Origin of the sequence: Zeaxanthinibacter sp. PT1 (assembly GCF_028464225.1) — a bacterium.
In the GTDB taxonomy this organism is placed as follows: Bacteria; Bacteroidota; Bacteroidia; order Flavobacteriales; family Flavobacteriaceae; genus Zeaxanthinibacter.
On the sequence record NZ_JAQPCN010000001.1, the window covers coordinates 980,416 to 1,095,758 of the forward strand.

A 115,343-nucleotide genomic window follows, 5' to 3' on the forward strand; every position below is an offset into this window, starting at 1 on the left:
CCGAAATGCTGGAATCCTCACCGATGTATTTATGCTTAGGGAAATACCTCTTCCTCTTAAAGGGAGGCATTGTCATAATATATCCATGACGTTTACCATAATCTCCAAACTTCTGGAGCGTAGCTCGTATGCTGGGGAACGTTTTAAAGTAAGTCTCAATAAGCTCCCTGGCTTCCGGCACCGATATCCCTAGCGTGTCCGAAAGCGCGTACTCTGACATTCCATAAGCTAATCCGAAGTTGATCGACTTGACACCAGATCGAAGCGTTTTATGTCCAGGACATTCACACTTCTTATTCTCGTATCCGCCATCCTCTCCTAACTTGTAGAAAGCACAGTCAGGTTCTGCTGCATTCTCCCACTTCTTCCCAAACACCAGGGCAGCACATACAGAATGTAAATCCTTCCCTTGTTCGAGTGCTGCAATCCACACCGGATCCTTTGCCAGGGTAGCAATCACACATAGCTCTTGAGAGCTGTAATCGCTACTGACAAATACCCAGTCTGGGTCACTACACACGAAACAGTTCCGGAAGGAATTATCCGCAGGTATCTGTTGCATGTTTGGTTTAGAATTACTGACACGACCTGTTGTCAGTACTTGGGAGAAATGCGTATGAATCTTACCATCTGATTTCAGTTTGTCTAGCATGGATGGACCATACGAATCGTACAGTTTCTTCAGCTTCTTGTACTTCATGAATGCACGAATCAGTGGAGGACGATGCTCCAAGGTACCCAGTACATCCTTTGACAAGCTGGTAAGCTCACCGTGGTAGATCTTGTTGAAGATCTCCAGGACAGGCTTACGTGAATTCCAATCAATGTTAACGTATGAAATCTGGTCGTCTGGTATCCACAGGTCTAGCTGCTTATCCGGATCCTGGAACTCTTTAAAGAATGGATCCGTCTCGATGATAGTATTCATCTCGGTTTCACATGTCTTTAAATCTTCCAGGGTCTGGTCTGCACGCTTGAGCCAAAGCTCTTTGTCGACCTCGATACCATTAAATTCAATATCAGCGAATGCCAGGCATGCTGCGAACTCAAGAGATGCTGTATAGGTCAGATCTTTCTCTTTGAGCATCGGAATCATGACCTCACATAATCTGAGGGGTATGATGAGATCCTTCGCACCGTAGATGATTTGTTCTTCGGTGAATGGACCTCGATGTTTCAAGAATGATTTTTGAGCAGATTTGCTGATCCACTCATTGAGGTATCTGGGGGCTAATTCATCCATACCGGACGGCATCTCCTTACCCCCATTGATAACCTTATCGGCAAGCATGGTGTCAAACACCTTATCCAATTCTATCCCTGATGCCTGCTTGATAAATTTATAATCGAACTTAGCGTTCTGTAATACTTTAGTGATATCTGTATCTTCAAGGTACATCCTGAAGCTGTCAATCTTGTGGTACCTGGTGTCTACGATAAATTGATTATCCAGGTCACCGATTTGAAACATAACCATCTTATCATCTATGAAGTCCAGCCCGGTAGTTTCAGTATCTACTGCGATTCTCGAGGGCTGATGTTCAAATAAATAGGAGTGAATGAACTCTATGGAGTCGATATATTGATACTCGTTAGATGGAATGGCGTTTCGCTCTGGGGTTAGTACATAGATCATAGTGGTGATGTATTTAATTAATCAGCGAGTAAGGCATATTTGGTGGCACCTGTATCCAGTAGGGATTGAAACTCATAATCTCGGGTCTCAGCCTCCTGGAGTAATTCCTCGCGCTTTTGCTTGAAAATATTAAAGTTATGTTCGGCAGTATCACGTTGTTCCTGCCAGTGTACTATCCTGTTTTCGGTGTAGTACAGTGCTTTTTGTATGTGATCGTCCTCCATCTCCTCAATGGGCATGTAGGTGTTCTTTGAACACTTCCACTTCCCTTTGGAGTGTGTATATTTATTTTTAGGCATTGTCTTCTTGTTTAACAGAAAAGCACCCCCGAGAGGGTGCTTTATCAGTTATTCATATATTAAAATTCATCTTCCAGCTCGTCAGCGTCATCGCTAACTACTGAAAATGCTCCTGCGGCTACAGCCTCTTCTACTTCTTCTTTCTCTTCCTCTTTCTCAGCTTCCTGCTTCACTTCTTCCTTCTCCGGAGTAGTGTTTACAGATTTAGCCAGGATAGACTCCAGAGACTCCACAAGTGTGTGCCCTGAGGCTTCCAGTGCCTTGGCAACTGCAACATCGAAGTCTTCGTCAGTAGCATTTGCTTCAACAAAAACCGTAGCCTTTGTGGCGGTGATGGTGTCCCCATTGCTGGATTTGAAGGTGTAAGGTGCTACAGTCCTTCTTTGGATGCTTCCCTTTACTTTGGTGCCTGCTACAGCATTCCATAGGTAATCAGGTGCATCGTCCAGGTAAGACTGCTCGTAAGCGGTGATGGTCGTTTTGATTGGTCTAGCCAGTGCATAGCCTATCTCCCCGGTAATGGGGTCAACTACTTCCTCAAAGGAAGGTGACTCAATTCTCAATCGCTTGTAATTGCGACCGTTTTTGTCTTGTTTGACATCTGAAACGGCGATAATGGTAACAAAATTTGACATAATAAGTGGTGAATTAGAAAATAATAGTTAAACAATTTGTTTTTTATTGAACAAATGACTAAACAACATTTTCTTTCACATAAAATAGTCTATTAAAGTGTTTTATCGAATTGAGTTAACAAATATATCGATTAAAGACACATAATACAGAATAAAATATTGCAAAAGGGTATGCTATTTAGTCAAATGCATGATAATTAGTCGTTTGCCTCCTGTGGAGTATTTTCGACGATGAACTTCTCGATCTGGTCGATCATTTGAGGTTCATTGAAGTTAAATGCCTGACGTACTTGACGTCTAAGCTGTTGCGCGAATGGTACGCTGTCTTTGATGAGTCCCATGATCTTTCGATATCTAGGGTCCTCATCGGTGAAAAGCATGAATTTCCCGTTGAAAACATCGGCTTGGTGGTTTGCATCTAAGTGCTCTAAAGAGTTTTCCATTTTCAAATTGGATTATTAATTAATAAATAAGCCCCTGGTGGTGACAGGGGCTGTGTTGGTAATCAAGCAGTTATATGGTAGACCTATATGTATAGTGTCTCGTTTTTGTATAGTTCGGATTCCCGACCTTTCAACTCATCAATGTACTCCTTGTTGGCTTGTGAAATAGCCAGGGTGAGTGAGTTTACCAGTTCTTGATAAGCATAGCGAGAAAAATCGTACATAACAGGTTTTCCGGACCTACCTCTGTAGTACCTGGGAATAGAATGTTCCACAAATCTCTGTACATCCGCCATTACCTGGCGATCCATGAGTAGTTCAACTGTAGAGGGTTCTTCCCGGTTGCTAATTTTCATCAGTAAATAGCCGACTGTTACAGCTAGTACTGCGATGATGGCAAGGAGAATGAGTGTGAAATCAGGTAAATTTTGCATGATAAAGTATAAATTAAGGATTAGTATTAATTAGCTTCTACGGTTTCTGGGGTATCTGAGGGTACCAACTTCTCGATGAAGAATCTGTCTTTGACATAATCTCCGGTTGCTACCAATTTCCTGATGTGCTGGCGTGCAGCTCTACAGGTACTGTGTACGTCAACGGTTCCCGAGAATCCTGTCTTGGGGTTGAATACGTACTTTAGAATGAACACAGTGTTCTCTACACTGGCTGGATCTGTGATTACTCGTAATGCTTCTTTTGTCATTTGTGGTGATAATTAAGTAAGCCCGAAGGCAGGGTTAATGTTTAGTAAATATCAATTTCAGTTGCATCGCATTCGTCCCAAGGGTCAAGTGGATCTAGGTCCTTCTTAACCTGTTTGGGGAGGTTCATGTGTGCATCTTTTAGCCACTCGATGTTCCCTGAGTCATAAGGTTCGACTATAAATGCTCCGTGGGTATCCTCATGGGAGATGGAATAACCGTACTTCTTGCAAAGCCTATCGATGTCGTTTAAGAATCTCTTTAATTTGTTAGGCGTCTCTACAAAATCGTTAGTAGACTCGTCCCAGGTTTGATTGTCTGTCATATCTCTCTGTTTATGCGTTATCTAAATACTACAACTCTTTAGTCATTACCCATTTTAATTCTGGATAATCCGTTTCAAAGTGAGCTATTGCAGTTTCTCTATCTTCTGCACTTACTTTAATCTCGAAGTATTTTTTACCGTGTCCACCGCAGAATAACCAAGTACGTTTTAATTCTTCTTTATTCTTCCCTTTTTTAGGTGGATTAAAACCTCCATGATGTGAATGTGCCATATTTCTCTGTTTATGCGTTATCTAGGGTAGTTGTTGCGTCTGGTACAAAAATCCATTCATCATGGAAGTCCTGCTTGTCGTAATTCCAAAAATTATACAAGTAACCGCTTTCAACTCTCATCTTTCTGAAAGAGAGCTCTCCGTCTTTATTAGCAATCTCATATAGTTTCATAATCTATTCTTTAGGAGGTTCTTTTATTAAAGTTTTTCCGTTTATCTTTTCTGCGCTTTAATTCAGCTACAACATGGGGTACTATCTCTGCTCCAAATTTCTTACGAATATTGTTGAGCCACTTATCACTCATTCCATGAAGTGGAAGTGTTCTGCCTTTGTGGTCTGTCCATGTTTCGTCCATTTCTATTCTTTAGGTGGTTCTACTTCAATTCTAAAAGGCTCACCGCATTTACTACAAGTCGCGCCTAAGTCAAAGCCTTCAGTGGGCTTGCAACAGTCTTTTGGTAATCTATCACTTGTCTTTATCCAGTTCATCACTATTTAGTATTTGGTTTAAGTTATACCACTGCTTCCACATCTTTTCTTTTTCTATATAGTCAGGGTCTTCGGGGTAATATTTACCTGTCCCACTCCTCGGGTCATATAAACTAGGATATTCTGGCTCCATTTCTTTTACCAACTCCCTCAACGCTTCTATGCGGGGGTCTTGCTTCATCTTTTCTTTATGGTAGTATTCTGCATATTCTTTAGCTACTATAACACAAACATTATGCACCATTCCCCTCTGAGGGTAACCGGCTCTTCCTTTCATCCAGTCACTCGGACTTAGTATTTCATGTTCTTTCATAATCTACTCTTTAGATGGTTCTTTTTTCCATTACAAATTGCTTGAACTGTTTGAATAAGCCATGTGCTCCAACTTGAGCTGCATTACGGGAGTCTGCTGTAAAGTCCCCCTTGTATCGAGAGTTCAGCTTCTCATATCGAATACCATTAGCTTTAAGAAATGGCATCAGTACCGCATTACGCTTCCCTTTAGTGTTATACCCTTCATTTCTTAGCCAATTAAGGATATCAACACTATACTTTAAATGCTGACGCACATTTAAATTCTCATGCTTTAATTTCATTATAGCTGATCAAATTGTGGGTCCAGTGGAATATTCTCTATTCGTCCTTGCTCCTCTTCCATGCGCAGGACAGCCTTGTCGTACGCTCGTTTGAGCTTTCCTACGGTGATGACCTCGTGGTCACCGTATTCTTTGTTGATGATCTCCATCAGGTAAGCTAGTTCTCTCATATTGTGGTGATTTTTAGATAAACCGCACTTTGACCTGGTGTGCGGTGTTGACCAGTGATGTGTTGGGGAGATTTCGCTCTCCCCAGGCGGAATTATGCAGCCAGTCTTACCGGTGCATTATTCATTTGGATAACTTTGCCAGTTATCGGTTATAATTGCCTATTCTACTTCACATTTGCACCAGTCAAAACCAGTCAGCCCCTAAAGTATGGCGAGTCAATACACAGGCAGTTCCTCTCTACCGTAACCTATTAGATTACCGTGGGTGGCGTTCCCAATGCGTCTTTTGTTGTGTATTGACTAATGTGGAGCTGGAGGGAGTCGAACCCTCGTCCTAGATGCAGATCCATAGACCTTGCAGCAATTATGCTAATTAGTTGCGATGATGGGATTCGAACCCATAGCTCTGGATAATGCTACCAGCGTGTTGCCAATTACACCACATCGCGCCCCAGGGTGATCTGCCCCAGCGCATGTTTTACGTCCAGTGTGTGAATCCCATCACAATGGGCACTGGACGACAGAGCCGTGATCAAAAGATTTCCAAGTAACGTCTGTACTTTCTTTTGAGGAACGGTTGATTTTGTGACAACGCCTGGAATCGAACCAGGAAATGTTAGGCATAAGCCCTCAGCGTTTACCAATTCCGCCACGTTGTCAAAATCCCACACTAAGCAGTGGGCAGCTGAACTTTGCCATTGATTACCCTGGTAGTGTCGCGTGTCTTGCGAATCACCCAGCTATTTAGCTTCTAGTAATGTTTATTTAGGTTTATAATGTCTTTTAGGTTTGCATTCATATAGATCTCATGCGTACTGTCACATACTATCCGTACTGTGCCATCGGCATTAATACTTTGAATATCAAATGTATCTCCAAGGTTAGGATGTCTTGGATCCTGCCACACCTCTCTGAGACTATCAGATATACCTACAGGCGTACCTGTAAGCATGTAATCAAGTGCTTTCATTACTGTCATGATCTGTTCTTTTTTCTGGCTCTCCGGGCTATTCTGCCTTTCCTCCTTCTATGTTTCCGTTGCTTCTCTCTGCCCTCATTGGTTCGGTTACCTAATACTGGGTACAAGTAACGTTTCCTACTGTAGGTCGTACTTATCATGCTAGTTCTCATGGGATTACTTCTGGAATTTACAGAAGCAATCCATACCCAGCTTGCTTAGTTTACCGGGAGCTACACCAAAATAGAATGGTGTGAAGCCTACTTGAAAGTCAGAGTACCCAGGGTTTTTCACCTCAAATGCAATGTTGCCTTGTGTATCGATTACCTGGAGTCTTACGACCATGTACCTGCCCTCTGGCAGTGTGATGATCCCTGATCGTACTCCACCGCTGATTTGTTCAGCATACGTGGTCACGAATTGGTTGCCCTCTTCGTTCTTCAGCTCCATGATCATGATCTCCGGCACCTTATTAGCACAGGCTGCCCTGGTAGTTTCATCCAGGTTCTCGTCCCAAATGTTATAGGCGAGCTGGATCTGTACATCTCCATATACTTCCTCTTTCGAGCAAGACAATAGGAGTGTAGCCACTATTAATAGTAGTATTGTTCTCATTTGATTAAAATTTAGTAGTTAGTTATAGGGACCAGGGGATAAGCATGATTGCATATTTTCAACACGATTAATAAAAATGATTATAAAAGTTTGAATGCCCTCCCCTGGCTCTGCCCTAGTTGTAATCGGGATTATACCCGCCCTCATGATACATCTCAAGGATATCAAACTCTTCCTCCTTCATAAAAGGCTGAAAGTCTGATGTCTCTAAGGATGCCATGTTAGTTCTCTCATCAAATTTCCATCTGGACTTCCAGGCATTGATTACACCAATGGCTGACTTAGGATTGATGTACACGCCATGATCTCTTGACATCTCTGCCCCTTCGAGCAGTCTGTCTCGCTCTACATGAGAGTTGATACCATACACTTCGCATCCCATCACATCATTTAGAGAGTGTCGGTTATCATGGAAGATCCAGTAAGGATCTAATCCGCGATAATGGATCTGGAACTTCTCATCCTTGTGTTCATGCAGGAAATGCATTAGCACGATCTGTGTATCTGGGTTGTTACACTCGTGTCCTGAACCCAGGTCCACGTCCTCCATATCCTCCTGATAATAATGTGGAAGAAAGAGCTTGTCATCTACCTGGTAGTCACAGTACTCGACGAACCGCTTCAGGATATCACTAGGAATGTCCACAAAGGACATCCCAGTGATATATGCCTCATCACTGTGCTCATAGAGCCATGTGATGTTGTCTATCTGTACACTTCTCACTGCTCTAGGGATTCTTGCCAGGTTCTATAAGCTTCACCGACGACGCTCTCAAAGGCATCTATCTCTGCCTTATCAGCGTACGATTTATCTATCATCTCATGAATCTCTTTCGGAACAACATCCCCTATACAATCGGCAATGCAGGACTGGTTCAAAGCTAAGTTCTCCTGCATTTCTTCGTATATATTTCTAGCGTCGATGTAATCAGCGTACTCCTTGGTGACCAGGCAAAGCTCCTTGGCTCTTCTCCAGGTCTCCTGGTAGATCTCTCTACGATACATGTGCTCAAAGTCTCCGGAATAATAGGAGCCTGGTTCGTTGTCATCTACTACAGCAGCAGATGGACGACCATCATTATCCAGGTGGATGCCAAGATCATAGGCTCTGTTATTACTATCCCTCCATGGTCCCAGATATATGCAGTAATCCCACATCCAATCTCTGGCTTGTGGAAAATTCAGTGGTGCGTTAGCTAATAAATTGCTCATGATTTCTTTAATTTGATTTCTGGATTGAGTAATACAATGATCAGGAACATCAGTGTCATCATAATGGTGACAATGTTCATTGGTGCTGCCATCCAGCACACTACTGTTACCAGGAAACCCAATGAGGTGAGTACCCGGAAGTATAGCACGTAATATGGATCCTTCATGGTAGTTGTGTTAATAGGTTAGTCTTGTTGTACTGGATCTCTCTTGGTCTGTCATTTGTAGCGAAGATCATGGCTACAAACCCCACTATAAATAGCAGGGCTATGATGATTGCTTGTGCCTTCTTCATGCTTCCTTGGAATTAGAACAGTTAGGTAGAATGAGTAGGAATACAATGAAGCAGGATCCAAAGAACTGCGTTGCAATGCTTGGTGCTCCAGTCTCAAGTGATCCCAGAACAAGTAGTGCAAAGACTACTACGTATATTAGACATAGTTTAAATGCTGTCATGGTTGTGGTGATTTAAAGTAAAGTGTTATTGTAGGTTAACACTTGAGACCTGTGATGGTTAGTTTATAGGTTTAGGAGCATCGAGTTGCTCTGTTGCTTCTAGGTACTCGTCCTCCATGTTATCTATGAAGTTTCTAACAGCCCCTATTGCTAGTTCTACCGCTTCACTGCGATGGTCGTATGTTTCCCAACCTTCAGCATTAGGCATCTGTAATAGGGTAGCAAGGTGATCCTTGTGGAGCATGATATTCTCTTTCATGCTGGATAGGTATTGTTCTTTTGCTTCTGTTAAGTGGTCCATAATTGTCAATTAATAGGGTTTAAATAATAGGATTTGTATAGCCCATATCTGGGGATAGGGTGACACTAGGTCTATATGTATTGTAATGGTACTGTTATGTATGAAGGGGGAAATAGGGTAATAGATAGCAGCGGAGTGCTGCATAACGCTCAATCACGCTCATCTAATCCCTGTGATGCACTGCGATGCACCAGATTACACAATATGGGGAGCACCCCACTAGGGGGCACTCCACATTACTACTGTTTCACGGTTAACGTGTACATCGGCTTGGTAGGGTCTGGTGTCTTACCATCCTCCTTACTCATGAAGGCTTGGACACGCTCCCCAAGCTCCTCATCCCAGATGTACAGCTCCGACACCTCGAGGTTATCAGGCACCTCAAAGGTATCCTTAGCCTCTGGCTCACGTCCTAGTACCTCCCTGATAGGGTCGATAGGGATGACAACTAGCTTAGCCTGGTCGTTAGTCCACTTGGACTCTTTAACACCACACCATGCTGATTTACCTGACGTTGACGGTTTGTAGAAAGTAACTTGCATAATCGTAAAGGATTTAAGTAGGCTTCACGCACCCGACCACCGGGGCATTCATCGCCAACTTTAAGCGGGGGAGACCGGCACTAGCAGGTAACCATTTACACATCCTTTACCTAAATTTTTTTCCTAGGAAATTTTTTCTACCTGCCAAGAGTATAGTTCGTAGATCTTACCGGTCTCTACACTCCTCACCCAGATACAGAGGTCGTCCTTTGGAAGTCCAGGATCATGTTCCTCTGCGATGAAAGGCACCTCTTCAGAGTAAGAGGATTTGTAATTATCAGTATTGATTACTCGATACTTGGTCATGATTTCGAATTTACAACTTAGAATTTTTTTCCTGGGAAATTTTTTTGACCTCTTCCTTCATAGCCTGGTCAAATCCCTCTGTAGCTCTACTACCCATCACAATGGTCATGTTCTCGTCCTGGTATCGAAGCAGCCCTTCTCCATAAGGTTCAATGGAGGGACCTTCTCCCAGGGCATCCTTGATGATCTTCTTCAGATCCTTCTCATTAAAGCCGTATTTCATAATGTGTGGTGTTATACCACCAAAGCCCTCACACTGGGGGACCAGGGAGGGCAATAGTGTAATTCTTCCGCTATGTCAAAGAACTCTATGTGAAAGATTCTTTCGCACAAGGCAAAGATATACAGAAAATCTATATACGCAATATTATTCTGTTTTAAGCTATGGGGCGCTATGCCCCAAGTTCGCAAGTCCGTTAGGTTATAGGGTGTTTTTTGTAAAGGGTATTGGTAATGAGGAAGTTACGTAAATTGAAGGTGACGTGACGTAACCTTGAAGGTGATGTGAGGTCACCTAACTCTGCCTGGAAACAGAATATAACGTTAAAATAAATATGAGTCAAGTGTTTTTTATACGAAAGAATCTTCTGTATATTTGAGGCGACGATTAAGATAATCTTTAAGATACCATTTGAGTATCTACAACCAACCTACTTATGCAAAGAGCCGATATTATTGACCAACTAGAGGAAGCGAGACTGCTCCACGCCCAAGGAAAGGGGTCGCTCCGGTCAATATCCAGGGAAATCGTAAAGAAATACGGACTGGATACCACGCCTGAGAACTTTCGCAAGGCACACCTTACCAAGTACATCGCCAAACATGCTGCAGCCCCCACCGATGACCACGAAGCACTACGCAGGTACTGTGAGGAGATCGGAATTCCTTTTGAATCGGTAGGGAACTACTGGCACAAGGGGCAGTACTTCTCCGTACATGCAAAGACAGCCCCGGTAGATTACCTAAAACTCCGTGATGAGCTGATCGAAGAGATGAAGCAGTATTCACCACAGTACCCGGAGATAGTACGTCCAGAGCGCGGCGATGTTGGACACCTCTTAGTGATGGATCCAGCCGATATCCATATAGGAAAGCTCTCCATGTACCTGGCGAAAGGCTCAGAGTACAACAATAAGATTGCAGTAGACAGGGTACATGAGGGAGTCAACGGACTCCTATTCAAAGCAGCCACGTCAATACATATAGACCAAATTTTATTTATAGCTGGTAACGACATTCTGCATGTCGATAACGCAACCAGAACTACCAAAGCAGGGACGCCACAGGATACAGACGGAATGTGGTACGATAACTACCAGATAGCCAAGAAATTATACGTTGAACTCATTGAATTGTTACTTACGGTAGCTCCCGTCCACGTCCATTTTAACCCCTCTAACCACGATTTCACTAATGGCTACTTCCTATGTGATGCTGTGGCAACCTGGTTTGATAAGCACCCCGAAGTGAGTTTCGATGGGGATATGCGTCACCGGAAATACTATCAATACCACAACAACCTTATAGGTACCACGCATGGCGATGGTGCTAAGACCGCAGACCTTCCCCTACTTATGGCAGATGAAGTCCCTGAACTATGGGGAGCGACATCGAAACGCTACATCTATACGCATCATGTACACCACAAAGTGGCGAAGGATATGCAGAAGGTAGCTATCGAATCCCTCCGCTCCCCTTCAGGTACTGATATGTGGCATCACATCAATGGGTACAACTCGATCAAAGCTGTGGAGGCTTTCATCCATCACCCGGAGCATGGACAAACCGACCGATTAACATACAATTTTTAGCACCATGACCTTAAAAGAACTAGCAGAACAAAATGGATTCAGAGTTTTCAGCCCAGAGTATATGGACAGGCATACGAACACCTACTCCCTCCCATGGTTACACGAGTTACAGCAGTGGCTCATTACCTCCATGGACATATACGTACAGGTACAATGCTTCAACTCCTTCAACTGGGGAGCAAGAGTGTACCAATTAAACTATAACCCGGATAAAGGAGCACCTATAATACATGAAGACGAGAGTGCAGAACACGCAACATATAAAGATGCCCTCATTGCAGGGTTGAAAGAAGCATTTGAATGGATAGAACAGTCAAACTAAAGTACCTCGATGGATGGAAGATCCACGAGGACGGGATCAAGACTCCCATATATAAATACAAGCATGTCTCCAAGACCCACTACAAGCGATACTATAACACTCTTTGCATTGTTGCCGGAGTTGGTGGAGCAGCTAGAAACGTACTTGATTACCTCTGTGAGCGAATGGACAACAACAACCACGTCCACTCCAACGCCAACATGCGTGCACAGTTCATCAAAGACATTGCTAAGTGGACAGGCAACGAACTCGTCTATACCGACGCCTCAGTCAAGAAAGCCATCCACACCCTAGTTAAAAAACAACTCCTCTTGAAGACCGGAACTCGTGGGACATTGATCGTGAATCCCGAGTTCTTCTTCAAGGCGGAAGAACAACAGCGCCTGGATAAGATCCAGATGCTCTTAGAATTCAGCAATGGAGAATAGATTCAGCTTCACTGACCTGTTAGCCATGGAAAAATACCTGGGCGACAAGATTGGAACCCTCAAGCTGCGGATAGAAAGGACCCGTTGGGGTGCGGTTGGTTTGGATCCCATGTTACACGAGAACAAGTGCTACGGGTGCACCCATGGTGTGACCCAGGAGAGTATAATTAAGGCAAGCAAAGTACTGGAGGATCTCCTATCTAAGAAGATAGAGACCGAGGCGGCGCTTGAGAACTGCAAAACGCGAATAGAAGAAATGATAAGATGCCTATGAATGAAGTAAGCCTAACAGAACTGCGAGCCGCACGCGACGAGTGCAAAATGAAGCTGAAGGACTTAAATGAATATAGAGATACTACCCTGCAGTACCATTACCGCGAGATGCAACATTACCTGGAGCAACGGGCACATAAGATCGCAATGATGCAAGGTACCCAGATTACCGATGAGTACCTGGAGCGGTTCTGCAGCGAAGTGGAGTTGAATAAGTGGAGGAAGATGCACACTAGGATCTCTAAAGAGATCGAAGAGCACACCTTCTGGGACACCAAGCTTCAGAGCGCCGAGAAATTAATCAAACATTTCATTAATAACTATATATCATGACTAAAATCAAAACAACCAAAGGAGCCATACCTGTAAGGTACGTGGAAACTGAAGTACCGGCAGAAGTTGCCGAAGCAGAAGCTGCAGTCGCAGAAGTATGTGACGCAGAAACTGAGACTGAAACTAAAACAGAAACCCCTAAACCAAAAGCTACCAATGGCAAAAAAGCAAGCAAAAAAGGAAAGTAAAGAGGTTAATATGAATCCGGTACCAACAAAGACGGTACCCTTCTTTCCCCAGTTCAGCCTGCAAGTATCTGATCCTAAGTCACGTGCAGAGAACGACGAGGAATTAAAGAACCGGGAGAAGTTTATTCGGGTCATAGCTGTCTCGTCGCGCGTTAGATGTGAGTTCCCATCCGATAAGGGGGAGAACTTCAGAGACGTGCGGCAGGTATATGTATCGGATCGCTTTGAGGTCAGTGAAGAGGAGTGGTCTGAGAAAGAGACCGAGATCCGTACCCGGATAATCATGCGCCACTTAAAGCAGTGTGCCTTGACATTCAAGTACATAAAGCTTCCTAGTGAAGAGCACCTGGAGAAGGTTCGCCAGCACAACGCTGATAACTTCGAGTTCCATGGCACATACCCGGCTAACGAGATAATGATGCATATATGAAAGTACTAGCTAGAATAGGCATACTTGCCATAGTCATAGCGGTGGGATACGGGATCTTCTATTACGAAGCCCGTATCTCCCGCAATAATGAGATCGCCCTGGCTGCCTCTGAGCACAACCACGCGCAATTCGATAGTCTTGTTCGCTATATCAAGCAGGTAGACTGTCAGAATGTATATGTGGATTCCATGCGCCAGGTACTGGACATGCACCATAAGCTCCGGCATAAGGATTCCACACTGGTACTTGAGGATGGATGGTCCGTTGCGGACTCTACGATCCAAGATACCACAGAGACGGAAGCCCTTCAGCTAAAGTCAGCAACCCTGGAGGTACACCTAACCAGCGGGGCAGATGACCAGGAACTCTACAAAGGCAACTGGATCGACCATTCCAATGATCTGGAGATGGGTTACCATACCAATGGCGTTTACCAGGAGGTAAAGCTTGCCTTCTCGGGCATCTCCTTCCCGCAGAATGCTGAGATCCAGGAGGCTTACGTGATGTTCTGCGCGAAGAGCAGCAACTCTGGAGAGTTAAAACTCTCTGTAAACCAGGTGGAATGGAAACCCGAAAGCTGGACAGCCGGAGAGTGGTATAGGACTCCTGACATTAAAGCGAGTGTAGTTCCCGGATCTTACCTGGTGCACATACTACCCGGAGTGGAGAAGACATACCGAAATGCATGGGCATGGGACCAGGATGACAAGACCCTGGCACCAAAACTAATTATCAAATACAACTATTATGAGTAAAGCATTGCTGGAGAAGTACCAGTGCCAGGTGACTCCTGGAACAGAAGACGACACCTATGGAGGAGCACACAATTATGTGGCAAAAAACTGCCTCGGATTCCACGACGGAGAAACCGTCTACACGGACTCTGTTGAGGAGATATCCTTTATCAAGAAGAATGATGATGGAACTATCGAGGCTGGATTCCAGAGCGAGCAGCTCCTGGCTATACTGATCGACCGGCACGAGAAGCTCAATGCACGCTTCCCATCGGATCACGGAGAGGCAGCAATCCTTCGAATGAAGCAAGCCTTATTGTCCCTGCAGGCGAGAGTCGCCGAGCGTAAAGCCCGCGGCGTCATGGGAGAACTGAAAAAATAACCTAACCTATACAACTATGAACCTTAAAGGATTTAGAACATTATTATTTGGACTGCTCAACGTAGTCCTTGGATTCCTGGAGTATTTCGATTGGACCGAGATCTTCGGACAGAACGGATGGATCATCGGGGTGATCGGTCTACTGATCATGTACCTGCGTAAAGTCACCGACGGACCTATGGGATCTTTCGGATTATCCACCGAAGAAGATGGGAACTGATGATGGAGACTCTTACTGGTACGGAGGTGATACAGCTATCGATCTCGGTGTTCGTCGTCCAACTGATATTTATTGGAAGCCGTACATGGAACATCCGTGCGATAGCGGAAAAGAACGTCCTGAAAGTACTCTATACTGGAGCGGTAATTCACTTGTCATGGCTTGTGAGTGTGGCTATAGGAGCGACCTCCATGTACTCCATTATGACAAATTTCGAATGGAGATACCTCCCCGTGGTATTCTTCAGCATGTCTGGTGGTCTATTAGGAAGCTATTTAGGACTTAAAGAGAAGTTCAAGAAATGAGAAGAACGGGAAGAACCAGCCGGATCATAGCCGCTGCCCTGGACCGCTTGTGGTCAGAGGGGGAAGTGATCGTTCACGATCACGCGGACTATCCGCAGACCCACCAGAGTAACTCCCGGTTCCTGCGCCTCTTTGAGAATCGCTTCCTCGACTCGATAGGAGACAAAGGAACGTCGCTGGAATCCTATACCACTTCGATGAGGAGTAGGCATGGTCATGCCATCATGATCAATCACATTAAAACTGTATATAAAAACCCTAATAAATAAACAATGAGTAAGACTTACGAACCCATGACATACCACATTACTTTGGATCTACCTCAGATTGAGGAGAAGACAAAGACCGGGATCTACAAATCAGACGCCATGCTTGAAGAGGAGCGCAAGAAATTTACCGGCGCTATCAAAGTGGTGCATGTAGGACCTGAAGTAAAACAGATCAAACCTGGAGATAAAGTACTCCTGGCAAATAACGCAATGTTAGCTTCTGTTAATATTTTCGGAAGAGCATTAGCCCAAACTTCTGCCCACTCTGTGCTTGGTATTCTAAGAAGTTAACTATATTTGCCCTGTACTTGAAGATTCCACTTGGTGGTGGATCTTTAGTTTTCAAATTGGTACTTGATACATTGTGGTGATGTATAAGTAATAGAAAACCCCTCAACTAGAGGGGTTTTACTTTTTTAGACATTATCTTCAATTCCGGTGGCGCCTCGCTCATACATCAGGCGTTCCAGGTCTTTCCGGAAGAAGGTAAGCTTCCCATTCTTCTTTCCCTGGTGAGCACGCAGCTTACCCAAACTCTTGAGCTTGTAGATGTAACTTTGCGCGTACCCGGTGAAGGCAACCGCCTCCTCGATATTGAACTTATTCTTATTCGGAAACTCTGTGGTCTGCAGGCGCTTGTGTACCATGGCAGTACGTTTCTTCAGCAGCGCCAGGGCAACGAACTCGATCAGATAGTCCTGGTACGGGATCAGCTCCCCATACTCCTCGTGGGCTACTCGGCGGTTTCCGATCTCGATATAGTCTGCCGTGAAGGTGACCTCTTCCCCGTCAAGCATATAGCATAGGATCTTGTCATACTCATCGCGGATGGTCTGGAACTCCAGGTCATAGTTGAAGTGAATATCCTCAAGCATCTTATAGAAGGTGAAAGGGGTATTCTTTAATATGGTAGCCATCCCGGAACATATCGTGGTATGAATATCCTGGCTGGTGAGCCTGGCAATTCTGTCGTACTTGAGATAGATGTCCTTATAGAACTCAATAGTGAAATTGGTAAGATAGAACTGTAGCGGGTTGATCGGTGCTGTGATGTCTTCTGGTTTCATAATAGATCTTTAAATGTATCATCCAGGTCGCTCGCGTTCTTACGCCCCAAATAATTCTCTGTGGTTGCTATATTGGAGTGTCCTAAAGCATCACGGATGTCCGCTATAGTCGCTCCCCTCCTTAATGCTACTGTCGCAAAGGTATGTCTTGCTACGTAGCTGGACAAGTCTGAAGGAAGACTGGTTCCTTTTACCAGGCACCGGATCCTTCTATTGAACACAGTATTGCGCAGGGTCTGATAGAAATCCTCAAAGACTTCAGTGTCCCTGGGGATATGCGGCGGTACCATATCAAAGATATACTTAGAGTCTGGATTGTTATGCTTATCCATGATCTTTTGCATCTCAGGGGTGATGGGTGTATTGAGTGCGATCGGTTTCCTCTCCTCTGTCTTATGCCTTACATATTGTATAGCGTAGACTACATTGTCATCCTTATCCCTTCGTTCTACGATCCATTCCTTTCGCAGCTCTATAACATCCCGGAAGTTTACCCCGCGAGCATAAACCATGAACATGAAGATGTCTTTCCAGAATTCCTGTTTCTCGGTCCTGGGGGTAATCGATTTGAATTCCTCCCACTGATCAGGAGTGAGTGCGTTCTTGGCGAACTTGTTGCCTTTCTTTTTAAGTAGACCTGAGTCGAACTTCTTGAAGGGGGATTTCATTCCAAGATCTGGAGTGTTCTCTTCCCTGACCGACAAGTTGTATGACCTCCTTAAATAGGAGTAAAACTGCTTCGCTCCTCCATTACCTTTGCCCCTTTGAAGGTATGAGATGAATGCTTCCAGGTGCTCTAGCGAAAATTCAGAGGTCGGGATCCTGTTACCCTTATTCTTCTGGTCACAGAATGCTACCCACCGTCTTCTGAAATCCTTGTAACATTTATGGGTCTTGCACTTTTTCATCTTTACCTTCAGCTCCATTACCCTATCGATAGCATCCAGCATGGTGTAGGCGTCGTCTTCTACAGTACCTGAGATAAATGCGGAGAGGAATTGTTTCGGAGTTGGTATCATGCCCTGTGCTTTAAATTGATCTTCGATATCATAGCACTGCTCCTCTATGGTGGCGAGGCGTTGGTTAAGTTCCCGGTACCCTGGGCTGGTCTTATAGGTACTCTTGTAGCGATTCCCATTCCAGTACTTGGGTTCTACTGCAGGGACATTCTTCAGGACCTTGTACTTGGTGTGTAGCTTTCCATTAATTCTCGAATAGACATACAGACAAATTGAGCAGGTTCCATCAAGCCTTGGCTTGGTACTACGTTGAACGATATTATACATATTGTGGTGAATCAAGTAAGCACTTATGTGCTGGTTCAAAGGTATACTTATTTTCCATATTTTTGGTAGTGTTCAAAAAAGTATTAACAAAAGTATTAACGGATTGGAAATAAAAGGCAACAAAAGTATACAGAAGAATATTCCGTTAAAGAGGTTCAGCCCAATAAACACGGGGGATGATAAGCTGTTGACCTGGTTGACAACTTGTTACAAAAACCCCTTGTTTCTGACTCATAATCAGGTGGTCCCTGGTTCGAGCCCAGGTGGGACCACATCAAGCAGAAAACCCACGCCCTTAGGCGTGGGTTTTTGCATTTCCGGAAGAGAGTCAAGCTTGCTTGAGCTCTCGAAGGGAAATGCAAAAAGCGCTTTGCGCTAGCAAAGGCGGTTTTCTATTTGCAGCAGCGGGCCTTCTCTGGTCCATCCGCTACGCGGATGAACCCAGGTGATCTAAAGAGTTATTGGGGGTAGGTCAGTTGCCTCTCGACTACGCTCGAGGTGACAGTGTTTGCAGCAGCGGGCCTTCTCTGGTCCATCCGCTACGCGGATGAACCCAGGCCCCGGTATTTTATCGAAAAGAGTATCTTAGGGAGGACCTAAAACATGGAAAATGCCCAAAAGCAGTAACTCCACTTCCTGGATAGATATTTTAAAGGAACTGGTAGAGGTGTATTTTAAAAGCTCGCGTCAGAGCAAACGAGGAAGAACCTGGCATCAACATGTGGTCCCTTATGAAGATGACTGGGCCGTGCGGCGCGAGGGGAATAAACGGATTACCTCTAAACACCGGCGGCAGGATACAGCCATCAGGAAAGCAAAACGCCTGGCCAGGAAATACAAGGCGGATGTAATCATTCACAGGGAGGATGGCACCATACGAGATAGAATCAGTTATGATTGATGTAATGATCAGGGTCCTCCAATCCTTATAAGGGTTTATGCTGTTTATTTCTTGCCCAGAATTTTCTTTACCCCTTTAACTAGCAGCAGCACCAGTATCCCGGCAACCAACCCTACACCGAATTCCACGATGATCCCCGGCACGGAAGGAAATAAATGGTGTAAAAAGGAAATGTTATGCACAAAAATGCCACCTGATACCAGCAATAAAGCGATGGTCCCGATCACCGTCAGGGACTTGATCACTATGGGCAGCGCATTGATAAAGAACCGGCCTATTTTATCTGAAATAGTATTGCTTTCCCCGTTAAGACGAATAAGGCTGGCGCCGAACTCATCCATCCGGACGATAAGGGCTACCAAGCCATAAACTCCGACGGTGGCCAGTAAAGCTATAAAAGTGACCACCAGGATTTGATTTAGAAGGGGTTCTTCCATTACGGTACCCAGGGCTATGATCACTATTTCTATAGAGAGGATAAAATCGGTGAGTATGGCCGACTTGATCTTTGTTTTTTCCAGTTCAAGAATATCCTTTTTATCGAGGTTTTTGACTTCCTCTAGCTCAGGTTTGTGCGAATGTGGGAAGAAAAATTCATAGATCTTTTCAGCACCTTCATAGGCGAGGTAGAGACCACCTAGCAACAGGATCACCGTTATGGCTACCGGTGCAAATGCACTTAGTAAGAAGGTTACCGGGAGAATGATCAGTTTATTGAGCAGAGACCCTTTGGTTATAGCCCAGATCACCGGGAGTTCCCTTTTGGAAACAAATCCCGAGGCTTTCTCCGCATTAACAGCCAGGTCATCGCCTAAGATGCCTGCAGTCTTTTTGGTCGCAATCTTCCCCATAGTAGCGACATCGTCTAAGAGTGTAGCCACATCATCCATAACAGCAAAAAATCCAGAAGCCATCTTTATAATTTAGGATTAAAGATATTCCAGGATTTCCAGATAGCTAAATCCTGAAGCAAAAGGATCAATATATTATTGTATGGCTTCAAAAGCGGGGTGTGATAAGCTTGGTTTCAAGAGATTTATGCTGAATCCAGATATCAGCCGAATGCCAATCTAAAGAGGCATAGAAATCCCCTTCATGGTAAGCAGGGTTGCGGACCAGACGATGACGGAGGAAAGGAAAATGCCGATGGCATTTGCCCAAAAAGCCTTTTGCTTATCAAACTTAAAGAGGTAAGTAGCAATACTCCCGGCGTAGACTCCCGTCCCTGGCACCGGCAACATGACAAATAACATCAGGCCCAGTAAACCAAAGCGCTGAACATTTTTACCGGAACCTTTCTTAGCTCTCCTGGCTACAAATAAGGCCGACTTCTTATAAAAGCGCCAGCGAATGAAATAGCCGTTAATCTTCTCCAGGAAGAACATCATCATCGGGAAGACCAGGAGGTTGGCCAGGAAGCAGAAGATAAAAACCAGGAAAGGATTCAGCCCGTTCAATAATCCATACGGGATTCCCACCTTGGCCTCCCCAAAGGGAGACAAGCTCCATAACATGGCTATGAGCAGGTCTATGAGCATAATTATTTTCTGGACCGCGAAAATAGTGAGGAATTGAAGTTAAACAATCGGGGAGGCTCCTAAATATTCATTAAAAAAAGCCCGGGCGAATGGCTGCGGGCTTTTTTTAAATGGATTTTCAGAGGTAAGGGATAATTTTATGGACTACTGCTGATCATAAGGAATATAGTTCTGCCATTCCCAGGGGGTGTAAGTATCCCTCATACTCACTTCCAATATGGCTTTAAAAATGCTTTCGGCATTATCACTGTTCGCCATGATCATCACTCCCTTCCCTGCTTCAGGGAAAATTATGGAGTAATGCTGAAAACCATTCCCATGCCCTTCCTTGAAAACCCCTTTCCCATATGGAGTTTCAAGGTAACCCCAACCCAGGGCATAGCCCAGGTTCAGTGAATTATACTTATTGGTACTTTCTTTGGAGCCATGACCGAATTGTTTTTTGGAGCGGAGCCTGTGCTGCTGGGTAAATAGTTCATTATACGATTCCCCGGACAACAGCTCCTCATGGAGTACCGCCTGCAGGAAACGCGAATAATCGGCTGCCGTGGTTTCCAGGGTACTCCCGCTCCGGGGTTCGTTGTCCGTATCCTTCTTATATCGCTCTCCTTGTTTGTTGTGACCGTAGGCGAAGTTCTCTTCATATGCCGGCTTCCATTGGTAAGCAGTGTTCTTCATACCCAGCGGGGTAAATATTTTTTCCTCGGCCAGTTCCTGTAATCCTTTTCCCGTCAACTTTTCCAGCACCACCTGCAAGTAGACGAAACCTTCCCCCGAATAGCCATAGACCTCACCGGGTTCGCGCAGCACTTTCAATTTGTGATCAGCTTCATCCCATCTCCAATTTGGGAAACCTGTGGTATGAGCCAGGCACATCCGGGCAGTTATCTTTTGGTAGAGACTATCTTCTTTAAGATCCTGGAAATTATCGTGCCAGCGGGTCAGGGGTTGGTATTCATAGATCTTTTTTGGGAGGTAAGACTGCAGTGGCCTATCCAGGTATATTTTTCCTTCTTCTACTAATTTCATTACCAGGACACTGAACACGGCTTTACTGAGTGATGCTCCATATATATTCGTGCTGGCTTCCAGGGGAAGCTGTTCAGATAGATCTTTATACCCTAAGGTCTCAGAGTAGACCGGGTCATTGTGATTGTAGACGGTAACCGCCAGGCCGGGTACCTTACCTGCTTGCATTAACTGCTCAATCTTAGCAGTGAGTGAATCGCTCTTGATAACTGTACCATCCAAACGAGTGATCACTTGTGATTCTTGTGAAACAGCAGAGATACTTGCCATTAAGCATAGGATCATAGCTCCTGTCTTAACAGCGCGCTGCCTACCGCTGCCCAGGAAAGGTATAGATAAGGGGTAATAGCATTTGTGTTCTTTTACGGCATAGATGATGTTGGTCAGAACGATCATAATCGCCAGTGGCACCACTGAAACAAAAAAGATAAAGCCCCACTTCTCTATGGTAAGCAAAGCTGCAAAAGACAAGGCATAAAGGAGTAATATGGTGATATGGAAATTGATCACCCTGATCCCGTGCCGGTTGTAGAGTTGGTTGTCTTCACGTTTATGGATCCACAGGAAAAGTGGAATAAGCACATTACAAAAAGGAATCAGGAACCCGATTAGCGGGGTGGCATGTAACAGTAATAACCATTTCTTTTGGATGGCCTCTTCCTTTGGGTTTTCCAAAGGGATAAGGTCGTTTACCTCTATCTCCAGGGCTGCGGCCAATAGTTTGATGGTTTGCAGGTGCGGTTGTACCTCTCCTTTCTCTATGCGTTGAATGGTACGTACCGTTACCTCGGTTCGTTCGGAGAGTTCCTGTTGTGTAAAGCCTTTTAGTTTTCTTTGGTACACCAGGTTCCTGGCGGTGGTTTCGTTTTGCATCGTTCTTATATTTAGAGCTCCAAAACTACAGCATACCCCATGCAATTAAGGCGACATACGGGTGTCACCTTTATGTCACTTGCCCTGTATCCTCCCATTTTAAAGAGAGTTTCATGATTCTCCATGGAAATTTAGAGAATTCTCGCTAAATGAGCCCACGTATTTCCCTTTTGAATTTTTTACTGCTTTTCCAGATAAATTTATCCACAGCAGTAGAAGTTCAGCTTAGTCATAATTAATTACTTTAGGACCGGTCAGTCGTGCTGATCAGTCCTAAAGAATACCAACACATCAATATCCCTTCTATGAAACCAGACCTTTCATTTATCCGATCTCAATTCCCTGCTTTTAGTGAACCCGGCCTGGAGGGCTGGGCCTTTTTTGAAAATGCCGGGGGATCTTATCCTTGTAAGCAGGTAATCGATAAGCTCAACAGCTTCTATACCGAGAACAAATTGCAACCCTATTATCCTTATCCTGCCTCGACCCGGGCGGGTGAACAAATGGATCTGTCTTACCGCAGGATGGCAGAATACCTGAATGCAGACCCCTCCGAAATTCACTTTGGCCCCTCCACGACCCAGAATATTTATGTCCTGGCAAACGCGATGCGCCCTATGTGGAAAGAGGGTGATGAGATTATCGTATCCTGCCAGGATCACGAGGCCAATGCAGGAGCCTGGAGGAAACTGGCAGACCGTGGGATACGGGTCATTGAGTGGCATGTGGATAGGGAAGACGGCACCCTGCATGTAGAGGCCTTAAAAAGGCTCTTTTCAGACCGCACCAAGATGGTAGCCTTTCCGCAGTGCTCCAATGTGATCGGACACCTGAATCCCGTTGCGGAGATCAGTCAAATGGCCCATGACCACGGGGCCCTCACCGTTGTCGACGCGGTAGGATGGGCACCTCATGGCCTACCCGACCTGAAAGAACTGGGGGCAGATATTTACCTTTTCTCCCTGTACAAAACCTATGGCCCCCACTTGGGCCTGATGTACGTTGCTAAAGATCTTATTCATAAAATGGAGAACCAGGCACATTTCTTTAAGGAGGGCGTTACTCGAAATATGCTGGTCCCCGCCGGTCCTGACCATGCCCAGATCGCTGCAGCAAGCGGCATCCTGGACTATCTTGATGCGGTCTATGAACATCATTTTGATAAACAGGCTGGCCCCGCAGAAAGAAACCGTGCCCTGAACCATTTGTTCCGGGAGCACGAATCAGCACTGATGCAACCATTATTTAAATTCCTCGAGTCTCGCGATGATGTTCGTATCGTAGGTCCGGGTTCCTCCGAACAGCGAGCCCCCATTATCGCCATTATGCCGCTTAGGAAAAGTATAGGAGAAGTTTACGCCAGCCTGACCGAACACAAACTGATGCTTGGAAAGGGACATTTTTATGCGGTGCGTCCACTGATGGATATGGATATCCCGACAGATCCCGGTGTAATCAGGATCTCTTTTGTTCATTTTACCAGTAAGGAAGATATTGACCAGCTGATTGCCGGGCTAAAAGCGGCTCTTTAAGTTTTTCTACGATCCTTTTACTGCCTTCCGGTTCATAAAACCCAATATAATATTGCATATCTTTTAGGCTAAAAGAAATTGATGGATCAGAACTTATACTCCAGGGCGCATATCCTGGGCACATTAGATGCAACCGCTAAGTGGGACGTGATTGTGATCGGGGGAGGAGCCACCGGCCTTGGGGTTGCCCTGGATAGTGTAAGCCGGGGATTTAAGACCTTGCTGTTGGAACAGGTAGATTATTCCAAGGGTACCTCGAGCAGGAGCACCAAACTGGTCCACGGGGGAGTCCGCTACCTGGCGCAGGGGAATATAGACCTGGTTAAGGAAGCTCTTTATGAAAGAGGCCTGCTTGCAAAAAATGCTCCTCACCTTGTAAAAAACCAGGATTTTGTAATCCCTAGTTACCGCTGGTGGGATGGGTACTACTATACAATAGGATTAAAGGTCTATGATTTCTTAGCCGGCAAACTTAGCCTCGGGAAATCCAAACATCTCAATAAAGCAAAAACCATAGAACGGCTGTCAACCCTAAAGCAGCAAGGTTTGTATGGCGGGGTGCTTTACAAGGACGGGCAGTTTGATGATTCCAGACTTGCTGTAAATATTGCCCAGACCTGCCTGGAAATGGGGGCGACCCTGCTCAACCACTTTAAAGTTGAAGACTTGCTGCAGGACGAAAACGGAACTATCACCGGGGTAAGCGCCAAGGATGCAGAAACAGGACAGACCTATTCTTTTAAAAGTGATCTTGTCATAAATGCTACGGGGGTATTTACGGACGAGATCCTGAGAATGGAAGATCCCGATGCAAAGAAGACCGTCGTGCCAAGCCAGGGGGTACACCTGGTCTTTGATAAATCCTATCTCCCGGGGGACGATGCCATCATGATCCCCAAGACCACGGATGGTCGGGTGCTTTTCGCGGTACCCTGGCATGATAAGGTACTGGTTGGAACGACAGATACCAACCTGGACGATCACAGTCTTGAACCCCGGGCGCAAAAACAGGAAATTGAATTTATCCTAAAAACATTCAATAATTACCTGAACAAACCGGTATCCCGAAATGACGTGCGCAGCATATTTGCCGGTCTTCGCCCTTTGGCCGCGCCAAAAGATGAATCGGAAAAGACCAAGGAAATTTCGAGAAGTCACAAAGTGATCGTATCCAAAACCGGCCTGGTGACCATAACCGGGGGTAAATGGACCACTTTCAGAAGGATGGCCCAGGATACCATCAATAAGGCGATTACTATCGGAAAATTGCCGAAACGCCCCTGCAAAACTAAAAATCTCGCGATCCACGGGGCCATGCCGATTCACAACCGGGAAAACCATATGTATATTTATGGAACAGACCAGGAAGGTATTGCCGCGCTCATTGCGGATGACCCATCTCTGGGAGAAAAATTACACCCTCGGCTACCTTTCGTGAAAGCTGAGGTAGTATGGGCGGCCCGCTATGAAATGGCCCGTACTGTTGAGGATGTTTTAGCCCGCCGGGTTCGTGCGCTATTCCTCGATGCAGATGCAGCCATCCGCATGGCACCCCAGGTGGCAGAACTACTGGCTGGCGAGTTGGATAGATCTGAAGATTGGCAAGAGCAGCAGTCAAACACCTTTACCGCAATGGCAAAGCACTATTGTATCAAGTATAACTAAACTAAACACATAATACCTGATGGAACAATATATCTTATCACTGGACCAGGGAACGACAAGTTCCCGCGCGATCGTCTTTGATAAAAAAGGCAGTATCGTTTCAATAGCTCAGAAAGAGTTCAAACAGTACTTCCCCAAATCAGGCTGGGTAGAGCATGATCCCGAGGAGATCTGGTCCACCCAGGCCGGGGTTGCTGCCGAGGCCACCGTAAAACATGGGTTAAACGGTAAGAATATTGCAGCTATCGGGATCACCAACCAACGGGAAACGGTGGTGGTCTGGGACAGGAATACGGGAAAGCCGGTGTACAATGCTATTGTATGGCAGGATAAAAGAACGGCGGATTATTGTGAGGAACTCAAAGAGTCCGGGAAAGGAAAAATGATACGGGAAAAAACAGGCCTGGTGATCGACTCCTATTTCTCCGGATCAAAGGTGAAATGGATTCTGGATAATGTAGACGGAGCCAGGGAACGGGCAGAGGCCGGGGACCTGGTCCTGGGTACCATAGACACCTGGATCATCTGGAAATTCACCAAAGGGGAACTACACGTCACCGATGTCACCAATGCCTGCCGTACCCAGTTGTTCAACATCAATACCATGGACTGGGATGACGAACTGCTGCAGTTATTTGACATCCCTAAAAGCATGCTTCCGGAGGTAAAGGACAGCAGCGAGGTTTACGGCAATACCAAGACAACGGTTTTTGCCTCTAAAATACCGATAGCCGGGATTGCCGGGGACCAGATGGCCGCACTCTTCGGGCAGATGTGCACTAAGAAAGGGATGGTCAAAAACACTTATGGCACAGGATGCTTTATGTTAATGAACATAGGAACAAAACCCATTATCTCCGAACACAACCTGCTCACCACCGTCGCCTGGCGAATAAAAGGCAAGACAGTTTATGCCCTGGAGGGCAGTATCTTTATCGGGGGCGCCGTGGTACAATGGTTGCGTGATGGACTGGGGATCATTAAGAGGTCTAAGGATGTGGAACCCCTGGGCGAATCTGTCGATTCTACGGAAGGAGTCTATTTTATCCCGGCATTTGCAGGGCTGGGAGCTCCATACTGGAACCAGAAGGCGAAGGGAACCATCTTCGGGATGACTCGTGGTACTACCGATGCTCATATCGCCAGGGCGTCAATAGAATCGATTGCCTACCAGACCATGGATATCCTGACCTCCATGCAGGCCGATTCAGGTTTAAAGATCAAAGAGTTGCGGGTAGACGGGGGAGCATCTGTCAATAATACCCTGATGCAGTTCCAGGCCGATATCCTGGATTCGGTCACCATCCGGCCGAAGATCACGGAAACCACCGCTTTGGGAGCGGCTTACCTCGCCGGGCTTGCCGTGGGCTATTGGGATGATGAAAAACAGATCGAGGAGATGTGGCAGGAAGACCAGCGCTTTGAACCCGAAGAGGACCGCTCTAAAGTAGCCGAAGGAATTAAGGGGTGGTACCGGGCCATAAAAGCTTTAGAGTACTGGACCACGCTCCGATAATTACGGCTGTTTGCTGACCTTGCACATATATCTGTGGGTTATGAGGAGAAATTAGCAGTATTCTATGGTTTTGGTGCAGGGGAAGAACGGGTTGCTTTAGTCCGGTAGCGCGGAGAGCTTGAGTTTATTAGGATCGACCAGCTTATTAAATTTTTTCAACAGCAGTTGAAGTTTAGGGTCGATGTAATTTTTACAAAAAGGTTTACCTGGGTCCCTGGCATAGTACTGCCGGAATTCTTCGCTGTTTTCTTTGAAATCAGCAAAAGACAAAGCTATGGTAATTAGTGATTTTTCAAAACTTTTATCAAATTCACCAAGCAGCACTAATACTTCTTGCTGCTGTATCTCTGAAAAGGTATATACGGCAGAACGGTATTTGTTTCTTAGGAAGTGTTGTGAAGTACTGCTATGGGTCCTCAGGTGCACCTCGACAAGGTCTTTTAAAGAAATGCTTTCCGGATCAAAGCAAACGATCACGGCTTCTGAATACGCAGGAGTTTCCCGGGCAGAAATCCACCCTTGCTTCACCCGCAGTACCCCCTTAAGGCTTTGGAATACCGCTTCGGTACACCAATGACATCCCCCGCCTAAACCAATTTGAATCATAGTCCGCTTAGCTATAGTTAGTTAAGATATGGAATGGATTTAAAACAAAAAAGGCAGGAAGTTCCTGCCTTTTCCTTGGGTATGTATAAATTTTATTCCGGAGAAAGCTGGAAGTCAGTAACCGTTTTATTAGCTGCCACGATTTCGACTTCTACTTCTTCAGAAGTGATAAAGCCTGCTTTAGTCACCACTATATTGTATATACCTGCAGGTAAGCCCATTATTACATAACCTCCATCGCTCCCGGATGCTGTGGCTGTGATTTCGGTATCCCCATCGTAAACCGTTACAGAAGCACCATCCACGGCTATCTCAGTATCCGCATCAGGAGTTAATATCTTTCCTTGCAGGGTTCCGGCTGTGGAAAGGTTGCTTGCCCTGATAACCGGATTAAAGTTGAATCCATTGTAGTCGGGGTAATTACCTTTTGGGACAAAAGAGCGACTTACGTCAAAATCCAGGAGAAGGTCAGCGCTGAGTCCGCCGGCCACTTCGATAGCAGGGTCTATAAATACCTTGATCCCGGTTTGTTCGCCACTTGGCACATCTAGTTCATAGCTCTCTCCCCCGGTCATGACCACGTTCACACCTTTTACGTATACACGCACAAGATCGTAATTACCCACCGGGATTTCTGTGTCGACAAGGGTTTCGGTCACCCCGTTTGTGAGTTCCAACAGATTAATTTCAATTTCATCTTCCATCAATGTCACATATCCTGTCTCATCCTCAGAATCATTTTGCCGGGCATCAACCTTAAAGATAGTCACGTTAGCTTCTGAGACGAGTTCATGAGGGAAAGGGGCATCGGTCAATTGAATACTCAACCGGCCAAATTCAGATTCGCTGGAATTCTCAGAACAACTGCTAAGCAGGGTGATCAGGCATAAAATAAAAGTAGGTACTGTTAATCTAGATAATCGCATAAGATTAATATTATAAAGTTCTATAGGGTTATACGCTCTAGCTAACTTGAAAGTTGTTCGGACCCCCCGTTTTTCGATGAACTGCCTAATCCCAACTAAGTTTTTCTACTCTTCCGTACAAAATGTTCAATATAAGGTTGACATTGTTCATTGTAGCTCCCTTGGGATATAATCTCTATAAACTTCCTATCATGGAAAAACTTAGTTTTTGCCCTTTTCTACTGTCTCTTCTGACAGGCAGGCACCCAAGAGCATTTATTTACATTCGAATATCGAAGTGTACCCGCAGAAGAGATGAAGACATTTATAGGAAACGAGGCTATGTACCGGGGTAAGATCCATGGAAACCTTTTAAAAAAAAGGAATATTACCGGTTGGAGTATGTGTACACGAGTCAACGGTCTGGAATCGGAACCAAATATTTATTCCTGCTACGGGATAGCAAGTTATGACAACCTCGACAAAATTGGGGAACGCTGGGCAGCTGCGAGGGACGAGGTGCGTGCAACAATGAGTAAAGAACATTTAGACGACATAGATCAGCGCATAAAGCAAAAGAAATTTCGCGTTGGCGAGGTGTTATTGAACCGGGCATCAATGGCTTCTACTGAAAATTCCGAATGGAATTACCTGGTTCATAATTATACCAATGCTACGGATGTAAATGTATTCTTGACTGCCCAAGACCAATATTTTAAACCCCATTTTGAAAAACATATGAAAGCCGGCAACACCAAACAAGTATTATGGTTGACAGCTATGGTGTTAAGTCCACAGGGTTATGGGTATAATTGGAATTCTTACACCGTTGACGGCTTTGTAAAGTACAGCGATATTTTTAATGCCTGGACTTCAGATGTTGAGTGGCCGCAGGAAGGTTTGGAAGCCGTCTCTAAGACCATGAAGAACGAACAATTCTATAAACGAGTCATCTGGCAACGCAAAATGTGGCTCGATGAACAAGGAAAATTGATGACCAATTGAGAAATAGAACCTCCTGCCTGACAGGAGGTTTTTTATATTATCTATTTCTGCATCTTCAGGTAGTAATCGGCTGAATGCTTGCCACTCCCGTAAAACAGGAAGAACACACATACGATCATGACCACGCTTGCCAGTAACAGGTTAGAAACATTCATCGTCCCGAAGAAATTCACCAGGATGGCACCCGCCAGTATAGGAAACTGCGTAAGGACGGACCAGCGCGTAAACAGCCCGAGAATGATCAGTAAACCGCCCACAAAATGCGCGGCTACGACGTAGTGAATGATCAGCCAACTACCCGGCATGGCCTGGAAAGGCTGCATTACTTCGATAAATTGTACAGGATTAGACATAAAAAGTGTGCCCTTGATCAGCAGGAAAACGCCCAGGGCTATCCGTAACAGGTCTAAGGCGTAATAAGTATGGGCATTGGCCCATTTGTTCAGTGTCTTTACTCGTCCCATGTTGTGAGGTTTTATGGTTTATAGGCTATATTAAGATACTCATTTCCAGCAATATAATCGATATTTCGCTTGATATTTAACGAGTTCTTGGGCGCTGTCCTGCATTCAAATGGCAGGGGTTGGCTAGGGGCTGGCGTAAAAACTGGGATTTATATGTAACAAATTCTATCTTAGGGCAACCAATAGCACAAACCAACAGACCAGCCCGGTGTTCAGACATTTCATAAGCCTTCAACGGAAATCATTCTTTCGCTCCTCCAGTTTTGGTAAAAGCCTTGCAGTAAAGATCCTGATGGGGTTCTTTGCCATTTATATGCTGGTATCTTTCCTTGGACTGGGTGTAGCGGCATTTTTTATACTTGAAAAACAATTTCCGGGTTCGGATCCCCTGCTCATCCTCTCGGAGTACCTGGTTTATTGGGTAACGGCAGAACTATTTATGAGGTATATGCTTCAGAAACTGCCATTTATGGATGTGAAGCCTCTATTAACCCTTCCCATCTCTAAAAAGAGTATCATCCATTTCCTCCTCGGGAAGACGGCCTTCAGTTTTTATAATTTTCTCAGCCTGGTATTTTTTATTCCTTTCGCCGGGGTATTGATCTCCAAGGGATACCCGGCACTACAGGTACTGACTTTTGTCCTGGCCATGGCATTTATTGCCCAGGTACTCAATTACCTTAACTTCCTGGTGAATAAAAACGAAAAGGTTTTAATTAGTCTGGCTGTGCTCCTGGCCCTCTTGACCGGGATCGAATATTTTGAGCTGTGGCCGATTACCGCGTATTCCGGCCGTGTTTTTTATAGTTTTTATTTGTATCCTTTCGCGTTCCTGGTCCCTGCGGGCCTGTTAGTCGTCCTCTATATCATCAATTATCAACAGTTAATACAACAATTGTACTTAGATGTTGCGGTAAAAAAGAAGACCCGGGCAGCAACGGCCTACGACCTCGGCTGGACACGGAGATTGGGATCTCTCGGTCCCTTTGTGCGATTAGACCTACGGCTCATTTGGCGGAATAAACGGACTAGGACCCAGGCTTTTATATCCCTGGCCATGGTGTTGTATGGTTTAATTTTTTATGGGATGGATGATTTTGGCAGTGCCTCGGCCATGTTCGTTTTTGTAGGAATCTTTATCACCGGGATATTTATGGTGAATTTTGGCCAATTCATCCCCGCCTGGGACAGCGAGTACTACTGCATGATGATGGCCCAGAATATACCCTTGCGACAGTACCTGGAGTCTAAAGCCGTACTCATATCGGCCAGCATAACCATTATGTTCCTGCTCAGTATCCCATACCTCTACTTTGGTTGGGAGGCCCTGGCGATCAATGCTGCCTGTGCGTTGTATAACCTTGGAATCAACACCCCATTGGTACTCTATTTTGGGTCCTTTAATAAAAAACGTATAGACTTAACGAAAAGTCCTGTTGGAAACATGCAGGGGACCAGCGCAACACAGTTCCTCATCATATTGCCATTGATGGTAGTGCCCATCCTGCTATATCTTGGAATCAAATTCTTTTTCAGTTTTGAACTGGCCCTTGCCATTCTGGCCTTGATGGGCGTTCTGGGCTTTGCTCTCCGGACTTACGCAATGGAGTTTGTAACCGACGCTTACCGCAAAAGAAAGTATTCTATGGTAGCAGGCTTTGCAGAACGCAATAATTAGGTGCTGAATAATACCGATAAACCGAAATACCATGATCAGAACTCACGAACTCAGCAAAAAATACAATAACCAGCTTGTGTTAAAGCTGCAGGAACTGGAAATTCCCAAAGGGCAGAGTTTTGGCCTGGTGGGTAACAACGGGGCCGGGAAAACCACATTCTTCAGCTTGCTCCTTGACCTGATCAAACCCAGTACCGGCTATGTGACCAATGGAGATGTTCGGGTGGATGCCAGCGAGGCCTGGAAGCCCTATACGTCTTCATTTATCGATGAATCCTTTTTGATCGGCTACCTTACTCCGGAAGAATACTTTTACTTCATTGGGGAGCTGAGAGGCAGGAACAAGTCGGACGTAGACTCCCTGCTCGCAAACTATGGGGATTTCTTTCACGGGGAGATCCTCGGGCAGAAGAAATACCTGCGCGACCTTTCTAAAGGAAACCAGAAAAAGGTCGGGATCGTGGCCTCTTTTATTGGTGACCCGGAAGTGGTCATTCTTGACGAGCCCTTTGCTAACCTGGACCCAACTACACAGATCAGGCTTAAGCAGATCATTAAGGATCTCGCTGCGCAAAAGGGAGTTACTGTGTTAATCTCCAGTCATGACCTTATCCATGTGACCGAGGTCTGTGAGCGGATCGTAGTCCTTCAGAAAGGAGAAATTATTAAGGACATCAGAACTTCGGATGCCACATTGAAAGAATTAGAACATTTCTTCTCCGGTGAAGCCACCCCTGCACGCCCCTAAAGCGTGGACATTATATTAAAGAGGATTCTTCCCGGGAAGGAAGTAGCACGATAAATACCTTGATAGCTTCGGACAAAATTCCACAGTGTTCGTCCCATAGTAATTCTATCGGCCGTTTCTTTTGAGTAAACTGCTTGTTCTATGCGAACAATTACCTTAAAAAGAAGAAACATGAGAGCATTATTTTTATCACTGTTACTAGCCTGTTTATTGTTTTCCTGCGAGGAGAAAAAGGAAGAGTCGACCATGGAAACGCCTAAGGAAGACCCGGCCATGGAACAATTCCGAACCAATGTGGAAACGACCAAAAAGATGATCGATGCCTTTATCGAAGAGGATACTACGGCCATGGCCATGTATGTGACCGATGACTTTATCTGGTCTCCTCCCAGCGTGGGAAGGGATTCACTGTCTCGATCAGAATGGATCAGCAGTATGCAGTCTTTTATGGACAGTTATGACGAGATTACCCTCACCGATCCCCAGTTTTATGCCGGGCTGTCCGAGGAACAGCAGCCGAATGGGGATGTTCGCGCCTATGGGCTGTGGAAGTCTAAATTTGCTGAAAGCGGAAAAAACCAGATGTTAAAGTGGTACGCGGTTTTCTTTTTTAATGAAGAGGGAAAGATTGTACACCAGGCCGAATGGTATGACACAGCAGACCTGACACGGGAAATAGAATAAGAGAAAACAATTTTTTTGGGCATCCATCCACCGGTTTATTTGAACTAGCTGGCGGATGGATGCTTTTTGTTTAATCAGGTTCAATTTTTGGATAAACGCCACATGAGCATTAAGCTCCGGTATTACAGGCTTTTGTTGGATGTTTCGATGATAAACGAGACATTTGTGCTTTTAAACAATAATGCATGATCGAATTGACATACCGTTCTAAAGCTCTAGAATCTCTTGATTACGACGACATTGACACCATCCTGAGCACGGCGAGAAAATTTAACGCCGAACATGATATAACGGGCTGCCTGATCTACCACAGGGATCATTTTGTACAGGTTCTGGAAGGCCCGGAGGAAGAAGTACTTTCGTTGTACGAGAATATTGCTAAAGATAGCAGGCATCAGAACGTGGAGGTAATTTCTAAAGGAAGTAAACAAAATAGAAATTTCGCCTCCTGGAGTATGGCATTTCAGACCTTGGTCAATGGACCCATAGATAATGATCTCCTGGAATTATTTGAAGAGAACCTGATCACCATGGCCAAATTCTCTGACCGTAGCTCGGATGCGGTAAATGTCTTCTGGGCAACAGTTTCAGAAATGATGACTTGCAGGCAACCTGCAACTGCAAGTGGTCAGAAGCTAAGGAAAGGGTAAGCCTTGGGAAATTCTTATCTTTACTTGGCGTTGGGGAATTGTTAATCCCAGAAGTCACTCTGATCATGAATATGCCATCACCTTACCGGTTTTTTCTTTTATTGATAATTATATCAGCTCTTCTTTTCCAGGGATGTGGTTCTGCAACTGCACCTCACCAAAGAGAATATAAAAAGATTTGGAAGGAGATTGTAAGTTCCCCGGAATGGGAAGAGTCCATAGCGATCAGCGATTCCATAGAAGCCGCTGAAGGCAGGGCAGGATATCCTAAAACCAGGAAAGAATTACGAGTCGCTAAGGCTGACGGCACCCCTGTGATGGACCCGGATTTTGTGGAGAAATATCATTCCTGGGTATCCCAGGCCTATTTCAAGATCATACAGGAAGCCTCCAGGGCTGATAAGCATATAGAGGGCTCTTATCTGCAATTACTTGCAGAGAGCGAATCGGGAAACAGCGCTGTGAGTGATGAAGAACTGGCTATGGCCAAGGAGCGTTACCAGGTTCACCGCCGTATGCTGGAAGGGTTAAAGAGCTGGAGAGCTTTTGAGAAAGATGGCTCGGACGACTTGGATTTTTTCAACGCCGAATACGTTATGGAAGCCTACCGTATGCACAAAAATGGTCTGGGAGAAGACAGCATCATCAGTTTTCTTATGGTGAAACTAGCCGATCTGTACCATTTGGAGGGAACGGAAGGCCGGTTCAGCGAAGATTGAGCAAGAATTGCCGGAATTCTTCGCTGTTATAATCGTACATATCCCGTGTTTTATATGCTAATTTACCTTCGGAATCTATAACAAAAGTTGTGGGCAGGGTTTTCGCTTCGTAGAAGTCGGGTAATTCACCCTCTACGGTGTAGATCTTAAAACCGTATCCTTTTCGTTTAACAAATTGCTTTGCCCTTTCAAAATCCTCATCCACGGACACCATCATCATTTCAACTTCTCCTTCCGGGAGTTTCTTATGTAAGGCGTCAATTCCTGGCATTTCGGCAATACAGGGAGGACACCAGCTGGCCCATACATTGATAAATATAACCTTACCCTTATAATCTGAAAGTGAAACGGGATTCCCTTGGGTATCCCTGAGTTCAAGGCTAAAATCGGCCATTTCGGTTTCTGTTCCCTCTTCCGCAGGTACATCCACCTGGTTAGGGGTTATTATCCCGCGCGCCAGCAAGCTCCGGTGTGCCATACTGAGCATCTTCATGGGAAGACCACTTAGTAATAAGGCAATGGATAAGAGGACGAGCAGTCCGATAAGGTATTTATAGGGTGTTGCTATTTTTTTCATAGAGCAATCAGATTGGGTGGGCACAAATTTCTATTCAACACTGCAATATCTTGTTTAAACTTTTGTTAATATATACTTATAATCCTGCAGTTTCGTAATTTCGCGGATTAAATGAAGACAATCATACATAAACTATCCGCCCTGGGATTAGCCTTGATGGTGTTGTTCTCTACCTTTTCTTTTACGGTAGATTTGCACTACTGCGGGGATCATCTTATGGATGTCGCATTTATGGAACCGACGGAAGCCTGTTCTATGGATTACGATATGCAAATACCTACGGGCGATTGTATGATAGGCGGTACTTGTTGCTCGGACCTGGCCCTGGTGCAGGACGCTCCCGAAGTGATCAACAATGGCCCTGATCTTCAGTTCTTGCAATCTGCCGAGATGCTGGTTGTTTTTTACCAATTACCCCAATTGGCAACAGATGAGCAAGAAACAGTTCATGACCGTATTCAGAGATATAAGCCGCCTGGCCGGGCAGCAGACTTACAGCTGTTGTTCCAGACCTTCCTGATTTGATTTATGATTATTACCTCGTCGTAAGTACAGTAATAGCATAAATTAAAATTCACATGAAAAAACTATTTTTTATTGCACTTCTATGCATAGGCTGCAGCGCCCTTGCACAGGGTCCGCCAATTACCGCAGATAACCCTATTATGCTGGGCGGTAAAAGTTTTACCACTAAGACCTTAATGGAGATTCGGAATACCGAAAGAGGGACGGCTTTTTATGCCCCCCTTATGCTTCATTACCTACCCACGGCCAATAGCTTGCTTGCTATCCACCTACCCTATATGAGCTATAATTTTGAAGATATAGGATCGGGTAATGGGTTGGCAGATATTAAGCTGCTGGGGAAATACCAGTTCCTCCGGAAAGATGCGATGGGGAAGACTTTTAGGATGGTGCTAAAGACTAAGCAGAGCCTGCCAACCGGCAAGGAAATCGATGTCATGGGTATGAGCACCGGGATGTATGAAGGATATTACGGCATTATTTCAGGATATGAGACCCTGAAATATGGAATTTCAACCGAAATCGGGTATAGCATGATGCCGGGGGGAACCATGGATGCTTTTGAAACACATCTGGGATTCGGCTTACCGCTTTTAAAGCCACAGTACCCCAATAAGCAGATCAACCTGTATTTTGAGTATGCAAGTGTTTGGTTGCACGAACGTGACTGGTACCAATTGCTTTACGCCCAGGGAATACAATATGCCGCTAAGACCATTACCATTGACCTGGCATTGCAATTACCACTAGTACAAGATATGCCGGAAGACAGGGCATTTAATTACAGTATCCTGATGGGTACCCGTTATACATTTTAAACAAAAATTACATAAACATTTTAAATACATTCTAGATGAAAAATTTGATAGCAATTCTAATGATAACCTTCGCAGGTCTGTCCACAATTCAGGCCCAGCAGGGTATGGACAAGTTCCAGGTACAGGTAGACGGTTTAGGTTGTCCTTTCTGTGCATACGGCCTGGAAAAGAAATTCAAGGAATTTAAAGGGATTAAAGACGTAGCCATCGACATTGAGACAGGCGATTTCACCTTTTCATACCCTGCAGAAAAGGCCTTAAGCCTGGAAGCTGTGGAGAAGCAGGTAGAGAAAGCGGGTTATACGCCAATCGCAGGGGGTGTGACAAGGAGTGACGGGACCATAGAGGCACTGCACGGTAAAAAGAACCCAGTTGTTGCCAATAACACCAAAACGGTCAAGGGTAAAACAATGGTTTCCGGTAATTGCAGTATGTGCCAGGCGCGTATTGAAAAAGCCGCAATGGACCAGGTGGGTGTTCAGGATGCGACCTGGGATAAGAATACTAAGATACTGGAAGTGCAGTATGATGAAACGATGACCTCGATCCAAGCGGTTGAAGAAGCAATTGCCAGGGTGGGCCACGATACGGAACACCACAAAGCGCATGAGGAAGCTTATGAAAACTTACCAGGATGCTGCCAGTATGAAAGGATAGAATCCAAGAAACAAAATAAGTAAACCCCCAATGGGCACGGTATGTACCGTGCCCTTTATTTTACACTAATATTATGCATAGAGTAATATACCTGGTTGCGTTCACCCTGTTGTTCGTGGCCTGTAAAGAAGAGGAAAAAGAAACTTCCTGGACATTTTCGGAAACTATTGGTCTTAAGGCTATTAATCCAATAGGGCTCACCAGTACTGATGAAGGAATTTGGTTGAGTGATGGTGACCGGAATCGCCTGGTGTTGGTAGACGGGGATGGTAAAGTGGTCTCGGCAGTGGATTCATTAGACAGGCCTATGCATATAGCCAGCCAGGACAACAAGATTTACGTGCCTACTTATGGAAACGATCAGTTGTTGAAAATTGAAAATGGCCTGGCAGAGCAAATTGCCATTGCTGATTCATTGGATGCCCCGGCTGGTATTGATATTCGGGGGGATGAGCTCGCGATAGCCGATTTTTATAACCACCGGATATTATATTCAGATAATGGGAAAGATTTTATTTCCTTCGGCCAGCAAGGGAAAAAAGACGGTCAGTTCTACTATCCTACAGACGTTCAGATCACGGATGATGAGATCTGGGTAGCGGATGCTTATAATAATCGTGTTCAAATATTCGATAAATCAGGTAACTTTAAGAAGATTATTGGATCTGATGCCAAAATGAACGCCGCCACAGGGATCTTTGTCACGGAAACGGAAGTGATGGTCACTGATTTTGAGTCAGAAAGAGTCTTGGTTTTTGACCATGATGGAAACCTGAAACAAGAATTGAGGCAAGGGGTGACCAAGCCTACTGATGTTATCATATACATGGGCGACCTCTATATTGCCAATTACCGCAACGGTAGTATGGTGGTGTACAAACGAGGTTAAAAAAAATCGGGGAAATGCAGCATACCTACCATGTTCAAGGAATGAGTTGCTCGGGCTGCCAGCAGCACGTAAAATCCATCTTGGAAAAGGTTGATGGGGTTGATTCAGTTTCAGTAGACCTGGCAAATGCCACGGCTACCATAGAAATGTCGTCCCACATTCCTTTTGAACGATTGGAAAAAGAATTTCTAGAAGATGGCGGGCATTATTCTATCCATATGCCGGGCGACAGGCCGGTAAAAAAGAAGGTTGATCAACCTACGGAAAGCTCGGGTAAGTATTACTGCCCTATGCGGTGCGAAGGAGATAGGACCTACGAGAAACCCGGGGACTGCCCGGTTTGCGGGATGGACCTGGTACCCGAACCTGGATCGGAACAAGTCCGGAAAGAGCAATACACCTGCCCCATGCACCCTGAGGTGGTCCGTGATGAGCCCGGTGCCTGTCCTATTTGCGGAATGGACCTGGTCTCAAAGCAGCCGGACGAGCCTGCAGAAGACAAGCAATACAAGAAACTTCTTCATAAGCTCTGGTGGGCAATTGCTTTTACCTTGCCCATATTTATTATAGCGATGTCCGATATGATCCCTGGTCGCCCGCTCCTGGATGTGGCCCCCATGAAGACTTGGAACTGGATACAGCTCGTACTTTCTATTCCGGTGGTGTTTTACGCTACATGGATGTTCTTTGAAAGAGCTTTCCGCTCTGTAAGAACCTGGAACCTGAATATGTTTACCCTTATCGGCATAGGCGCAGGGGTGGCCTGGATATTCAGCCTTGTTGGTCTTATCGTTCCCGACCTATTCCCCCAGCAGTTCAGGGATAGCGAAGGTAACGTACATGTCTATTTTGAAGCCGCGACCGTGATCCTGACCCTGGTACTGCTTGGGCAGGTACTTGAGGCCAGGGCGCATAAGAAGACCAATGCCGCAGTTAAAGCACTTTTAGAATTGGCTCCTAACAAGGCGATAAGGGTAAAAGATGGAGAGGAAGAAATAATACCGATAGATGAAATAAAAGTAGGCGACTTTCTAAGGGTGAAACCGGGAGAAAAAATTCCGGTTGATGGTATTTTATCGGAAGGAGAGACAACGATAGACGAATCCATGATCACCGGGGAGCCTATGCCGGTGAATAAAGAAGTCGGCGATGCCGTTAAGGCAGGAACCATTAATGGGAATCAAGCCTTTTTGATGGAAGCCGAAAAAGTAGGGGCAGACACCCTCTTGTCACAGATCATACAGATGGTTAGCGAAGCGAGCAGGAGCAAAGCCCCGATCCAGAACCTTGCAGACCGGGTAGCCGCTTATTTCGTGCCTGCGGTCGTGATCATTTCGGTGCTTACGTTTATAGCGTGGGCCGCCTGGGGACCGGAGCCAGCATATGTATACGGCCTGGTCAACGCCATAGCCGTGTTGATTATCGCATGTCCCTGTGCACTTGGCCTGGCCACTCCTATGAGTATTATGGTAGGTGTCGGTAAAGGAGCCCAGAACGGGGTGCTGATCAAAAATGCAGAAGCCCTGGAAGAGCTCAATAAAGTAGACACTTTGATCGTTGACAAAACGGGGACCCTGACCGAAGGTAAACCCGTAGTGGAGCATGTAACAACAGTTGATGGGGTAGAAGAAAGCGAACTTATAAAGCTAGTGGCAGCTGTAAACCAAAACAGTGAGCACCCTTTGGCTGCCGCCACGGTAGAGTACGCGTCCGGGAAAGGACTGCAGTGGCAAAAAGCGAGCGAATTCCGTGCTGTTACCGGGAAAGGAGTTCAGGCCAAGGTTTCGGGGAGTGCCGTGGCCATAGGTAATGACAAAATGATGCAGCTGGTTAAAAGCAGTATCACTGAACAACTCCAATCGGAGGCTGAAGCACTGCAATCCAAAGGGAAAACCGTTTCCTATATCGCTAGAGATGCTGAGGTTATCGGACTGATCGGCATCGGGGACCGGATAAAAGAAAGCTCAGGGGAAGCGATTCATACACTACAACAGAAAGGGATAAAAGTGATCATGTTTACCGGGGACAATGAAAAGACGGCCAAAGCTGTAGCCGTCCAGCTTAAGTTGGATGATCTTAAAGCCGGGATGCTTCCAGAAGATAAACGAAATGAGGTTAAGGCCCTGCAGGATAAAGGCCGGATAGTCGCCATGGCAGGCGACGGCATCAATGATGCACCTGCCCTTGCCCAGAGCAATGTAGGCATCGCCATGGGTACCGGTACTGATGTGGCCATAGAGAGTGCCGGCATCACACTTGTAAAAGGTGATTTGGACGGAATTGTAAAAGCCAGGATCCTTAGTGAAAAGGTGCTGAAAAATATTAAACAGAACCTGTTCTTTGCATTGGCCTATAATTCTTTTGGGGTGCCTGTAGCAGCGGGAATATTATACCCTTTCTTTGGTCTTTTGCTTTCACCCATGATCGCTGCTGCGGCTATGAGCTTTAGCTCAGTTTCTGTGATTACCAACGCCCTCCGATTGCGATCTTCAAAACTGGGACATTCAGCATAGGCAGATAAGGAACCATGACGTGCATATAGAACAGCTTTGATTTGAGATATACAGAATGCAGGCATTCGTCAGGAACGTAAATAGGAGAATAGGCCTGCCGAATTTTGTATCTTGGTGCCGAATGTATTTCTCCATACTCCAGTGTTTATGCAGCTAAGGACAATTCTTTCCTTTAGTACTCTAATGGTCTGTCTTCCGCTTTCCCTTTTTTCACAGCGATTGGTGCCGCCAATAGAAAATTTCAGACCCTTTCAGTATGCTGCGGCCAGTAAGAACTGGGATATCAGCAGCAATTCTGCCGGGGAGATATTTATCGCCAATAACAGCGGTCTACTGCATTATAACGGGGAATCATGGAGGCTTAATAAACTACCCAACAGCACCATTGTTCGATCTGTGGCTACCCAGGGCAACCGGATTTATACTGGGTCCTATGAAGAATTCGGTTTTTGGCAAGGGAATGATACCGGACAACTGGAATATACTTCGCTGACGCACTTGATTAAGGATCACACCTTTACCAGTGAAGAGTTCTGGGAAATTTTACCGATGAAAGACCGTATTGCCTTTAGGTCTTTTTCCACTTTATATGTGTATACAAAAGATGAAATTACGGTAATAGAACTGCCTTTCTTTGTATCGGATATCATACAATTTGAGGGGCGTTTATTGATCGCATCAAGTTATTCCGGACTCTATGAGCTAGTTGATGATAAGGCTGTAGCCCTTGTTACGGGCCAGGACTGGGCGACTACCACCATTACCGATATGGCTGTAACCCCCTCCGGCCTTATGCTTGGAACAAAGCTGCGTGGATGTTTTTTACTAGAAGGGAATAAGTTGACACCCTGGAATGGTAGTATCTCGCCATCACTGAAGATACATCAGCTCAACAAAATGATCTCCCTAGAAAACGGGGATATGGTTTTCGGAACTATCAAAAATGGGGTTTATCTCTACGATTGGCATAAAGATAATTACACCGTGATTAATAAAGAGGTGGGGCTGCAGAACAATACTGTGCTTGGCTTGTTGCAGTACCGCGATCAACTATGGGTAGGGGAGGATATTGGTGTAGACAGGATTCAACTGCAAAGCCCGTTATTATTTTATACAGATACTTCCGGCGCCTTAGGTTCTGTGTATGACGTAGCGCGGCAGGATAGCACCTTGTACCTGGGCAGTAATACCGGGGTCTTTTATTTTGAAAAGGATGATTTAAAATTTATTGAAGGGTCGCAGGGCCATGTCTGGGACCTGCAACAGTTCGGGAACGATCTTTTAAGTGGCCATAATATGGGCACTTACCGGGTATCCCCGGCTTCGTTTGAAAGTATTTCAAAGATTACGGGCGGGTATGATATGGTCCGTATACCGGAAAGGGAGAAAAGTTATATACAAGGCACATATACCGGCCTTGCATACTTTGAAAAAACGGAAGACAATTCCTGGTTGGTAAAGCAGGTACTGGGGATAGACTTCCCTGTAAGATATCTTTGTTTTGAGGACGAGTATACCATTTGGGTGGCACATGCCTATAAAGGGATTTATCGCGTTGTGCTGGATGAGAGTTTTAGCAAAGTTCTCTCACTTCGTAGTATTGACACGGAGGAGATGCCCAACCAATACAACGTTAAACTATACAATATAAAGAACCAGATCATACTTCAGAGCAAGGGTGATTGGTATAAATACGAACCTATATCCGGGAAGATCGTAGCGTTTGAACAGTTTGAAAATTACAGTGGTCATAGCTTGCTGTACCAGGAGAAGGATGCCTATTGGTTCAGCCAGCACGAGGCAGGGGCAAAAGTCACCTATACCGATCTCAACACCATAACCACACTTTTAGATTACGGCCCCTTGGTAAGAAGGCTGGTGCCAGAAGCTGAAAATATGGTCAAAAAGAATGATTCAGTCTACTTGATCACCCTTACAGACGGATACGCAGAACTCAATCTGCAAAAAATGATCTCCCAGCTTGGATCTTATGCTGTCCCCCCGCCGGTTTTAACCGGCATCTCGGACAAGGAAAAAGCGTTGGCAATAACCAATGCAGGCTGGGAGTTGTCTTATTATCCTTCCAGGGAAATCCAGTTTCATGTTTCTTCACCCGGAACACTAAAAGCGGATTATGTTTTTGAGCTGGAAGGTCCGTCCGCGCAGCAATCAAAAGTTAACGACGGAATAATCTTATTCCAGAACCTCAGTCCTGGGGATTACCGCTTATCTGTGCGTACCCTCGGTATGGCAAACAGGTTTTCTGAACCCCTAGAACTGAATTTCAGCATCAATCCGCCTTGGTACTTATCCTGGTGGGGTTACATTTTGTACTTCGCAATATTACTGCTTATCATTTTTGCAGTTAGGCAGTACAACCGGAATAAGCTGGAAAGAAAACAACGCTTACTTAAAGACCACTTACATCGCGAACAGGAAAAATTAAAGGCCCTGGAAGAAAAGGATAAGTTAGCCGATGAAGTTAAGAGTAAGCAAAAAGAGCTCGCTCGTAGTACAATGAATGTGGCTAAAAAGAATAAACTGATCCTGGAACTCAAAAACCTGCTGTATATGAATAAGAGTAAGTTTGAGAACCAACAACGCTACCGATCATACATGAAAAAACTGGATAGCGCAATTAAGGATGATGAGGATTGGCAACGATTTGAAGTTAACTTCAAAGAACTGCATAATGATTTCTTCGAATTATTACTGGCACGTTACCCTAAACTGACTCCCAAGGATCTCAAATTGTGTGCCTACCTTAAAATGAATCTCAGCACAAAAGAGATAGCTCCGCTTATGGGGATAACGATAAGGGGCGTGGAGATCCATCGATACCGTTTGCGGAAGAAATTAGGCCTGGACAGCCAGGTGAATATCTCTAATTTCCTGATTACTCTGAAGTAGTCCCTACTAAAAAGAATTCTGTTAAACGCCTCATTATTAGCAGAGACCACATTACATCACTACTACATCACTCTGTTAAAATTCAGTGGTACGAAACCGTTTTCGAAGCCCGTAATTAGTGTATTCCCTGCTGTTAAAGCCTGCAATTATCCTGATGTAGTAGTTATGTAGTCACCTCCCACCCTTTGAAGGGCCGCCTATTGCTATATTCGTATTTATCTAACTCAATTATTGAACAATTATGAATAAGCAAAGCAAATTTTTGCTGATCTGCCTACTGATGGTACAGTTGGTGCTGCATGCACAACAGGATATCACAGTATCGGGTTCAGTGTCGGACACTGGCGGACAGCCCCTTCCAGGAGCAAGTGTCATTGTTAAAGGAACTTCGACAGGAACACAAACAGACTTTGATGGAAACTACACCTTATCGGGTGTTCCTGCCAGCGGAACCTTAGTAGTATCCTACCTGGGCTTCAGTAGTAAGGAGGTCCCGGTTAATGGGCAAGAGACCATTGCTATAAGTCTGCAGGAAGATGCCGAGGCCTTGGATGAGGTAGTCGTTGTGGGCTATGGCGAGATTAAGTCCAAAGATCTTACATCCGCGATCACCACCGTAAAAGCTGAAGAATTAGAGGCCACACCAACCGGTCAGGCCATGCAGGCCCTGCAGGGAAAAGTGGCCGGTCTGCAGGTGGTAAGTAACGGTAGTCCCGGAGCTTCCCCCACCGTACGTGTACGGGGAATCGGTTCGTACAACACAGGGGCTTCTGGTCCGCTATACGTGGTGGACGGGGCGTTCTTTGATGACATCGACTTTCTTAACCCCTCGGATATAGCAACGGTATCTATACTGAAGGATGCTTCGGCGGCTGCCATCTACGGGGTGCGTGCTGCCAACGGAGTTGTACTTATAGAAACCAAGTCGGGAAGCCGAAACCAGAAACCGGAGATCACTTATGATGGATACACCGGCTACCAGGTAGCACAGAATGTGCTAAAAGTGGCTAATGCGGAGCAGTTCACGACCATTGCGCTCGAATCCGGTTCTGCACCCGATGCCCAGTTTATCCTGAACGCCATGCAGCGCTATGGCCGAAGCCGTATCAACCCTAATGTTCCGGCAGTTAATACCGATTGGTATGACGAGATCCTGCGAGTAGCACCAATACAGAACCACAGCTTTGGGGTTACCGGTGGGGGAGAAAACGCCAGTTATTCTATTGGGGCCAACTACTTTGCCCAGGAAGGTTTATTAAAGATGAAGAATGAATACGAGCGATTTAACCTGAGAAGTAAAATTGATTTCCAGGTTACTAATCGCTTCAGGATTGGGGCTAATGCAGTGCTGAGTAATGCTTCCCGTTTTGATCCCGAGAATTCGGCCTGGAGGCAGGCGTATTACGCGGTACCCATTTTGCCGGTATTGGATCCTTCCAATACAGATGCAGAACCTATTCCTTATGCCAATGCCCAGGACCTAGGATACCGTGGAGGACAGAACCCTTTTCCCACATTGGAATTTAGCGAGAATCGTTCCAAGATCCGCAACGTAGTGGCCAATTTCTATGCAGAAGTAGACCTGGTACCGCAGCACCTGGTATTTAAAACAGCCTACAATCATAACTTTGAAACCATAGACACCCGCGAAGTGAGACTTCCTTACTTTATCGGCAATAATTTTCAGCGGGAAGATGCCTCACTTTTTAAAAGAAATATCACCATCTCTAACCAGATTTGGGATAATACCTTAACTTATAGTGACAATTTTGGAAAGCATAATGTAACCCTTCTAGGAGGAACCTCGTTCAGGGATGAGGCGGTAGACCTTATCCAGGCAAGGGGACTTAATTTCCCACTCAGCGGTGAGGAAGCTTACTTTATTGACCAGGCACAGACCATTGTAGAGGAAGATGTGCGTGATGGGGGCGTCAGGGAATACGGATTCTCTGCTTTTTCCAGGGTTTCCTATAACTATGACGGACGCTACCTCTTGTACGGAACCTTCAGAGCTGATGGTACCAATAAGTACCAGGAAAAATGGGGCTATTTCCCCACCATCGGTGCGGGCTGGGTAGTTTCTGAAGAATCATTTCTGAATGATAACAGCTTCATCAATTTCCTGAAACTCCGCGGTAGCTGGGGTAAACTGGGGAATGACAAAGTTCCGTCCAGTGAAGGTTCTATCACCTCGGCGGTAGTCACGACTGCTTTAGGCGATACCCGCTACAGCGGGGTGCTGACCAACAGTGATTTTACCTCTTTAAAATGGGAGGTCACCGAGGAGATCAATGTGGGTATGTCTGCAGTGATCCTGGACAACCTGTCCATAGAGGCCGATTATTATGTTCGAGATACCGAAGACGCGGTCATTCCTGTGTTGCGCCCGCTGATCCCGGGAGCGATCCGGAGAAATGTCGGAGAGATCCGAAACAGTGGATTGGAATTGGCGCTAAGCTGGAATAAAAGGGTATCTGAAGATTTCAGCTACCAGGTAGCGGCCAACTTTGCTACCCTGGACAACGAGGTGCTTGCCCTTGGAGGACAGGAGTTTTTAGATGCCGGATCGGCAGAATTTCGCCAGCGATCTATTATCGGAGGCCCTATCTTCGGGTTCTACGGCAGAGAAGTGGTGGGAGTATACCAGAACGACGCTGAGGTTCAGGCAGACCCGGTAGCGGTTGCCAATAACCTGCAGCCCGGGGATTTCAAATACAGGGACCTCAATGGGGATGGTGATATCACTGATGACGACCGTACCGTTATAGGTTCATTCCTGCCAACCTATTCCTTTGGGTTCAACTTCGGACTCAATTATAAAGGCTGGGATTTTTCAGCAAGTGCACTGGGGCAGGGCGGAAATAAGATCCTGAACCGTAAGCGTGGCGAAGTGATATTTACGAATGACACTAATGTGGACCGCGACTTTGCCATCAACAGGTGGCACGGGGAAGGAACAACGAATTCATACCCCTCTGCTGCAGGTATCCGGAAAGGTTGGAACCAGCGCCTCAGTACGTATTACGTGGAGGACGGTGATTTCTTCAGGATTCAGAACATCACCCTGGGGTACACCATTGAAGCACAGAAGGGGTTACCGGAAACAAGGGTTTACCTTACTGCAGAGAAACCGTTAACGGTCTTTGATTATAACGGCTTTAATCCCGAGGTGGCCGATGGTATCGATAATCAAACTTATCCTATCCCGGCGGTATATACCATGGGAGTGAATATTAAAATCTAAAAAAAATTGATCATGAAAATAATAAACAACATTAAGGTGCCCGCACTGCTACTCTTGCTAGGAGTTGTGGTTATGGGATGCACGGACAAGCTCGATGAGCCCCAGCTGAACAATAATTTTGCGGGGGGAACCGACTTCACGAAAACTGAAGATATGGGACTGTCCCTGGTGGGGGCTTATGCCGCATTCCAGTCCAGGGGCTGGGAACAGCCACTATTATTGGCTGTTCGTGGTGACGACGTTAATGCGGGCGGACTGGGTGACCAGCAGGATTATGCTGAGACCGATCTGTACAATTACAATAAGGATTACTGGATGTACAACTCCCTTTGGGAAAATATGTACGTAGACATCATTTCTACCCATACCGCCATGGAGCAGATTGCCCGCTACCAGGAAGTTGCGGATGAACGCGGGAAAGCTTTGGGAGACCAGTATATCGCTGAGGCCAAGGTATTACGTGCCATGATGCTTTTGCAGTTATCCCAGACCTGGGGAGATGTATTTATTCCTACTTCATCAGATACAGGGGAACTTAAAGACCTGGAAGAGGTACCGTCTAAAGCAGAAGTGATGCAACACATCTCTGAGCAGATGGACGAAGCCATTCCTTTCCTAGTGGATATGCATCCTAACCAAAGGGTGGATTTTCCGGGAGGCGCCACGGTTTACACGGCCTTAGCCATAAAAGCCCTGGCCAACCAGGAACTGGAGAATTACAACGCAGTGGCCGAGGCAACCGGAAGGATCATCAATTCCGGCCTCTTTAACCTTTACCCTGATTATTACGAGTTATTTAAAACTCCCGGGAAATTGAGTGATGAAAGCATACTGGACCTTCAATATTCAGATTTCGGCCAGGGGGAAGGTGATCGCGAAGCACACCTTTATGCCCCATACGGACCACAGAACTGGACTCCGGCCGTTGAAGGCGCTGCCAGTGGGTGGGGGTTCTTTGAACCGAGTATGAAATTTATCAAATTTATGTTAGACCGGGGTGAGACGGTAAGATTAGAGACCAGTGTATTATTCACTGATAGAGGGATTGCAGAAATACAGCAAGACCCGGCTTACAGCACACTTCCTGCATTTGTGTCGAACACCACCCGTGACGGGGATGTGATCAATGATTATGCAAGGGCCTTATTTGCCAGCGGGAAGCATTACCTGCCTTCTAACCAGTTAATACCGGGGAGAACCTCTTACGGCAGTAACAAGAATTTCAATGTCATCCGTTATGCGGAGATCTTATTGATGTATGCAGAGGCCGTAGTACAAGGAGGGACCCCTTCTGCTATGAGTGCAGACCAGGCTGTAAACCAGGTGCGTTCCAGGGCAGGGATGCCTGCCATTTCAGGAGTTACCCTGGACCAGGTGATCGCGGAGAAATTTGCAGAGCTGGGTATGGAATGGGGGAAACGCTATTTTGATCTCATTCGTTTAGAGCGCTATAGCGATCTAAATTACGATGGACGCACTTTCAGCGAAAGCAAGACCTACCTGCCTTACCCACAAGCCCAGGTTGACCAGTTCCCCATACTAACTAACTAGAAATACAGCAGATCATGAAATACGTTAAACATATACTGATGACCCTTACCGCGCTTTTCCTTTGGGTGAGCTGCGATACAGGGATAGATCCTATCACACAGCTGGAGCCTGGCACCGATGCCACTGCCCCACAGGTGACCATCAACTACCCTACGCCCGGTACCAAGATCAAAGTACCCGAAGCAAAAACGGCGATCACTATAGATTTTGAAGTGACTGATGATATTGAAGTTGCCAAAATCGTAGTCCTGATGGACGGACAGCAGATCGCGAGCTACTCAGACTTTAAGGACTACCGCAGGGTCTTGGTCGATGACCTGGTCTTTGACGAGCTGACCGATGGAAGCCATGAACTCACGGTTCGTGCCACCGACCTGGATGGCAAGGAAACTGCCGCAACGGTGAACTTTGAAAAAGAACCGGCTTATACGCCCCTCTTTGCCGGAGAGGCACTCTATATGCCTTTTGATGGCGACTATACAGACTTGATAAGTCTTGCACAGGCCGACAAAGTAGGCACCCCCGGGTTTGCCGGAGAATCCGTGCTGGGAACTAATGCATTCCAGTCAGCAGCAGATTCTTACCTGTCCTTCCCTGCCGATGAATTTAAAGGAAGTGAGTTTACCGCAGCTTTCTGGTATAAGGTAAGTGCTAACCCGGACAGGGCAGGTATACTGGTCGCCGGGGACGATGCTGATGACCGTTTTCAGGGCTTCAGATTATTCCGTGAAGGCGGGGCTGATAACCAGACTATAAAATTAAATATAGGCACCGGGAGCGGTGAGAGCTGGAATGACGGAGGAGTTTTGGATGTAACGGCAGGGGAATGGGTGCATATAGCTTTCTCTATCAGCCAGGATATGAGTACTGTATTCTTTAACGGACAGGCGGTACGCAGCTCGGCCATGGCCAGCCCTATCGACTGGACAGGAGTGAACAGTATCACCATCGGTTCCGGCGGCGAGACCTTTGGATACTGGGGACATAACTCGGACAGCAGTCCCATGGATGAACTCCGCTTTTTCAACAAAGCGCTTACAGAAGCCGAGGTACAGAATATGATCAGTACCACCAATCCATATAGCGGTGAATTTGAGGGAGAGATACTCTATATGCCGTTTGATGGTGATAACAAGGAGTTATTCACATCTACGGATGCCACGGTAATCGGAAGTCCGGGTAACACCACGGAAAGTGTCGAAGGATCGGGAGCCTACAGCGGTTCAGCGGATTCCTACCTGACCTTCCCGGCGGAAGACCTGACAACCGAAGAATTCTCAGCAAGCTTCTGGTACAATGTGAATGCAGCTCCGGATCGTGCGGGAATCCTGGTCATGGGCCCTGAGGATACCGGTAATGCCGGATACCCGGAAGTGCAGAATTTAAGAACTAATGGTTTCCGATTTTTCCGGGAGGGAAGTGCAGACAACCAGGTTTTTAAACTGAACGTTGGGAACGGAACCGCAGACAGCTGGTTTGATGGTGGCGCCGCTGCCTCACTGGATCCTGCTGCTGCCGGATGGGTGCATATGGCCTTTACGATCTCAGGATCACAGGTCACCGTATATTTTGATGGCGAAATCGTTTCCCAGGGAGATTTCTCCGGGATAGACTGGACCGGAGTAGATATACTCTCTATAGGTTCCGGGGCACCGCGATTTACGGAATGGGGCCACTTGTCTGACCAGAGCAGCCTGGATGAGCTGCGTCTGTTCAGCAAGGCACTGACGCAGGAAGAGGTACAGGCCATCCGCAATTCCGACCTGTAAACACAGTCTATTTTTTAACCTAATGGTGACATGGCAGGCCTGCTTCTGGCGGGCCTTCCCCACCAGATTTTGAGTTAGTTTTTCATGAAGTTAATTTTAATTTCAATGGCCGTGGCATCCGTATTATTCGGGTGCAACGGCCTTAATTCAGAGAAAAAAGATCAAGGGGAACTTTCCTCCACTCCCGCGACAGAATGGACGGAAACCCAATTGTTAGACACTGTGCAGTACCAGACTTTTAATTATTTCTGGGACGGAGCGGAACCTAACTCGGGCCTTGCCCGTGAGCGGATCCATATGGACAGTATTTACCCTACCCACGATCGAAACATCATTACAATCGGGGGCTCAGGTTTTGGCCTGATGGCTATCCTGGTGGGAGTAGAAAGAGGCTTTATCACCCGGGAGCAAGCCATGGAAAGGTTAGAGAAGGCCGTTAATTTCTTGTCTGAAGCAGACCGTTTTCACGGAGCCTGGCCGCATTGGCTGACCCCTAAAGGAAAGGTTGCTCCTTTCAGCGCCAAAGATAACGGGGGAGACCTTGTAGAAACAGCTTTCCTGGTACAGGGTTTACTGACCGTTAAAGAATACTTTGAAGAAGGCTCCGAAAGGGAACAACAGCTCGCGGACAAGATACAACAACTCTGGGAGGAAGTAGAGTGGGACTGGTATACCAAGGGCGGTGAAAATGTGTTGTACTGGCACTGGTCGCCACAATACGGCTGGGATATGAATTTCCCGGTAGGCGGGTATAATGAAGCTTTGATCATGTATGTACTGGCTGCGGCTTCTCCTACCCATCCCATCAGCAAAGAAGTGTATGAAAAAGGATGGGCACTGAGTGGTAAAATTGCAGAAGATACTACCTATTACGGCTTGGAAACCGAACTCAACCATTATGAACACGATGCGGCCCCCGTTGGCCCGTTATTCTGGGCGCATTACTCTTACCTGGGACTTGATCCCCATGGACTAGAGGATCAGTACGGGGATTACTGGAAACTGAATCGCAACCACGCATTGATACATTATAAACACAGCCTGGAAAATCCACAGGGCTATAAGGGCTATGGAAAAAACCTTTGGGGACTGACCTCCAGCTATTCTATGAAAGGATATGCCGGTCATCGCCCCGACAAGGATCTAAGCGTCATCTCCCCCACTGCTGCTTTGTCTTCCATGCCCTATACCCCTGAAGAAAGCAAGCAATTCCTTCGCTACATGTACACAGAACAGGATTCACTGATTGGCAGGTTTGGCCCTTACGATGCCTTCAGCCTGGAGGAAGGATGGTCCCTTCCACGTTACCTGGCCATCGACCAAGGCCCAATCCCGGTGATGATAGAGAATTACCGGAGCGGTTTACTTTGGAAATATTTTATGAAAAATGAGGATCTGCATAACGGTTTGAGAAAATTAGGATTTAAAAGCCCCTACCTGTCTACAGATGAATAGGCTGCTGACCATATCGTTAATTACTGTGTTATTATGCACAGCCTGTGGAAAGGATGACTACACCTATACCCCGGTACCATTTCCTGAACCCGATGCGGGTCCCCCGCCGATCACGGATGAGGAATTGCTGGATCTGACGCAGGAGACGACCTTCAGATATTTCTGGGACTTCGCGGAAGTGAATTCGGGTGCCGCCAGGGAAAGGTACCATCCCGCTGACCCCTCCAATGATGAGAATACCGTAACCGCAGGGGGCACCGGCTTTGGACTTATGGCTATCCTGGTGGGGATAGAGCGTGGCTTTATCAGCAGGGATGAAGGGGTGGAGCGCCTTCGGAAAATCCTTGGATTCCTGGAGTCTGCTGACCGCTTCCACGGGGCATGGCCCCATTGGATGGATGGCCGTAACGGGAATGTGATTCCTTTCAGCCAGCAGGATGACGGGGGAGACCTGGTAGAGACCGCCTTCCTGGCCCAAGGGCTTATTTGCGTTAAGGAGTACCTGAAGAACGGAACCGAAACTGAAAAGCAATTAGCGACTAAAGCAGACGAGTTGTGGAAAGGCATTGAGTGGGATTGGTATACCCAGGGCGAGACCAGCCTGTACTGGCATTGGAGCCCTACCCACCAGTTCGCTATGGATTTTCCACTCAGGGGCTATAACGAGGTGCTGGTAACCTACGTCCTGGCGGCGGCATCGCCGGAACACGGAATTTCCCGGGAAGTCTATGAAAACGGATGGGCCCGGGCCGGTAATATTCGTTCTGTACGGGAACAGTACGGGCTCCCTTTATTGGTTAGTCATAACGGGGCAGAATCTTACGGCGGCCCGCTGTTCTGGGCTCATTATTCCTACCTGGGACTGGATCCTAACGGACTCAGCGATGCCTTTGTCAATTACGAACAGGTTAATATCAACCACAGCAAGATCAATTACCAATATGCTGTTGAGAATCCAAAAGGCTTCAGGGATTATGGGAAAGATTGCTGGGGGCTTACGGCAAGCTATTCCCGCAATGCTGACGGAAGCATCGGCTATAATGCGCATCACCCTGCTAATGATGTTGGAGTAATCTCTCCCACGGCGGCCATCTCATCTATCCCTTACACCCCACAGGAATCGACTAGGGCCCTGAGATATTTTTATAAAAACAAAGACAAGTTATTAGGTCCTGCCGGGTTTTACGATGCCTTCAGCCCGGAGTATAACTTCTGGGTGGCAGAGCGATACCTGGCCATAGACCAGGGACCAATAATTATTATGATTGAAAATTACAGGACCGGTTTTCTCTGGGAGCTCTTTATGGGCAACGAGGAAATCAGGTCCGGGTTAACCAGCTTAGGATTTACATATGGAAGCTAAAACGTTTTTAGCATTATTTCTCTGCCTATTAGGTGCTTATTCCCTGCAGGCGCAGAACGAATTGTACGAGGAGGCAGTATTTAAAAATAATTCGGATTCCTTGCAGTACAGGATCATGTACCCCGAAGGGTTTTCAGAAACAAAGCAATACCCTGTAGTGTTGTTCCTGCACGGGGCCGGTGAGCGTGGTAATGACAATACCAAACAGCTGGCACACGGCAGCTCGCTCTTCAGCACATCCGAACATCGGGATCAATATCCCGCTATCATTATTTTCCCACAATGCCCGGCAGGGCAGTACTGGGCCAATGTGGATGTCAACAGGCAGGTACAACCATATACGCTCGACTTTAACTATGAAAAGGGACCGACTAAACCAATGGAACTGGTCATGGAACTCATGGACGGGATCCTTGCTGAACCCTATACGAAAAAGGAGCAGGTATATGTAATGGGACTTTCCATGGGTGGTATGGGGACTTACGAGATCCTGTACAGGAAGCCCGAAATGTTTGCAGCAGCGGTGGCCATTTGTGGCGGAGGTGATCCCAAAACGGTTAAGACCTACGCGAAAGAAGTTCCAATGTGGATCTTTCACGGTGCCATGGATAACGTGGTCGACCCAATATACTCCCTGCAAATGGGGAGTCAGATTCTTGAAGATGGAGGCTTTCCGAATATAACGATTTACAGCGATGCCAACCACAACAGCTGGGATCCCGCATTTGTTGAGCCTGGTCTTTTGAAGTGGTTATTCTCTAAAACAACGAATTAAAAATTACATAAAATGAAGCTATTTAAACTGCTAAAGTTAGGCTGCCTGGTAATCGCAGGAACAACTGTAGCGCAAGAGGCCACCTACTGTAACCCGGTGAATATAGATTATACATATATGATCTATAATTCCCACAATGATAATTCGTACAGGTCCGGTGCAGACCCGGCAGTCGTTTCTTTTAAGGATCATTATTATATGTTCGTCACCCGTTCTATGGGCTACTGGAAATCACCGGATCTTCATCAATGGGAGTTTGTGAAACCTAGGAGCTGGTATTTTGAGGGATCTAATGCACCGGCTGCTTTTAACTACAAGGATTCCGTACTCTATGTGGCCGGCGATCCTTCGGGCAGCATGAGCATCATTGGGACAGCCAACCCGGAGATCGGAGATTGGGAAGGGACTAACGGTATTCTCTACAACCTGCAGGATCCTGCTTTTTTTATAGATGATGACGGGGAAACCTACCTTTACTGGGGTTCTTCAAACAAATACCCCATCAGGGCAAAAAAATTAGATAAGGATCGCCGATTCCGGCCTTCAGAGGAGATCCATGAACTCTTTAACCTTAAGCCAGAGGAACACGGTTGGGAACGCTTTGGAGAGAACCATTCGGACACTATACTAGGGGGATATATAGAGGGCCCCTGGCCTACCAAATATAAAGACAAGTATTATATAGAGTATGCCGCGCCCGGGACCGAATTCAATGTCTATGGTGACGGTGCGTATATTGGGGATCATCCCTTAGGGCCTTTTACCTATGCCCCCAACAACCCTTTCTCTTATAAGCCCGGGGGATTTATACCCGGAGCGGGCCATGGCAGCACGGTGCAGGGCCCCGGAGGACAGTACTGGCACTTTGCCTCCATGGCCGTGAATGTCAACATTGGTTGGGAACGAAGGATTGGAATGTTCCCTACATTCTTTGATGAAGACGACCTTATTTATACCAATACCTACTTTGGCGATTATCCCCATTACGCTCCTTCGGTACCGGGAAAGGAGGGAAAATTCACCGGTTGGATGCTTTTATCCTATAATAAACCCGTTAAAACCTCTTCATCTAAGGATGGATTTACCGCGGAAAACCTGGTAGATGAAAACATAAAAAGCTTTTGGGTGGCCGAAACGAACGGAGAAGGAGAATGGATACAGATCGACCTTGAAGCTGTTTCCGGAGTTCGAGCCTTCCAGGTAAATTACCACGATTACAAGTCAGATTTATACGGCCGGGTTCCGGGTCTCTACCACCAGTATATTATAGAGGCCTCCAAAGACGGGGAGCAGTGGCAAATATTAGTGGACAAAAGCAAGAATAAGAAGGATGTACCTAATGATTACGTCGCTTTAGAAGCCCCGGTATCTGCGCGTTTTATCAGGTTTAAAAACCTCCATGTCCCCACCGGGAACCTGGCTATTTCAGACCTGCGTGTGTTTGGTAAAGGCAGCGGCAAGACTCCGAGAAAAGTGCGGAATTTCGAGGTAGACCGAAAAGAAGACCGCCGGGATGCCCGGATCAGCTGGAGCGCGGTAAAAGGAGCTACGGGCTATAACGTAATCTGGGGAATAGCCCCGGATAAGATGTACAGCAGCTGGCAATTATACGGGGAAACTTCCCTGGAGCTGAAATCCCTGAATACAGATCAAAACTACTATTTCACCGTGGAAGCCTTTAATGAAAACGGGATTTCTGAACGTGCGAATATTATTGAAACCGAATAGATATAAATAAGTTTACCATGATAGAATACCTGAAAATATACAGTATCATCTTTACGCTCTCACTCCTGTCTACCCACGGATTAGGGGCCCAGGAACGTATTCCCGAAGTAGAGAAACTACTTGGAAAAATGACCCTGCAGGAAAAAATCGGTCAACTGAACCTGCTGACTCCGGGTGGAGGTGTTGCAACCGGTTCCGTGGTCAGTGAGAATGTGGAAGCAAAGATCAAAAAAGGGCAGGTTGGCGGACTTTTCGGGGTTGCCGGTCCGGAGCGGGTAAGAGTTGCCCAGGAACTGGCCGTTAATCATTCGCGTTTAAAAATTCCATTGCTCATTGGTTCAGATGTCATCCATGGGTATAAGACTACATTTCCAATCCCGTTGGGCTTATCAGCTAGCTGGGACATGCAGCTCATGGAAGAAGTTGCAAGGATTTCTGCCAGGGAAGCCACTGCGGATGGGATCAACTGGAATTTCTCACCCATGGTAGATATCGCCCGTGATCCGAGGTGGGGAAGAATAGCTGAAGGAGCGGGCGAAGATCCATACCTGGGATCTATGGTTGCCAGGGCAATGGTAAGAGGCTACCAGGGGAACGACCTTTCTGAACCCAATACCATGATGGCAACGGTTAAGCACTTGGCACTTTACGGTGCCGCAGAAGCGGGGAGAGACTACCACTCGGTAGATATGAGCCGAATTAAAATGTTTAACCAATACCTGCCGCCGTATAAAGCAGCTATTGATGAGGGTGTTGCCAGTGTGATGACCTCGTTTAACGATATAGACGGAGTTCCCGCATCGGGTAACAAATGGTTGTTGACCGACCTCCTGCGAGACCAATGGGGGTTTAACGGGATGGTTGTGTCTGACTATACCTCTGTCAATGAAATGATCGCTCATGGGCTTGGCGACCTGCAGGCAGTTTCGGCCCTGGCACTTAATGCAGGCCTGGATATGGATATGGTCGGGGAAGGATTTTTAACCACTTTGGAGAAATCCGTAAAAGAAGGAAAAGTATCCGAAGAGTCGATTACCAACGCGGCAAGGCGTATCCTGGAAGCAAAATTCAGGCTGGGTCTTTTCCAGGACCCTAATCGCTACCTGGACGAGAGCAGGCCCGCAAAAGATATACTGAGCCCCGAACATCGGGAAGCGGCTAAGGAGATAGCCAAGAAGACCTTTGTGCTACTGAAGAAACAGGGTAATACCCTGCCTTTAGATCCTTCGGCTAAAATTGCATTGGTGGGCCCACTGGCGGATAGCCAGAACAATATGCTGGGGACCTGGGCTCCTACTGGGGATGTGAAAAACGCCATCCCGGTATTAGAGGGTTTCAGGAAATCCATGCCCGATGTATCTGTCAGTTATGCCAAAGGAGCCAATATTACGGACGATGCTGATTTGGCCAAAAAGGTAAATGTTTTTGGCCCCAGGGTGCAGATCGCAGCGCAGGAACCTTCGGAATTGCTGAAGGAGGCCGTTGAGTTGGCCGTTGAATCAGACGTGGTTGTTGCCGTATTAGGGGAGGCTACGGAAATGAGCGGCGAGGCCGCCAGCAGGACAGACCTATCCCTGCCGCTAAGCCAGAAGAAATTATTAAAAGCTCTTGTCGACACCGGCAAACCTGTGGTTGTCGTATTGATGAGCGGGCGTTCATTGACCATAGAAGATGAGTCCCAATTACCGATCAGCATACTGCAGACCTGGCACCCGGGTGTAGAGGCGGGTAACGCTATCGTGGAAGTGTTGTACGGGGAGTATAATCCTGCCGGGAAACTTACGGCCACCTGGCCCAGGAACGTGGGGCAGATCCCGATTTACCACAGTGCAAAGATCACCGGGAGACCTGGCCCTGACAGTGAATTCCAAAAATTTAAATCAAATTACCTCGACGCCCCCAATACGCCCCTATATCCATTTGGATATGGGCTGAGTTATACCGATTTTGAATATAGCGACCTGCGCTTAAACAAATCGGAAATAGGGCAGGGAGAATCCATAACAGCAACGGTTACCGTAAAGAATACGGGTGATTATGACGGGGAAGAAGTTGTGCAAGTATACCTGAGAGACCTGGTGAGGACTATCACCCCGCCTTCAAAGCAACTCAAGGGTTTTAAAAAGATCATGATAAAGAAGGGAGCTTCTGTCGATGTAAGTATCACCCTGCAAGCGGTCGATTTGAAATTCTATAACAGCCAGATCGAATTTGTTTCAGAACCCGGGGACTTTGAGCTCTATGTCGGCGGAAATTCCGAACAGACGCTGAAAGCAGGATTTAAACTCGTTAATTAATCACTACCACATTTGTTACATGGAGTTAAGCTATAAATCTTGGATGATCTTCACTTGCCTGGTCTTGGTCTTGCTGTCTTGTGGTGAAGAAAAGAAAGAAGAAAAAAAGCCACCGCTGAGGCCGAATATCATTTTTATCATGTCTGATGACCATGCCGCCCAGGCGATCAGCTCCTACGGACATCCACTCTCAGAAAAAGCTCCGACTCCCAATATAGACCGGATCGCAAAGAACGGGATGCGGTTTACTAATGCCTTTTGTACCAATGCTATCTGTGGCCCCAGCCGCGCGGTAATCCTGACAGGGAAACACAGCCATGTCAACGGGTTCCGAATGAACGGGGAACTGTTTAATGGCAACCAGGCAACGCTGCCAAAGTACCTCAGGGGAAAGGGTTACCGTACTGCGGTTATCGGGAAATGGCACCTTCATGGAGAACCCACCGGTTTTGACCACTGGGAGATCGTGAACGACCAGGGGAATTACTACAACCCGGAATTTATTAAAGGAACAGATACTACCATAATTGAAGGTTATGTTACCGATATCATTACCAAAAAGGGCCTTTCCTGGTTAAAGGAACAAGAAGGTCGGGAAGATCCTTTTTTCCTGATGCTTCATCATAAGGCGCCACACCGGAACTGGATGCCTGCTCCCCGCCATTTAAACTTGTATGATTCTGTTCATTTTCCGCTACCGGACTCGTATTTTCCCAAGTTCGTCAACCAGGTAGCAGCACAGGAACAACAGCAGACCATTTACGAGGATATGTACGAGGGGCACGACCTGAAAATGTCTACCGGGCTGGGAGAGACCACCCTGGCCCACAACCCGTGGACCACGGACTTTGACCGGATGACGCCCGAACAGCGCACACAATGGGATAAGGCCTACCAACCCAAGAATGACGCTATGCACAGGGCTAACCTCCAGGGCAGGGAACTGGATCGTTGGAAAGGGCAGCGATACTTACAGGATTATATGGCTACCGTGGCTTCTGTAGATGAAGGAGTGGGGCAATTACTGGATTACCTGGAAGCCACTGGAATGGATGAAAACACCTTGGTGGTATACACCTCTGACCAGGGGTTTTACCTTGGCGAGAATGGCTGGTTTGACAAGCGGTTCATGTACGAGGAATCACTGAGGATGCCCTTACTGATGCAATTGCCGGGGGTAATACCTCCTGGGAAAGTAGAAGAGACCATGGTACAGAATCTCGATTTTGCGCCAACATTCCTGGAGCTTGCGGGGGCATCTGACGATACTTCGGAGATGCAGGGAGCATCTTTTGCATCGCTGTTCACAGGAACAGGCAGTCCGGCAAACAACCGGGATGTGGTATATTACCACTATTACGATTACCCTGCTTTCCACATGGTCAAAAAACAATATGGCATTCGCACCAAACGCTATAAATTGATCCACTTTTATGACGATATAGACGAATGGGAACTATATGACCTGCAACAAGACCCCGGGGAACATAAAAACCTGATCAATGACCCGGAATACCGTAAAATCTCTGAAATGATGCATGTCAAACTGGATAGTGTACAGGAAGCTTACGGGGTAACCGAGAAAGAGTTTGAGCAGGCATCAGATGCGGAAGTTAGGCAGGCATATCGTAATTTCAGGAGATTAAGAGGAAACTAGCAGCCATGCATACAATGAATAAAAAGCTTTGGATTATCCTCGTATTAATGAGCGGTATCGTTAAGAGCCAGGATTTGACCGTGATGACTTATAACATCAGGTATGACAATCCCAAGGACAGCCTGGATGGTTGGGAACAGCGCAGTGCATTTTTATCTTCCCAAGTGCGCTTCCTTGAACCGGCCGTTTTTGGGACCCAGGAAGGCCTGCATCATCAATTGGAGGATCTTACCAATGCCTTGCCTGGTTATGAATTTTTCGGAAAAGGGCGGGACCATGGGGATCAGCGGGGCGAATATTCCGCCGTGTTTTACAAAAAAGACCAACTCCGTCTCCTTGACCAAGGGACCTTCTGGCTGTCAGAAACTCCGGATATCCCCTCTGTCGGGTGGGATGCGGCCCTGAACCGGGTATGCACTTACGGGCTTTTTAATACCCTGGAAGGGGATAAGAAATTTTATGTCTTTAATGCTCACCTGGACCATATGGGTGAAACGGCTCGGCAAAAAAGTCTGGAGCTCATTATTGAAAAAGTGAAGACATTGAACACGGATCAATATCCCGTGATCCTGATGGGCGATTTTAACCTTGAACCGGACCACCCTTCCATAAAGCAACTTTCCGGCGAAATGAAAGACGCCCACGATTTAGCTCCCACTGCGTTTAAAGGACCTACAGGCACCTATAATGGTTTTAATATGGATGAATTACCGACGAGGAGAATCGATTACATTTTTTTATCGCCCGGTGATTTTTCTGTTCAGCGTTACCGTATCATCAGCGAAATGGTGAACGGCAGGTATCCTTCGGATCACTTTCCTGTAGTCGCCAGGCTGAGGTTCTTGCCCTAAATATATATGGCATAATAAAATTCAAGCACGGTAAAATACGCTAGGTATTCGGTGAATTTTGAAAAGAGGTTATATGTAAATTATAATATCTTTAAGGACTGACCAATACGACCAACCATGCAATTAAGTACCCTTGATTATATAATCATTATCGGGTTCTTCGCCCTTGTTCTCGCCATAGGAATTTGGGTCTCCCGCAGATCCGGAAAAGACACTACAGAATTCTTCCTCTCCGGCAGGAACATGCCCTGGTGGCTGCTTGGTTTTTCCATGGTAGCAACTACTTTTTCAACAGACACGCCAAACCTGGTTACGGATATCGTCCGGACTAATGGGGTTTCCGGGAACTGGATATGGTGGGCCTTCCTGCTCACCGGCTTATTGACCGTGTTTGTGTATGCAAAACTCTGGAGACGATCTGACGTAAAGACCGATATGGAGTTTTACGATCTACGCTACGGGGGCAAGCCCGCTCATTTTTTAAGGGGGTTCAGATCAGTTTACCTGGGGATAGCTTTTAATATCATGGCGATGTCTGCGGTGACCCTGGCGGCCATAAAGATCGGGCAGATCATGTTGGGTCTCACTCCCGTAGAAACCGTATTGATAGGAGGCACAGTTACAGTTATTTTCAGTGCGGGCGGTGGTTTCAGGGGAGTGGTCTACACGGATTTTGTACTCTTTTTCGTCGCTATATTCGGTGCTGTCGGGGCAGCTTATTACCTGGTAAACCTGCCCGAGGTAGGTGGGGTGAGTGCACTTATCGCCCATGAGAATGTAGCGGGGAAATTATCCATCCTCCCGGATTTCTCTGATACTGAAGCACTGATCGGGATACTGGTAATCCCCCTGGCCGTACAATGGTGGAGCGCCTGGTACCCGGGAGCTGAACCGGGAGGAGGGGGCTATATTGCCCAGCGGATGCTGGCGGCTAAAAATGAGAACCACGCTATAGGCGCCACATTCTTTTTCAATATCATGCACTATGCACTTAGGCCCTGGCCCTGGATCCTTGTAGCCCTCGCTTCTATGGTGGTCTTCCCTGATGTAGCCAGTATTCAGGAGGCATTCCCCAATATCGAGGAGAGCAAGCTGGGGAATGACCTGGCGTATTCAGCAATGCTGACTAAGCTGCCCAGTGGTTTGCTCGGCTTAGTTATGGCTTCGCTTGGAGCTGCATATATGTCAACGATCTCTACTCACCTTAACTGGGGTTCTTCTTACGTGGTGAACGATTTTTACAAACAACAATTGAAGCCGGACGCTAGTGAGAAAGAGCTGGTGCTCGTGGGTCGAATCACTACCGTTGTTCTGATGGTAGCCAGTGCAATCTTTGCCCTATACCTTACCAATGCCCTGCAGCTTTTTGATATCATCCTGATGTTTGGAGCCGGAACAGGACTGATTTTTATCCTGCGTTGGTTCTGGTGGAGGATCAATGCCTGGAGCGAGATCTCTGCCATGTTCAGCTCAGGGATTATATCCATACTCTTCAGCATGACCTCCTTAGGGCCCTACCTCTTTGGAGGGGTAGACACCTTTGGTGTTGAGGCTGAGGGAATCTTCCCCGGATGGGCCAGGTTCCCGGCAGTAGTTCTGATCACCACGATTGTCTGGATTACAGTGACCTTCCTGACCCGGCCCGAGACCAAAGAGACCTTGTATGAATTCTATAAGCAAACACAGCCGGGAGGACCTGGATGGAAAAAGATCATTGATTCATCCCGTGCAGAAGATGTACAGATCGTAAACCGGAATGAAGAATGGACTGTTCCTTCAGGGATCCTAGCCATGATCGTAGGCTGCATCCTGGTGTACGGTTGTATGTTCGCCACCGGGAACTGGATCTATGGCAATTATACCCTTGCCAGCATATTAACCGTAGTTGTGATCATTGCCGCAGTGCTGTTAAAGCTTATTTGGAACAGGTTAAGAGGTGATATTCTCTGATGATATGAAAGAACGCATTATTTCTGTAGACATATTCCGGGGACTAACCATCGCCCTGATGATCCTTGTGAACACGCCAGGAAACTGGGAACACGTGTACGCCCCCTTCCTCCATGCACAATGGCACGGGTATACGCCTACAGACCTGGTGTTTCCCTTTTTCCTGTTCATCGTAGGTACTTCAATAGTATTGGCGTACAGGGACCGAAAGCCCGACAGCTCCAGCCTGAGTAAGATCAGTATCCGAAGCCTTAAGTTGATCGGGCTAGGGTTATTCCTCGGGGCCTTCACCATCTCTTTTCCGTTTTTCAAGGATTTTGAAGCAATACGATTTCCCGGGGTGCTGCAACGTATAGGGATCGTATTCTTTTTCGCGGCATTGCTCTACCTCTACACCAACTGGCGAGTGATCCTGGCGGTATGCATTTTTATTCTCCTGGGATATTGGGTTTGGCTGGGTTATATTCCTTTAGACGGGGTGGCGCCAACCTATGAGAGAGCTCCGAATAACTGGGCTAATTACATAGACCTTAATGTGCTGGGTACCCATATGTATAAAGAAGATTATGATCCAGAAGGAATACTGAGCACTTTCCCGGCTATTGTCTCTGCCTTGCTGGGAATATTTACAGGTCGTATTTTGATCTCTAAGAGGAGTGCAAAGGTCGGCATCCTGGCCCTGATGGGGCTGGGGCTGCTATTAACCGGCCATCTCTGGGATGCATTTTTTCCTATCAATAAACCGCTATGGACCAGCAGTTATGTTTTGGTAACTGCAGGGTGGGCTAACCTTTTACTTGCCCTTATCTATTACCTCACGGATGTGAAAGAGTACCGGTTTGGAAGTATATTCCGCTACGCAGGTGCAAATGCCATAACCATTTATTTCCTATCCAGCTTCTTCACCAAACTCTTTTACCTGGTCAGGGTATCTGAAAGTAACTCGGTTCACGGCTGGCTTTACAAGACGCTGTTCGTCTATGAATCAATTTCTCTTAAAACTTCTTCTCTGCTGTATGGATTAAGTGTTACCGCTTTTTACCTGCTGCTCGCCTATATTATGTACAGGAAGAAGATCTTTATAAAGGTCTGAGAACTGATCAGGATTTAGATGGAGGGCCTGTCTCAAGGGGAATACTCACAGGCACCTCTTTGGTAACCGGGAAGGCCCATTTCAGGAAATCAGGGAAAACCCTTGCCCAGGTAGGGAGGTCGTGTCGCCCGCCTTTTACTTCTACATATGCGATATCACCAGGGTAGCTATACCCCTTCTTTTGAAGTTCGCGGATAAGATCTTTAGTATCGTCTATGGCGTCGATCACCCCGTTCTTGTTCCTGTCTGCTATTTCGTCCTGGGTGCCGCACTGGAACCAGAACCGCATATCTTCGGCCATGGGTTTCTTTTGGACCAGGTTGAGTACCATCCTGCTCCTATCTTCAAGATCCCCGGGAACATACGCCTTATCGCGCCACCAAAATGAACCGCTGAAAACCCCTATCCCCCTGAAATGGTCAGGGTGGGAGTAGGCGATGTCAAAGGCAGACAACCCTCCAAGGGACATCCCGCAGAAAACCCAGTCCGCGGCCTTATCAGATACCTTGAATTCCCGTTGAAGAAAAGGAATAAACTCTTCGATGATAAATTTGCTGTAAGCTGTGGCCCGCTCCCCTCGGCCTTTATAATCAGGAGAACCTGAAATCCCGTATTCCTGCATCCTGCGATGGTCAGTCTCTATCCCTATATATATAAAAGGGCTGAGGGTGGCATCATTAAAGGCATTGATGAGGGTGTTTTCCAAGGCCATAGCCCTGAAATCCTGCCCGTCATTCATTAGGAGTACCGGGAATGTTCCCCCTTCTTTCTGGTAATCGGCCGGGGCTACCCAACGGAATACTACTTTTCTCTTAAGATTCTTAGAATAAAATCGCCCTTTCAGGCTTATGATATCAATTTCAAACGACATGATCAGCTATAAAAGTGCAAGTATACTTATTCCCGGGAATTTATCCGAACACTGTAGGAAACAAAAATGCTTCAGTACGAGGGAATTAGTTGTTAAAGAATATAAAAAAAGCTACATTTAAGATAATGGCAACAGCAAGACATATACAATATTACTCCAATATTCTCGGGCGTGATATTAACTTAGAAATTACCGGGCACTGGGGGCACCCCATCCTTATGTTCCCCTCATCTTACGGAAGTTATACCCAGAACCGTGATTTTGGACTCAACCAGTCCGTAATGCATTTTATAGACCAGGGGAAGATCAAACTGTACAACGTAGAGACTATAGACGGACTGTCATTCTATGCGGACGATCTTTCTTCCGAAGTGAAGATCCACAATTATGAACTGTACATGCAATTCCTGAAGGATGAGCTTATTCCTTATATACAACAAGAATGTAATACACATAGGATAGGCGTAGCCGGGGTTAGCTTCGGGGGGTACCACGCGGCGAATACAGCCTTCCGCTTCCCTGACCTGGTATCTCACCTTTTTTCTATGTCCGGGGTCTTCAACATCAGGAATTTTACACCCTTGTCTGATGACATGAGGATCTACTTTAATTGCCCTGACGAGTTTATGCAGAACGAGGAGTCATGGAAATTTATGCATATGCAAATTGTGCTGAGCACTTCTAACTGGGACAGCTGTAAACCAAAAAATGAACATATGGCCAACATCCTGGCCAATAAGGGAATTCCTTATTGGTATGATGAAAAGCAATGGATAGACCATGACTGGCCTCTCTGGAAGATGGTATTCCCCGAATACATCGGCCGCTATTTTTGATCATTAACTAGAATAAACCAAAACATTATGAAAAAAGTCGGAATACTATTCGGAATGGAAGATACTTTTCCATGGGCATTTATAGAACGAGTGAACCAGATGGGTGACGGTAAGGTCAAAGCCGAAGCTGTACAGATAGATAAGGTGCAACAGGGTATTGACTACGGATACCATGTGATCATAGACCGGATCTCACAAGAGGTCCCCTTCTACCGATCTTACCTTAAAAACGCCGCCCTGATGGGAACAGCGGTGATCAACAATCCTTTCTGGTGGAGCGCAGATGAAAAATTCTTTAATAACTGCCTTTCTGTACAACTGGGTGTTCCCGTACCCAAAACGGTCTTATTGCCCTCCAAGGAAAGGCCAGATGATACAACTGAGAAATCCTTCCGCAACCTCAGGGCGCCCCTGGATTGGGATTATATGTTTGACTATATCGGCTTCCCTGCCTATATGAAACCGCATTCAGGGGGTGGCTGGAAAAGCGTTTACAAGGTGGATAGCCCGGAAGATCTTTTTGCCAAACACGGTGAAACAGAACAGCTGGTGATGATGCTGCAGGAAGAGATCGTTTTTGATGATTACTACAGGGTATATTGCCTGGGGCAGAAATATGTACATATAATGCCTTATGAACCCCGGAACGAATTTCACCAGCGTTACGCTACGGAGCCAAAGACTAAGGGGGATGAACACAAGAAACTAATGAAGACTATCCACGACCTGACCATAAAACTGAACAAGGCCCTGGGCTACGACTTTAATACCGTAGAATTTGCTGTGAGAAACGGTATCCCGTATGCCATAGATTTCTGTAACCCTGCCCCGGATGCAGATATTAATTCGGTAGGACAGCAGAATTTTGACTGGATCGTGGAACACTCGGCCAAGTTGGCAATCGATAAAGCAAAGTCTTACAAGGCCAAGAAGAACAATTGTACCTGGGGGACCTTCCTGCAGGAGGCGGTTTCTGGGCCTGCACCCAGGAAATCGAACATGGGATTGAAGTCAGCTTCAGAAGCTGCAAAAACCGCGGTTAAAAAGCAGGTGGCAGCGAAAAAGGCAACGGCTCCCAAAAAAAAGGCAGCTCCCAAGGCTAAGAGCAGTCTGAAAAAGAAATAACAGCTGACCAAAAAGCATCCGATGGAAAAGTTTACACTGGGCATAGAAGAAGAATTTCAGATCCTCGACGGCGATAGCCTGATGTTGCGTTCACAGATGTCTAAAATTATCAAGGACGGACAGATCATCCTCAAGGAACGCATAAAACAGGAAATGCACCAGTCCGTGGTGGAAATGGGGACCAATATCTGCGATAACATTCAACACGCCAGGGACGAGGTTTCTTACCTGCGACAGCAGGTCATCGCCCTTGCGGCCAATGAAGGTTTAAAGGTTGCCGCGGCCGGTACCCACCCTTGTTCGCACTGGAGGGACCAGCTGATTACTCCGGATCCCCGTTATGATCAACTTATAGAGGAAATGAAGGATGTGGCCCGCTCTAACCTGATCTTCGGGATGCACGTTCACGTCGGGATTCCCAACCGGGAAGAAGGCATGCAGATCATGAACGTAGCCCGGTATTTTCTACCACATCTCTACGCTTTATCGACCAACTCACCTTTCTGGGAAGGTCATGAGACCGGGTTTAAATCGTTCCGCTCCAAGATTTTTGATAAATTCCCGCGTACAGGTATCCCCCCTTATTTCTCCAGTGTGGAAGAATATGACAGGTTTATCAACGTGCTGGTTAAAACCGGTTGTATCGATAATGGGAAAAAGATCTGGTGGGATTTAAGGCTGCACCCTTTTTACCCTACAGTGGAGTTTCGAATCTGCGACATGATGATGACCGTAGACGAGGTAATTTGTGTTGCCGCGCTGATGCAGTGCATCATTGCCAAACTGATCAAGTTGCACCGGAAAAACCAAAGCTTCAGGACCTACAGGCGAGTCCTGATCAATGAGAATAAATGGAGGGCCGGACGGTATGGTGTAGAAGCCAAACTGATCGATTTTGGGAAAGAAGCCGAGGTGCCCTTTAAAAGCCTCATGATCGAATTGCTCGATTTTATTGATGACGTCGTGGATGATCTTGCCTGCCGAAGAGAGGTGAACTACGTATACCAGATCCTGGAACAAGGCTCCGGTGCGGATCGTCAGTTAAAAGTTTTCCATGAGACCGGTGACCTGGTGAAGGTGGTTGATTATATTATTGGCGAAACTTCTAAAGGGCTTTAGTTAAAATTAGGGGATACCCCTTATATAATGTGTAGATTTGCAGCTTGTTAATGAAGGAACGACTGATGAAGAAATTAATTAATATTGCCGTATTGGATATGAATGCCGGAGAACCCAACGAGGGGATGCGTTGTATCCGGAATCTCGTGGAGAATTTCCTGGCAGGAGATGACGTGGATGGCATGTACAAGGTCTTTGATGTAAGAGTGGATAATGAATTACCCAGGATTGATGATTTTGACATTTTTATCGGTTCAGGGGGTCCCGGAAGTCCAAAAAGCACCGGGAAGTCCTGGGAAACAAAATACGAACTCTTCCTGGACGAGCTGAGAGATCACAATAGCGTACGCGAGGATAAAAAACATGTCTTTCTTATTTGTCATTCCTTCCAGTTGGCATGCCAGCACTGGAAACTGGCAAAAATTACGAAGAGACGTTCCATGGCCTTTGGCGTGATGCCGGTGCATAAGACAGCCCAGGGGAAAGAAGAACTTTTATTTAAAGACCTGGATGACCCTTTTTACGCTGTAGATTCCAGGGAATACCAGGTGGTTGAGGTACGACAGAAGAAAATGAACGACTTTGGCGCAAAGGTGCTTTGCAGGGAAAAAGAACGTCCAAAAGTGCCTCTGGAAAGAGCGGTCATGGCAATCCGTTTTACCGATGAAATCGTCGGTGTGCAGTTTCACCCCGAAGCCGATGCTGACGGGATGCATATGCACTTTCAGAAGGAAGAAAAACAAAAACTCATCATAAAGCATAAGGGCGAAGCTAAGTTTGAGGAAATGTTGCTACACCTCAGGGATGAGGATAAGATACTGAAGACTCACGGCATCCTGATCCCGCAATTTCTACGGAATGCTACCGATGCTATTGTTCAATCAAAATATGTCTCCGCATGATACCCGAAGTACGCGCCTCATTTAACAGTTCATTTGACGAATCGCAATACCAGGCGCTGCTCGAGGATATGAAAACCAGGTTTGATGAACCGGCCGGCTTCCGGATCTCTGAAACCCCGGTATTTATCAATAAAGAAACTAAGGAGATGATCTTCAGTGCCTGTGACGCCATCATTGAGCAGATAGGTCAGCTTGATTTTTACGCACTTCGCGAAAAATACATCCCCGAAACGCTCCGTAGTAATACCCCCTTGGAAGACCCTCACTTCCTGGCGATCGATTTTGGAATATGTGCAGGAACAGACGGGAAATTAGTTCCGCAGCTGATAGAGCTTCAGGCTTTCCCTTCATTATTCCTGTACCAGAACTATCTGGGTGCGGCATACCGGAAATTCTATCCGGCCGTACCGGTTGATCGTTTTGACTACCTTTTCGGTGATATGACTGTTACAGCTTACTTAGATAAAATGAAAAAGGTGATTTTGGGGCCCCAACCCAAGGAGCAGGTTATATTATTAGAGCTTTTCCCGGAAAAGCAGAAGACGCGGATCGATTTCTGGGCCACTAAAAAAGCTTTAGGGATAGAAGTGGTCTGCGCCACTAAAATACTTAAGGAAGGGCGACAGCTTTTCTATAAAAAGGATGGTGAGAAGGTGCCCATACGCAGGATATACAACCGGGTGATACAGGATGACCTGCTGCAATACCCGGACCTGCAATTACCGTTCAGGTTTAACGAAGACCTGGACGTGAACTGGATTTCACACCCTGATTGGTTTAACCTGATCTCCAAATCGATCATGCCCATGCTGCAGCACGAATATATCCCAACATCTTACTACCTGGATAAACGCCCTGAAGGCCTAGACTTGAAGAATTACGTGTTAAAACCACTTTTCTCATTTGCCGGGAAAGGGGTCGAATTAAATCCTACCGAAGGCATGCTCGGCAGCATTCGCGATAAGGAGAACTATATACTGCAGCAAAAAGTGGAATACGCACCTTTGGTGAAATGCCCGGACGGTTCTTATTCTAAGGTAGAATTAAGGATACTCTACGCCAAAGAAGATAAGGAAGAGCGCTTACAACCCGTAATCAATCTCGCCAGGATGGGGAAGGGCAAACTCATCAATGTTTCCCACGCAACGGATGCTACCTGGATCGGGTCTTCGGTCTGCTATTTTGAATCCTGATTATTTCCTGAGCTCCATGTACCTGCTGACGTATTTCCCGATTACGTCAAACTCCAGGTTAACTATGGTTCCTACCCTGTAAGAATTAAAGCAAGTGTGTTCATAGGTGTAAGGAATGATGGCAACACTGAATTCTGAAGCGCCGGAATTGACCACGGTTAGGCTGACCCCGTCAATGGTAATAGATCCCTTTTCTATGGTGACATTGCCGCTTTGGGCATCATAGGTGAATGTGAAGAACCAACTACCGTCCTTTTGCTCTATTGCGGCACAGCTAGCTGTCTGGTCTACGTGTCCCTGCACCAGGTGGCCGTCCAGCCGGGCCCCCATGATCATCGCACGCTCCAGGTTAACCATGTCCCCGCTCTTCAGCCGGCCGAGATTTGTTTTTTCAAGGGTTTCATCGATGGCAGTGACGCGATAGGTATCCTCATTGATTTCTACTACCGTAAGACAGACCCCGTTATGGGCTACACTCTGGTCTATTTTTAGTTCCCCGCTCAGTGAAGATTCTATGGTGATATGGAGGTTGCCTCCGTCTTTTTCCAATTGCTTAACTCTTCCTAAACTTTCAATGATCCCTGTAAACATGGTTCGTATAAAATAATTAGTTTTGCTATGCAAAAATACTACATAACAATAGATTGGATGGAGGAGAAAGGAAAAATACGGTTGGGAATTTCAGTGGGAGACCTTAACGGGATTGGATGCGAAGTAGCGCTCAAGACTTTTGAAGATCCCCGCATGCTCGATTTCTGCACTCCCGTACTGTTCGCGTCCAGCAAAAGTATGGCAGCACAGAAGAATGCCTTGGGACTCAATGTGAGTTACCACGGTATTCAAAAGGCCTCTGAGGCAGTTGAAGGTAAGGTCAATGTAGTAAATATCTGGAAAGAAGTTCCGGACCTGGAATACGGTAAATCGACCAAGGAGGGAGGAGCTTATGCCATACGCTCTTTGAAAGCAGCGGTAAAAGCCTTGCAGGATGACGAAATTGATGCCCTGGTGACGGCGCCGATCAATAAGAACAATATACAGGCCGAAGATTTTAATTTCCCGGGACACACAGACTACCTGGCCAGGGAATTAGAGGGGGAAAGCCTGATGTTCATGATTACGGATAGTTTAAAAATTGGTTTGCTTACAGACCATGTCGCTGTTAAAGATGTCGCCGAAGCGATAACCCCACAGCTGATAAGAAAGAAAGTGAGGACGGTCATGAATTCCCTGAAGGCAGATTTTGCTATCCGCAAACCGAAAATTGCCATACTGGGGATTAATCCTCATAGCGGGGATAATGGCCTGATCGGGAAAGAGGACGAGGAGGTTCTGAAACCGACGATAAAATCATTAAATGATGAAGGAAACCTGGTATTTGGACCCTATTCCGCGGATAGTTTCTTTGGATCCGGGGCCTATACTGATTTTGATGCCATACTAGCGGCCTACCACGACCAAGGGCTTATCCCTTTTAAAACCTTATCTTTTGGGAAAGGGGTTAATTTCACGGCCGGTTTAAATAAAGTACGTACCTCCCCTGATCACGGGACGGCTTACGAGATCGCAGGCCAGGGAAAAGCAGACCACAGTTCGTTCAAAGAAGCGGTATTTGCGGCAATAAATATTTACAGGAACCGGCAGGAGTACGCGGAGTTGACAGCGAATCCATTGCGTAAATACAAGAAAAAAGCAGAGCGATCCTAGGGTAAAGAGTTGGGGTACAAGGCACCGCGGGGAATATTTTGTATTTTTGATTGGGATTCTTGAAAATTACAGTATCTTTGCAGGCCTTAAACGAGTGTTAGAAATGATGCAGCATAAGGAATTCAGTGTTCCTTTCTCAGGTTTGAAGCAAGGGAAACACGAGTTTAAATTTGAAGTTGATAATTCGTTCTTTGAATCTTTTGGGTATGAAGAGTTTAACGCTGCAGCGATTACACTGCATTTAGAGTTAGATAAAAGAAGTACGATGTTAGAACTGGAGCTCAGGGCAGAAGGAACCGTAAACGTGGACTGCGATTTAAGCAGGGAACCTTACGACCAGCCTATTGATGCTTCCCTTGAACTGGTAGTGAAGTTTGGAGAGGAATACAATGATGAAGATGACGAGATCCTGATCATTCCTCACGGAGAACACCAGATCAACATCGCACAATATGCCTACGAGATGATGGTACTTGCGGTTCCTGCTAAACGCATACATCCTAAAGTAGAGGATGGCAGCATGAAGTCGGAATTGCTGGAAAAGCTGGAAGAATTACAGCCCAAGGAAACTAAAGAGAATAAAGAAGATACCGATCCCCGATGGGATGCATTGAAAAATTTTTTAACGGATAAATAAGTATTAAAAATGGCACATCCAAAGAGAAAAATCTCAAAGACCAGAAGAGATAAGAGAAGAACACATTACAAGGCTTCTGTGCCAACCATAGCTAAGGATCCTACCACCGGCGAAATGCACCTGTACCACAGGGCGCACTGGCACGAAGGTAAACTTTACTATCGTGGACAGGTTTTGATCGACAAAACCGAGGAAGCTACAGCCTAAGACCAAGGCTATAAATTACTAACTCCCACTTGGATAAAGTGGGAGTTTTTTTATGGATTTACAGTGGACCTGAAAAATCCCCTAAATGGACAGAAAGTCGTAAAAAATCCTTACTTTTCCCCCATTATGGAGTATTTCAATAGGTTTCTCGATAAAAATCATTCCCAGCATGAATAATATATCGGCAGCGATCACGGCTGTAGGAGCATACGTTCCAGAGTTTCGCCTGACCAATAAGGTCCTGGAAACCATGGTTGATACCAATGATGAATGGATCACCACACGAACAGGGATCAAGGAGCGCAGAATACTAAAAGATAAGGATAAGGGAACTTCTTACCTTGCCATACAGGCAGCGAAAGACCTTATTGAAAAAAAGAACCTTGACCCGGCAGAAATAGACCTTGTCTTACTGGGAACAGCAACACCGGACTTACCGGTAGCTTCCACCGCTGTTTACGTGGCTTCAGAGATTGGCGCGGTAAACGCTTTTGCCTATGATATACAAGCAGCCTGCTCTAATTTCCTCTACGGGATGTCTACGGCAGCGCGCTATATTGAATCCGGAAAATATAAGAAAGTCCTGCTGATCGGCGCGGACAAAATGTCTTCGATCATTGATTATACAGACAGGACTACCTGTATTATTTTCGGTGATGGAGCCGGGGCCGTACTTTTTGAACCTAATGAAGAAGGATACGGGCTACAGGATGAGTTCCTGAGGTCTGATGGGAAAGGAAGACAATTCCTGAAGATCGAGGCCGGTGGTTCACTGATGCCTCCGAGCGAGGAGACCGTAAAAAACAACCTGCACTTCGTATACCAGGATGGAAAGTCTGTCTTTAAGTTTGCCGTTTCAAATATGGCAGATGTGGCAGCTAAGATCATGGAGCGGAATGATCTGCAGAATGATGACGTACAATGGCTGGTGCCACACCAAGCCAATAAAAGGATTATAGATGCTACCGCAAACCGTATGGGCGTTGAGTCCGAAAAAGTAATGATGAACATTCAGCGGTATGGGAATACAACTTCAGCTACCCTGCCATTATTGCTAGCGGATTACGAGAAGCAACTTAAAAAAGGAGATAATCTGATATTTGCCGCCTTTGGAGGTGGCTTTACCTGGGGATCGATTTATCTGACCTGGGCATACGATTCCAACTAAAAGAGAGAACTATTCAAAACCTAATTCCATGGATATTAAAGAGATTCAGAGTTTAATTAAATTTGTGGCAAAATCGGGAGCCAGCGAGGTAAAACTGGAAACCGATGACATTAAGATCACCATTCGTACCGGGGCGGCAGACAGCGGTCAGGAGCCTACCTACGTACAGCACATCCCTATGCAGGCAGCCCCCGCTCCCCAGCCCGTACAGATGCAGGCACCTGCTGCCGGCGGAGGAAGCCAGGAAGCAGCTGCTCCTAAGGCAGAGTCTGATGAGAGTTCAAAGTATATCACCATTAAATCCCCTATCATCGGTACATTCTACCGTAAACCTTCACCGGATAAACCGGCTTTCGTAGAAGTAGGAGACAGCATCGCTAAAGGAGATGTCCTTTGTGTGATCGAAGCCATGAAGCTCTTTAATGATATAGAATCTGAAGTTTCAGGAAAAGTGGTAAAGGTACTCGTGGATGATTCTTCACCCGTGGAGTTTGACCAACCTTTATTCCTTATTGATCCATCTTAAGTATAATTATAGGATCCGGGAAAATAGTCGGTCTCTTTTGAGACCTGCCTTCCAACCGGGCCTTGAAATTGAACGCTATGTTTAACAAAATACTGATAGCCAACCGAGGTGAGATCGCCCTGCGAATCATCCGGACCTGCAAGGAAATGGGCATTAAGACCGTTGCGGTCTATTCCAAAGCGGACGAAGAAAGCCTGCATGTGAGGTTTGCTGATGAAGCGGTTTGTATAGGACCGGCTCCCAGTAGCGAATCCTACCTGAAAATACCTAATATTATTGCCGCCGCAGAGATCACAAATGCGGATGCCATACATCCGGGCTACGGATTTCTCTCGGAGAATTCCAAGTTTTCCAAGATCTGTGCTGAACACGATATCAAATTCATCGGGGCTTCCGGTGAGCATATTGATAAGATGGGGGATAAGGCTACGGCCAAAGAAACCATGAAGAAAGCGGGGGTTCCAACCATCCCGGGATCTGAAGGCTTATTAAAGGATGTAGATGACGCTAAGAAAGTAGCCAAGAAAATGGGTTACCCCGTCATGATTAAAGCTACGGCCGGTGGTGGTGGAAAAGGAATGCGCGCCATCTGGAAGGAAGAGGATTTAGAAGCCGGATTCAACAGCGCCGTCAAAGAGGCTACAGCGGCCTTTGGAAATGGCGGGATGTATATGGAGAAACTGATAGAGGAACCTCGGCATATAGAAATACAGATCGTCGGTGATCAGTATGGCAAGGCCTGTCACCTATCAGAACGAGATTGCTCCGTGCAACGTCGTCACCAGAAGCTGACTGAAGAAACCCCTTCTCCTTTCATGACCGATAAGCTTCGTGAAAGTATGGGAAAAGCAGCTGTGAAAGCGGCTGAGTATATCAAATACGAAGGAGCAGGAACCGTAGAATTCCTGGTCGATAAACACCGGAACTTCTATTTCATGGAAATGAACACCCGGATTCAGGTAGAACACCCGATCACTGAACAGGTGATCGACTATGACCTGATCCGCGAACAGATCCTCGTAGCCGGCGGAGTACCGATCTCCGGGAAGAATTACTACCCGAAGTTACACTCTATAGAATGTCGTATCAATGCAGAGGACCCCTATAACGGGTTCAGGCCTTCCCCCGGGAAGATCACTACACTGCATACCCCTGGAGGACATGGTGTGCGATTGGATACCCACGTTTACAGCGGGTATACCATACCGCCCAACTATGACTCCATGATCGCTAAACTGATCACTACGGCACAGACCAGGGAAGAGGCGATCAATAAGATGAAAAGAGCGCTGGATGAGTTTGTGATCGAAGGGATCAAGACCACTATCCCCTTCCACAGGCAACTGATGGACCATCCGGATTACCTGGCGGGGAACTATACCACTAAATTCATGGAGGATTTTAAAATGAATCCACCGGACGAAGAATCTTAGGGGAACTAATGAATAAGGAAAATGGAGGCATATTTATTTATGGCCTCCATTTTTTTGTTTACTAACTTCACGGGCGTATAATAAAAGAGAACATGGAACTCAGTTACTGGGAGTATAAAAGCTGGTTGAGCGATGTAGACTTCACTATCATAGGCAGCGGGATAACGGGCCTTAATTGCGCCCTGCGGCTTAAAGAACGTTTCCCGTCTTCTAAGGTGGTAATCCTTGAAAAAGGCAGCTTACCGCAGGGAGCAAGTACCAAGAATGCAGGGTTTGCCTGTTTTGGGAGCATCTCAGAGGTTCTGGACGACCTACAGCATCATTCTGAACAAGAGGTGGTGCAATTGGTCCGGAACCGATTTAAAGGGATAGAATTGCTTAGAAAGAACTTAGGGGACGATGCCATTGGTTATAAAAACCTCGGTGGACACGAACTATTCCCGGAAACGGATACTGGGTTGTACGATAAATGCCTGGAATCCTTAGCTGATGTGAACCAGTTACTGGCCCCGGTTTTTGGGGGACCTGCATTCAGGGAGACCGAGAATATATTTGGATTCAGCGGGATCCATGAGCGCTATATCTCCCATACCTATGAAGGGCAGATAGATACAGGGAAAATGATGATGTCCCTGCTGGCTAAAGCACATAGGGCAGGCGTCATGATCCTTAATGCTGTTGAAGTTACATCTTATGAAACCGTACCGGCCGGTGTTGAGGTATATACCAAGGATTTCCAGTTCAACACCGGCCGGCTTCTCCTGGCTACTAATGGCTTTGCTGCCCGGTATTTTCCCGGGGAACTAAATCCGGCAAGGGCACAGGTCCTGATCACTAAACCCATCGAAGGCTTAGCTATTGAAGGAACCTTCCACCTGGAAAAAGGATATTATTATTTCAGGAATATCGATCAGCGAATATTATTGGGCGGAGGCCGGAACCTCGACTTTGAAGCAGAAGAGACCATTGAATTCGGCCAGACCAGGATCGTACAGGATAAACTGCAGCAGTTGCTTTCACAGACAATCTTACCGGGAATCCCTTACGAAATAGACCGTAGGTGGAGCGGGATCATGGGGGTAGGACAGAAGAAAACCCCTATTGTCCGGCAGGTTTCAGATCGCGTTTACTGTGGAGTACGGCTCGGTGGAATGGGCATAGCCATTGGTAGCCTGGTCGGTTCGGAATTGGCTGATCTTATTCCGGCTTAATATTATTGCTTCATTCGTTTGTTGATCGTCCCCAGTGATACGTTAAGGAATACCTTTTTACCCTGGGCAATAGGTTCGTTCGAGTGGAAATAAATTCCCTCCCCCTCGGACCATCCCTTGACGAGGTAATGGCTTCCCATGGGGTAGCTGCGTTCCACTATTGTCGGAATACCCGAGTTAGCTGATACTTTAAACTCATGAGCATACACAATAATTCTTCTTTTGGTATCGGCATAGGATTTTAAAACGTCTATGGGTACAAGGCTGGCTTCCCCGAATAATGAGGCGACATAAAGACTCCTCGGTTGATCGTAAAGCTCCTGTACAGGCCTGTTTGCAATAATTTTCTGATCCCTGATCACCAGGATACGATCCGCGTAAGGTAGCACATCCAAGGCGTCATGGGTGGCGGTAATACAGGTTATGCCTTCCTGGGTGAGGTAGTCAAATAGATTTCTCCTGAGCGAATTTTTCTGGAAATTGTCTATATGGCTGAAGGGCTCATCCAGGAGCAGGAGTTCCGGCTTCTGTGCAATGGCCCTGGCCAGGGCTACCCTTTGCTTCTGTCCCACACTAAGGGTTTTGATTTTAGCATCCGCAAAAGCTTGCATTTCTATCATTTCCAGAAGTTCTGAAGTCCTTTTGGCAAGTTCATCCGGGTAAAATACCGACAAGAATTGTGAGACGTTTTCTGTAACCGTGGTAAACGGCATCAGGTCAAATTCCTGGGACAAGTACTTCATGCTTTCCTCCCCCGGGACTAATTGGAAATTGGGTCCCAATACTTTTTTTTCCTTCCAGTGTACGCTGCCCTCGTCTAAATGCAGCAAGCCGTAAATGATTCGGAGCAGTGTACTTTTGCCACCACCGCTTTCTCCCATAACGGCCAAATGCCGCCCCTCTTCAAGCTCAAAGCTGATATCCTCCAGCACAGGGGTTTCTTTATATGAAAAAGTTAAATTCTCTACACGTAACATTAGATGAACACATTTAGGGGGGATACAAAAAACCCGTTTCTGTGGGAAACGGGCTTCTGTCCATTTTATTGACTGTCAGTCTTTAAATTCTTTCAGTACAGCCCGGTTAGGCAGATCCTCGTAACCCATGTTATAGAGGGTGAACGAGAATATATCTGCATACTGCTCAATGGTTTTACTCACGGGAGTCCCGGCACCGTGACCGGCATTGGTCTCTATCCGGATCAGGACCGGGTTGTCCCCGGCTTGTTTTTCCTGTAGGGTTGCAGCAAATTTAAAACTGTGAGCTGGCACTACCCGGTCATCGTGATCTCCTGTAGTGACCAATGTAGCCGGGTAAGATTCACCCTCCTTTACATTGTGCAGAGGAGAGTAGCCGCGTAAGTATTCAAACATCTCTTTATTATCCTCGGAAGTTCCGTAGTCGTATGCCCAACCTGCCCCTGCGGTAAAGGTGTGGTATCGCAGCATATCAAGAACACCAACTGCCGGCAGCGCCACCTTCATCAGGTCGGGGCGCTGTGTCATTACAGCACCGACGAGTAAGCCGCCATTGGAACCTCCACGGATCGCAAGCAGATCCTTAGAAGTGTAGTTGTTATTGACCAGGTATTCTGCAGCAGCGATAAAATCATCAAATACATTCTGTTTCTGCATCTTGGTTCCAGCATCATGCCACTCCTTCCCGTATTCACCACCGCCACGGATATTGGGAACTGCATAGATTCCGCCCTGTTCCATCCAAACCGCGTTGACCAGGCTGAATCCCGGAGTCAGGCTGATATTGAATCCTCCGTAGCTGTACAGTATTGTAGGGTTCTTCCCGTTGAGTTCTATTCCCTTTTTATGCGTGATGATCATCGGGATCTTTGTTCCGTCCTTTGAGTTGTAAAAGACTTGCTCAGAAACATAGTCCTCCGGGTTAAAATCGATCTCCGGCTTCCAGTACAGGTCGTATTCACCGGTATCTGCATTCAGCTTGTAACTAGAGGCAGGGGTTTTGTAATTGGTGAAAGAGAAGTACAATTCCTTTTCATCCTTTTTCCCCCCTATACCGCTGGCACTCCCTAAATCGGGAAGTTCTATTTCGTGAATCTTATTGCCGTCGTAATCGTATTGGTAAACCTTAGAGAGAGCATCGATCATATACTCTGTGAAAAAATATCCTCCCCCGGTACTCGCGTTCAGCACATTTTCGGTTTCAGGAATAAAATCCTCCCAGTTTTCGGGTTGTGGAGCAGAGGCGTTTACCTTAACAATCTTCTTGTTCGGAGCATCCAGGTTGGTCACCAGAAATAGCTCTTCCCCTCGATTGTCTATCACATAGGTATCGCTGTCTTCGTGGTCCAGGATGGTGGTAAACCCATTGCCCGGCTCCTGCAGGTCCTTGATAAAGAGTTTTCCGCCCGATGTGGTGTTTCTGGCAGAGAGCATTAAAAAGCGTTCATCCTCGGTAAGGTTTGCTGAAATATAACGATGCTTCTGGGACTCATCCCCGCCATAGATCAATTCGTCCTTCTCCTGTGCGCTTCCCAGTTTGTGGAAATATACCTTGTGCTGGTCTGTCTTTGCAGATAGTTCACTGCCTTCAGGTTTGTCATAACTGGAGTAGTAAAATCCTTCTTTTCCTTTCCAGGAAACTCCGCTGAACTTTACATCAACAAGAGTATCTTCAACGATTTCCTTAGATTGGGTATCCATAACGATTACCTTACGCCAATCACTACCACCCTCGGAGATTTGGTAAGCCGCCAGGGATCCATCTTTGGTGAAGCTAATTCCTGCCAGCGATGTTGTACCATCTTCTGAGAAGGTATTGGGGTCTAGGAAGACTTCCGGGGCTTCGTCGCCTTTCTGACGATAAAGTACGTACTGGTCCTGCAGGCCGTCATTTTTATAGAAATAAGTAAATTCCCCTTCTTTGAACGGGGAACTTAGTTTCTCATAATTCCAGAGCTTGGTCAATCGGTCTTTCAGGTCTTTTCGATAACTGATCTGCGATAAGAATTCCTGGGTTACATTATTCTGTCTTTTCACCCAATCTTCTGTCTCCGCGCTGCGGTCATCTTCTAACCAGCGATAAGGGTCTGGCACTTCTGTACCAAAGTAGGTGTCAACAGTATCAACTTTGGCAGTCTCTGGGTAACTCACGGCAATAGTGGATTTTTCTTTGGAGGTTTCACAGGAAACCAGGGCGGCTCCTGCTAAAAAAGATAAAAGTAGTCTTTGCATTATGTTTAGTATTGGTAAGCACTAAAAATAATAATAAAAAATCCTTTGAGTACCAGCTACTCAAAGGATTTAGAAAGTATTAACGTATGGAGTTCAGACCAGTTTCTTCGCCACAAGGTATTCCGCGATCTGCACGGCATTGGTTGCGGCCCCTTTTCGCAGGTTATCCGCAACGATCCACATATTTAAAGTGTTAGGTTGCGATTCGTCCCGACGGATACGACCTACAAAGACATCGTCTTTATCGTGGGCGTAGACAGGCATAGGGTAGGTGTTGGTCAGCGGGTTGTCCTGCACCACTATCCCCGGGGATTCGTTCAGCAGATTGCGGATGTCGCTGAGTTCAAAATCATGTTCAAATTCGACATTCACAGACTCGGAATGACCACCTGAGGTTGGTATCCGAACTGCCGTAGCGGTTACGGAGAAACTCTTATCGCCTAGTATTTTTTGCGGTTCTTTGGCCAGTTTCATTTCCTCCTTGGTGTAGCCGTTATCCATAAAGACGTCGCAATGCGGCAGGGCGTTGCGGTTAATAGGATAAGGATAGGCCATATCGCCCTGTATGCCGGCAACTTCATTTTCTAGCTGTTTTACCGCCTTTACCCCGGTTCCGGATACGGACTGGTAGGTAGATACCACCACCCGTTTCATCTGGTATTTCTTGTGTAAGGGAGCCAGTGCGAGTACCAATTGTATCGTAGAGCAATTAGGGTTGGCGATGATCTTGTCGTCTTTCCCGAGTTGGTCCGCATTGATCTCCGGGACAATGAGCTTTTTACCCGGGTCCATTCGCCAGGCAGAGGAATTGTCGATCACCGTGGTACCTGCTTCAGCGAAACGCGGGGCCCATTGCACTGAAGTTTCACCGCCTGCAGAAAAAATAGCGATCTGGGGTTTGGCGTTTACAGCCTCTTCCATACTGATCACGGTATACACTTTCCCGTTAAAGGAAACCTTTTTCCCTACGGAGCGTTCAGAAGCAACCAATAACAGCTCGCTTACGGGGAAGTTGCGCTCGGCCAGTACCTTTAGCATTACTTCTCCTACCATTCCGGTAGCTCCTACAACAGCAATTTTCATATTCTTTGGATTAGAGGGCCAAAGGTAAACCAAGAGGGCTTACCCGGCAAGCAGACTGTTTTAAATATGCAATATTATAACAAATTGTTATATATGCAACTGATGGGTAAAAAAGACCGCCATACAGGAAGGCCCTGATGGCGGTTTAGTTAAAAAATTGCTTGTGCAGCGGTTGCCCCTGTAGGAGCATTACTTTACTTCTTTTTCAGAAGATCACGAATTTCCACTAAAAGCTCTTCCTGGGTCGGCCCTTTAGGAGCTGCAGGAGTCTCTTCTTTGGGTTTCTTGGTATTGTTGTACACTTTGACGATCAGGAACAGTACAAGGCCTACAATAATCAGGTTCACGATTGAATTGATCCAGGCACCGTAACGGATAGCATTCTCGGCCACATAACCGGCTTCTCCTTCAACTCCGGAAGATTCAGTGAGTACCAGTTTCAAATTCGCAAAGTCTACCCCCCCGGTAAACTCACCCACGATGGGCATCATTATGTCATTGACAAAGCCATTGACGACCAGGCTGACAGCCCCGGCAAGGATGACCGCAACTGCAAATTCGATGACATTGCTGGTCATGATAAAATTCTTGAATTCCTTTAACATGTCGATAGTTTAAATTGGTTAGTATTGATTTTACTATTATAAGGTAAACAAAAATTCTAAGTTGCTTCCAGATTGTTTATAAGTAGACGGGTTATCAACGTATGATCTTTCGCCTGACGCGCTGGGATATCCCGGTGATCAGTTCATAGGAGATGGTACCCGCGGCGGTGGCTAGGGAGTCTGCAGAAGCTTCTTTCCCAAAGACCACTACTTCGTCACCTTCATGACAATCAATTCCTGTTACGTCTACCATGATCATGTCCATACATACATTACCAAGTATAGGAGCCCGCTGCCCGTGAATGGTCACATAGCCCTTGCCCTTTCCGTATTGCCGGCCAATCCCGTCTGCATGTCCTAAAGGAAGTGTAGCTGTTCTGACCCGTGTGTCGGCACGAAACGCCCTGTTATACCCTACACTTTCACCTGCCTGGATCTCGTGTACCTGGGAGATTACTGTTTTAAGACTGGCAATGGGGATGAGTTCAGCGTCGTGTATAGCATCGTTCCCGAAGCCGTAAAGCCCTATCCCGCTACGGACCATATCGTATTGGTGATTGGGATAATTGAGAATTCCGGAGGTATTTAAAAGGTGCCTGAGCGGGCGGTAACCCAATTCTTTTTCAACCTGAATACAAATTTTTGCAAAAGCCCGGAGTTGATCCTCTGTGAACTCTTTCTCGGTCGGATCTTCAGACGCAGCCAGGTGAGAAAATATAGAGGCCACTCGTAAAGTAGGATTATTTTTAATCTCTGATGCAGTTTCCCCTGCTGATTCCGGGTGTAAACCCAGGCGGTTGAGACCGGTATTGAATTTCAGGTGTACCGGGTAATCCTTCTGACCCTCGTTTTTGGCTATTTCGGCAAATCCTTGCAGCAGGTGATCAGAGTACAGGGCCGGTTCCAGGCATCTCGCTATAATCGTCTGGTAACTGCTAGGCTGAGGGTGGAGTACGAGAATTGGACTGGTGATTCCGGCATCCCTCAGGGCAACCCCTTCACTGGTATAGGCAACAGCAAAATAATCTGCCCCGAGTTCTTGCAATTTCATAGCAATACTACCGGCTTCACTACCATACGCAAAGGCCTTTACTACAGCCATAAAACGTGTCCCCGGTGCTATTTTCGAAACCAGGTAACGGTAATTATTCTCTAAAGCAGACAGGTCTATTTCCAGTACCGTCTCCCCAATGGCGCTTTCATTCTTTCCGGATCTTACCATTTGCGGGATATAGAGGGTTTCATCATTAAAAGGAATGTAATTTAAGATTGGGAAGGGCTGTTGTTTTCTTTTTTCTTGACTTCCTCAGCGGCCACTTCCATTTTGCTGATCTTTTCTTTGAGCATGGCTTTATAGAAGGCTGCCCTGCTGAGGGGCTCGTATTCTTCGGTTTCACCAAGGAGCACCAATTTGTCGTTATTCGACTTCCTGAAACTGTAATTGGCCAGGTTCCCTGTACGGGTACAGATGGCGTGTACCTTGGTTACGTATTCGGCCGTGGCCATCAGGTTCGGCATAGGACCAAAAGGGTTTCCTTTAAAGTCCATATCCAGCCCGGCGACAACTACGCGTATTCCTTTATTGGCGAGGTCGTTACAAACGGTAACGATCTCATCGTCAAAGAATTGGGCTTCGTCAATTCCTACAACATCGCATTGGTCTGCCAGGATCCTGATATTTGCCGCGGCAGGGACAGGCGTAGACCGGATTTCGTTCTCATCGTGAGAAACCACCTTTTCCTCATGGTAACGGGTATCCACCATAGGTTTAAAGATCTCTACTTTCTGTTTCGCAAATTGCGCGCGTTTTAGCCGTCGTATGAGTTCTTCTGTCTTACCCGAAAACATGGAACCGCATATGACTTCTATCCATCCGAATTGTTCTTTATGATTAACAGTGTTTTCGAGAAACATTTTGTAATTTTAGTCGAGGGAAACGGCTTTCTTAGGTGTCAAAGTACTTGACGGTATAAAAGTATTAAAAAAGATAAACCTTTACCTTTCAGGAAAAATAAAAAGAGATGAAAAGAAAATTAAAGGATGAGTTGAATCAAATGGCTTCTGCGATTCTCTCAGCCAAAGGGGAAATGGAGCTTTCCCAGCTATACGAGGCCTCCAGGAAACTTTACGAGAAAATAGCGGTACTTAAATTTATCGAAGACAAACTAAACGATATTGAGATCGATGTATCCAGCAATGCAATCGCTAATAAATTTGAGAAAATGGCTACCGCGGTCATGAAAGAAAATAAGTCGGTTCCGGAAAGCAACCCTCACGAGGAAGATATTATTATTCCCGGGATGCAGACCATTAAAGATATGATCTCGGAAATGCCCGGTGAACCTGATGTGGATCAGTTCTTCGCAGAATTCGTGGCCAAGCCCAAGACGATCAAGAACGACAAGGATGAAGTGACGCCTGAAATTCCTAACGGAAAAAATAAAAGCCTGAATGAAACCCTTACCCAGAAAGTGATTTCTGTTGGGCTCAATGACCGGCATGCTTTTGTAAAACATCTTTTTAACGGGAGCACGGAAGACTTTAACAGGGTAATCTCCCAATTGAATACCATCGATAATGAAGAGCGGTCTATCGCTTTTATCGAGAATATGGTAAAACCGGATTACAATGACTGGGCGGGACATGAAGAAACAGCCTCTCGCTTTATGGCATTGATCTCCAGGAGATTTTCTTAAATAGCCGCTGATAATTGACTAAGTGAACCGGAAGCTTTCTCGTAGCTTTCGGTTATTTTTTTAAGCCTAACTGAAACAGAAAAAATGGGCAAATTATTTATTGTACCCACCCCCATCGGGAATATGGAAGATATTACCCTTAGGGCCATAAGAGTCCTTAAAGAGGTAGACCTCATTCTTGCGGAAGACACCAGGACAAGTGCCAAACTCCTGCAGCGTTTTGAGATAGACACCCCTATGCTCAGTCACCATATGCATAACGAACACAAGACTGTAGAAGGGCTTGTTAAGCGCCTGTCGGGAAATGAAACCATGGCCCTGATTTCTGATGCCGGTACACCGGCCATTTCCGATCCCGGATTTTTGCTGACCCGGGCCTGTATAGAAGCTGGGGTGGCGGTAGAATGCCTGCCGGGGGCCACTGCATTTGTCCCGGCCCTTGTGAACAGCGGATTGCCCAATGACAAGTTTGTATTTGAAGGTTTCCTGCCTCCCAAGAAAGGCAGGCAAACCAGGCTTACCCAACTGTCTGAAGAGGCGAGAACCATGATATTTTATGAATCACCCTATAAATTGGTGAAAACGCTTGCTGATTTCTCTTCCTATTTCGGCGAAGACCGGCCGGTAAGTGTATCCCGGGAACTCACAAAGATGTACGAGGAACAGGTGAGAGGCACTCTCGCAGAAGTACAAGGTCATTTTGAAGCGCATCCCCCGAAAGGAGAATTGGTGATCATAGTGGGTGGAGCTCGGTAAGCATTACCAATCAGGAGGTTTTATGCTTGCCTTCCTCCCAGCCGTGTTTGCCTAAATATTGCCGGCCACTTTCCACAGCCCCTTCCTCTATGGTTGTTCCCATACTGTCATTCCACCTGTTCAGGTAGCCGAATAGGGAAATAACTCCCAGCATTTCTACAATTTCTCCATCGTTCCAGTATTGGTGTAATCGCTCTGAAATATCGGAATTAACAGCGTTGGGCACTTGGGACGCTGCCAGGGAGAAGTCTAATGCAGCCCGTTCGGCCTCGGTAAAGGCAGGATGGGTCCTATACTCCCAAATATTGTCCAATTGTTCTTGTTCAGCTCCGTACCGCTCGGCGGCACGGATGGCGTGCGCCTGGCAATACCTGCAACCCGTGGCATTACTGCTTACCCAGGCGATCATGCGTTTAAGCGCAGATGAGACCCTACCCTCATTGGTCATCACTGCCTTATTCAGGTTTATAAACGCTTTAGATATGGCAGGTCGGTGCTGCATGGTAAGCACAGAGTTTGGACAGAAGCCCAGGGTCTCATTGAAAAATTCGGCCAGTTCGCGGGTGGCTTGGTCGTGACTAGGGTCTAAAGGGGGTACCAGTGGCATGATTTTATCGTATTTTTGAGATCACAAGTAACAAAAATAATAATCGATGACGAATCATATCACTACACAGTGGAAGGGAAATATGGCCTTTGAGACCAATAATACTTCCGGGCTTAACTTTAATATTGATGCCGGACCGGAAGATGGAGGTGAAGGAAAGGGAATGCGACCAAAGTCCCTTATGCTTTCTGCACTGGCCGGATGCAGTGGCCTGGACGTGGCTATGATGTTCCGAAAAATGAAGCTGGACGTTCGCGATTTCCGAATTGAGACTATTGCAGAACTGACAGAGGAACATCCTAAATACTACGATAAGGTAGTCGTTGAATATCACTTTTACGGGAAAGATCTTTCCGAGCCTAAACTTCAGCGCGCCGTAGACCTATCCGTGGAGAAATATTGTGGGGTTATGGAAATGTTCAGGAAGTTCGCCGACGTGCAGATCAAGACTGTATTTCATAACGAATAAGATATTTAGGCTTAATTGCCGCTTACTGCAATCAACTTGCACTGGGAGCGGTTAACTTTGAAAGTAAAGCGATCCTGATCCAATGCGCTGGACCCTTAAACCAAATCCTGACCCTGAAGTCGTAAAAGACCTGGCAGATTCTTTGAACGTAGAACAACTCGTTGCCCAATTATTGGTTCAGCGGGGGATCACTAATTACGATGAAGCCAAAGCTTTTTTCAGGCCCCAGCTATACCATTTACACGACCCCTACCTGATGAAAGATATGGATCTCGCAGTATCCCGTATCCAAAAGGCAATTCAGGAGGAGGAGCGTATCCTGGTTTATGGGGATTACGATGTTGACGGGACTACTTCGGTCGCACTGATGTCTTCCTATTTACGCAGTAAATATCCACATATAGATACCTATATCCCTGACCGGTATGGCGAAGGGTACGGAGTGTCTTTCCAGGGCATAGATTATGCAGAGGATAACGGGATCAGCCTTATTATAGCACTGGATTGCGGGATCAAGGCTATAGATAAAGTTTCTTATGCTAAGGAAAAAGGGATAGATTTCATTATCTGCGACCACCACAGGCCCGGCAGCCTTTTGCCCGATGCCGTTGCCGTACTAGATCCTAAACGCGCAGATTGTTCATATCCCTATAAAGAGCTCTGCGGTTGTGGAGTGGGCTTTAAATTAATACAGGCGCTGGGGGAGACTTTTGGCGAAGATATCCAGACCCTATTGCCCTACCTGGATCTCGTGGCTACAGCAATAGGTGCAGATATTGTCCCCATAACAGGGGAGAACAGGGTACTGTCTTTCTACGGCCTTCAGCAGATCAACAGCAACCCCAGGGCAGGCTTCAGGGCCATCATAGAACAGACCAAGAAAAGGGAATTCACCAACACGGATGTGGTCTTCATTATAGCGCCGAGGATCAACGCTGCCGGGAGGATGGAGCACGGCAGGCATGCTGTTGCCCTTCTGACAGAGACTGACCTTCAGCAGGCAAGGGAAATGGCGTCAGGAATAGAACAGTTTAATACAGACAGGAAAGGACTGGACCAGGAGATCACCGACGAGGCCCTGGACCAGATTCGTGCAAACCGGGAAGAGGAACGGTTTACCTCTGTAGTTTATAAAGATAGCTGGCACAAAGGAGTCATCGGGATCGTCGCATCCAGGCTCACCGAAACCTATTACCGGCCTACGCTCGTATTTACAAAAAGTGGTGAAAAACTTGCGGCCTCTGCCCGGTCTGTAAAGGGGTTCGATGTGTACGAAGCCCTGGAAGGATGTGCAGATTGTATAGAGCAATTCGGGGGGCATAAATACGCTGCAGGGCTGACGCTCTCCGAGGCACAGTTCTCCGCTTTTAAAGAACGTTTTGAGCAAGTGGTGGCAGCCAGTATAGACCCGGCATTACTGACCCCCGAAATAACGGTAGATGCCAGGATCAGCCTGTCGCAGGTCAGTCCGAGGCTGCTCCGTATCCTTTCTCAATTTGCCCCATTCGGCCCGGGGAACCACGCCCCTGTATTTATGGCAGAGCGACTGCAGGATACCGGCTATGCGAAGACCGTAGGCGGAGACCACAAGCATTTAAAACTAAGTGTGATCCAGAAGGGGAGCAATCCTCTTGGGGCTATAGGATTTAACCTGGGGCATCATTTAAGTACGGTACAGGGAGGGAAATTCTTTGATGCGGTCTTTGCCCTGGAAGAAAATGAATGGAATGGATTGGTCAGTATGCAATTAAAACTGAAAGACCTCCGGTAGCGGGATCAGTGTCTATATTTTTCCAGCAATAGCTCCTTGCCGTCAAAGACCGCATAGGTATAATACGAGATCCAGTCACCCAGGTTCACATATATAGAATTATCGTTTAAGGGGATCTGGAGGGGAAGGTGCCTATGACCAAACACAAAAAAATCATAATGCTGTTCTTCCAGTTTACGTTTCGCGTACTGTACCAGCCATTCCTTGTCTTCACCCAGGAACTTGATATCTTCATCCCCGGAGATCAGCTTATTTTTCACGGAAAAATACTGGGCTACCCGGACACCCAGGTCTGGATGAAGCCAGCGGTAGAACCATTTTGCCACGGGATTGGTGAATACTTTCTTCATCCGTTTAAAACCGAGGTCGCCGGGACCTAATCCATCCCCATGCCCGATAAAAAAACTTCTTTCTCCCAACCTGAATTGCTGGGGGGAATGAAATACCGGGATCTGTAGTTCTTCTTCAAAATAGCCATGCATCCATAGATCGTGGTTGCCGACAAAATAAAATACCGGGATACCGGCATCAGAAAATTCTGCCAATTTACCCAGGGTGCGGGTAAAACCTTTTGGGACGACAGATTTATATTCGAACCAGAAATCAAAGAGATCGCCCAGGAGGAAAAGTGCTGCTGTTTGGTCTTTAATACTATCCAACCAGGAAACAAATTTCTTTTCACGTGCAAGGCTGCTCGTATGATCCGGGGCCCCCAGGTGATGGTCACTGGCGAAATAGACTTTCTTCCCGCTTGGTATATGGAGGTCCTTCATATGCGCATAAATATAAGGAAAATGAAATGCGCCGGCCGCGCACTGTTTAGAGTATCAGGCATTGTCACTGGCATGCCACTCAGCATAAGCAGTATCGGTTTCCCTGAGATGCAAGGAATGAAGACTGAGATTTTTCGGCAGTCGTTTCTTAATCTTGGAGGCAAAATCCAAGACCATATTCTCACTTGTGGGCTGGTAATCGGCCAATATTACCTTGTGCCCTCGGGACTCCAGTTCGCCGGCTAGTTCTATATGAGGACTATTCCTGTTAAAGACCGTAGCATGATCAAAAGGATCCACTACTTCTTCTTTGACAATATTCTTTAAATCACCAAAATCTATGACCATCCCCAGTTTAACGTGATCCTTATCGGTAATAGGATGCCCGATTACCGTCACTGCCAGCTTATAGCTGTGGCCATGCACGTTGCGGCATTTACCGTCATAACCATATAGGGCATGCCCGGTTTCAAAAGTAAATTCTTTGGTAACCCTTATTTTTTCCATTGCGAACTATTGACCTGCAAAGTTATAAAATCTTTCTTCAGTGCTGTCCTATTTTATCGGCGCAGGCTGTTGGGGAACACTAGCGCTGAGATTTTTATATTTCTTGCTCTTAAGTCCGAATAGGGGACGTATCCATTTCCACGGCCGGATCAAGATGGCATACATAAGCCATGTGAACCCAAAAGTGCCCAGCGTTAAGAACAGGAATGCCGGTAAGGAAGGCCAGTCCCATCGTAAGATGAGGTAACCGAGAAGTATGGTTACGGTCTGATGAAGGATGTAAAAGGGGTATACGGCTTCATTGGCATAAGACAAAGAATAACTGGGCTTATTGAGATAGTGTGCAGCATAACCGAAGATCGCCAGGATCCAGGAACCCAGGTTGAACACTTTAAGGAATGCTTCGGAAAAGTGCAGGTAGATGGTATCCTGAAAACTGAGGATAGTGAACAGCCATATAGAGAATCCAATGATGCCGCAAAAAAGGAAACGCTTCCTGAATTTCTGAACCGTTGGCCAAAATACTTCTTTGACAGAGATCAGCAGGAAACCATAGAAGAAGAGAAACCCATTACTGGTGAGGGTGAACCAATCTCCTGCCAAGGCATGAGTCACTGGAAAAAATGGCTCCAGCAGGGCTTCGGCCAGGTAAAGAGGTATTGCAAACCAAAGGAAGCCTGCGGGATTGATTATGATTTCTTTTATCCATGTCCCTAATCTGTTCCCTGGCCACTTTTTTAAATAAATAAACAAGGGATACAGTAAAAGAGAGAAGGTAAAGAGGTAAGGAAGAAACCAGAGGTGATGCCAGCTGAAATTTCCGGAGGGATAGACACCGGTAAAGGCGTGTGCGGGCCAGAATTCAAAGTAATTACCCTGGAATTGGTGCTGTACGAGCCGCTCCAGGTATACCTGGGGTGGGACTATTATCAGGATGCCGACCAGGAGTGGTATCAAAAGGCGTTTACTGCGTTCAAGGATAAATTGCCTGCCATTGCGTTTATTAAAGGCATAGTAGGTTCCCATCCCGGATACTACGAACAATATAGGAAGTCGCCATTGGTTGATGAAAAGCATAGGATATCTCAGCCACCCAATGCTGGTTTCACTCTTGATATGCCAGTCCCAGGGCACAAAAAACATCCCCACATGGTATAAGATCAAAAGCCCAAAGACAATTACCCTTATCCAATCCAGATCATGCCGTCTCATAAAATATCGCTTTTATCTAAAAATAAGGCAGTTATGTGAGCTTTACAGGATCTTGTGACGGGTGACAAGAAATTGTGACCAGTGTCAACCCTTAACCTTCATACGGGATTCAAATAGGGGGATTTTATGCCGGGAAACCGGGATGGTTTGACCTGCGCCCTGCAGTTGCAGCTGGTACCCCTGGGCATTGCCGGTCACTTTCTCTATAAAGTCGGTATTTACGAGGTAAGACCTGTGTGTTCTCATTATCTGGCTCTCGGTCTGCAGCTGCCTCTCAAGGGAGGATATAGAAATCCTTTTAAGATGGGTAACCCCGTTTCGGAGTTGTATTGAAACGTAATTCCGGTCCGCCTCAGCGTATATGAAATCATTACTGTAAAGATTAAAATCGTCACCTTTCACCATGGTTTTAATAGGGATGACTGAGAGATTTCCCTCGCCTTGAACAAATGGGTGAATACGGCCGGCCTTGCGTTGGTTTCTTTGTTGCAGGATACGCTGGTTGATTGGAACAAGGATGGCGATCAACAGCATACCTATAAGAAAGGTGTTCCGGATTTCTTCAAAGAGATAATTCCAGCTCCAGTTCTGGGGATTATCGTAGATTAAATCCCGGACCAGGAATTGCCCTATACCTGTTATTAACAGGAAACATGCGAGAAACACAACTTCTTTTGCCACGGTCCAGTGAGCGATTGGCCTTGGAAGTAATTGTAATAAGGCAGAGCAAATCAGCAGGCATATGATAGCAACACCACTGTGGATAACAGTGATCCAGAAGTGATTTAGTTTGTGTTCAGGAGTGTATACTTCAAAGGGTTCAAAGAGAAACTCAAAAAGCAGTGCGAGGGAAAATAAAACCAGGATGATGAATAAGAGCGACCTGCCTTCAAAATAAAAGGGGTAAGGGGCTTTCAGAAATTGCTTCAGTTTTCCCATGGCTGAGCCAGCAGAGGAATTATCCCGATGCCTGATCGGTCCGGTTTATCTACTTAAAGATAAAAGAATTATCCAGTTGGATGTATATCCACAAAGTGGGAAGCCTATAAGATAATTTCCAGCTCGCCCTTCAGTAGCTGTACATGGCAGCAGTCTGCCGCAACCTTATAGGTCCGTGAAATGATTTCCTCTCCCTCGAAATAGCCTTTGAACAGCAATTCACGCTCTGTATTCTGATGCTCCTTTTGGAAGCTGTCGGAATATAAAGGATAAGGTCCCGATGGGGCATGATCATAAAATCCACTGGCCTTAACAGACTCTGTGAGATCCTTACCGCTATGTAGATCGATAACCTTGTATTCATCTAAGGCTAAGCTATTGCCGTCGCTGTCTTTGATGCTTACTGAAAAACTCACAAATTGTTGCGTACACATTATACCATCACAGGATGCTGAGCTGTCCTGTTCTTGTTTGCCATTGCACTGTGAGAGCACAAATGAAAATAGAACCAAGTGTAGAAATATTTTCGTCATAATCCTGTCGATTAAATAGAACAATAGGGATTTACTTCTTATTCTTGAATTTTTCCAATGCCTTCTTAGTTTCCGGTGATAATGCCAAGCGCCCGGATTCCTCGGCTCGTTCTGATAATAATTCCCCCCAATGTTCTGTTCCTTCCCAAAAGATTTTTTTGAGTGCATACAGAGCCTCGGGGTTGTATCCGGCCAATTGCTGGCTGAAGTGATCCAGCTCTTTGTCCATATCCGGGATAGATTCAAAGACTTTGGTAAACAGGCTTTTTTCCTTAGCCCAGTAGGCATTTTTCCACTCCGTTGGTGAAAGGGATAGTTCGGCCAAGCCCCCTTTGCCGATCTTACGTTCCACCGCCGGGGCTATGACCAAGGGAGCAATACCTATGGTGATCTCTGAAAGGCGTACAGATGCAGCTTCCGTGGCGAAAACATAATCGCAACCCGAGATAAGCCCGACTCCGCCCCCAACTGCTTTCCCTTGCACCCTGCCAATGATCGGTTTCTTACAGATTCGCATAGCGTTGAGCACACGAGCAAAACCGCTGAAGAATTCCTTTCCTTCCTCAAGGTTATCGATAGCCACCAGTTCGTCAAAAGATGCTCCGGCGCAGAATGCACGTTCTCCTTCAGATTGCAGTATAATCAGGGATACATCCGCCCTGCCAGACAATTTGATGATTTCCGCACCCAGGCGGGCCAGGAGTTCCGATACAAAAGAATTGCTGGCAGGATGCCCAAATTCTACTCTTGCCACCTTGTTGTTCACGTTGGTATAAAGGCTGCCATTCTCCCTGTTAGTGCTCATAAAAATTGTTTTCTCAAAATTAAACCTTTTGTAAGAGGGGACGAAATTTGACGCGGAACTTCCAGATCAGTGCTCCTCCCCGGATAGCCATCCAAACGAGAAAGGCAATCCAGATTCCAGAAATACCCCATCCCATATACTTTGTAAAGAATAATACCGGGACAAAACCGAGGAAGGTGGCGGAAAGTAGCACGTTTCTCAGGTATTTCATCTCACCCATACCTTTGAAAATACCGTCGAGCACAAAGGCAACCATATTGACAGGCAGCCCCAGGATCACTATAAAGAAAATGGAGGCAAAGGTATTCAGGACGGATGGGTCATTAGAAAAGATGTTCCCTATCTCGTTGTAGAATAGAAATGCGAGCAGCATTAATAAGCCACATACATATGCCCCGTATTTTGTCGTTTTTTTTGCCAGTCGCCACAATCCGTTGTAGTCGCGTGCACCCAGCAAGCGTCCGCCCATAATGTTCCCGGCTGCAGCGTATCCATCGATAAAGAAGGCTGCAAACAACCAGAGGTTAATGGCAATAGTGTGTGCTCCAATATACCGGTCACCAAGATCGGTAGCCTCGCGGACTGCCAGGATAAGTGCTGCATTAAGCGCAATGGCCCTGACAAAGAGATTCAGGCTCATATAGATGAGGTTCTTTAGTTCCGGGTGTACCGGGAATCGCGGTACCAGCCTTATATCGGTCTTTATGATGAGGAGCGCCAGCGCAATTACGGCCATCACTCCCTGGGAGACCAGGCTTGCCCAGGCGGCTCCCTCCAGGTACATAGGCGCTACCAGATCTTTAACACCGTAGACTAGGATGAAATCGAGTACTATGTTTAAGGACGTCCCTACAATGGCGATCATCATAGGGTAGAAGGTGTTCTGTAATCCTCGGAAGATTCCCATTACAGCGAAGACAAACAGGGTAAGCGGGAACCCCCATACACGGATACTGTAATAGGAAATACAATACTCCAGGATCTTGCCGGAGGCATTCAGCAGCATAAAGATCTCCTCGATAACGAAGATAGTGGATAGCAGTACGAGCACACTCAAAAGAATGTTGAAAAAGATGGCCTGGGCCGGAAGGGATTTAATTTCCTCTAATTTTTCTGCTCCCAGGTATTGTGATATCAGGGCCGAAATGGCACTACGGGTCTGCCCGAGGATCCAGATCAGCATAGAAAGAAAAGATCCCACGATACCAACAGCCGCCAGGGATTCCAGTCCGTTCACCGGGATGTTCCCGACCACGGCAGTATCCGTTATGGATAGTACGGGTTCTGCGATCCCGGCAATAATGGCAGGAACAGCGAGTTTGTTGATCTTTTTTCGAGTAACGGTTATTCTGGATTTCAATGCAGCTCTAATTCGTAACAGTAAAAAGGATACGGGCTTTGTTCGGGAAGGTCTATAGATCCCAGACGCGTATACCCCCGAGATTCGTAGAATCTTTGGTTCCCCGGATTCTGGCTAAAGGTATCTAATCTGATGGAAACCATTCCCGTTTCCCTGGCCTTGTCTTCCACATAATCCATCAATTTACCGGCCAGGCCATTTCTCTGGAACTGTGGGTGAACGGCAAGACGGTGAACATAGCCATGGAAACCCTCAGGGCTAAGCCAGCGTATATCTTCGTATTCCGGGTCTTTTATGGTAGTGAGTACCACCAGGCCTTTAATAATTCCGTCTTCTTCAAGAATATATAACTCCCTGCGATTGATGTCTTTAGTCAGGACCTCGGGATTAGGGTAAGATTCGTTCCACTGTAAGATACCCTTTGAGAACATATCCTCCGTACATGCCCTTGTAATTGCTAGGATATCCGGGATTTCGAGTATCTTTGCCCTCCTGATCATTTGACAGTCTATAATTTGTCCCTAAATTAAGGGTTATAATTCTAACAGATATGAAGAATATTTTAGTTCCTATAGGGACATCACCGGACAGCCATGAAACCCTTCAGTATGCTGTAAATTTCGCCACCGATTTTAATTGCAGGATCTATGTGATGGAAGTTTTCAGTGTTCCCGCGGTGGCAGGAAGCCTGACAAACATAGAGGAGAAAGTTGCCGAAAGCAGTAAGGAGCACCTTAAAACAGTCATTGCCAAAGTAGATGCCAAGGGTGTTGAAATTAAAATAGCAACATACAATGGGGATCTGATCAGTGGACTTAAGGAGATCGATAATGAGCTCGGGATCGATTTAATCATCCTTGCGCCGAGAAGTAATGATATAAAAGAAGAGCTCTACCTGGGGAATACTTCGGGCAGGATCATTAAGCGCACTGATATCCCTACTCTAATCGTACCCAAAGGGTACGAATACGGTCCTTACAAAACTATCTTAACCGCTTTTGCTTCAGGTGTACTCAAGAAAAAAAGGGTGTTAGACCCCCTGATTGCGATAAAGAAATACTACGATTCTCATATCAATCTTTTGCTGGTCAAGAACCCCGGGTATAAAGAAACAGACTTAAAGGTCAACACTGCACTTATGGATATTTCGTCCCAGATGACGATTACCGAACATGCGACCACATATCTGGGGGTATTAGAGCACTTACAGTCGCAGCAACCCGATCTGCTCTGTGTTTTCAGAAGAAAAAGAGGGTTTTTTACAAGTCTCTGGGAAAAGAACACTATACTAAAAGCAGAGTTTTCTGCCCGTATCCCTGTTTTAGTGCTCAGTGTTAAAAAGGACTGATGAAGATTTCATTTTGATTGTTGTTCAAAATGTATTTTCTTTGCCCTTCCTAAACAGTTGGGGGATTAGCTCAGCTGGCTAGAGCGCTTGCATGGCATGCAAGAGGTCACCGGTTCGACTCCGGTATTCTCCACAAACCCTTCCAGATCGGAAGGGTTTTTTTATGCCTACTGTCCAAATTTCCTTTCAGGATAAACAGAGGTAAGCACCATACGGTAACGAAGTACATTTTATACGGGCCTGTTGTACTTATTTAAGAAAAGTATAACGGTCACAATTTCAATCTCCACCTATCTGAGCTTATTTTAGAGGAAAAGCAGAACATATGAGAGACTTAAAAGATAAAGTAGCCTACATTACCGGAGGATCTAAAGGAATAGGATACGGAGTAGCAGAAAGGCTTTTAGAAGCCGGGATGAGAGTAGCGATAAGTGGCCGTAAGCTGGATGGAGTTCAGAAGGCAGCGGATAAACTGGGAAAGTCAGACCGAGTACTGGCCATAGCTTCTGATGTGACCAAACTTGAGGATGAAAAGAAAGCCGCTGCTAAGATTTTGGATACCTGGGGTCAAATAGATGTAGTACTGGCGAATGCCGGGGTGGGGCATTTTGCGGCCGTAGATGAATTGAGCGATTCCGATTGGCACCAGATGATAAACACAAATTTGAACGGTGTATTCCATACGTTGAAAGCAACTGTCAATGCTCTGAAAAAGTCTGAAGGGTATTATATGACACTTGCCAGCCTTGCAGGAACCAATTTCTTTGCTTCCGGATCGGGTTATAATGCAACAAAATTTGGGGTGGTCGGATTTACACAGGCTGCAATGCTGGACCTGCGACCCTATGGCATTAAGGTTTCCACTATCATGCCGGGTTCTGTCGCAACTCATTTCAACGACCACCAACCTTCAGAGAAAGACGCCTGGAAGATTCAGCCCGAAGATATTGGGGAACTGGTATACGACCTGCTTAAAATGCATCCCAGGACCCTACCGAGTAAGGTTGAGGTAAGACCAACACGTCCGGACAAAAAATAGGTTCAGGCAGACTTTTCGGTAAAAGGGATAGCGGGGTTACAGATCTCCTGTAACAACTTATGCAGTTGCACCTTAAAAGAGTTCAGTGTGTCCCCGTTGATTGTGAAATTTTTGTCTTTAACGCTGGAGTGTGATGATTTCTTGGTGGCAAAGCGAATGAGCCCGGAATTCAGACTTTTAAAAGCTATAATCCCCGCTTCCATATCGGAGGTGGGGTTTTCTTTGTAATACATATAGGCATAGGCCAGTAATTGGAAAGCCTTATTGTACTTTTCTTCGCTTATCATGTCATCCCATTCTATCAATTCCGTGTTCCCACTGCTGGCCTGCCCGGTTTTATAGTCTATGATCCTCAGGACGCCGTCAAATTCATCAATCCTGTCAATCTGCCCCCTGAGGTGCACAGGGAAAGAAATGCCGGGAACTTCTACGGTAACCTTCATATTTTTTTCAAGCCCGATGATCCTGATCGTATGATGCTCTGCATCTTTCTTTTCCATGGTGATAAAACGCTCCAGGTATCTTACAATAACATGGTATACGATAAGGTTTTGTCCATACGATATATCCACTTCTCCGTAGTTCTTTGCATAGGCTTCACGAACTGTTTTTTCGATCTTGCCGTGTAATTGATCTAGAGCTTGTGGACTAAGGTATTCCCCGATAAAGGGTGTATAAAGAGCCTCAAGACTGTCATGAACGATGGTCCCGAAAACACTGGCTGAAACAGTTTCTTCAACCTCTTCCACGTCCTGTATACCCAGAACGGACTTCCTATAAAATGTCAGTGGATCGCGAATGTAGTTGGTCAGGGAAGTAGGCGAGAATCCCTTGGCAGCGATATCTTTTAATCGCTCCTGTAATAGAGCGTCTTTCTCAATAGTGACAGGGCTATGGAGATCCGGTTTGATATCAGGGCTTGCAAGCTGCTCTTCTACCAATGTATTGGGTGGAGGATCTGAGAGTAATTGCGAGATAAGCCTGCTTTTTTCCCCTCCTTCAAGCGTATCAGGAACCGAGTTATAGAGCAGGTATACTTTTTTTGCCCGTTGCAGCAACCTGTAAAAGTGATATGAATACACGGCATCTTTCTCTTTATACGTCGGAAGGCCAAACGATCGTTTGATATCAAATGGGATCAGGGAATTATGAGCTTTCCCCGAAGGAAGGACACCTTCATTGACCGAGGTCAGAATAACGGTATCAAAATCGAGATTTCTGCTTTCAAGCATTCCCATCACTTGCAATCCTTCTAAAGGTTCGCCACGAAAATCGACGGTTTCCGATTCCAACAGAGACCGATATAGGCTTTCCAGGGTGCGCAGGTCGTTAATCTCTGAATAGGTTTGCAGGTGGGTTTCCAATTCATTGAAAAGGGTATAAAACCCATACAGGTGCTCAAGGGCCAGGAATTGTTCATTCTGCTGAAAATAGTCCTTTAAGGTCCTGATCAGCTCGGTGCATTTAGCAAGAAAGATCTTCGGATTGTTAGCCTCTTCAAAGAACAGCAGGGAAAGCATATATGGATGCGCTCCTGTTTCATCTGCTAACTTCTGCTGGTTGAGAAAACTCAGGTTCTTTTCTTTGATAGCCTGTTGTATATTCTGGGTTCCCCCGGAAGGATCCGCAGTGTTGAGTAAGGCAACATAAGGGTGAGAAAGTAAGGCAAGCACATTCTTGTAATACCAGCCTAGAGATACTTTATCCAGGTGTAAGGCAAACAACTGGTTGAACAGGCCGGCGACGGGTGTTTTACCCAAAGGGTATCCCATAGTGATATTAATAGGACCAATGCCGTCTGGTAAGGCATGTACCAAAGGGTTTAGCAAACCTTCATCACCCAGGACAACCGCTGTTCTGCTACCTTGTGAAACAGCTTCTTCCCGTAGCAGAGAGGAAACGTACTTCACCTGTGAAACATTCTTGGGTACGCCGATAACGCGGATATGTTTAATTCCGGAAAAATTATCTTGTAAACCGGCCAGGGAGTTTTCTTTAAAATAAGGCCACCTCTGGCGATATGATCTGATAAAGTGCCCGGCTTCATGCTGGGGGTCATCGATAAAATAGGGGTCAGCATCCCAATAGATCTCGGCTTTATTCTCACCCAGTAAGAATTGGATGATTTCAGATTCTGCTTTGTTCAGGGCATTGAACCCAATAAAAATATGTTGGTCGCCGGGATGTTGTTCCGTGTAGGTCTTAATTTTTTCACAAGCTGTCCTGTAGACCATTCCTTGGTACCCGAGGCCCTGGCGTTTCAGACGGGTAGAGAAGAGCAGGTAGATGTCTTGTAATTGACTCCAGAACCGAAGATAATTTTTGATCATCGGGGTCTGGTCTTCGCTGGCAGACCAGTGTTCAATTTCTCTCGCGGAACTGAGGTAGGAAAAAAGCTCTGATGCCGGAACCAGGTATCGGTCTATTTCATTAAAGTCCTGTAGAAGGAGCTGACCCCATTTAGAAAACTGGTAAAAACTTTCATGGTCTCCCGTATGGGCTTCGCAATAACTGGAATATAATTCAAAGAGTAATTGGGTGTTCGTAGCGTATTTAAGACCCGAGAGTTCTTCGATAAAGGTCTCAATACTGTAGATGCGGGGGGCAAATATGGTCTTTTTCACTGATTTCCTCAGGTAATCCTGCAGGTAACTACCCGCTCGTTTACTGGGGAGTATAAAGACGGTATCGGAAAGTGAAGAATGTTTTTCAAGGCTCTTGGCAACGACCTCTTCGAGGAAACTTTTATGCATGCCTTAAAAATAAAAAAAGCTCCGCAATTGCGGAGCTTTTAAATTTATATAGATGGATAAATCTTACTCTTTTACTAAGTTGATCTCTACCCTTCTGTTCTGAGCTCTACCAGCCCTAGTGTTATTAGTAGCGATAGGCTTATCTTCACCGAAACCTTCGGCAGATAACCTGAACTCATCTACTCCGTTATTTACTAAATACTCTTTCACAGAAAGTGCACGAGCTTCAGAAAGACTCTTGTTCAATTTGTTGCTACCAGTGCTGTCTGTGTGACCTTCAACTGTGAACTTAGCAGTTGGGTACTCGTTCAAAATCTCGATGATATCAGCAAGAACAGGCTCTGATGCTTCTTGGATACTTGATTTTCCAAGGTCGAAAAGGATTGTTCTGGCGTACTCATTTAATTGCTTCTGAACTTCTTCAGTTACTTCTGGGCAACCTTCGTTGGCAACAGTACCGGCAGTTTCAGGACACTTGTCATCTTTGTCAAGTACACCGTCATTGTCGCTGTCGGGCCATGGGCATCCGTTGTTTTCAGATGGACCAGCTTCGTTAGGACACTCATCATCTTTATCAGCTACACCGTCTCCGTCAGCATCAGGGCAACCGGCAAGAGCAGCAAGACCGGCTTCAGCAGGACAAGCATCATCTTTATCAGCTACACCATCACCATCTTGGTCAGGGCATCCGTTCATTTCCATAGATCCGGCTTCGTTAGGACAAGCGTCTTTGCTGTCTTCGATTCCATCACCGTCAGCATCAGGACATCCGTTGAACGCCTCAAGTCCAGGTACTTCAGGACAAGCATCGTCTTTGTCATAGATTCCGTCACCATCAGTATCAGTTCCACCGAACTTGATAGAAACACCAGCCATGTGCTGGAAATGCTTTACTAAGTAATCCTCGAAAGAATGCTTGTAAGAAGACTGAAGTGTAAGACCGAAGTTGTCAGAAAACCAAAGGTTAAAACCAACGCCTCCGTTAACAGTTCCGGCTCCTACTTCGTCAACCCAAGTATAACCACCACCAATCTCAACGAAAGGATCGATCATAGTGTCATCCAGGAAAGCATATTTAATAGTACCATCTACAGCGTAGTGAGAAAGGTCGTCAACACGTACATCTCCTAGGTTGCTGATCCTGTTCAAAGAACCACGCACACCTACAGCGAAGTTGTCACCAACCGAGCGGCTAACAGCGATGTAAGATACGGACGGAAGAATGTTCCAGTGGTCATTTGCATTGAAATATTCGCTTCCGAAAGTTCCTGCTTCAAAGCCGAAGTTGGCTTGGGCATCTTCAGCACCGGTTGGATACACATCTATAGCGTTCACACCAAAGCTTACCTGCCAAGGATTATTTTCATCTTGCGCTTGTAGGTTGTTAAACCCAATAAAAAGTAGGCCAACAACTAATAATCTGCTAAGCTGTTTCATGTTCAAAATTTTAAGTTTAAGTGTTTATTAGACGCAAATGTAAGTTGTTAAAAATTATTAACAAAATCAATTTATTATTTTTTTTAACGCTTTTACAGGGCGAAAATAACGGTTTAAATAATTTCTAAAGCCTTGCCAACCTCCTTAAATGCAAGGATTGCGCGGTCTAAATGTTCTTTTTTATGGGCCGCACTCAGTTGAACCCTTATACGCGCCTTACCTTTTGGCACAACCGGATAGAAAAATCCGATCACATAGATGCCTTTATCCAGTAGCATATTGGCCATCTTCTGGGAGAGCTTTGCATCGTACAACATTACCGGGACAATAGCAGAGTCTCCGTCTATGATATCAAAGCCCGCATCTTTGATTCCTTTCTTAAAATAACGAGTATTTTCCTCAAGTTGATCCCTGAGTTCTGTACTGTTGCTCAGCATGTCAAAAACCTTGATAGAGGCTCCCACAATAGCCGGCGCCAGGGAATTGGAGAAAAGATAAGGCCTGGAGCGTTGTCTCAGGAGTTCGATGATCTCCTTCTTGCCCGTCGTATAACCGCCCATGGCACCACCCATTGCCTTGCCCAAGGTCCCGGTGATGATATCAATCCTGTCCATAACACCTTTTTCTTCCAGGGTACCGCGTCCTGTTTCACCAATAAAACCGGTCGCATGGCATTCGTCTATCATGACCAGGGCATCGTACTTATCGGCTAGATTACAAATTTCGTCTAATGGAGCCACCAGGCCATCCATGGAGAAAACACCATCGGTCACGATAAGCTTAAAACGGGCACCATCCTCGTTGGCCTGCTTTAACTGCTTTTCCAAGTCTTCCATGTTATTATTAGCGTACCTGTACCGGCCAGCTTTACATAGGCGCACTCCATCGATAATAGAAGCGTGATTCAGGGAGTCCGAGATAATGGCATCTTCCGCCGTGAGCAAGGGTTCAAAAATCCCGCCGTTGGCATCAAAACATGCTGCGTATAGAATGGTGTCTTCTGTCCCGTAATATTCCGCGATCTTATTCTCCAGTTCTTTATGGATATCCTGGGTTCCGCAAATGAATCTTACAGATGACATTCCAAACCCATGACTGTCCATAGTATCCTTAGCTGCCTGCACTACGTCTGGATGCGACGATAGCCCCAGGTAGTTGTTGGCGCAGAAATTGATCACCTCCTGCCCGGTAGATATTTTTATTACCGCATCCTGGGGGCTGGTAATGATTCGCTCTTCTTTGTAAAGCCCGGCTTCTTTGATTTCTGCCAGTTCTTTTTGTAAATGATCTTTGATTTTTCCGTACATAGTTTTTATATAAATTCCGGCCTTACCGTTTCTTCCACATAAACGATGATCTTGTGGATGACTCTGTATCCCATGGCCTCTAAAGCATCAGCATAGGTATACAGCTGTTCGTGGTAGCCGGGGTTTTTCTTTCCAGTCTTATAATCGATAATGACAGCGGTGTCGTCTTGCAGTACCAGCCTGTCCGGTCGCAAAAATAGCCCATTTTCAGTAATTATAGGCATCTCGTTTTTAATGTTCCTTCCCTCAGTATAGTAGGGTGCTAGTTGCGGATGGCTGACAATGCTGCCGGCAAGTTTTTTGAGTTCTGTAGCCATTTCCTGGTCGATCGCTCCTCTGTTCAACATAGCTTCTATGACAGGAGCAATGTCTTCAGGGGTATAGACTTCTGCCAGGAGGGCGTGCAAAAGGTTACCCCGGCCAAGGGCCAGTTCTCGTCCTGTATCCCATAGCATACCGGAGGTGGTCACTATATCGAGTTCCGGTCTGTCCTTTCTAGAATAAACGAAGGGGATAGAGGATTCATCTGCCAGAGGTTTCCCAGGCTCAGTTAATGACAGGGATCCAAACTCATAACGAGATTTGGTTTTGTCCCATAGTCCTTGTGAATTCAGGAAAAAAACAAACAAATCTGAATAAGTCTTTACTTCGTCTTTTACTTTGGTCGGGGCATCAGTGAAAATATAAAGTGCCTGTTCTGGCCTTGTCATGGCTACATATAGCAGATTAAAGGCGTCCATTTCTTGTTTTTGCTGTTCCTCCTGGTGCAGTTGTTCGGCAATTGGGTTGTAATGGCACATTTCTTCCTTTTGTGAAAGCAATAAGGTAGGGAAGCCATGATGTTTTTCAGGGTCTACAGGTAGCCACAGAAGGGTGTCGTTCCTACCTGAAGAAGCGTAGATACCGGTATTGGCAAAAGGATAGATTACCACCGGGAATTCAAGCCCCTTTGCTTTATGAACAGTCATGATCTGAATGGCGTTCATGGCTTCCGGGGCAACAATGCTTAGTTTGTCTTTTTTCTTATCCCAGTGTTCGAGGAAGGAGACCATGCTACCGTCAGTCTTTTGCTCAACCAGTAGTGCTTCATCCAGGAGGTAGGTGATGTAGGCATCAGAAACAGGTGCCAAGTCAAATTTACTGGTGGCATATTCCAGGCTGTCATAAACGGTAGCTTCCCTGAGATAACCTATATCAAAACCATAAGTTTCTAATAGGTATTGATCCAGGGAATTCAGTTGTGTCCGAATAATGGTATGCTTCTCTGCTTCCTCCCTGAGCAGGAAAGAAAGAACTTCGTACGAGATGGCTTGTTCTTTGGGTGACAGACAATGCCTGAGCAGATTTATGAGAAATTGAACCGGTTCGTGGCTCGCCAGGAGAAGGGTTTCTGATGATATGATGGGGATGCCCTGTTCTAAAAGAAAATCAGCGATGAGTATCCCCTGTGCTTTGGTCCTGGTAAGTATGCACAGATCGGAATAACTGTAATTCTTAGCCAGGGTCTCCTCGATGGCTTTACAAACCTCCTGGCAATAAATTTCGTTTTTGTGTTCGTCATCCGTGCCCTGTATAAACTGTAAGGACACATAACCTCCCTCCTTGTTATTGTATTGTTGGGAGTTTCCCTGCAGATACATGGACTCGTAAGTAGGATTGCCAAGCAATCCACTGGTCCGGGTAAAGAAATCGTTGTTAAAGCGGATTATTTCCCTGCTGCTCCGGTAATTAGTGGGTTTTTCCTGCAGACTTGGAGCTGTGACAAAAGGATTGGATGATCTATTGAACAACTGCATAAATTGTTCTGCATGCCCTCCACGCCAGCGGTATATGGCCTGTTTGGCATCACCGACCAATAGTAGCGTGCCTTCATTGCCCTGCTCATCCTTACTTTCCAGTGCATTACTGATCAGCGGAACAAGGTTATTCCATTGCATCTCTGAAGTGTCCTGGAATTCATCGATAAAATAATGACGATACTTTTCTCCCAGTCGTTCGTAAATGAAGGGAGCAGGCTGATCGCGAATAGCTTCGGAGATCAGGGTGTTAAAGAAAGAGATGGGTAATTGGTCTCTTTCTTTCTGCAGCATCTCTACTTCTTTCCTGATACTGTTCAGGACCATTAGCGGCACCATGTGATTCAACACGTTGGTAAGGAAGGAAAGGTGGTAGAAGGTATTCTTGATCTGCTCAAAACCACGCGTCAATTGAGGCATTAAACCATCTAAGGTGCTTTTAACGGAGTCCGGAGCGGCTTTTTTGTAAAGATCTTTTTCGCCAAAGGATTTTTTCCAGCCGGCCTTGAAGTCGATAGCCAGATCCCCCGCTGCTATTTTCTCCATAAAAACAGGGAAGTATTTTCCTGTAAAATCAGAATCCTCAAGACCTTCAGCACGGACCGAGTCCAGGATTAACCTGGCTATTTTGACCAGGTCTTCCTCGGCGCGCTCCTTATCCTTTTGCAGCATTTTTCTTAGCTGCTTAAAGTCTTCCAGGCTTTTTCCTTCAAGCTTTTTGAGTTCAGCAGCGTGGTTCTCCTCAAAGACCAGCTTCCCTATCTTAAGCAAGTCATTACTAATGTTCCAGCTTTTATCGTCCTCCGTTTTTGCCAGGGCAAAATCGATAAGAATGTCAGAAAGCCTGGAATCTTTCCCGGCCTTGCTGAGCAATCGGTTAACTGCCTCTTCCAGCAGTAGATCGGTTTCGAGCACCACTTCAAAATTCTGGGGTAAAAGCAGGTCTCGTGCAAAAGTCCTGATCAACCGATGGTTGAAACGGTCTATGGTGGCGATGTCAAAAAATGCATAGTTATGCAGTATCTCTTTTAACACCTGCCGGGATCGTTCCTGCAGGGCTCGTGGCTCCATGCCCAACACATCACAAAGACTTTGAAACATATAAGTGGACCGCTGGGGCAGCGGATCCTGCCCAAAATCGGATAGGCTGTTCAGGATACGGTCTTTCATTTCCGTAACCGCCTTATTGGTAAAGGTGATCGCCAGAATCTGCCTGAATTTCCTGCTCGGTCCCGGGCGTAGAATTATTTTAAGGTATTCCTGGACCAGGGTAGATGTCTTTCCTGATCCGGCTGAAGCACTGAATATTTTGTAGGGAGTGTCCTGCACCTTCATTTTAGCTGCAAAATAAGCATTCTTAAAAGGTTCTTAACAAATAATTAGCTGAATATGTTTTCTATAATCCATAAATTTGGAAGACTGATTTTATTAACGAAAAACACTAAACACATGGCTTTTGAATTACCAAAGTTACCTTATGCATATGACGCCCTGGAACCGCATATAGATGCGCGTACCATGGAAATACATCATACAAAACACCACAATGGTTACACGACTAAACTGAACGATGCTATTAAAGGCTCTAACCTGGAAGGGAAGTCGATCGAATCCATCCTGGAAAACCTGGATATGTCCAATACGGCAGTCAGGAACAACGGTGGTGGGTTTTACAATCACAACCTTTTCTGGGAGGTAATGTCGCCGGACGGTGGTGGAAACCCTTCAGGAGAGCTAGCCGATGCCATTGACAGCGCATTTGGATCTTTTGATACTTTTAAGGACAAGTTCAGTTCCGCTGCGGGAAGCCGTTTTGGTTCCGGATGGGCCTGGTTGTGCGTTCATAAAGGAGGGAAACTCGAGATATGCTCAACCCCCAACCAGGATAATCCCCTGATGCCAGCCACTGGCTGCGGAGGTCATCCGATTCTTGGCCTGGACGTATGGGAACATGCGTATTACCTTAATTACCAGAACAGAAGACCTGATTACATCACGGCATTTTTTAATGTGATCAACTGGGATAAGGTTTCAGAACTTTACAGTAAAGGGAAATAATCCTGAATTACATATATAAATAACCCGGGTGAACAGCCCGGGTTTTTTTATTCTATATAAAATAGAAAAGGGCAGAGAAGTCTCTGCCCTTTTCGTCCCAAATCTTACCATAAACTTAACCTACTTATGCTATGGCAGTACTAAATTACTGGTATTGTGAGAAATAACAAAGAAAAATAGTGAAATTTTAGCGAATATCCCCTATCAAAAAAGGGGGTGCCGGAAGAATTTGAAAGGTTTTTAACCTAATTAGCTGATAATGAAACATAAAAAAGGCAGGGTTGCGCCCTGCCTTTTTTCCCCAAATCTTACCATGAACTTAACCTACTTATGCTATGGTCCTTCAAATGTAAGTGCAAGCTAGTAGGTGCAAAAACCTTATAGACGAACTCCCATAAAAACAGTCAAAAAGGAAACGCTGAACGTAGGGTGTAAGAAAATCGGAAAATGTTTAACGACTTGTAGGAATGATTTGTAATCAAGTGATTAGTGCGTATAGGGCCAAATAAAAAGGGCGGAGATCAACTCCACCCTTTTCCCCAAATCTTACCATGAACTTAACCTACTTATGCTATGGTCTTCCAAAGATAGAGGTGTTATAAGAGAGTTGGGGAAGTTTTCGGTTCAACACCCTGTTTTTTTGCTGAATTGCAAGGGGATGAGCTTAAAGAATACAGGATAAAGTGAAGAGTTAACTATTCTTGGGAGTAGTGAAAATAAAAAGGCAGGGTTATCCCCTGCCTTTTCCCCAAATCTTACCATGAACTTAACCTACTTATGCTATGGTTCTTCAAATGTAATAGGAAAGGGAGCAAATGTGATAAGCTCTTAGATAAACGTATGATTAATCGGACGAAATGCATTAATGGGCTGATATATAGACCTTAAAGGGAATAATACTATTGCATAGTAAAAATTCTGCGGAGTCAGGATAGTAACAAGTTAGGTATCGGAAAGAAATTGGTGTGGGGAAACCCCTAAGGGTGTTAAGTGGAGGGGTAAAAATAAAAGCCAATAAAAAAGGTGGAGAGAACTCCACCTTTTTTGCCCCAAATCTTACCATGAACTTAACCTACTTATGCTATGGCAGGTCTAAAGTATTATGGTTTACAGGCCTGGAATCAGAAAGCCGTTAAACGACGCAGATTATCGATGAAATGCACAAAAACATGCATTTCGTCGGGATTATGCCGAATAGGCCCGCTCTTTCTTGCCTTCGTAAAAATTGATAAATGCTTTATTTACTACGCGGTTCCCGCCGGGAGTTGGATAGTCACCGGTGAAATACCAATCACCCAGGTTTTTGGGACAAGCCTTGTGGAGGCTTTCGATGGTCTGGTAGATAATCTGAACCTCTGCTCTAACCTCCGCCGGACACAGTAAAGCGGCAATTTTCTCAGAGATTTCATCAGCGGTGAAGGGCGCGTAGAATTCTTTTACATGGTTCACCACTTCGTGATCCTTAGATTTCAGCTGCCCGAGGCATTTTTGGTAAATAGCTTCTACCTGCGGCATCGTACCACGGTCCTTATGCAGTTCCAGTGCAGCCCTAAAAGCGACAAAATCCTCTAAGCGTGCCATATCTATCCCGTAACAATCGGGATACCTGATCTGGGGTGCGGATGAAACTACGATGATCTTTTTAGGTGAAAGTCGATCCAAAATGCGTAAAATACTCTTTTTAAGCGTCGTTCCCCGAACAATACTGTCATCTATGATGACGAGGTTATCATCAGGGTTTACAGAGCCATAAGAAATGTCATAGACGTGAGCCACCAGGTCGTCACGGGTATCGTCCTGGGTGATAAATGTCCGAAGTTTGGCATCCTTGATGGCGACCTTCTCTATCCTCGGCCTGATTTCCAGGATCTCCCGAAGTTGTTCGGAAGTGATAGCGGGTCCAAGTTCCAGGATCTGTTCTTCCTTTTTGCGGTTCAGGTAGTTCTGGGCCTCTTTTACCATCCCGAAAAACGAGGTTTCTGCCGTATTAGGGATGTAGGAGAAGACCGTATTTTTCATATCATTTCCGATAGAATCCAGGATTTGTGGAAACAGAAAGCGCCCCAGGTTCTTGCGTTCCTCGTAGATCTCCTTATCACTGCCCCTGGAGAAGTAGATCCTCTCAAAGGAACAGGCTTTGCGTTCGCGGGGTTCAAGAATCTTCTTAATGTTCATGCTTCCGGATTTCTTCACGATGATAGCGTGTCCCGGGTCCAGTTCTTTTACAGATTCGTAAGGAACGTTGAATACCGTCTGTATGGCGGGCCTTTCAGAAGCGACTACCACCACTTCTTCGTCCTCGTAATAATAAGCCGGGCGTATCCCGGAGGGATCCCGTAAGACGAAAGCATCCCCGTGTCCGATGAGACCGGCCATGGCATAGCCACCATCCCAGTTCTTCGACGCTTTCTTAAGGATCTTGGCTAATTTGAGTCGCTCTGCAATAAGGGGGGAGGCTTCCATTTTGGTAAAACCTTCTTTTTTTATCTCCTTATAGAGTTTCGCAACAGCGTCATCCAGGAAGTGACCTATTTTTTCCATCACCGTAATGGTGTCTGCCATCTCCTTGGGGTGCTGACCTAATTGCACGAGGTTGTCAAACAGCTCGCTCACATTGGTCATATTAAAGTTCCCGGCAACGATAAGATTCCTGTGCATCCAGTTATTCTGGCGAAGGAAAGGATGGACACTTTCAATGCTGTTCTTCCCGAAGGTTCCGTAGCGCACATGTCCTAACAATACCTCCCCTATATAAGGAATGAACTTCTTCTGTTTGGCAACATCATCGCGATACTCCGGATTTTCTTCCAGCGACTGGTTGATCCTTTCATTGATCTGGGCAAAAATATCTTGAATGGGTTGTGACTGTATAGATCGCGCCCTGCTCATATATCGCTCCCCGGGTTGCATATCCAATTTAATGCTTGCAAAACCAGCACCGTCCTGTCCGCGGTTATGCTGCTTTTCCATCATCAGGTACATTTTGTTTACGCCGTAAAAAGCTGTACCGTATTTTTTCTGGTAGTATTCCAGGGGTTTACGAAGGCGAATTAATGATATCCCGCATTCGTGTTTGATGGCATCACTCATAATATCTTTTCCGTGCAATTACCCTGTCCGTGCAAGGTGTTACTCTATTTCAATGTCAAACTGGGTCAGTTCTACAAACTCTTGCAGACGTTGCCCTACTTCTTTTCTATCCAGGTTTTGCATCCGTTCCGTCCCAAAGCGTTCAACACAGAAGGAGGCAAGATTAGACCCGTGTATAACGGCATTCCTGAGATTGTTGAAAGAGATGTTTCCGCTTTCTGTAACATGGCCGACAAATCCACCGGCAAAGGTATCTCCTGCTCCAGTTGGATCAAAGACCTCTTCTAATGGGAGAGCAGGGGCAAAAAAGATTCTCTCTTTGTGGAATAATAGGGCGCCGTGTTCTCCTTTTTTAATAACCACGTATTTGGGACCCATTTCATGAATGGCAGCAGCAGCTCTTACTAAGGAATATTCATGGGTGAGTTGCCTGGCCTCTTCGTCATTGATCGTGATCACGTCCACCTTCTCGATTACCTTCATCAATTCTGGCAAGGTAGTGTCCATCCAGAAATTCATGGTGTCCAGAACGATCAATTTTGGCCGCTCTTCCATCTGTTCTATGACGCTTAATTGGACGCTTGGGTGCAGGTTGCCGAGCATTACGACATCCGCATCTTTAAAGTTGTCCGGGACAACCGGCTTAAAATCGATGAGAACATTGGGTTCTGTAGCCAGGGTTTCCCGTGTATTCAGGTCATTGCCATATTTGCCACTCCAGAAAAAGGTCTTACCCCCGGGGACAATCTCTATCCCGGAAATATCTATATTCCGGTCATTTAATAGGTCCAGGTAGTCTTGTGGAAAGTCTTCCCCCACAACTGAAATTATCGCCGCATCCAAATCAAAATGTGAAGCCGCAAGACCGATAAATGTGGCTGCCCCACCTAGGATCTTATCTGTTTTTCCGAAGGGTGTCTCGATGGCGTCGAAAGCCACAGTCCCTACTATGAGTAATTTCCCCATTTGCTTTTCAAAAATTTGGTGCAAATATACGGTTTTGTTATTCCATTATGCCCTCAAATGCGAATATTCCCCCCGGACCTATTTGCGACCGAAGTCGGCCGGGATTTCACCCCAGGCTTTGGTTTCCCATTTTACGATAGGAGTTTGGTAGGAATTGGTTTCCAGCCACTTCACTGCGCGATCTACAAGATCAAAGAGATCCTTGTTCTTCGCGCTGCGCTTTAATTTGGTGTTACATTTTTTACGCCTGACCCAACTCATGGCGGTACGGGAATCTGTATAGAGGACACGGGTGCTTTTATTGGCTTTTAATAAGGCAAGGCCATGTACAATGGCCAGGAATTCGCCAATATTGTTGGTGCCTTGGGGGAAGGGTCCCTGGTGAAAGAGCGGTTTACCTGTTCGGGTATCAACCCCACGGTATTCCATGATCCCGGGATTTCCGCTTGAGGCGGCATCCACGGCGATAGAATTCAGGTTTGGTGCACCGAGGCGTTTGACCTCCTCCGGACTTAGGCTGCTGCTTTTTTTCTTACCCCTGTAGGCGGCATAATTCTTTTTAAAAGCCTCTTCAGCGGCACTTCGGCTGTCAAAAGCCATGTACTGAGCGCCTTCCTGTCCCTTTATCTGGGCCTGGCATTCTTTCCAGCTATTATAGATGCCTGGTTGCTTTCCTTTCCAAACCACATAAAATCTCGGTTTCTTACCCATTACTCAGCTTCCTTCTTCAATAGTTTTTCAATAACCCGTGGAAAATGCTCGTATTCCAGCTCGTGCACCTTGCTTGCCACCTCATCTGCCGTGTCGGTAGTTTTTACCGCGATACGTTCCTGGGCAATTATGGCTCCTTCATCATAGTTTTCGTTGACAAAATGAATGGTGATCCCGGTAAAGGACTCTTTATTGTCTACAATGGCCTGGTGAACCCGCATTCCGTACATTCCTTTTCCGCCGTATTTAGGCAAGAGGGCAGGATGAATATTTACGACCCTGTCAGGGTATGCTTTAAGCAGGGAATCAGGTATTTTCCATAAAAAGCCGGCGAGGACGACAAGATCGGTCTCCAAGCTGTTGACCAACTTCACTACGGCATCTGTTTCATAAAAGGCATTCCTGTTAAAGTAGAACGCATTGATGCCCAGCCTTTCACATCTGTCAAGCACACCTGCATGCCGCTTATTTGTGAGTACGGCTGCAATTTCTACTTCAGAGGAGTTCTTGAAATATTCATGGATATTTTCCACGTTTGATCCGGATCCTGAGGCGAAGAGCGTAATTCGTTTCATGCAGTGGTGACGGGAGTTTGAAGGCAATTATTTTTTCGCTAAAGTACAGGTCTTGCATTTAAATTTATTAAATTACATCACATTTTAAAGTCAAATAGTATTATTAGACCAAAGTTTTTTATTTTTGCCATCGATTTAAATTTTTAAAACCAAAATCATTATGTCAGACATTGCATCAAGAGTAAAGGCTATCATCGTAGATAAACTGGGTGTAGATGAAAATGAAGTAGTACCGGAAGCTAGCTTTACTAACGACCTCGGGGCAGACTCATTGGATACCGTAGAGTTGATCATGGAATTCGAAAAAGAATTTGATATCCAGATCCCGGATGATCAAGCAGAGAACATTGCAACTGTAGGCCAAGCTATAAGTTATATAGAAGAAGCTAAGTAATTTCATGATATCATAGGAAAGAATTAAAATTATCCATGTGGTAATCCTGCTGCATGGATAATTTTTTTTAATTTTCACGTGTTTAGGCAGCAAACTAAAAAATTGATTCAATGCAATTAAAGCGAGTTGTAGTTACTGGTCTTGGTGCCCTTACCCCCATTGGGAATACCTTAGAGGAATATTGGGAAGGATTGAAGAATGGGAAAAGCGGTTGCGCCCCAATCACCTATTACGACACAGAGAAATTCAAGACGAAATTTGCCTGTGAATTAAAAAATTACAATCCAGAAGATTATTTTGACAGGAAGGAAGCACGTAAACTGGATAGGTTTGCGCAATATGCTTTGATATCCTCGGATGAGGCTATTGCCGATTCAGGATTAGACCTCGATGCTGTCGATAAATTCAGGGTTGGTGTTATCTGGGGTGCCGGTATCGGCGGCCTGGAAACCTTTCAACAAGAGGTGCTCAATTATGCTGCGGGAGATGGAACTCCCCGGTTTAACCCTTTCTTTATTCCCAAGATGATCGCGGACATCGCTCCGGGAAATATTTCTATAAAACACGGGTTCATGGGACCCAACTATACTACGGTATCTGCCTGCGCATCATCAGCCAACGCTATGATAGACGCACTCAACTATATCAGGTTGGGACACTGTGACGTAATTGTTACAGGTGGAAGTGAAGCCGCGGTGACAATTGCCGGAATGGGAGGGTTTAATGCTATGCATGCCCTTTCTACCAGGAACGACAGTCCTGAAACAGCTTCCAGGCCTTTTGACGCAACGCGGGACGGATTTGTCCTGGGTGAAGGAGCAGGGGCACTGGTACTTGAGGAATACGAGCACGCCAAAGCAAGGGGGGCAAAAATATATGCCGAAGTTGCCGGGGGTGGTTTATCCAGTGATGCATACCACATGACAGCACCGCATCCAGACGGTATTGGTGTGGTAAAAGTAATGGAAAATTGCCTGAGAGATGCCGGCCTAAAACCCGAAGACGTTGATGCGATCAATACCCACGGTACATCAACACCATTAGGGGATGTGGCAGAATTAAAGGCCATCAGCCAGGTATTCGGGGAACACGCCAAGGATATCAATATTAATTCGACCAAATCCATGACAGGACACCTGCTTGGGGCGGCCGGAGCTATAGAAGCCATCGCTTCTATCCTTGCCATGGAGCACAACCTTGTGCCTCCTACCATTAATCACACAACGGTTGATGAAAACATAGATCCGAAACTTAACCTGACTCTGAACAAGGCACAGGAAAGAAAAGTGGATGTGGCCATGAGCAATACCTTCGGTTTTGGAGGTCACAACGCATGTATTGTATTTAAGAAAATCAGTTAAACAACGAATGTCGTTTACAGCCAATATATTTAATTCCCATTCTAAACAGGATGGGGATTTTTTTTTGGCAATCACCAAAGTGCTGGGTTTTAAGCCGAAAAAAATAGCTATTTACAGGAAGGCATTTTTGCACAGGTCTGTAAACCAGAAGGATAAGCAGGGTCACCCCATGAATTATGAGCGGCTGGAATTTCTCGGTGATGCCATGCTGGGGACTATAATTTCCAAGCATTTGTACAATGAAGTTCCGGGGGGAGATGAAGGATACCTGACCAAGATGCGCTCTAAAATAGTCAGCCGGAAACACCTGAATGAGTTGGGAAAAGATCTCAACCTGATCGATTTTGTAGAGAGCAGGATTCCCAAGTCGCATTTCGGGGATAATATTCACGGTAATGTCTTTGAGGCGCTGGTCGGAGCCATTTACCTGGACCGGGGATATAAATATTGCGAAAAGTTCATCCGGGAACGTGTCATTGAGCCCTATGTAGACATCGAGCAACTAGAAGGGCAGGTGATCAGTTACAAGAGCTTGGTGATAGAATGGTGCCAGAAACAAAAAAAAGAGTTCTCGTATAATGTATACGAGGATTCCGGTAATGATCCTGTAAAACATTTTGCCGTAAAGCTGAGTATCGATGGTAAACTGATGGCAAAAGCCCGGGCGACTTCCAAGAAAAAGGCCGAAGAAAAAGCTTCCAAGCGCGCATTTTTTGCTTTGCAGGGCAAAATAAAGGGCGAATGATAAAAAGAATTCGTTAAATTATCAGCTTCAAACGTTTTCGTGCCCTGTCTCCCAAATACTTGTTGATCGAAGGCTAGACTTCTTAATGTATTAATCATATATTTACTGCTTAGGTTCTGGTATGACGACAACTCACAAGATATTCGAGGAGCTTTGTGAAGAAGAATTTACCCTATGGGCCCTGCATAGCAGTCTGGAAGACCATACCCTGGTCTATGCTCTTAACGATCATTTGAAAACCAGGTTTAAAAGAGCTCCCTCAGACCTGGATATTTCCAAGGCGATCGCTTTTCCGTATTTTGAATGGAAAGACGAAGCCCATGACCAGTATTGGAGGCTGATTTCTAATAAAAGCCGGGTTCGGCAAAACCTGGAATTCCAGGATCTGTTCCGGAACGAACCCGCTTATACGGCCCATCATCTGTTACCGGAATACCGTGACGTTGATTACCTGATCAAAATTGAAGGAGAGCTGTTGCCCTCTGACGAGGATAGACTGGCCCTGGTTAAAAGAATACCGGGGATGATCACGGCTTATTCCGTCAACACTGAAAATTTAAAATCAAGAAAAAATCTAACCTTTTAGTACAATGCCCACTAAGAAAAAGACAAAAATAGTAGCAACATTAGGACCCGCAACCAGTAAAAAGGAGGTGCTGAAAGAGATGATCGAAGCAGGGGTTGATGTGTTCAGGATCAATTTTTCCCATGCAGATTATGACGCAGTTAAGGAGCGTATCCGTATGATCCGTGAACTTAACGAGGAAATGGGGACTTATACCTCTATCCTTGCCGATTTACAAGGCCCAAAATTACGGGTCGGTGTGATGTCCGAGGAGGTCGTGGTGTCTCCAGGGGACGAGATCAGCTTTCATACCGGTAAGGCTTTTGAAGGAAATGCCGAAAAGGTATATATGAACTATTCTACCTTTCCAAAGGATGTAAACCCAGGGGAGCGCATACTGCTCGATGACGGGAAATTGATATTCGAGGTAATCTCTACCAATAAGAAAGACCAGGTAAAAGCCAAGGTTATTCAGGGAGGGCCATTAAAATCCAAAAAAGGAGTCAACCTTCCCAATACGAACATTTCACTGCCCGCCCTGACCGAAAAAGATGTTAAGGATGCGATTTTTGCTGTATCGCAGCAGGTAGACTGGATAGCTCTTTCTTTTGTACGGTTCAGCCAGGATCTTATAGACTTGCAGAACATCATTAAGGAGCATTCCGATGAGAAGATCCCTATCATTGCCAAGATTGAAAAGCCCGAAGCCGTTGATAATATTGATAAGATCGTGGCCTATTGTGACGGATTGATGGTTGCCAGGGGAGACCTCGGGGTAGAAGTTCCTGCCCAGGAAGTACCGCTGATCCAGAAAAAACTCGTTTTACGAGCCAAGAAAGCTCGTATCCCGGTAATTATCGCCACCCAGATGATGGAAACAATGATTACCAGCCTGACTCCGACAAGGGCAGAAGTTAACGATGTGGCCAACTCCGTTATGGACGGTGCCGATGCCGTAATGTTATCCGGGGAAACTTCGGTAGGGAATTATCCTGTACAGGTGATCCAGAAAATGACCAGCATATTGCAGAGCGTTGAAGGATCAGAATTTATCCAGGTACCCCATGATCCGCCGCATATCAGGACGAAGCGATATATCACCAAGTCCGTTTGTTACCACGCTGCTCTTATGGCGAATGAAACTAAAGCCAAAGCCATTACCACCTTAACCAACAGTGGGTATACGGCTTTCCAGATTTCCGCCTGGAGACCCAGCGCGCATATATTGGTGTTTACTTCGAATAAACGCATCCTTACACAACTGAACTTGCTCTGGGGTGTAAAAGCCTTCTATTACGATAAGTTCGTGTCAACCGATGAGACCATAGAAGATGTAAACCAGATCGCCTGTGACAAGGGATTCCTGGAAAGCGGGGATATGATGATCAGCCTCGCCGCTATGCCGATCAAGGACAAAGGAATGGTGAACACGCTGAGAGTGACAGAGATCGAGTAGGATATAGTAGAAGTTTAGACCGTATACAGCTTATGTGGAATTTAAAGGACAGGATTGTGCTGGTTACCGGTGGCAGCAAAGGCATCGGGAGGGCAGCGGTCAGGGAGTTTCTTGAACTCGGGGCCGAGGTCCTGTTCACAGCCCGTAAGGAAATGGATATCCGGGCATTTGAAAAAGAATTATCCGGGAAGGGATACCAGGTTCACGGAATGGTCAGTGATGTTTCTGTAGCAGAAGACCGCGAAGCCTTGGTGCGTAAAATAACCCAGGATTACGGTAAACTGGATGTCCTGGTAAATAATGCCGGGATCAATATTCGTAAGTCCGCTCTGGATTATACGGAAGAAGAATTCTCCAAAATATTAGCGATCAACCTTATTGCGCC

Annotated in this window: 120 protein-coding genes and 4 tRNA genes (2 of these 124 only partly in view); 68 read left to right on the forward strand and 56 right to left on the reverse strand. The window is 46.0% G+C overall.

The genetic code is table 11. The features are described 5' to 3' along the window. The 22 genes from PP178_RS04150 to PP178_RS04255 form a co-directional block, all read right to left on the reverse strand. Positions 1–1,636 carry the 5' portion of a DNA polymerase gene (locus tag PP178_RS04150; protein WP_272593048.1) on the reverse strand. The gene continues 281 nt to the left of window position 1, outside the view, so only the first 1,636 of its 1,917 coding nucleotides appear in the window; its start codon is at positions 1,634–1,636; its stop codon lies beyond the left edge, outside the window. Between the two features lie 17 nt (positions 1,637–1,653). After that, on the reverse strand, positions 1,654–1,935 hold the full coding sequence (locus tag PP178_RS04155; RefSeq protein WP_272593049.1) for a hypothetical protein: 282 nt from the start codon (positions 1,933–1,935) through the stop codon (positions 1,654–1,656). Between the two features lie 59 nt (positions 1,936–1,994). Next, the gene (locus PP178_RS04160) at positions 1,995–2,570 is read right to left on the reverse strand and encodes a hypothetical protein (protein ID WP_272593050.1); all 576 of its coding nucleotides are present in this window, start codon (positions 2,568–2,570) and stop codon (positions 1,995–1,997) included. A 197-nt stretch (positions 2,571–2,767) separates the two neighbouring features. Beyond that, positions 2,768–3,013 carry a hypothetical protein gene (locus PP178_RS04165; protein ID WP_272593051.1) on the reverse strand — a complete coding sequence of 82 codons (246 nt, stop codon included), beginning with the start codon at positions 3,011–3,013 and terminating at the stop codon, positions 2,768–2,770. An 83-nt stretch (positions 3,014–3,096) separates the two neighbouring features. Further along, the gene (locus tag PP178_RS04170; protein ID WP_272593052.1) at positions 3,097–3,447 is read right to left on the reverse strand and encodes a hypothetical protein; all 351 of its coding nucleotides are present in this window, start codon (positions 3,445–3,447) and stop codon (positions 3,097–3,099) included. Between the two features lie 26 nt (positions 3,448–3,473). Further along, a complete protein-coding gene (locus tag PP178_RS04175; protein WP_272593053.1) occupies positions 3,474–3,716 on the reverse strand; it encodes a hypothetical protein in 243 nt (80 codons plus the stop codon). 41 nt (positions 3,717–3,757) lie between these two features. Continuing rightward, positions 3,758–4,039, reverse strand: coding sequence for a hypothetical protein (locus PP178_RS04180; protein WP_272593054.1), 282 nt, complete (start codon positions 4,037–4,039; stop codon positions 3,758–3,760). A gap of 28 nt (positions 4,040–4,067) precedes the next feature. Beyond that, positions 4,068–4,271, reverse strand: coding sequence for a hypothetical protein (locus PP178_RS04185; RefSeq protein ID WP_272593055.1), 204 nt, complete (start codon positions 4,269–4,271; stop codon positions 4,068–4,070). Positions 4,272–4,453: 182 nt separating this feature from the next. After that, positions 4,454–4,627 (reverse strand): hypothetical protein, encoded by a 174-nt coding sequence (locus PP178_RS04190; protein WP_272593056.1) that lies wholly within the window; start codon positions 4,625–4,627, stop codon positions 4,454–4,456. Between the two features lie 111 nt (positions 4,628–4,738). Continuing rightward, the gene (locus PP178_RS04195; RefSeq protein ID WP_272593057.1) at positions 4,739–5,074 is read right to left on the reverse strand and encodes a hypothetical protein; all 336 of its coding nucleotides are present in this window, start codon (positions 5,072–5,074) and stop codon (positions 4,739–4,741) included. A gap of 10 nt (positions 5,075–5,084) precedes the next feature. Beyond that, a complete protein-coding gene (locus PP178_RS04200; protein WP_272593058.1) occupies positions 5,085–5,357 on the reverse strand; it encodes a hypothetical protein in 273 nt (90 codons plus the stop codon). Beyond that, a complete protein-coding gene (locus tag PP178_RS04205) occupies positions 5,357–5,527 on the reverse strand; it encodes a hypothetical protein (protein ID WP_272593059.1) in 171 nt (56 codons plus the stop codon). Before PP178_RS04205 ends, PP178_RS04200 begins: the two co-directional genes overlap by 1 nt. 377 nt (positions 5,528–5,904) lie before the next feature. Continuing rightward, positions 5,905–5,976: transfer RNA gene (locus PP178_RS04210), tRNA-OTHER, on the reverse strand. Between the two features lie 137 nt (positions 5,977–6,113). Continuing rightward, positions 6,114–6,186: transfer RNA gene (locus PP178_RS04215), tRNA-OTHER, on the reverse strand. Between the two features lie 476 nt (positions 6,187–6,662). Continuing rightward, positions 6,663–7,100: a hypothetical protein gene (locus tag PP178_RS04220; protein ID WP_272593060.1), complete on the reverse strand. Its 438-nt coding sequence runs from the start codon at positions 7,098–7,100 to the stop codon at positions 6,663–6,665. Between the two features lie 115 nt (positions 7,101–7,215). Then, a complete protein-coding gene (locus PP178_RS04225) occupies positions 7,216–7,746 on the reverse strand; it encodes a hypothetical protein (RefSeq protein WP_272593061.1) in 531 nt (176 codons plus the stop codon). Between the two features lie 74 nt (positions 7,747–7,820). Further along, positions 7,821–8,312 (reverse strand): hypothetical protein, encoded by a 492-nt coding sequence (locus tag PP178_RS04230; protein WP_272593062.1) that lies wholly within the window; start codon positions 8,310–8,312, stop codon positions 7,821–7,823. Continuing rightward, a complete protein-coding gene (locus PP178_RS04235; protein WP_272593063.1) occupies positions 8,309–8,479 on the reverse strand; it encodes a hypothetical protein in 171 nt (56 codons plus the stop codon). The genes PP178_RS04230 and PP178_RS04235 overlap by 4 nt, the downstream gene beginning before the upstream one ends. A 347-nt stretch (positions 8,480–8,826) precedes the next feature. Beyond that, positions 8,827–9,069 carry a hypothetical protein gene (locus PP178_RS04240; RefSeq protein ID WP_272593064.1) on the reverse strand — a complete coding sequence of 81 codons (243 nt, stop codon included), beginning with the start codon at positions 9,067–9,069 and terminating at the stop codon, positions 8,827–8,829. Positions 9,070–9,308: 239 nt separating this feature from the next. Next, positions 9,309–9,611: a hypothetical protein gene (locus PP178_RS04245; protein WP_272593065.1), complete on the reverse strand. Its 303-nt coding sequence runs from the start codon at positions 9,609–9,611 to the stop codon at positions 9,309–9,311. A 123-nt stretch (positions 9,612–9,734) separates the two neighbouring features. After that, positions 9,735–9,917, reverse strand: coding sequence for a hypothetical protein (locus PP178_RS04250; protein WP_272593066.1), 183 nt, complete (start codon positions 9,915–9,917; stop codon positions 9,735–9,737). A gap of 10 nt (positions 9,918–9,927) precedes the next feature. Continuing rightward, positions 9,928–10,140, reverse strand: coding sequence for a hypothetical protein (locus PP178_RS04255; RefSeq protein WP_272593067.1), 213 nt, complete (start codon positions 10,138–10,140; stop codon positions 9,928–9,930). A 433-nt stretch (positions 10,141–10,573) separates the two neighbouring features. Here PP178_RS04255 and PP178_RS04260 point away from each other — a divergent pair, with 433 nt between their 5' ends. From PP178_RS04260 to PP178_RS04320, 13 genes are all read left to right on the forward strand, one after another. Continuing rightward, complete coding sequence (locus tag PP178_RS04260) at positions 10,574–11,728, forward strand: hypothetical protein (protein ID WP_272593068.1); 1,155 nt, start codon at positions 10,574–10,576, stop codon at positions 11,726–11,728. A 61-nt stretch (positions 11,729–11,789) separates the two neighbouring features. After that, on the forward strand, positions 11,790–12,050 hold the full coding sequence (locus PP178_RS04265) for a hypothetical protein (RefSeq protein WP_272593069.1): 261 nt from the start codon (positions 11,790–11,792) through the stop codon (positions 12,048–12,050). Continuing rightward, positions 12,029–12,478 carry a replication/maintenance protein RepL gene (locus PP178_RS04270; RefSeq protein WP_272593070.1) on the forward strand — a complete coding sequence of 150 codons (450 nt, stop codon included), beginning with the start codon at positions 12,029–12,031 and terminating at the stop codon, positions 12,476–12,478. The genes PP178_RS04265 and PP178_RS04270 overlap by 22 nt, the downstream gene beginning before the upstream one ends. Before the next feature lie 25 nt (positions 12,479–12,503). Then, positions 12,504–12,752, forward strand: a complete 249-nt coding sequence (locus tag PP178_RS04275; protein ID WP_272593071.1) for a hypothetical protein — start codon at positions 12,504–12,506, stop codon at positions 12,750–12,752. Further along, entirely contained in the window at positions 12,749–13,084 is a 336-nt protein-coding gene (locus PP178_RS04280; RefSeq protein WP_272593072.1) for a hypothetical protein, read from the forward strand. Before PP178_RS04275 ends, PP178_RS04280 begins: the two co-directional genes overlap by 4 nt. Then, complete coding sequence (locus tag PP178_RS04285; RefSeq protein ID WP_272593073.1) at positions 13,081–13,272, forward strand: hypothetical protein; 192 nt, start codon at positions 13,081–13,083, stop codon at positions 13,270–13,272. The genes PP178_RS04280 and PP178_RS04285 overlap by 4 nt, the downstream gene beginning before the upstream one ends. Continuing rightward, positions 13,241–13,702: a hypothetical protein gene (locus PP178_RS04290; protein ID WP_272593074.1), complete on the forward strand. Its 462-nt coding sequence runs from the start codon at positions 13,241–13,243 to the stop codon at positions 13,700–13,702. The genes PP178_RS04285 and PP178_RS04290 overlap by 32 nt, the downstream gene beginning before the upstream one ends. Next, complete coding sequence (locus tag PP178_RS04295) at positions 13,699–14,457, forward strand: hypothetical protein (protein ID WP_272593075.1); 759 nt, start codon at positions 13,699–13,701, stop codon at positions 14,455–14,457. Before PP178_RS04290 ends, PP178_RS04295 begins: the two co-directional genes overlap by 4 nt. Further along, positions 14,450–14,818, forward strand: a complete 369-nt coding sequence (locus PP178_RS04300) for a hypothetical protein (protein WP_272593076.1) — start codon at positions 14,450–14,452, stop codon at positions 14,816–14,818. Before PP178_RS04295 ends, PP178_RS04300 begins: the two co-directional genes overlap by 8 nt. 16 nt (positions 14,819–14,834) lie before the next feature. Then, a complete protein-coding gene (locus PP178_RS04305; protein ID WP_272593077.1) occupies positions 14,835–15,038 on the forward strand; it encodes a hypothetical protein in 204 nt (67 codons plus the stop codon). Then, positions 15,038–15,343 carry a hypothetical protein gene (locus PP178_RS04310; protein WP_272593078.1) on the forward strand — a complete coding sequence of 102 codons (306 nt, stop codon included), beginning with the start codon at positions 15,038–15,040 and terminating at the stop codon, positions 15,341–15,343. The genes PP178_RS04305 and PP178_RS04310 overlap by 1 nt, the downstream gene beginning before the upstream one ends. Next, positions 15,340–15,612, forward strand: a complete 273-nt coding sequence (locus PP178_RS04315) for a hypothetical protein (RefSeq protein ID WP_272593079.1) — start codon at positions 15,340–15,342, stop codon at positions 15,610–15,612. The genes PP178_RS04310 and PP178_RS04315 overlap by 4 nt, the downstream gene beginning before the upstream one ends. Before the next feature lie 3 nt (positions 15,613–15,615). Next, positions 15,616–15,903, forward strand: coding sequence for a hypothetical protein (locus PP178_RS04320; RefSeq protein WP_272593080.1), 288 nt, complete (start codon positions 15,616–15,618; stop codon positions 15,901–15,903). 125 nt (positions 15,904–16,028) lie between these two features. On the opposite strand, the gene PP178_RS04325 is transcribed toward PP178_RS04320, so the two are convergent. Both PP178_RS04325 and PP178_RS04330 read right to left on the reverse strand, forming a co-directional pair. Further along, positions 16,029–16,679, reverse strand: coding sequence for a hypothetical protein (locus PP178_RS04325; protein ID WP_272593081.1), 651 nt, complete (start codon positions 16,677–16,679; stop codon positions 16,029–16,031). Further along, positions 16,676–18,004 carry a tyrosine-type recombinase/integrase gene (locus tag PP178_RS04330; RefSeq protein WP_272593082.1) on the reverse strand — a complete coding sequence of 443 codons (1,329 nt, stop codon included), beginning with the start codon at positions 18,002–18,004 and terminating at the stop codon, positions 16,676–16,678. The genes PP178_RS04325 and PP178_RS04330 overlap by 4 nt, the downstream gene beginning before the upstream one ends. 146 nt (positions 18,005–18,150) lie before the next feature. Here PP178_RS04330 and PP178_RS04335 point away from each other — a divergent pair. After that, positions 18,151–18,237 (forward strand) — tRNA-Met (locus PP178_RS04335). 338 nt (positions 18,238–18,575) lie between these two features. After that, entirely contained in the window at positions 18,576–18,866 is a 291-nt protein-coding gene (locus PP178_RS04340; protein ID WP_272593083.1) for a DUF2188 domain-containing protein, read from the forward strand. Between the two features lie 44 nt (positions 18,867–18,910). Here the strand turns inward: PP178_RS04340 and PP178_RS04345 are convergent, their stop codons facing one another. From PP178_RS04345 to PP178_RS04355, 3 genes are all read right to left on the reverse strand, one after another. Continuing rightward, positions 18,911–19,780 (reverse strand): DUF808 domain-containing protein, encoded by an 870-nt coding sequence (locus PP178_RS04345; RefSeq protein ID WP_272593084.1) that lies wholly within the window; start codon positions 19,778–19,780, stop codon positions 18,911–18,913. Between the two features lie 156 nt (positions 19,781–19,936). Next, positions 19,937–20,404: a COG2426 family protein gene (locus tag PP178_RS04350; RefSeq protein WP_272593085.1), complete on the reverse strand. Its 468-nt coding sequence runs from the start codon at positions 20,402–20,404 to the stop codon at positions 19,937–19,939. 144 nt (positions 20,405–20,548) lie between these two features. Further along, a complete protein-coding gene (locus PP178_RS04355; protein ID WP_272593086.1) occupies positions 20,549–22,306 on the reverse strand; it encodes a serine hydrolase in 1,758 nt (585 codons plus the stop codon). Between the two features lie 305 nt (positions 22,307–22,611). On the opposite strand from PP178_RS04355, the gene PP178_RS04360 reads away from it, so the two are divergent. From PP178_RS04360 to glpK, 3 genes are all read left to right on the forward strand, one after another. Then, a complete protein-coding gene (locus PP178_RS04360; protein WP_272593087.1) occupies positions 22,612–23,838 on the forward strand; it encodes an aminotransferase class V-fold PLP-dependent enzyme in 1,227 nt (408 codons plus the stop codon). An 81-nt stretch (positions 23,839–23,919) separates the two neighbouring features. Next, positions 23,920–25,503, forward strand: a complete 1,584-nt coding sequence (locus PP178_RS04365; protein WP_272593088.1) for a glycerol-3-phosphate dehydrogenase/oxidase — start codon at positions 23,920–23,922, stop codon at positions 25,501–25,503. Between the two features lie 19 nt (positions 25,504–25,522). Further along, complete coding sequence (gene glpK / locus PP178_RS04370) at positions 25,523–27,019, forward strand: glycerol kinase GlpK (protein ID WP_272593089.1); 1,497 nt, start codon at positions 25,523–25,525, stop codon at positions 27,017–27,019. Positions 27,020–27,115: 96 nt separating this feature from the next. Here glpK and PP178_RS04375 read toward each other — a convergent pair whose 3' ends face one another. Beyond that, complete coding sequence (locus tag PP178_RS04375; RefSeq protein ID WP_272593090.1) at positions 27,116–27,625, reverse strand: peptide-methionine (S)-S-oxide reductase; 510 nt, start codon at positions 27,623–27,625, stop codon at positions 27,116–27,118. Between the two features lie 92 nt (positions 27,626–27,717). Continuing rightward, positions 27,718–28,551: a DUF4382 domain-containing protein gene (locus tag PP178_RS04380; protein ID WP_272593091.1), complete on the reverse strand. Its 834-nt coding sequence runs from the start codon at positions 28,549–28,551 to the stop codon at positions 27,718–27,720. A gap of 294 nt (positions 28,552–28,845) precedes the next feature. Between PP178_RS04380 and PP178_RS04385 the strand changes: the two genes are divergently transcribed. Next, entirely contained in the window at positions 28,846–29,535 is a 690-nt protein-coding gene (locus tag PP178_RS04385) for a hypothetical protein (RefSeq protein ID WP_272593092.1), read from the forward strand. Between the two features lie 41 nt (positions 29,536–29,576). On the opposite strand, the gene PP178_RS04390 is transcribed toward PP178_RS04385, so the two are convergent. Beyond that, positions 29,577–29,999 carry a DoxX family protein gene (locus tag PP178_RS04390; RefSeq protein ID WP_272593093.1) on the reverse strand — a complete coding sequence of 141 codons (423 nt, stop codon included), beginning with the start codon at positions 29,997–29,999 and terminating at the stop codon, positions 29,577–29,579. 208 nt (positions 30,000–30,207) lie between these two features. On the opposite strand from PP178_RS04390, the gene PP178_RS04395 reads away from it, so the two are divergent. The 5 genes from PP178_RS04395 (at position 30,208) to PP178_RS04415 (ending at position 34,478) form a co-directional block, all read left to right on the forward strand. After that, positions 30,208–31,677 (forward strand): DUF5687 family protein, encoded by a 1,470-nt coding sequence (locus PP178_RS04395; protein ID WP_272593094.1) that lies wholly within the window; start codon positions 30,208–30,210, stop codon positions 31,675–31,677. Between the two features lie 31 nt (positions 31,678–31,708). Further along, positions 31,709–32,425 carry an ABC transporter ATP-binding protein gene (locus PP178_RS04400; RefSeq protein WP_272593095.1) on the forward strand — a complete coding sequence of 239 codons (717 nt, stop codon included), beginning with the start codon at positions 31,709–31,711 and terminating at the stop codon, positions 32,423–32,425. Positions 32,426–32,596: 171 nt separating this feature from the next. Next, positions 32,597–33,109, forward strand: coding sequence for a nuclear transport factor 2 family protein (locus tag PP178_RS04405; RefSeq protein WP_272593096.1), 513 nt, complete (start codon positions 32,597–32,599; stop codon positions 33,107–33,109). Positions 33,110–33,294: 185 nt separating this feature from the next. Further along, a complete protein-coding gene (locus PP178_RS04410; RefSeq protein WP_272593097.1) occupies positions 33,295–33,759 on the forward strand; it encodes a BLUF domain-containing protein in 465 nt (154 codons plus the stop codon). 65 nt (positions 33,760–33,824) lie between these two features. Further along, complete coding sequence (locus PP178_RS04415) at positions 33,825–34,478, forward strand: hypothetical protein (RefSeq protein ID WP_272593098.1); 654 nt, start codon at positions 33,825–33,827, stop codon at positions 34,476–34,478. Here the strand turns inward: PP178_RS04415 and PP178_RS04420 are convergent. After that, positions 34,465–35,055, reverse strand: a complete 591-nt coding sequence (locus PP178_RS04420) for a TlpA family protein disulfide reductase (RefSeq protein ID WP_272593099.1) — start codon at positions 35,053–35,055, stop codon at positions 34,465–34,467. The genes PP178_RS04415 and PP178_RS04420 overlap by 14 nt on opposite strands. A 111-nt stretch (positions 35,056–35,166) precedes the next feature. Between PP178_RS04420 and PP178_RS04425 the strand changes: the two genes are divergently transcribed. From PP178_RS04425 to PP178_RS04510, 18 genes are all read left to right on the forward strand, one after another. After that, positions 35,167–35,580, forward strand: a complete 414-nt coding sequence (locus PP178_RS04425) for an HYC_CC_PP family protein (RefSeq protein ID WP_272593100.1) — start codon at positions 35,167–35,169, stop codon at positions 35,578–35,580. A gap of 53 nt (positions 35,581–35,633) precedes the next feature. Continuing rightward, entirely contained in the window at positions 35,634–36,398 is a 765-nt protein-coding gene (locus PP178_RS04430) for a hypothetical protein (protein WP_272593101.1), read from the forward strand. 35 nt (positions 36,399–36,433) lie between these two features. Then, positions 36,434–37,078 carry a heavy-metal-associated domain-containing protein gene (locus PP178_RS04435; protein ID WP_272593102.1) on the forward strand — a complete coding sequence of 215 codons (645 nt, stop codon included), beginning with the start codon at positions 36,434–36,436 and terminating at the stop codon, positions 37,076–37,078. Between the two features lie 50 nt (positions 37,079–37,128). Beyond that, the gene (locus tag PP178_RS04440) at positions 37,129–37,944 is read left to right on the forward strand and encodes an NHL repeat-containing protein (protein WP_272593103.1); all 816 of its coding nucleotides are present in this window, start codon (positions 37,129–37,131) and stop codon (positions 37,942–37,944) included. Between the two features lie 14 nt (positions 37,945–37,958). After that, positions 37,959–40,457: a heavy metal translocating P-type ATPase gene (locus tag PP178_RS04445; protein WP_272593104.1), complete on the forward strand. Its 2,499-nt coding sequence runs from the start codon at positions 37,959–37,961 to the stop codon at positions 40,455–40,457. Positions 40,458–40,604: 147 nt separating this feature from the next. Beyond that, a complete protein-coding gene (locus tag PP178_RS04450) occupies positions 40,605–43,367 on the forward strand; it encodes a helix-turn-helix and ligand-binding sensor domain-containing protein (RefSeq protein ID WP_272593105.1) in 2,763 nt (920 codons plus the stop codon). A gap of 241 nt (positions 43,368–43,608) precedes the next feature. Continuing rightward, on the forward strand, positions 43,609–46,611 hold the full coding sequence (locus PP178_RS04455) for a SusC/RagA family TonB-linked outer membrane protein (RefSeq protein ID WP_272593106.1): 3,003 nt from the start codon (positions 43,609–43,611) through the stop codon (positions 46,609–46,611). A 12-nt stretch (positions 46,612–46,623) separates the two neighbouring features. Next, entirely contained in the window at positions 46,624–48,162 is a 1,539-nt protein-coding gene (locus PP178_RS04460) for a RagB/SusD family nutrient uptake outer membrane protein (protein WP_272593107.1), read from the forward strand. A gap of 14 nt (positions 48,163–48,176) precedes the next feature. Next, the gene (locus PP178_RS04465) at positions 48,177–49,931 is read left to right on the forward strand and encodes a LamG-like jellyroll fold domain-containing protein (protein WP_272593108.1); all 1,755 of its coding nucleotides are present in this window, start codon (positions 48,177–48,179) and stop codon (positions 49,929–49,931) included. Positions 49,932–50,015: 84 nt separating this feature from the next. Beyond that, a complete protein-coding gene (locus tag PP178_RS04470) occupies positions 50,016–51,386 on the forward strand; it encodes a glucoamylase family protein (RefSeq protein WP_272593109.1) in 1,371 nt (456 codons plus the stop codon). After that, positions 51,379–52,749, forward strand: coding sequence for a glucoamylase family protein (locus PP178_RS04475; protein WP_272593110.1), 1,371 nt, complete (start codon positions 51,379–51,381; stop codon positions 52,747–52,749). The genes PP178_RS04470 and PP178_RS04475 overlap by 8 nt, the downstream gene beginning before the upstream one ends. Further along, complete coding sequence (locus PP178_RS04480; protein WP_272593111.1) at positions 52,739–53,524, forward strand: prolyl oligopeptidase family serine peptidase; 786 nt, start codon at positions 52,739–52,741, stop codon at positions 53,522–53,524. The genes PP178_RS04475 and PP178_RS04480 overlap by 11 nt, the downstream gene beginning before the upstream one ends. 12 nt (positions 53,525–53,536) lie before the next feature. Then, positions 53,537–55,252, forward strand: a complete 1,716-nt coding sequence (locus PP178_RS04485) for a family 43 glycosylhydrolase (RefSeq protein WP_272593112.1) — start codon at positions 53,537–53,539, stop codon at positions 55,250–55,252. A 17-nt stretch (positions 55,253–55,269) separates the two neighbouring features. After that, complete coding sequence (gene bglX, locus PP178_RS04490; RefSeq protein ID WP_272593113.1) at positions 55,270–57,549, forward strand: beta-glucosidase BglX; 2,280 nt, start codon at positions 55,270–55,272, stop codon at positions 57,547–57,549. A 43-nt stretch (positions 57,550–57,592) separates the two neighbouring features. Then, complete coding sequence (locus PP178_RS04495; protein ID WP_272593114.1) at positions 57,593–59,206, forward strand: sulfatase family protein; 1,614 nt, start codon at positions 57,593–57,595, stop codon at positions 59,204–59,206. 5 nt (positions 59,207–59,211) lie between these two features. Further along, positions 59,212–60,057 (forward strand): endonuclease/exonuclease/phosphatase family protein, encoded by an 846-nt coding sequence (locus PP178_RS04500; protein WP_272593115.1) that lies wholly within the window; start codon positions 59,212–59,214, stop codon positions 60,055–60,057. A gap of 117 nt (positions 60,058–60,174) precedes the next feature. After that, a complete protein-coding gene (locus PP178_RS04505; protein WP_272593116.1) occupies positions 60,175–62,007 on the forward strand; it encodes a sodium:solute symporter family protein in 1,833 nt (610 codons plus the stop codon). Positions 62,008–62,011: 4 nt separating this feature from the next. Next, the gene (locus PP178_RS04510; protein ID WP_272593117.1) at positions 62,012–63,100 is read left to right on the forward strand and encodes an acyltransferase family protein; all 1,089 of its coding nucleotides are present in this window, start codon (positions 62,012–62,014) and stop codon (positions 63,098–63,100) included. A 7-nt stretch (positions 63,101–63,107) separates the two neighbouring features. Here the strand turns inward: PP178_RS04510 and PP178_RS04515 are convergent, their stop codons facing one another. After that, positions 63,108–63,971: an alpha/beta hydrolase gene (locus tag PP178_RS04515; RefSeq protein WP_272593118.1), complete on the reverse strand. Its 864-nt coding sequence runs from the start codon at positions 63,969–63,971 to the stop codon at positions 63,108–63,110. A gap of 125 nt (positions 63,972–64,096) precedes the next feature. On the opposite strand from PP178_RS04515, the gene PP178_RS04520 reads away from it, so the two are divergent. The 5 genes from PP178_RS04520 (at position 64,097) to PP178_RS04540 (ending at position 69,146) form a co-directional block, all read left to right on the forward strand. Then, the gene (locus PP178_RS04520; RefSeq protein WP_272593119.1) at positions 64,097–64,807 is read left to right on the forward strand and encodes an alpha/beta hydrolase-fold protein; all 711 of its coding nucleotides are present in this window, start codon (positions 64,097–64,099) and stop codon (positions 64,805–64,807) included. A gap of 24 nt (positions 64,808–64,831) precedes the next feature. Then, positions 64,832–65,932 carry an ATP-grasp domain-containing protein gene (locus PP178_RS04525; protein ID WP_272593615.1) on the forward strand — a complete coding sequence of 367 codons (1,101 nt, stop codon included), beginning with the start codon at positions 64,832–64,834 and terminating at the stop codon, positions 65,930–65,932. A gap of 21 nt (positions 65,933–65,953) precedes the next feature. Then, positions 65,954–67,051, forward strand: coding sequence for a carboxylate-amine ligase (locus PP178_RS04530; protein WP_272593120.1), 1,098 nt, complete (start codon positions 65,954–65,956; stop codon positions 67,049–67,051). Between the two features lie 65 nt (positions 67,052–67,116). Then, complete coding sequence (locus PP178_RS04535; RefSeq protein WP_272593121.1) at positions 67,117–67,953, forward strand: type 1 glutamine amidotransferase; 837 nt, start codon at positions 67,117–67,119, stop codon at positions 67,951–67,953. Further along, a complete protein-coding gene (locus PP178_RS04540; protein ID WP_272593122.1) occupies positions 67,950–69,146 on the forward strand; it encodes a hypothetical protein in 1,197 nt (398 codons plus the stop codon). The genes PP178_RS04535 and PP178_RS04540 overlap by 4 nt, the downstream gene beginning before the upstream one ends. Here PP178_RS04540 and PP178_RS04545 read toward each other — a convergent pair whose 3' ends face one another. Continuing rightward, positions 69,147–69,737: a riboflavin synthase gene (locus tag PP178_RS04545; RefSeq protein WP_272593123.1), complete on the reverse strand. Its 591-nt coding sequence runs from the start codon at positions 69,735–69,737 to the stop codon at positions 69,147–69,149. A gap of 57 nt (positions 69,738–69,794) precedes the next feature. On the opposite strand from PP178_RS04545, the gene pdxA reads away from it, so the two are divergent. From pdxA to PP178_RS04580, 7 genes are all read left to right on the forward strand, one after another. Next, entirely contained in the window at positions 69,795–70,850 is a 1,056-nt protein-coding gene (gene pdxA / locus PP178_RS04550; RefSeq protein ID WP_272593616.1) for a 4-hydroxythreonine-4-phosphate dehydrogenase PdxA, read from the forward strand. Between the two features lie 103 nt (positions 70,851–70,953). Then, positions 70,954–71,487: a YceD family protein gene (locus PP178_RS04555; protein WP_272593124.1), complete on the forward strand. Its 534-nt coding sequence runs from the start codon at positions 70,954–70,956 to the stop codon at positions 71,485–71,487. A 9-nt stretch (positions 71,488–71,496) separates the two neighbouring features. Beyond that, on the forward strand, positions 71,497–71,694 hold the full coding sequence (rpmF, locus tag PP178_RS04560; protein ID WP_133642912.1) for a 50S ribosomal protein L32: 198 nt from the start codon (positions 71,497–71,499) through the stop codon (positions 71,692–71,694). A gap of 169 nt (positions 71,695–71,863) precedes the next feature. After that, the gene (locus PP178_RS04565; RefSeq protein ID WP_272593125.1) at positions 71,864–72,862 is read left to right on the forward strand and encodes a beta-ketoacyl-ACP synthase III; all 999 of its coding nucleotides are present in this window, start codon (positions 71,864–71,866) and stop codon (positions 72,860–72,862) included. A 28-nt stretch (positions 72,863–72,890) separates the two neighbouring features. Continuing rightward, entirely contained in the window at positions 72,891–73,388 is a 498-nt protein-coding gene (accB, locus tag PP178_RS04570) for an acetyl-CoA carboxylase biotin carboxyl carrier protein (protein ID WP_272593126.1), read from the forward strand. A gap of 77 nt (positions 73,389–73,465) precedes the next feature. Beyond that, positions 73,466–74,821, forward strand: coding sequence for an acetyl-CoA carboxylase biotin carboxylase subunit (accC, locus tag PP178_RS04575; protein ID WP_272593127.1), 1,356 nt, complete (start codon positions 73,466–73,468; stop codon positions 74,819–74,821). 92 nt (positions 74,822–74,913) lie between these two features. Continuing rightward, the gene (locus PP178_RS04580; protein ID WP_272593128.1) at positions 74,914–76,032 is read left to right on the forward strand and encodes an NAD(P)/FAD-dependent oxidoreductase; all 1,119 of its coding nucleotides are present in this window, start codon (positions 74,914–74,916) and stop codon (positions 76,030–76,032) included. Positions 76,033–76,034: 2 nt separating this feature from the next. Here PP178_RS04580 and PP178_RS04585 read toward each other — a convergent pair whose 3' ends face one another. The 6 genes from PP178_RS04585 to PP178_RS04610 form a co-directional block, all read right to left on the reverse strand. Next, positions 76,035–77,009: an ABC transporter ATP-binding protein gene (locus tag PP178_RS04585; protein ID WP_272593129.1), complete on the reverse strand. Its 975-nt coding sequence runs from the start codon at positions 77,007–77,009 to the stop codon at positions 76,035–76,037. A gap of 75 nt (positions 77,010–77,084) precedes the next feature. After that, positions 77,085–79,241, reverse strand: a complete 2,157-nt coding sequence (locus PP178_RS04590) for a prolyl oligopeptidase family serine peptidase (RefSeq protein WP_272593130.1) — start codon at positions 79,239–79,241, stop codon at positions 77,085–77,087. Between the two features lie 93 nt (positions 79,242–79,334). Next, on the reverse strand, positions 79,335–80,324 hold the full coding sequence (locus PP178_RS04595; RefSeq protein WP_272593131.1) for an aspartate-semialdehyde dehydrogenase: 990 nt from the start codon (positions 80,322–80,324) through the stop codon (positions 79,335–79,337). A 194-nt stretch (positions 80,325–80,518) separates the two neighbouring features. Beyond that, the gene (gene mscL / locus PP178_RS04600; protein ID WP_272593132.1) at positions 80,519–80,929 is read right to left on the reverse strand and encodes a large conductance mechanosensitive channel protein MscL; all 411 of its coding nucleotides are present in this window, start codon (positions 80,927–80,929) and stop codon (positions 80,519–80,521) included. Between the two features lie 94 nt (positions 80,930–81,023). Then, complete coding sequence (alr, locus tag PP178_RS04605; RefSeq protein ID WP_272593133.1) at positions 81,024–82,151, reverse strand: alanine racemase; 1,128 nt, start codon at positions 82,149–82,151, stop codon at positions 81,024–81,026. Between the two features lie 41 nt (positions 82,152–82,192). Continuing rightward, a complete protein-coding gene (locus tag PP178_RS04610) occupies positions 82,193–82,843 on the reverse strand; it encodes a thymidine kinase (protein ID WP_272593134.1) in 651 nt (216 codons plus the stop codon). A 107-nt stretch (positions 82,844–82,950) separates the two neighbouring features. On the opposite strand from PP178_RS04610, the gene PP178_RS04615 reads away from it, so the two are divergent. Then, entirely contained in the window at positions 82,951–83,625 is a 675-nt protein-coding gene (locus tag PP178_RS04615) for a hypothetical protein (protein WP_272593135.1), read from the forward strand. Between the two features lie 84 nt (positions 83,626–83,709). Beyond that, entirely contained in the window at positions 83,710–84,381 is a 672-nt protein-coding gene (rsmI, locus tag PP178_RS04620) for a 16S rRNA (cytidine(1402)-2'-O)-methyltransferase (protein WP_272593136.1), read from the forward strand. 10 nt (positions 84,382–84,391) lie between these two features. On the opposite strand, the gene PP178_RS04625 is transcribed toward rsmI, so the two are convergent. Then, complete coding sequence (locus PP178_RS04625) at positions 84,392–84,988, reverse strand: carboxymuconolactone decarboxylase family protein (protein ID WP_272593137.1); 597 nt, start codon at positions 84,986–84,988, stop codon at positions 84,392–84,394. Between the two features lie 46 nt (positions 84,989–85,034). Between PP178_RS04625 and PP178_RS04630 the strand changes: the two genes are divergently transcribed. After that, positions 85,035–85,457, forward strand: coding sequence for an OsmC family protein (locus PP178_RS04630; protein ID WP_272593138.1), 423 nt, complete (start codon positions 85,035–85,037; stop codon positions 85,455–85,457). Positions 85,458–85,539: 82 nt separating this feature from the next. Further along, on the forward strand, positions 85,540–87,228 hold the full coding sequence (gene recJ, locus PP178_RS04635; protein WP_272593139.1) for a single-stranded-DNA-specific exonuclease RecJ: 1,689 nt from the start codon (positions 85,540–85,542) through the stop codon (positions 87,226–87,228). Between the two features lie 5 nt (positions 87,229–87,233). Here recJ and PP178_RS04640 read toward each other — a convergent pair whose 3' ends face one another. The 8 genes from PP178_RS04640 to PP178_RS04675 form a co-directional block, all read right to left on the reverse strand. Continuing rightward, positions 87,234–88,001 carry a UDP-2,3-diacylglucosamine diphosphatase gene (locus tag PP178_RS04640; protein WP_272593140.1) on the reverse strand — a complete coding sequence of 256 codons (768 nt, stop codon included), beginning with the start codon at positions 87,999–88,001 and terminating at the stop codon, positions 87,234–87,236. Positions 88,002–88,055: 54 nt separating this feature from the next. After that, entirely contained in the window at positions 88,056–88,508 is a 453-nt protein-coding gene (locus PP178_RS04645; protein ID WP_272593141.1) for a 6-pyruvoyl trahydropterin synthase family protein, read from the reverse strand. A gap of 48 nt (positions 88,509–88,556) precedes the next feature. Then, positions 88,557–89,720, reverse strand: a complete 1,164-nt coding sequence (locus tag PP178_RS04650) for an acyltransferase family protein (RefSeq protein ID WP_272593142.1) — start codon at positions 89,718–89,720, stop codon at positions 88,557–88,559. An 84-nt stretch (positions 89,721–89,804) separates the two neighbouring features. Continuing rightward, positions 89,805–90,659, reverse strand: a complete 855-nt coding sequence (locus PP178_RS04655) for a LytR/AlgR family response regulator transcription factor (protein ID WP_272593143.1) — start codon at positions 90,657–90,659, stop codon at positions 89,805–89,807. Between the two features lie 104 nt (positions 90,660–90,763). Next, positions 90,764–91,192 (reverse strand): hypothetical protein, encoded by a 429-nt coding sequence (locus PP178_RS04660; RefSeq protein WP_272593144.1) that lies wholly within the window; start codon positions 91,190–91,192, stop codon positions 90,764–90,766. Positions 91,193–91,223: 31 nt separating this feature from the next. Continuing rightward, the gene (locus PP178_RS04665; RefSeq protein ID WP_272593145.1) at positions 91,224–91,997 is read right to left on the reverse strand and encodes an enoyl-CoA hydratase/isomerase family protein; all 774 of its coding nucleotides are present in this window, start codon (positions 91,995–91,997) and stop codon (positions 91,224–91,226) included. A 19-nt stretch (positions 91,998–92,016) separates the two neighbouring features. After that, positions 92,017–93,357 carry an MATE family efflux transporter gene (locus tag PP178_RS04670; RefSeq protein WP_272593146.1) on the reverse strand — a complete coding sequence of 447 codons (1,341 nt, stop codon included), beginning with the start codon at positions 93,355–93,357 and terminating at the stop codon, positions 92,017–92,019. Then, entirely contained in the window at positions 93,354–93,857 is a 504-nt protein-coding gene (locus PP178_RS04675) for a GNAT family N-acetyltransferase (protein WP_272593147.1), read from the reverse strand. Before PP178_RS04675 ends, PP178_RS04670 begins: the two co-directional genes overlap by 4 nt. 50 nt (positions 93,858–93,907) lie before the next feature. On the opposite strand from PP178_RS04675, the gene PP178_RS04680 reads away from it, so the two are divergent. From PP178_RS04680 to PP178_RS04690, 3 genes are all read left to right on the forward strand, one after another. Then, positions 93,908–94,705, forward strand: coding sequence for a universal stress protein (locus PP178_RS04680; RefSeq protein ID WP_272593148.1), 798 nt, complete (start codon positions 93,908–93,910; stop codon positions 94,703–94,705). Positions 94,706–94,764: 59 nt separating this feature from the next. Continuing rightward, positions 94,765–94,838: transfer RNA gene (locus PP178_RS04685), tRNA-Ala, on the forward strand. A 192-nt stretch (positions 94,839–95,030) separates the two neighbouring features. Further along, on the forward strand, positions 95,031–95,744 hold the full coding sequence (locus PP178_RS04690; RefSeq protein ID WP_272593149.1) for an SDR family oxidoreductase: 714 nt from the start codon (positions 95,031–95,033) through the stop codon (positions 95,742–95,744). A gap of 2 nt (positions 95,745–95,746) precedes the next feature. Here the strand turns inward: PP178_RS04690 and PP178_RS04695 are convergent, their stop codons facing one another. From PP178_RS04695 to PP178_RS04710, 4 genes are all read right to left on the reverse strand, one after another. After that, positions 95,747–98,497 carry a PD-(D/E)XK nuclease family protein gene (locus PP178_RS04695; protein WP_272593150.1) on the reverse strand — a complete coding sequence of 917 codons (2,751 nt, stop codon included), beginning with the start codon at positions 98,495–98,497 and terminating at the stop codon, positions 95,747–95,749. Between the two features lie 63 nt (positions 98,498–98,560). Continuing rightward, complete coding sequence (locus tag PP178_RS04700; RefSeq protein WP_272593151.1) at positions 98,561–99,934, reverse strand: OmpA family protein; 1,374 nt, start codon at positions 99,932–99,934, stop codon at positions 98,561–98,563. A 113-nt stretch (positions 99,935–100,047) separates the two neighbouring features. Further along, complete coding sequence (gene kbl / locus PP178_RS04705) at positions 100,048–101,241, reverse strand: glycine C-acetyltransferase (RefSeq protein ID WP_272593152.1); 1,194 nt, start codon at positions 101,239–101,241, stop codon at positions 100,048–100,050. 5 nt (positions 101,242–101,246) lie between these two features. Beyond that, complete coding sequence (locus tag PP178_RS04710) at positions 101,247–104,372, reverse strand: UvrD-helicase domain-containing protein (RefSeq protein ID WP_272593153.1); 3,126 nt, start codon at positions 104,370–104,372, stop codon at positions 101,247–101,249. 114 nt (positions 104,373–104,486) lie between these two features. Here PP178_RS04710 and PP178_RS04715 point away from each other — a divergent pair, with 114 nt between their 5' ends. Further along, positions 104,487–105,095, forward strand: a complete 609-nt coding sequence (locus tag PP178_RS04715; RefSeq protein ID WP_272593154.1) for a superoxide dismutase — start codon at positions 104,487–104,489, stop codon at positions 105,093–105,095. 1,185 nt (positions 105,096–106,280) lie between these two features. Here PP178_RS04715 and PP178_RS04720 read toward each other — a convergent pair. From PP178_RS04720 to purN, 4 genes are all read right to left on the reverse strand, one after another. Beyond that, the gene (locus PP178_RS04720) at positions 106,281–108,185 is read right to left on the reverse strand and encodes an amidophosphoribosyltransferase (protein WP_272593155.1); all 1,905 of its coding nucleotides are present in this window, start codon (positions 108,183–108,185) and stop codon (positions 106,281–106,283) included. A gap of 39 nt (positions 108,186–108,224) precedes the next feature. After that, positions 108,225–109,151 carry a PfkB family carbohydrate kinase gene (locus tag PP178_RS04725; RefSeq protein WP_272593617.1) on the reverse strand — a complete coding sequence of 309 codons (927 nt, stop codon included), beginning with the start codon at positions 109,149–109,151 and terminating at the stop codon, positions 108,225–108,227. A 78-nt stretch (positions 109,152–109,229) separates the two neighbouring features. Then, on the reverse strand, positions 109,230–109,862 hold the full coding sequence (locus PP178_RS04730) for a ribonuclease H family protein (RefSeq protein ID WP_272593156.1): 633 nt from the start codon (positions 109,860–109,862) through the stop codon (positions 109,230–109,232). Then, positions 109,862–110,437 (reverse strand): phosphoribosylglycinamide formyltransferase, encoded by a 576-nt coding sequence (purN, locus tag PP178_RS04735; protein ID WP_272593157.1) that lies wholly within the window; start codon positions 110,435–110,437, stop codon positions 109,862–109,864. Before purN ends, PP178_RS04730 begins: the two co-directional genes overlap by 1 nt. A gap of 160 nt (positions 110,438–110,597) precedes the next feature. Here purN and PP178_RS04740 point away from each other — a divergent pair, with 160 nt between their 5' ends. The 6 genes from PP178_RS04740 to PP178_RS04765 form a co-directional block, all read left to right on the forward strand. Then, entirely contained in the window at positions 110,598–110,831 is a 234-nt protein-coding gene (locus PP178_RS04740) for an acyl carrier protein (RefSeq protein ID WP_010519573.1), read from the forward strand. Between the two features lie 110 nt (positions 110,832–110,941). Continuing rightward, positions 110,942–112,192 (forward strand): beta-ketoacyl-ACP synthase II, encoded by a 1,251-nt coding sequence (fabF, locus tag PP178_RS04745; protein ID WP_272593158.1) that lies wholly within the window; start codon positions 110,942–110,944, stop codon positions 112,190–112,192. 7 nt (positions 112,193–112,199) lie between these two features. Beyond that, positions 112,200–112,937 carry a ribonuclease III gene (gene rnc, locus PP178_RS04750; RefSeq protein WP_272593159.1) on the forward strand — a complete coding sequence of 246 codons (738 nt, stop codon included), beginning with the start codon at positions 112,200–112,202 and terminating at the stop codon, positions 112,935–112,937. 121 nt (positions 112,938–113,058) lie between these two features. Beyond that, on the forward strand, positions 113,059–113,523 hold the full coding sequence (locus tag PP178_RS04755; RefSeq protein WP_272593160.1) for an IPExxxVDY family protein: 465 nt from the start codon (positions 113,059–113,061) through the stop codon (positions 113,521–113,523). A gap of 4 nt (positions 113,524–113,527) precedes the next feature. Next, positions 113,528–114,958: a pyruvate kinase gene (pyk, locus tag PP178_RS04760; protein ID WP_272593161.1), complete on the forward strand. Its 1,431-nt coding sequence runs from the start codon at positions 113,528–113,530 to the stop codon at positions 114,956–114,958. Positions 114,959–114,990: 32 nt separating this feature from the next. Next, positions 114,991–115,343, forward strand: the beginning of a protein-coding gene (locus PP178_RS04765) for an SDR family oxidoreductase (RefSeq protein ID WP_272593162.1). 406 nt of this gene lie beyond the right edge of the window; the window shows 353 of its 759 coding nt (coding positions 1–353); the start codon lies at positions 114,991–114,993; its stop codon lies beyond the right edge, outside the window.

Bases quoted from the DNA above. Each gene is read 5' to 3' on its own strand.
- PP178_RS04615 (WP_272593135.1), top strand. From the start codon at position 82,951: ATGAAAAGAAAATTAAAGGATGAGTTGAATCAAATGGCTTCTGCGATT.
- PP178_RS04460 (WP_272593107.1), top strand. From the start codon at position 46,624: ATGAAAATAATAAACAACATTAAGGTGCCCGCACTGCTACTCTTGCTA.
- PP178_RS04355 (WP_272593086.1), bottom strand. From the start codon at position 22,306: ATGCAAAACGAAACCACCGCCAGGAACCTGGTGTACCAAAGAAAACTA.
- PP178_RS04515 (WP_272593118.1), bottom strand. From the start codon at position 63,971: ATGTCGTTTGAAATTGATATCATAAGCCTGAAAGGGCGATTTTATTCT.
- PP178_RS04440 (WP_272593103.1), top strand. From the start codon at position 37,129: ATGCATAGAGTAATATACCTGGTTGCGTTCACCCTGTTGTTCGTGGCC.
- PP178_RS04455 (WP_272593106.1), top strand. From the start codon at position 43,609: ATGAATAAGCAAAGCAAATTTTTGCTGATCTGCCTACTGATGGTACAG.
- PP178_RS04280 (WP_272593072.1), top strand. From the start codon at position 12,749: ATGAATGAAGTAAGCCTAACAGAACTGCGAGCCGCACGCGACGAGTGC.
- PP178_RS04425 (WP_272593100.1), top strand. From the start codon at position 35,167: ATGAAGACAATCATACATAAACTATCCGCCCTGGGATTAGCCTTGATG.
- PP178_RS04385 (WP_272593092.1), top strand. From the start codon at position 28,846: ATGAAGACATTTATAGGAAACGAGGCTATGTACCGGGGTAAGATCCAT.
- PP178_RS04660 (WP_272593144.1), bottom strand. From the start codon at position 91,192: ATGACGAAAATATTTCTACACTTGGTTCTATTTTCATTTGTGCTCTCA.
- rnc (WP_272593159.1), top strand. From the start codon at position 112,200: ATGTCGTTTACAGCCAATATATTTAATTCCCATTCTAAACAGGATGGG.
- PP178_RS04505 (WP_272593116.1), top strand. From the start codon at position 60,175: ATGCAATTAAGTACCCTTGATTATATAATCATTATCGGGTTCTTCGCC.
- PP178_RS04180 (WP_272593054.1), bottom strand. From the start codon at position 4,039: ATGACAGACAATCAAACCTGGGACGAGTCTACTAACGATTTTGTAGAG.
- PP178_RS04500 (WP_272593115.1), top strand. From the start codon at position 59,212: ATGCATACAATGAATAAAAAGCTTTGGATTATCCTCGTATTAATGAGC.
- PP178_RS04220 (WP_272593060.1), bottom strand. From the start codon at position 7,100: ATGAGAACAATACTACTATTAATAGTGGCTACACTCCTATTGTCTTGC.
- PP178_RS04320 (WP_272593080.1), top strand. From the start codon at position 15,616: ATGAGTAAGACTTACGAACCCATGACATACCACATTACTTTGGATCTA.
- PP178_RS04255 (WP_272593067.1), bottom strand. From the start codon at position 10,140: ATGAAATACGGCTTTAATGAGAAGGATCTGAAGAAGATCATCAAGGAT.
- PP178_RS04595 (WP_272593131.1), bottom strand. From the start codon at position 80,324: ATGAAAATTGCTGTTGTAGGAGCTACCGGAATGGTAGGAGAAGTAATG.
- PP178_RS04585 (WP_272593129.1), bottom strand. From the start codon at position 77,009: ATGTTACGTGTAGAGAATTTAACTTTTTCATATAAAGAAACCCCTGTG.
- PP178_RS04270 (WP_272593070.1), top strand. From the start codon at position 12,029: ATGGATAGAACAGTCAAACTAAAGTACCTCGATGGATGGAAGATCCAC.
- PP178_RS04375 (WP_272593090.1), bottom strand. From the start codon at position 27,625: ATGATTCAAATTGGTTTAGGCGGGGGATGTCATTGGTGTACCGAAGCG.
- PP178_RS04740 (WP_010519573.1), top strand. From the start codon at position 110,598: ATGTCAGACATTGCATCAAGAGTAAAGGCTATCATCGTAGATAAACTG.
- PP178_RS04170 (WP_272593052.1), bottom strand. From the start codon at position 3,447: ATGCAAAATTTACCTGATTTCACACTCATTCTCCTTGCCATCATCGCA.
- PP178_RS04530 (WP_272593120.1), top strand. From the start codon at position 65,954: ATGGAAAAGTTTACACTGGGCATAGAAGAAGAATTTCAGATCCTCGAC.
- PP178_RS04450 (WP_272593105.1), top strand. From the start codon at position 40,605: ATGCAGCTAAGGACAATTCTTTCCTTTAGTACTCTAATGGTCTGTCTT.
- PP178_RS04590 (WP_272593130.1), bottom strand. From the start codon at position 79,241: ATGCAAAGACTACTTTTATCTTTTTTAGCAGGAGCCGCCCTGGTTTCC.
- purN (WP_272593157.1), bottom strand. From the start codon at position 110,437: ATGAAACGAATTACGCTCTTCGCCTCAGGATCCGGATCAAACGTGGAA.
- PP178_RS04305 (WP_272593077.1), top strand. From the start codon at position 14,835: ATGAACCTTAAAGGATTTAGAACATTATTATTTGGACTGCTCAACGTA.
- PP178_RS04700 (WP_272593151.1), bottom strand. From the start codon at position 99,934: ATGAAACAGCTTAGCAGATTATTAGTTGTTGGCCTACTTTTTATTGGG.
- PP178_RS04485 (WP_272593112.1), top strand. From the start codon at position 53,537: ATGAAGCTATTTAAACTGCTAAAGTTAGGCTGCCTGGTAATCGCAGGA.
- rsmI (WP_272593136.1), top strand. From the start codon at position 83,710: ATGGGCAAATTATTTATTGTACCCACCCCCATCGGGAATATGGAAGAT.
- PP178_RS04465 (WP_272593108.1), top strand. From the start codon at position 48,177: ATGAAATACGTTAAACATATACTGATGACCCTTACCGCGCTTTTCCTT.
- PP178_RS04535 (WP_272593121.1), top strand. From the start codon at position 67,117: ATGAAGAAATTAATTAATATTGCCGTATTGGATATGAATGCCGGAGAA.
- PP178_RS04310 (WP_272593078.1), top strand. From the start codon at position 15,038: ATGATGGAGACTCTTACTGGTACGGAGGTGATACAGCTATCGATCTCG.
- PP178_RS04675 (WP_272593147.1), bottom strand. From the start codon at position 93,857: ATGATCAGGAGGGCAAAGATACTCGAAATCCCGGATATCCTAGCAATT.
- PP178_RS04710 (WP_272593153.1), bottom strand. From the start codon at position 104,372: ATGAAGGTGCAGGACACTCCCTACAAAATATTCAGTGCTTCAGCCGGA.
- kbl (WP_272593152.1), bottom strand. From the start codon at position 101,241: ATGTACGGAAAAATCAAAGATCATTTACAAAAAGAACTGGCAGAAATC.
- recJ (WP_272593139.1), top strand. From the start codon at position 85,540: ATGCGCTGGACCCTTAAACCAAATCCTGACCCTGAAGTCGTAAAAGAC.
- PP178_RS04495 (WP_272593114.1), top strand. From the start codon at position 57,593: ATGATCTTCACTTGCCTGGTCTTGGTCTTGCTGTCTTGTGGTGAAGAA.
- PP178_RS04630 (WP_272593138.1), top strand. From the start codon at position 85,035: ATGACGAATCATATCACTACACAGTGGAAGGGAAATATGGCCTTTGAG.
- PP178_RS04265 (WP_272593069.1), top strand. From the start codon at position 11,790: ATGGACAGGCATACGAACACCTACTCCCTCCCATGGTTACACGAGTTA.
- PP178_RS04275 (WP_272593071.1), top strand. From the start codon at position 12,504: ATGGAAAAATACCTGGGCGACAAGATTGGAACCCTCAAGCTGCGGATA.
- PP178_RS04610 (WP_272593134.1), bottom strand. From the start codon at position 82,843: ATGTTTCTCGAAAACACTGTTAATCATAAAGAACAATTCGGATGGATA.
- PP178_RS04345 (WP_272593084.1), bottom strand. From the start codon at position 19,780: ATGGCTTCTGGATTTTTTGCTGTTATGGATGATGTGGCTACACTCTTA.
- PP178_RS04415 (WP_272593098.1), top strand. From the start codon at position 33,825: ATGAATATGCCATCACCTTACCGGTTTTTTCTTTTATTGATAATTATA.
- glpK (WP_272593089.1), top strand. From the start codon at position 25,523: ATGGAACAATATATCTTATCACTGGACCAGGGAACGACAAGTTCCCGC.
- PP178_RS04715 (WP_272593154.1), top strand. From the start codon at position 104,487: ATGGCTTTTGAATTACCAAAGTTACCTTATGCATATGACGCCCTGGAA.
- PP178_RS04205 (WP_272593059.1), bottom strand. From the start codon at position 5,527: ATGAGAGAACTAGCTTACCTGATGGAGATCATCAACAAAGAATACGGT.
- PP178_RS04155 (WP_272593049.1), bottom strand. From the start codon at position 1,935: ATGCCTAAAAATAAATATACACACTCCAAAGGGAAGTGGAAGTGTTCA.
- PP178_RS04300 (WP_272593076.1), top strand. From the start codon at position 14,450: ATGAGTAAAGCATTGCTGGAGAAGTACCAGTGCCAGGTGACTCCTGGA.
- PP178_RS04480 (WP_272593111.1), top strand. From the start codon at position 52,739: ATGGAAGCTAAAACGTTTTTAGCATTATTTCTCTGCCTATTAGGTGCT.
- PP178_RS04315 (WP_272593079.1), top strand. From the start codon at position 15,340: ATGAGAAGAACGGGAAGAACCAGCCGGATCATAGCCGCTGCCCTGGAC.
- PP178_RS04190 (WP_272593056.1), bottom strand. From the start codon at position 4,627: ATGGACGAAACATGGACAGACCACAAAGGCAGAACACTTCCACTTCAT.
- alr (WP_272593133.1), bottom strand. From the start codon at position 82,151: ATGGTAAGATCCGGAAAGAATGAAAGCGCCATTGGGGAGACGGTACTG.
- PP178_RS04420 (WP_272593099.1), bottom strand. From the start codon at position 35,055: ATGAAAAAAATAGCAACACCCTATAAATACCTTATCGGACTGCTCGTC.
- PP178_RS04655 (WP_272593143.1), bottom strand. From the start codon at position 90,659: ATGGGAAAACTGAAGCAATTTCTGAAAGCCCCTTACCCCTTTTATTTT.
- PP178_RS04365 (WP_272593088.1), top strand. From the start codon at position 23,920: ATGGATCAGAACTTATACTCCAGGGCGCATATCCTGGGCACATTAGAT.
- PP178_RS04360 (WP_272593087.1), top strand. From the start codon at position 22,612: ATGAAACCAGACCTTTCATTTATCCGATCTCAATTCCCTGCTTTTAGT.
- rpmF (WP_133642912.1), top strand. From the start codon at position 71,497: ATGGCACATCCAAAGAGAAAAATCTCAAAGACCAGAAGAGATAAGAGA.
- PP178_RS04285 (WP_272593073.1), top strand. From the start codon at position 13,081: ATGACTAAAATCAAAACAACCAAAGGAGCCATACCTGTAAGGTACGTG.
- PP178_RS04290 (WP_272593074.1), top strand. From the start codon at position 13,241: ATGGCAAAAAAGCAAGCAAAAAAGGAAAGTAAAGAGGTTAATATGAAT.
- PP178_RS04175 (WP_272593053.1), bottom strand. From the start codon at position 3,716: ATGACAAAAGAAGCATTACGAGTAATCACAGATCCAGCCAGTGTAGAG.
- PP178_RS04240 (WP_272593064.1), bottom strand. From the start codon at position 9,069: ATGGACCACTTAACAGAAGCAAAAGAACAATACCTATCCAGCATGAAA.
- PP178_RS04665 (WP_272593145.1), bottom strand. From the start codon at position 91,997: ATGAGCACTAACAGGGAGAATGGCAGCCTTTATACCAACGTGAACAAC.
- PP178_RS04295 (WP_272593075.1), top strand. From the start codon at position 13,699: ATGAAAGTACTAGCTAGAATAGGCATACTTGCCATAGTCATAGCGGTG.
- PP178_RS04195 (WP_272593057.1), bottom strand. From the start codon at position 5,074: ATGAAAGAACATGAAATACTAAGTCCGAGTGACTGGATGAAAGGAAGA.
- PP178_RS04695 (WP_272593150.1), bottom strand. From the start codon at position 98,497: ATGCATAAAAGTTTCCTCGAAGAGGTCGTTGCCAAGAGCCTTGAAAAA.
- PP178_RS04545 (WP_272593123.1), bottom strand. From the start codon at position 69,737: ATGTTTACAGGGATCATTGAAAGTTTAGGAAGAGTTAAGCAATTGGAA.
- accB (WP_272593126.1), top strand. From the start codon at position 72,891: ATGGATATTAAAGAGATTCAGAGTTTAATTAAATTTGTGGCAAAATCG.
- PP178_RS04435 (WP_272593102.1), top strand. From the start codon at position 36,434: ATGAAAAATTTGATAGCAATTCTAATGATAACCTTCGCAGGTCTGTCC.
- PP178_RS04165 (WP_272593051.1), bottom strand. From the start codon at position 3,013: ATGGAAAACTCTTTAGAGCACTTAGATGCAAACCACCAAGCCGATGTT.
- PP178_RS04380 (WP_272593091.1), bottom strand. From the start codon at position 28,551: ATGCGATTATCTAGATTAACAGTACCTACTTTTATTTTATGCCTGATC.
- PP178_RS04245 (WP_272593065.1), bottom strand. From the start codon at position 9,611: ATGCAAGTTACTTTCTACAAACCGTCAACGTCAGGTAAATCAGCATGG.
- PP178_RS04690 (WP_272593149.1), top strand. From the start codon at position 95,031: ATGAGAGACTTAAAAGATAAAGTAGCCTACATTACCGGAGGATCTAAA.
- mscL (WP_272593132.1), bottom strand. From the start codon at position 80,929: ATGTTAAAGGAATTCAAGAATTTTATCATGACCAGCAATGTCATCGAA.
- PP178_RS04405 (WP_272593096.1), top strand. From the start codon at position 32,597: ATGAGAGCATTATTTTTATCACTGTTACTAGCCTGTTTATTGTTTTCC.
- PP178_RS04400 (WP_272593095.1), top strand. From the start codon at position 31,709: ATGATCAGAACTCACGAACTCAGCAAAAAATACAATAACCAGCTTGTG.
- PP178_RS04650 (WP_272593142.1), bottom strand. From the start codon at position 89,720: ATGAGACGGCATGATCTGGATTGGATAAGGGTAATTGTCTTTGGGCTT.
- PP178_RS04475 (WP_272593110.1), top strand. From the start codon at position 51,379: ATGAATAGGCTGCTGACCATATCGTTAATTACTGTGTTATTATGCACA.
- PP178_RS04470 (WP_272593109.1), top strand. From the start codon at position 50,016: ATGAAGTTAATTTTAATTTCAATGGCCGTGGCATCCGTATTATTCGGG.
- PP178_RS04200 (WP_272593058.1), bottom strand. From the start codon at position 5,357: ATGAAATTAAAGCATGAGAATTTAAATGTGCGTCAGCATTTAAAGTAT.
- pdxA (WP_272593616.1), top strand. From the start codon at position 69,795: ATGGAGGAGAAAGGAAAAATACGGTTGGGAATTTCAGTGGGAGACCTT.
- PP178_RS04445 (WP_272593104.1), top strand. From the start codon at position 37,959: ATGCAGCATACCTACCATGTTCAAGGAATGAGTTGCTCGGGCTGCCAG.
- PP178_RS04260 (WP_272593068.1), top strand. From the start codon at position 10,574: ATGCAAAGAGCCGATATTATTGACCAACTAGAGGAAGCGAGACTGCTC.
- PP178_RS04555 (WP_272593124.1), top strand. From the start codon at position 70,954: ATGATGCAGCATAAGGAATTCAGTGTTCCTTTCTCAGGTTTGAAGCAA.
- pyk (WP_272593161.1), top strand. From the start codon at position 113,528: ATGCCCACTAAGAAAAAGACAAAAATAGTAGCAACATTAGGACCCGCA.
- PP178_RS04250 (WP_272593066.1), bottom strand. From the start codon at position 9,917: ATGACCAAGTATCGAGTAATCAATACTGATAATTACAAATCCTCTTAC.
- PP178_RS04160 (WP_272593050.1), bottom strand. From the start codon at position 2,570: ATGTCAAATTTTGTTACCATTATCGCCGTTTCAGATGTCAAACAAGAC.
- PP178_RS04325 (WP_272593081.1), bottom strand. From the start codon at position 16,679: ATGAAACCAGAAGACATCACAGCACCGATCAACCCGCTACAGTTCTAT.
- PP178_RS04565 (WP_272593125.1), top strand. From the start codon at position 71,864: ATGAATAATATATCGGCAGCGATCACGGCTGTAGGAGCATACGTTCCA.
- PP178_RS04625 (WP_272593137.1), bottom strand. From the start codon at position 84,988: ATGCCACTGGTACCCCCTTTAGACCCTAGTCACGACCAAGCCACCCGC.
- PP178_RS04430 (WP_272593101.1), top strand. From the start codon at position 35,634: ATGAAAAAACTATTTTTTATTGCACTTCTATGCATAGGCTGCAGCGCC.
- PP178_RS04645 (WP_272593141.1), bottom strand. From the start codon at position 88,508: ATGGAAAAAATAAGGGTTACCAAAGAATTTACTTTTGAAACCGGGCAT.
- PP178_RS04755 (WP_272593160.1), top strand. From the start codon at position 113,059: ATGACGACAACTCACAAGATATTCGAGGAGCTTTGTGAAGAAGAATTT.
- PP178_RS04520 (WP_272593119.1), top strand. From the start codon at position 64,097: ATGGCAACAGCAAGACATATACAATATTACTCCAATATTCTCGGGCGT.
- PP178_RS04580 (WP_272593128.1), top strand. From the start codon at position 74,914: ATGGAACTCAGTTACTGGGAGTATAAAAGCTGGTTGAGCGATGTAGAC.
- PP178_RS04235 (WP_272593063.1), bottom strand. From the start codon at position 8,479: ATGAAGGATCCATATTACGTGCTATACTTCCGGGTACTCACCTCATTG.
- PP178_RS04510 (WP_272593117.1), top strand. From the start codon at position 62,012: ATGAAAGAACGCATTATTTCTGTAGACATATTCCGGGGACTAACCATC.
- PP178_RS04640 (WP_272593140.1), bottom strand. From the start codon at position 88,001: ATGAAGGACCTCCATATACCAAGCGGGAAGAAAGTCTATTTCGCCAGT.
- PP178_RS04725 (WP_272593617.1), bottom strand. From the start codon at position 109,151: ATGGGGAAATTACTCATAGTAGGGACTGTGGCTTTCGACGCCATCGAG.
- accC (WP_272593127.1), top strand. From the start codon at position 73,466: ATGTTTAACAAAATACTGATAGCCAACCGAGGTGAGATCGCCCTGCGA.
- bglX (WP_272593113.1), top strand. From the start codon at position 55,270: ATGATAGAATACCTGAAAATATACAGTATCATCTTTACGCTCTCACTC.
- PP178_RS04350 (WP_272593085.1), bottom strand. From the start codon at position 20,404: ATGCTCATAGACCTGCTCATAGCCATGTTATGGAGCTTGTCTCCCTTT.
- PP178_RS04540 (WP_272593122.1), top strand. From the start codon at position 67,950: ATGATACCCGAAGTACGCGCCTCATTTAACAGTTCATTTGACGAATCG.
- PP178_RS04410 (WP_272593097.1), top strand. From the start codon at position 33,295: ATGATCGAATTGACATACCGTTCTAAAGCTCTAGAATCTCTTGATTAC.
- PP178_RS04185 (WP_272593055.1), bottom strand. From the start codon at position 4,271: ATGGCACATTCACATCATGGAGGTTTTAATCCACCTAAAAAAGGGAAG.
- PP178_RS04720 (WP_272593155.1), bottom strand. From the start codon at position 108,185: ATGAGTGATGCCATCAAACACGAATGCGGGATATCATTAATTCGCCTT.
- PP178_RS04340 (WP_272593083.1), top strand. From the start codon at position 18,576: ATGCCCAAAAGCAGTAACTCCACTTCCTGGATAGATATTTTAAAGGAA.
- PP178_RS04730 (WP_272593156.1), bottom strand. From the start codon at position 109,862: ATGGGTAAGAAACCGAGATTTTATGTGGTTTGGAAAGGAAAGCAACCA.
- PP178_RS04680 (WP_272593148.1), top strand. From the start codon at position 93,908: ATGAAGAATATTTTAGTTCCTATAGGGACATCACCGGACAGCCATGAA.
- PP178_RS04230 (WP_272593062.1), bottom strand. From the start codon at position 8,312: ATGAGCAATTTATTAGCTAACGCACCACTGAATTTTCCACAAGCCAGA.
- fabF (WP_272593158.1), top strand. From the start codon at position 110,942: ATGCAATTAAAGCGAGTTGTAGTTACTGGTCTTGGTGCCCTTACCCCC.
- PP178_RS04390 (WP_272593093.1), bottom strand. From the start codon at position 29,999: ATGGGACGAGTAAAGACACTGAACAAATGGGCCAATGCCCATACTTAT.